Source organism: Acidobacteriota bacterium, assembly GCA_029861955.1.
In the GTDB taxonomy this organism is placed as follows: domain Bacteria; phylum Acidobacteriota; class Polarisedimenticolia; order Polarisedimenticolales; family Polarisedimenticolaceae; genus JAOTYK01.
Genome location: JAOTYK010000004.1, coordinates 1 through 115343 on the forward strand (window position 1 = coordinate 1; position 115343 = coordinate 115343).

General features: G+C 62.7%; 96 protein-coding genes, 8 tRNA genes and 1 pseudogene (1 of these 105 running past the window's edge). 35 read left to right on the forward strand and 70 right to left on the reverse strand.

Going from position 1 to position 115343, the window contains the following annotated elements; translation table 11 throughout:
- The coding region (locus OES25_02565) for a glycosyltransferase family 39 protein (protein MDH3626526.1) at positions 1-1664 on the forward strand (1664 nt) is incomplete at its 5' end.
- On the opposite strand, the gene pyk is transcribed toward OES25_02565, so the two are convergent.
- Positions 1617-3047 carry a pyruvate kinase gene (pyk, locus tag OES25_02570; protein MDH3626527.1) on the reverse strand — a complete coding sequence of 477 codons (1431 nt, stop codon included), beginning with the start codon at positions 3045-3047 and terminating at the stop codon, positions 1617-1619. The genes OES25_02565 and pyk overlap by 48 nt on opposite strands.
- A gap of 126 nt (positions 3048-3173) precedes the next feature.
- Between pyk and OES25_02575 the strand changes: the two genes are divergently transcribed.
- On the forward strand, positions 3174-4214 hold the full coding sequence (locus OES25_02575; protein MDH3626528.1) for a CPBP family intramembrane metalloprotease: 1041 nt from the start codon (positions 3174-3176) through the stop codon (positions 4212-4214).
- Here OES25_02575 and OES25_02580 read toward each other — a convergent pair.
- From OES25_02580 to OES25_02600, 5 genes are read right to left on the reverse strand one after another with little or no spacing between them, the layout of a single operon-like run.
- A complete protein-coding gene (locus OES25_02580) occupies positions 4175-5119 on the reverse strand; it encodes a hypothetical protein (protein MDH3626529.1) in 945 nt (314 codons plus the stop codon). The genes OES25_02575 and OES25_02580 overlap by 40 nt on opposite strands.
- Positions 5120-5132: 13 nt before the next feature.
- Positions 5133-7214: an ATP-binding protein gene (locus OES25_02585; protein MDH3626530.1), complete on the reverse strand. Its 2082-nt coding sequence runs from the start codon at positions 7212-7214 to the stop codon at positions 5133-5135.
- Positions 7215-7238: 24 nt separating this feature from the next.
- Positions 7239-7439 (reverse strand): hypothetical protein, encoded by a 201-nt coding sequence (locus tag OES25_02590; protein MDH3626531.1) that lies wholly within the window; start codon positions 7437-7439, stop codon positions 7239-7241.
- Positions 7436-7849, reverse strand: a complete 414-nt coding sequence (locus OES25_02595) for a response regulator (protein ID MDH3626532.1) — start codon at positions 7847-7849, stop codon at positions 7436-7438. Before OES25_02595 ends, OES25_02590 begins: the two co-directional genes overlap by 4 nt.
- Entirely contained in the window at positions 7846-9315 is a 1470-nt protein-coding gene (locus tag OES25_02600) for a serine/threonine-protein phosphatase (GenBank protein MDH3626533.1), read from the reverse strand. The genes OES25_02595 and OES25_02600 overlap by 4 nt, the downstream gene beginning before the upstream one ends.
- A 266-nt stretch (positions 9316-9581) precedes the next feature.
- On the opposite strand from OES25_02600, the gene OES25_02605 reads away from it, so the two are divergent.
- Together OES25_02605 and OES25_02610 are read left to right on the forward strand one after the other, a co-directional pair.
- Entirely contained in the window at positions 9582-10187 is a 606-nt protein-coding gene (locus OES25_02605) for a sigma-70 family RNA polymerase sigma factor (protein MDH3626534.1), read from the forward strand.
- 23 nt (positions 10188-10210) lie between these two features.
- Entirely contained in the window at positions 10211-10879 is a 669-nt protein-coding gene (locus OES25_02610) for a hypothetical protein (protein ID MDH3626535.1), read from the forward strand.
- A gap of 17 nt (positions 10880-10896) precedes the next feature.
- Here OES25_02610 and OES25_02615 read toward each other — a convergent pair whose 3' ends face one another.
- From OES25_02615 to OES25_02655, 9 genes are all read right to left on the reverse strand, one after another.
- Positions 10897-12873, reverse strand: coding sequence for a PEGA domain-containing protein (locus OES25_02615; protein ID MDH3626536.1), 1977 nt, complete (start codon positions 12871-12873; stop codon positions 10897-10899).
- The gene (locus OES25_02620; GenBank protein ID MDH3626537.1) at positions 12870-14351 is read right to left on the reverse strand and encodes a hypothetical protein; all 1482 of its coding nucleotides are present in this window, start codon (positions 14349-14351) and stop codon (positions 12870-12872) included. Before OES25_02620 ends, OES25_02615 begins: the two co-directional genes overlap by 4 nt.
- Complete coding sequence (locus OES25_02625; protein MDH3626538.1) at positions 14348-16291, reverse strand: serine/threonine protein kinase; 1944 nt, start codon at positions 16289-16291, stop codon at positions 14348-14350. The genes OES25_02620 and OES25_02625 overlap by 4 nt, the downstream gene beginning before the upstream one ends.
- Positions 16292-16355: 64 nt before the next feature.
- The gene (gene aroB / locus OES25_02630; protein MDH3626539.1) at positions 16356-17474 is read right to left on the reverse strand and encodes a 3-dehydroquinate synthase; all 1119 of its coding nucleotides are present in this window, start codon (positions 17472-17474) and stop codon (positions 16356-16358) included.
- A 16-nt stretch (positions 17475-17490) separates the two neighbouring features.
- Positions 17491-18099, reverse strand: coding sequence for a F0F1 ATP synthase subunit B (gene atpF, locus OES25_02635; protein ID MDH3626540.1), 609 nt, complete (start codon positions 18097-18099; stop codon positions 17491-17493).
- Between the two features lie 13 nt (positions 18100-18112).
- Positions 18113-18340 (reverse strand): ATP synthase F0 subunit C, encoded by a 228-nt coding sequence (gene atpE / locus OES25_02640; protein ID MDH3626541.1) that lies wholly within the window; start codon positions 18338-18340, stop codon positions 18113-18115.
- Between the two features lie 93 nt (positions 18341-18433).
- On the reverse strand, positions 18434-19294 hold the full coding sequence (gene atpB / locus OES25_02645; protein ID MDH3626542.1) for a F0F1 ATP synthase subunit A: 861 nt from the start codon (positions 19292-19294) through the stop codon (positions 18434-18436).
- 21 nt (positions 19295-19315) lie between these two features.
- Entirely contained in the window at positions 19316-19744 is a 429-nt protein-coding gene (locus tag OES25_02650) for a hypothetical protein (GenBank protein MDH3626543.1), read from the reverse strand.
- Positions 19741-20046: an AtpZ/AtpI family protein gene (locus OES25_02655; GenBank protein MDH3626544.1), complete on the reverse strand. Its 306-nt coding sequence runs from the start codon at positions 20044-20046 to the stop codon at positions 19741-19743. Before OES25_02655 ends, OES25_02650 begins: the two co-directional genes overlap by 4 nt.
- A 36-nt stretch (positions 20047-20082) precedes the next feature.
- Between OES25_02655 and OES25_02660 the strand changes: the two genes are divergently transcribed.
- From OES25_02660 to OES25_02695, 8 genes are read left to right on the forward strand one after another with little or no spacing between them, the layout of a single operon-like run.
- On the forward strand, positions 20083-20559 hold the full coding sequence (locus OES25_02660; GenBank protein MDH3626545.1) for a Na+/H+ antiporter subunit E: 477 nt from the start codon (positions 20083-20085) through the stop codon (positions 20557-20559).
- Positions 20556-20852 carry a monovalent cation/H+ antiporter complex subunit F gene (locus OES25_02665; GenBank protein ID MDH3626546.1) on the forward strand — a complete coding sequence of 99 codons (297 nt, stop codon included), beginning with the start codon at positions 20556-20558 and terminating at the stop codon, positions 20850-20852. The genes OES25_02660 and OES25_02665 overlap by 4 nt, the downstream gene beginning before the upstream one ends.
- The gene (gene mnhG / locus OES25_02670) at positions 20849-21184 is read left to right on the forward strand and encodes a monovalent cation/H(+) antiporter subunit G (protein ID MDH3626547.1); all 336 of its coding nucleotides are present in this window, start codon (positions 20849-20851) and stop codon (positions 21182-21184) included. Before OES25_02665 ends, mnhG begins: the two co-directional genes overlap by 4 nt.
- A gap of 11 nt (positions 21185-21195) precedes the next feature.
- Entirely contained in the window at positions 21196-21735 is a 540-nt protein-coding gene (locus tag OES25_02675; GenBank protein ID MDH3626548.1) for a DUF4040 domain-containing protein, read from the forward strand.
- Positions 21736-21739: 4 nt separating this feature from the next.
- Positions 21740-22165, forward strand: coding sequence for a Na(+)/H(+) antiporter subunit B (locus tag OES25_02680; protein MDH3626549.1), 426 nt, complete (start codon positions 21740-21742; stop codon positions 22163-22165).
- Positions 22162-22518: a cation:proton antiporter subunit C gene (locus tag OES25_02685; protein MDH3626550.1), complete on the forward strand. Its 357-nt coding sequence runs from the start codon at positions 22162-22164 to the stop codon at positions 22516-22518. The genes OES25_02680 and OES25_02685 overlap by 4 nt, the downstream gene beginning before the upstream one ends.
- Complete coding sequence (locus OES25_02690) at positions 22518-23990, forward strand: monovalent cation/H+ antiporter subunit D family protein (GenBank protein ID MDH3626551.1); 1473 nt, start codon at positions 22518-22520, stop codon at positions 23988-23990. Before OES25_02685 ends, OES25_02690 begins: the two co-directional genes overlap by 1 nt.
- Before the next feature lie 56 nt (positions 23991-24046).
- Complete coding sequence (locus OES25_02695) at positions 24047-25444, forward strand: proton-conducting transporter membrane subunit (GenBank protein ID MDH3626552.1); 1398 nt, start codon at positions 24047-24049, stop codon at positions 25442-25444.
- On the opposite strand, the gene OES25_02700 is transcribed toward OES25_02695, so the two are convergent.
- The 4 genes from OES25_02700 to OES25_02715 all read right to left on the reverse strand — a co-directional run bounded on the left by OES25_02700 (position 25365) and on the right by OES25_02715 (position 29388).
- Complete coding sequence (locus OES25_02700) at positions 25365-27005, reverse strand: NADH-quinone oxidoreductase subunit M (protein ID MDH3626553.1); 1641 nt, start codon at positions 27003-27005, stop codon at positions 25365-25367. The genes OES25_02695 and OES25_02700 overlap by 80 nt on opposite strands.
- Before the next feature lie 99 nt (positions 27006-27104).
- Positions 27105-28373, reverse strand: a complete 1269-nt coding sequence (locus OES25_02705; protein ID MDH3626554.1) for a hypothetical protein — start codon at positions 28371-28373, stop codon at positions 27105-27107.
- Positions 28370-28852, reverse strand: a complete 483-nt coding sequence (locus OES25_02710; protein ID MDH3626555.1) for a DUF192 domain-containing protein — start codon at positions 28850-28852, stop codon at positions 28370-28372. The genes OES25_02705 and OES25_02710 overlap by 4 nt, the downstream gene beginning before the upstream one ends.
- Positions 28849-29388 (reverse strand): type II secretion system protein GspG, encoded by a 540-nt coding sequence (locus OES25_02715; GenBank protein ID MDH3626556.1) that lies wholly within the window; start codon positions 29386-29388, stop codon positions 28849-28851. The genes OES25_02710 and OES25_02715 overlap by 4 nt, the downstream gene beginning before the upstream one ends.
- A 130-nt stretch (positions 29389-29518) precedes the next feature.
- Between OES25_02715 and secG the strand changes: the two genes are divergently transcribed.
- On the forward strand, positions 29519-29944 hold the full coding sequence (gene secG, locus OES25_02720; GenBank protein MDH3626557.1) for a preprotein translocase subunit SecG: 426 nt from the start codon (positions 29519-29521) through the stop codon (positions 29942-29944).
- 41 nt (positions 29945-29985) lie between these two features.
- Positions 29986-30072, forward strand: a tRNA-Leu gene (locus OES25_02725).
- Between the two features lie 3 nt (positions 30073-30075).
- Here OES25_02725 and OES25_02730 read toward each other — a convergent pair.
- Positions 30076-30558, reverse strand: coding sequence for a type II secretion system GspH family protein (locus OES25_02730; protein ID MDH3626558.1), 483 nt, complete (start codon positions 30556-30558; stop codon positions 30076-30078).
- A gap of 72 nt (positions 30559-30630) precedes the next feature.
- On the opposite strand from OES25_02730, the gene acs reads away from it, so the two are divergent.
- The gene (acs, locus tag OES25_02735) at positions 30631-32586 is read left to right on the forward strand and encodes an acetate--CoA ligase (protein ID MDH3626559.1); all 1956 of its coding nucleotides are present in this window, start codon (positions 30631-30633) and stop codon (positions 32584-32586) included.
- Here acs and OES25_02740 read toward each other — a convergent pair.
- The 5 genes from OES25_02740 to OES25_02760 form a co-directional block, all read right to left on the reverse strand.
- Complete coding sequence (locus tag OES25_02740) at positions 32583-34907, reverse strand: PBP1A family penicillin-binding protein (GenBank protein ID MDH3626560.1); 2325 nt, start codon at positions 34905-34907, stop codon at positions 32583-32585. The genes acs and OES25_02740 overlap by 4 nt on opposite strands.
- A gap of 42 nt (positions 34908-34949) precedes the next feature.
- A complete protein-coding gene (locus OES25_02745) occupies positions 34950-35243 on the reverse strand; it encodes an HU family DNA-binding protein (GenBank protein ID MDH3626561.1) in 294 nt (97 codons plus the stop codon).
- A gap of 54 nt (positions 35244-35297) precedes the next feature.
- The gene (locus tag OES25_02750) at positions 35298-35696 is read right to left on the reverse strand and encodes a hypothetical protein (protein MDH3626562.1); all 399 of its coding nucleotides are present in this window, start codon (positions 35694-35696) and stop codon (positions 35298-35300) included.
- A gap of 116 nt (positions 35697-35812) precedes the next feature.
- Positions 35813-36487 (reverse strand): 7-cyano-7-deazaguanine synthase QueC, encoded by a 675-nt coding sequence (gene queC / locus OES25_02755; GenBank protein MDH3626563.1) that lies wholly within the window; start codon positions 36485-36487, stop codon positions 35813-35815.
- A complete protein-coding gene (locus tag OES25_02760) occupies positions 36487-37125 on the reverse strand; it encodes a 7-carboxy-7-deazaguanine synthase QueE (GenBank protein MDH3626564.1) in 639 nt (212 codons plus the stop codon). Before OES25_02760 ends, queC begins: the two co-directional genes overlap by 1 nt.
- Positions 37126-37372: 247 nt before the next feature.
- Between OES25_02760 and OES25_02765 the strand changes: the two genes are divergently transcribed.
- Together OES25_02765 and OES25_02770 are read left to right on the forward strand one after the other, a co-directional pair.
- Positions 37373-38698 (forward strand): GGDEF domain-containing protein, encoded by a 1326-nt coding sequence (locus tag OES25_02765; GenBank protein MDH3626565.1) that lies wholly within the window; start codon positions 37373-37375, stop codon positions 38696-38698.
- Positions 38695-40002, forward strand: coding sequence for an EAL domain-containing protein (locus tag OES25_02770; GenBank protein MDH3626566.1), 1308 nt, complete (start codon positions 38695-38697; stop codon positions 40000-40002). The genes OES25_02765 and OES25_02770 overlap by 4 nt, the downstream gene beginning before the upstream one ends.
- Here OES25_02770 and OES25_02775 read toward each other — a convergent pair.
- The 3 genes from OES25_02775 to OES25_02785 form a co-directional block, all read right to left on the reverse strand.
- Complete coding sequence (locus tag OES25_02775) at positions 39989-42256, reverse strand: SMP-30/gluconolactonase/LRE family protein (GenBank protein ID MDH3626567.1); 2268 nt, start codon at positions 42254-42256, stop codon at positions 39989-39991. The two genes, OES25_02770 and OES25_02775, sit on opposite strands and share 14 nt — an antisense overlap.
- Complete coding sequence (locus tag OES25_02780; GenBank protein MDH3626568.1) at positions 42253-43920, reverse strand: hypothetical protein; 1668 nt, start codon at positions 43918-43920, stop codon at positions 42253-42255. The genes OES25_02775 and OES25_02780 overlap by 4 nt, the downstream gene beginning before the upstream one ends.
- A gap of 80 nt (positions 43921-44000) precedes the next feature.
- Positions 44001-44483, reverse strand: a complete 483-nt coding sequence (locus tag OES25_02785; protein MDH3626569.1) for a hypothetical protein — start codon at positions 44481-44483, stop codon at positions 44001-44003.
- 274 nt (positions 44484-44757) lie between these two features.
- Here OES25_02785 and OES25_02790 point away from each other — a divergent pair, with 274 nt between their 5' ends.
- Positions 44758-47031, forward strand: a complete 2274-nt coding sequence (locus OES25_02790; GenBank protein MDH3626570.1) for an HD domain-containing protein — start codon at positions 44758-44760, stop codon at positions 47029-47031.
- Position 47032: 1 nt separating this feature from the next.
- Here the strand turns inward: OES25_02790 and OES25_02795 are convergent, their stop codons facing one another.
- From OES25_02795 to OES25_02820, 6 genes are all read right to left on the reverse strand, one after another.
- Positions 47033-48700, reverse strand: a complete 1668-nt coding sequence (locus OES25_02795; protein ID MDH3626571.1) for a ChaN family lipoprotein — start codon at positions 48698-48700, stop codon at positions 47033-47035.
- Positions 48697-48900: a twin-arginine translocase TatA/TatE family subunit gene (locus OES25_02800; GenBank protein MDH3626572.1), complete on the reverse strand. Its 204-nt coding sequence runs from the start codon at positions 48898-48900 to the stop codon at positions 48697-48699. Before OES25_02800 ends, OES25_02795 begins: the two co-directional genes overlap by 4 nt.
- Before the next feature lie 101 nt (positions 48901-49001).
- Entirely contained in the window at positions 49002-50861 is a 1860-nt protein-coding gene (gene selB, locus OES25_02805) for a selenocysteine-specific translation elongation factor (GenBank protein ID MDH3626573.1), read from the reverse strand.
- A gap of 8 nt (positions 50862-50869) precedes the next feature.
- Positions 50870-53188 carry an ATP-binding protein gene (locus OES25_02810; protein ID MDH3626574.1) on the reverse strand — a complete coding sequence of 773 codons (2319 nt, stop codon included), beginning with the start codon at positions 53186-53188 and terminating at the stop codon, positions 50870-50872.
- Between the two features lie 77 nt (positions 53189-53265).
- Positions 53266-54159 (reverse strand): RNA polymerase sigma factor RpoD/SigA, encoded by an 894-nt coding sequence (locus OES25_02815; protein MDH3626575.1) that lies wholly within the window; start codon positions 54157-54159, stop codon positions 53266-53268.
- Positions 54160-54642: 483 nt separating this feature from the next.
- Entirely contained in the window at positions 54643-55374 is a 732-nt protein-coding gene (locus OES25_02820) for a rhomboid family intramembrane serine protease (GenBank protein MDH3626576.1), read from the reverse strand.
- A gap of 105 nt (positions 55375-55479) precedes the next feature.
- On the opposite strand from OES25_02820, the gene OES25_02825 reads away from it, so the two are divergent.
- Complete coding sequence (locus OES25_02825; protein MDH3626577.1) at positions 55480-57042, forward strand: sigma 54-interacting transcriptional regulator; 1563 nt, start codon at positions 55480-55482, stop codon at positions 57040-57042.
- Between the two features lie 1780 nt (positions 57043-58822).
- On the opposite strand, the gene OES25_02830 is transcribed toward OES25_02825, so the two are convergent.
- The 7 genes from OES25_02830 to OES25_02860 form a co-directional block, all read right to left on the reverse strand.
- On the reverse strand, positions 58823-59437 hold the full coding sequence (locus tag OES25_02830) for an HNH endonuclease (protein ID MDH3626578.1): 615 nt from the start codon (positions 59435-59437) through the stop codon (positions 58823-58825).
- 25 nt (positions 59438-59462) lie between these two features.
- Positions 59463-60551 carry a D-alanine--D-alanine ligase gene (locus OES25_02835; protein ID MDH3626579.1) on the reverse strand — a complete coding sequence of 363 codons (1089 nt, stop codon included), beginning with the start codon at positions 60549-60551 and terminating at the stop codon, positions 59463-59465.
- Between the two features lie 26 nt (positions 60552-60577).
- Complete coding sequence (locus tag OES25_02840) at positions 60578-61072, reverse strand: TlpA family protein disulfide reductase (protein ID MDH3626580.1); 495 nt, start codon at positions 61070-61072, stop codon at positions 60578-60580.
- Positions 61063-61806 (reverse strand): sulfite exporter TauE/SafE family protein, encoded by a 744-nt coding sequence (locus OES25_02845; GenBank protein MDH3626581.1) that lies wholly within the window; start codon positions 61804-61806, stop codon positions 61063-61065. The genes OES25_02840 and OES25_02845 overlap by 10 nt, the downstream gene beginning before the upstream one ends.
- Before the next feature lie 19 nt (positions 61807-61825).
- A complete protein-coding gene (trxA, locus tag OES25_02850) occupies positions 61826-62149 on the reverse strand; it encodes a thioredoxin (protein MDH3626582.1) in 324 nt (107 codons plus the stop codon).
- A gap of 96 nt (positions 62150-62245) precedes the next feature.
- The gene (locus tag OES25_02855; GenBank protein MDH3626583.1) at positions 62246-62884 is read right to left on the reverse strand and encodes a zf-HC2 domain-containing protein; all 639 of its coding nucleotides are present in this window, start codon (positions 62882-62884) and stop codon (positions 62246-62248) included.
- Positions 62885-62909: 25 nt separating this feature from the next.
- On the reverse strand, positions 62910-63506 hold the full coding sequence (locus OES25_02860) for a sigma-70 family RNA polymerase sigma factor (protein MDH3626584.1): 597 nt from the start codon (positions 63504-63506) through the stop codon (positions 62910-62912).
- A 111-nt stretch (positions 63507-63617) separates the two neighbouring features.
- Between OES25_02860 and larC the strand changes: the two genes are divergently transcribed.
- Together larC and metG are read left to right on the forward strand one after the other, a co-directional pair.
- The gene (larC, locus tag OES25_02865; GenBank protein MDH3626585.1) at positions 63618-64844 is read left to right on the forward strand and encodes a nickel pincer cofactor biosynthesis protein LarC; all 1227 of its coding nucleotides are present in this window, start codon (positions 63618-63620) and stop codon (positions 64842-64844) included.
- Positions 64841-65224, forward strand: coding sequence for a methionine--tRNA ligase subunit beta (metG, locus tag OES25_02870; protein MDH3626586.1), 384 nt, complete (start codon positions 64841-64843; stop codon positions 65222-65224). Before larC ends, metG begins: the two co-directional genes overlap by 4 nt.
- On the opposite strand, the gene OES25_02875 is transcribed toward metG, so the two are convergent.
- Positions 65221-66159, reverse strand: a complete 939-nt coding sequence (locus tag OES25_02875; protein ID MDH3626587.1) for a phosphotransacetylase — start codon at positions 66157-66159, stop codon at positions 65221-65223. The two genes, metG and OES25_02875, sit on opposite strands and share 4 nt — an antisense overlap.
- Positions 66156-67517, reverse strand: a complete 1362-nt coding sequence (locus OES25_02880; protein ID MDH3626588.1) for a hypothetical protein — start codon at positions 67515-67517, stop codon at positions 66156-66158. The genes OES25_02875 and OES25_02880 overlap by 4 nt, the downstream gene beginning before the upstream one ends.
- A gap of 72 nt (positions 67518-67589) precedes the next feature.
- On the opposite strand from OES25_02880, the gene OES25_02885 reads away from it, so the two are divergent.
- Complete coding sequence (locus tag OES25_02885) at positions 67590-69083, forward strand: glycosyltransferase (protein MDH3626589.1); 1494 nt, start codon at positions 67590-67592, stop codon at positions 69081-69083.
- On the opposite strand, the gene OES25_02890 is transcribed toward OES25_02885, so the two are convergent.
- The 13 genes from OES25_02890 to OES25_02950 form a co-directional block, all read right to left on the reverse strand.
- Positions 69068-70282, reverse strand: coding sequence for a molybdopterin molybdotransferase MoeA (locus OES25_02890; protein MDH3626590.1), 1215 nt, complete (start codon positions 70280-70282; stop codon positions 69068-69070). The two genes, OES25_02885 and OES25_02890, sit on opposite strands and share 16 nt — an antisense overlap.
- The gene (prmC, locus tag OES25_02895; protein MDH3626591.1) at positions 70279-71157 is read right to left on the reverse strand and encodes a peptide chain release factor N(5)-glutamine methyltransferase; all 879 of its coding nucleotides are present in this window, start codon (positions 71155-71157) and stop codon (positions 70279-70281) included. The genes OES25_02890 and prmC overlap by 4 nt, the downstream gene beginning before the upstream one ends.
- Before the next feature lie 12 nt (positions 71158-71169).
- Positions 71170-72267 carry a peptide chain release factor 1 gene (prfA, locus tag OES25_02900; GenBank protein MDH3626592.1) on the reverse strand — a complete coding sequence of 366 codons (1098 nt, stop codon included), beginning with the start codon at positions 72265-72267 and terminating at the stop codon, positions 71170-71172.
- 19 nt (positions 72268-72286) lie between these two features.
- The gene (gene rpmE, locus OES25_02905; protein ID MDH3626593.1) at positions 72287-72508 is read right to left on the reverse strand and encodes a 50S ribosomal protein L31; all 222 of its coding nucleotides are present in this window, start codon (positions 72506-72508) and stop codon (positions 72287-72289) included.
- Positions 72509-72613: 105 nt separating this feature from the next.
- On the reverse strand, positions 72614-73918 hold the full coding sequence (gene rho, locus OES25_02910; GenBank protein MDH3626594.1) for a transcription termination factor Rho: 1305 nt from the start codon (positions 73916-73918) through the stop codon (positions 72614-72616).
- Entirely contained in the window at positions 73860-74486 is a 627-nt protein-coding gene (yihA, locus tag OES25_02915) for a ribosome biogenesis GTP-binding protein YihA/YsxC (GenBank protein MDH3626595.1), read from the reverse strand. The genes rho and yihA overlap by 59 nt, the downstream gene beginning before the upstream one ends.
- Positions 74487-74503: 17 nt before the next feature.
- Positions 74504-76930 carry an endopeptidase La gene (gene lon / locus OES25_02920; protein MDH3626596.1) on the reverse strand — a complete coding sequence of 809 codons (2427 nt, stop codon included), beginning with the start codon at positions 76928-76930 and terminating at the stop codon, positions 74504-74506.
- Between the two features lie 58 nt (positions 76931-76988).
- The gene (gene clpX, locus OES25_02925) at positions 76989-78230 is read right to left on the reverse strand and encodes an ATP-dependent Clp protease ATP-binding subunit ClpX (GenBank protein MDH3626597.1); all 1242 of its coding nucleotides are present in this window, start codon (positions 78228-78230) and stop codon (positions 76989-76991) included.
- A gap of 69 nt (positions 78231-78299) precedes the next feature.
- The gene (gene clpP / locus OES25_02930) at positions 78300-78902 is read right to left on the reverse strand and encodes an ATP-dependent Clp endopeptidase proteolytic subunit ClpP (GenBank protein ID MDH3626598.1); all 603 of its coding nucleotides are present in this window, start codon (positions 78900-78902) and stop codon (positions 78300-78302) included.
- Between the two features lie 5 nt (positions 78903-78907).
- The gene (gene tig / locus OES25_02935) at positions 78908-80185 is read right to left on the reverse strand and encodes a trigger factor (GenBank protein MDH3626599.1); all 1278 of its coding nucleotides are present in this window, start codon (positions 80183-80185) and stop codon (positions 78908-78910) included.
- 17 nt (positions 80186-80202) lie between these two features.
- Positions 80203-80287 (reverse strand) — tRNA-Leu (locus OES25_02940).
- A 255-nt stretch (positions 80288-80542) separates the two neighbouring features.
- Positions 80543-81196, reverse strand: coding sequence for a hypothetical protein (locus tag OES25_02945; protein ID MDH3626600.1), 654 nt, complete (start codon positions 81194-81196; stop codon positions 80543-80545).
- Positions 81197-81849: 653 nt separating this feature from the next.
- Positions 81850-81925 (reverse strand) — tRNA-Lys (locus OES25_02950).
- A gap of 50 nt (positions 81926-81975) precedes the next feature.
- Here OES25_02950 and OES25_02955 point away from each other — a divergent pair.
- Positions 81976-82395 (forward strand): hypothetical protein, encoded by a 420-nt coding sequence (locus OES25_02955; protein ID MDH3626601.1) that lies wholly within the window; start codon positions 81976-81978, stop codon positions 82393-82395.
- A 17-nt stretch (positions 82396-82412) separates the two neighbouring features.
- On the opposite strand, the gene OES25_02960 is transcribed toward OES25_02955, so the two are convergent.
- From OES25_02960 to mscL, 3 genes are all read right to left on the reverse strand, one after another.
- Positions 82413-82489, reverse strand: a tRNA-Arg gene (locus tag OES25_02960).
- Positions 82490-82509: 20 nt separating this feature from the next.
- A tRNA-His gene (locus OES25_02965) sits at positions 82510-82585 on the reverse strand.
- A gap of 65 nt (positions 82586-82650) precedes the next feature.
- A complete protein-coding gene (gene mscL / locus OES25_02970) occupies positions 82651-83067 on the reverse strand; it encodes a large conductance mechanosensitive channel protein MscL (GenBank protein MDH3626602.1) in 417 nt (138 codons plus the stop codon).
- A gap of 106 nt (positions 83068-83173) precedes the next feature.
- Between mscL and OES25_02975 the strand changes: the two genes are divergently transcribed.
- Positions 83174-83773 (forward strand): YigZ family protein, encoded by a 600-nt coding sequence (locus tag OES25_02975; protein MDH3626603.1) that lies wholly within the window; start codon positions 83174-83176, stop codon positions 83771-83773.
- A gap of 67 nt (positions 83774-83840) precedes the next feature.
- Positions 83841-87449 carry a hypothetical protein gene (locus OES25_02980; protein MDH3626604.1) on the forward strand — a complete coding sequence of 1203 codons (3609 nt, stop codon included), beginning with the start codon at positions 83841-83843 and terminating at the stop codon, positions 87447-87449.
- Here the strand turns inward: OES25_02980 and OES25_02985 are convergent.
- Both OES25_02985 and OES25_02990 read right to left on the reverse strand, forming a co-directional pair.
- Entirely contained in the window at positions 87446-88384 is a 939-nt protein-coding gene (locus OES25_02985) for a sulfotransferase (GenBank protein MDH3626605.1), read from the reverse strand. The two genes, OES25_02980 and OES25_02985, sit on opposite strands and share 4 nt — an antisense overlap.
- Before the next feature lie 30 nt (positions 88385-88414).
- Positions 88415-88491 (reverse strand) — tRNA-Arg (locus tag OES25_02990).
- A 409-nt stretch (positions 88492-88900) separates the two neighbouring features.
- Between OES25_02990 and OES25_02995 the strand changes: the two genes are divergently transcribed.
- Entirely contained in the window at positions 88901-90715 is a 1815-nt protein-coding gene (locus OES25_02995; protein MDH3626606.1) for a PQQ-binding-like beta-propeller repeat protein, read from the forward strand.
- A gap of 301 nt (positions 90716-91016) precedes the next feature.
- Here OES25_02995 and OES25_03000 read toward each other — a convergent pair whose 3' ends face one another.
- Positions 91017-91748: a hypothetical protein gene (locus tag OES25_03000; protein MDH3626607.1), complete on the reverse strand. Its 732-nt coding sequence runs from the start codon at positions 91746-91748 to the stop codon at positions 91017-91019.
- Positions 91749-92723: 975 nt separating this feature from the next.
- On the opposite strand from OES25_03000, the gene OES25_03005 reads away from it, so the two are divergent.
- Together OES25_03005 and OES25_03010 are read left to right on the forward strand one after the other, a co-directional pair.
- The gene (locus OES25_03005) at positions 92724-98933 is read left to right on the forward strand and encodes a putative metal-binding motif-containing protein (protein ID MDH3626608.1); all 6210 of its coding nucleotides are present in this window, start codon (positions 92724-92726) and stop codon (positions 98931-98933) included.
- A 315-nt stretch (positions 98934-99248) separates the two neighbouring features.
- Positions 99249-99410, forward strand: a complete 162-nt coding sequence (locus tag OES25_03010; protein MDH3626609.1) for a hypothetical protein — start codon at positions 99249-99251, stop codon at positions 99408-99410.
- A 354-nt stretch (positions 99411-99764) separates the two neighbouring features.
- Here the strand turns inward: OES25_03010 and OES25_03015 are convergent, their stop codons facing one another.
- On the reverse strand, positions 99765-100229 hold the full coding sequence (locus tag OES25_03015) for an Lrp/AsnC family transcriptional regulator (protein ID MDH3626610.1): 465 nt from the start codon (positions 100227-100229) through the stop codon (positions 99765-99767).
- A gap of 89 nt (positions 100230-100318) precedes the next feature.
- Between OES25_03015 and OES25_03020 the strand changes: the two genes are divergently transcribed.
- Positions 100319-101584 (forward strand): S41 family peptidase, encoded by a 1266-nt coding sequence (locus OES25_03020; protein ID MDH3626611.1) that lies wholly within the window; start codon positions 100319-100321, stop codon positions 101582-101584.
- A gap of 70 nt (positions 101585-101654) precedes the next feature.
- Here the strand turns inward: OES25_03020 and OES25_03025 are convergent, their stop codons facing one another.
- On the reverse strand, positions 101655-103436 hold the full coding sequence (locus tag OES25_03025; GenBank protein ID MDH3626612.1) for a DUF1554 domain-containing protein: 1782 nt from the start codon (positions 103434-103436) through the stop codon (positions 101655-101657).
- 310 nt (positions 103437-103746) lie between these two features.
- Here OES25_03025 and OES25_03030 point away from each other — a divergent pair.
- The 3 genes and pseudogenes from OES25_03030 (at position 103747) to OES25_03040 (ending at position 104980) form a co-directional block, all read left to right on the forward strand.
- Positions 103747-103866: pseudogene (locus OES25_03030) on the forward strand (prepilin-type N-terminal cleavage/methylation domain-containing protein).
- Positions 103840-104190 carry a type II secretion system protein GspG gene (locus tag OES25_03035; GenBank protein MDH3626613.1) on the forward strand — a complete coding sequence of 117 codons (351 nt, stop codon included), beginning with the start codon at positions 103840-103842 and terminating at the stop codon, positions 104188-104190. Before OES25_03030 ends, OES25_03035 begins: the two are co-directional and overlap by 27 nt.
- Before the next feature lie 109 nt (positions 104191-104299).
- On the forward strand, positions 104300-104980 hold the full coding sequence (locus tag OES25_03040) for a class I SAM-dependent methyltransferase (GenBank protein ID MDH3626614.1): 681 nt from the start codon (positions 104300-104302) through the stop codon (positions 104978-104980).
- A gap of 70 nt (positions 104981-105050) precedes the next feature.
- Here OES25_03040 and OES25_03045 read toward each other — a convergent pair whose 3' ends face one another.
- Positions 105051-105602 carry a hypothetical protein gene (locus tag OES25_03045; GenBank protein MDH3626615.1) on the reverse strand — a complete coding sequence of 184 codons (552 nt, stop codon included), beginning with the start codon at positions 105600-105602 and terminating at the stop codon, positions 105051-105053.
- A gap of 198 nt (positions 105603-105800) precedes the next feature.
- Here OES25_03045 and OES25_03050 point away from each other — a divergent pair, with 198 nt between their 5' ends.
- Positions 105801-106259, forward strand: coding sequence for a helix-turn-helix transcriptional regulator (locus OES25_03050; GenBank protein ID MDH3626616.1), 459 nt, complete (start codon positions 105801-105803; stop codon positions 106257-106259).
- Between the two features lie 24 nt (positions 106260-106283).
- On the opposite strand, the gene OES25_03055 is transcribed toward OES25_03050, so the two are convergent.
- The 5 genes from OES25_03055 to OES25_03075 form a co-directional block, all read right to left on the reverse strand.
- Positions 106284-106360 (reverse strand) — tRNA-Arg (locus OES25_03055).
- A 220-nt stretch (positions 106361-106580) separates the two neighbouring features.
- Positions 106581-107381: a DUF1566 domain-containing protein gene (locus tag OES25_03060; GenBank protein ID MDH3626617.1), complete on the reverse strand. Its 801-nt coding sequence runs from the start codon at positions 107379-107381 to the stop codon at positions 106581-106583.
- 298 nt (positions 107382-107679) lie between these two features.
- Positions 107680-108054: an NFACT RNA binding domain-containing protein gene (locus OES25_03065; GenBank protein ID MDH3626618.1), complete on the reverse strand. Its 375-nt coding sequence runs from the start codon at positions 108052-108054 to the stop codon at positions 107680-107682.
- A gap of 85 nt (positions 108055-108139) precedes the next feature.
- Positions 108140-113437, reverse strand: coding sequence for a hypothetical protein (locus tag OES25_03070; GenBank protein ID MDH3626619.1), 5298 nt, complete (start codon positions 113435-113437; stop codon positions 108140-108142).
- 175 nt (positions 113438-113612) lie between these two features.
- A tRNA-Pro gene (locus OES25_03075) sits at positions 113613-113689 on the reverse strand.
- A gap of 75 nt (positions 113690-113764) precedes the next feature.
- On the opposite strand from OES25_03075, the gene OES25_03080 reads away from it, so the two are divergent.
- Both OES25_03080 and ychF read left to right on the forward strand, forming a co-directional pair.
- Complete coding sequence (locus OES25_03080) at positions 113765-114313, forward strand: hypothetical protein (GenBank protein ID MDH3626620.1); 549 nt, start codon at positions 113765-113767, stop codon at positions 114311-114313.
- Positions 114310-115343 carry the 5' portion of a redox-regulated ATPase YchF gene (gene ychF, locus OES25_03085; GenBank protein MDH3626621.1) on the forward strand. 43 nt of this gene lie beyond the right edge of the window, so only the first 1034 of its 1077 coding nucleotides appear in the window; its start codon is at positions 114310-114312; the stop codon falls past the right edge of the window. The genes OES25_03080 and ychF overlap by 4 nt, the downstream gene beginning before the upstream one ends.

Here is a 115343-nt window from a genome sequence, read left to right on the forward strand (position 1 = left end):
AGATCGTCCTGGTCGGTGGCCTGCTGTTGCTGATCTTCCGATTCCTGGCCCAGGTGTTTCCGACGACCCTTCCCCTCTCGCCCATCGCGCTGCGTTGGATCGCAAAGCCCAACGCCCCGCGGGCGCTCCTCGCGACATTGTTTGTATTGACGTTGCTGGGTGGCGCGTGGATCTCGGCGACGGGGCTGGGATCGGTGCCGCACGTCAACGACGAGGCGGCCTACCTGTTCCAGGCCAAGATCTTCGCGGAGGGCAAGCTCGCCGCCGACGTCCCCGCCGATGCTGAATTCTTTGCGCACGAACATGTATTGCAGTCCGAGGGACGCTGGTTCTCGAAATACCCACCGTTGTTCTCACTGCTGATGGTGCCGTGGGTCTGGATCGGCGTGCCGTGGATGACCAACCCGCTCCTCGCGGCGCTGACCGGCTTCCTGATCTTCAAGATCACCCAACTACTGACGGACTGGCGTTGGGGTGTGGTCGCCTGGCTGCTGGCGTTGACATCACCGTTCTTCATGATGATGGCCGGCTCGATGATGGCGCACATGACGGCGGCATTCCTGATTACCGCATCGATCTACTTCACGTTGCGTGGGCTTCGTGACGATGAGACTCGATGGGCGATTCTTGCGGGGCTCTGCCTCGGCGCCGCGATACTGGCACGCCCCTACACCGCGCTCCTGGCGGTCAGCGCGCCGCTGTTCCTCATCGCGACGCACGCCATCCATCGTGATCAGCTTCGAGCCGGTCTGCGATTCGCCCTCACCGTTGCGCTCTGTGTCGTGCCCTTCGTCGCCGCCTATCTCGGCTGGAATCAGTTGAACGCACCTCCAGAATCGTCGGGACTCAATCTGTACACCGCGTACCACGCCAACGACATCGTCGGCTTCGGGCCGGACAAGGGATCGGGCTGGTGGGTCTCCTGGGGCGACTGGGGCCACACACCGGCCAAGGGACTTCGGAGCGTGACCCGGTTCGTGGAGAATTCCTCCCATCACTTCCTGGGATGGCCCGGACGCTTCTCGTTGGGCCTGATCGTCGCCGCCTTTTTCTGGGGTCGCCGACGGGCGGTCTTCTGGGGGTTCATCGCCCTGACGGCCGCGCTCATGATCGGCCACTGGGCCTACTGGGCGGCGTTCCACACGGGTTACGGCGCCCGCTACTGGTTCTCGGCGGCACCGGTCCTGCTGGTCTTGTCGGCCATCGGCCTGCGCGAGGCCCTCGACCTGCGCTGCGTACCGTCGGACGTGCTGCCGCAACGGGTGGCCACCGGTCATCTGCTGGGCATCGCGCTGGTGGGCCTGTTTATCGCATCGAATTTCTCGAACTACTTCCCCACACAAATCCGCGAGCTAGCGGAGTACGGCGGCGTGACCAACCTGCTGAAACGAGAGATGCGGGAGCGGGAGATCGATCGTAGCCTGGTCTTCGTCTGGACCGAGGGAGTGATCTACAACGAGGGTTTCTTCCTCAACGATCCGTTCATGAAGGATGGGTCGATCTTCGCCATCGACCTGGGAGAACGAAACGCCGAACTCCTGCGACGCTACCCCGATCGACCGGCCTACCGTTGGACGCGCGGGCGTCAACTCATCCCACTGCGCGGAGTCCCAGGCTCACCGGCGGTTGCCGAGAGCCGTCCCGACACGATGGACCTTCATTAGGTTCGTGGTCCCCGTGACTCCGATCGGTGAGCCCGAGAGGACGACGACGATGTCGCCCGGCTGCACCCACTCCTGCTCCAGCAGCACATCGTCCAGCGCCGCCATCAATGCCTCGATGGATCGAAGGTTGGGCAACTTCCTTGGCTCGATGCCCCAATGGACCCGAAGCTGTCGACAGACCTTTCTGGATGGACTGAACGCCAGGATCGGCGTGCTGGGTCGGAAGCGAGCGGCCTGCATGGCACTGAAACCACTCTGCGTGAAGACGACGATGTGCGACGCGCGCACGTCATAGGCCGCACGACAGCCGGCCCGCGCTACCGTCAATGCCACCGACAGGTCCCCGCTGGGACGACCGGCCACATGCATGCGTCCCGTCCCCTCGGCCTGAAGAATGATGCTGTCCATCATCGTGACCGCGTCTGTGGGAAAGTCGCCGGCGGCGGTCTCGGCGGTCAGTAGCAGGCTGCTGCTGCCGTCGAGGACCGCGTTGGCCACATCGCTGGCCTCGGCCCGGGTCGGTCGTGGCGAATGCCGCATCGATTCCAACATCTGTGTGGCGGTCATCACCGGCTTGCCGGCGGCGTTGGCCCGTTCGATGATCTGCTTCTGCAGGATCGGCACCCGCTCGGGTGGCAACTCCACACCGAGATCGCCACGGGCCACCAGGATGCCGTCCGATGCTTCCAGGATGTCGCCCAGCTGATCGACGGCCTCCGGGCGTTCGATCTTGGCCAGCAACGGCAGATCGCTTCCGACGCGCTGGAGTTGCTTTCTGGCGGTCCTCAGGTCATCGGCGCTACGCACGAACGAGATCGCCAACCAGTCGGCACCGATTTCGACGGCGGTGCGAAGGTCGTGACGATCCTTGCGGGTGAGCGTGGGGACCGACAGCTGACAGCCCGGGAGATTGATCCCCTTATTGTCGCTGATCGTCCCACCGCGTGCGACTTCACAACGGACCACATCGCCCTTGACGGAGATGACACGGAGATCGATCTTGCCGTCGTCGATGAGGATGCGGTCCTTGGGACGCACGTCGCTGCTGAGCGCGGCATAGGAGACCGGAATCGATCCCGCCGGCGCTCGCTTGCGACCCGCCAAGACCTCGACCCGTTCGCCATCGACCAACTCGAGGCTTCCGCCGTTCAGCGTGCCGACCCGAAACCGCGGCCCCTGCAGATCCGCCACCAGCGCCAGGTCCGTCCCCAGCTTGCGACTGACGGTTCGCAACCGCGAGGCCCGCTTCCGATGATCGTCGGGGGTCCCGTGAGAGAAGTTGAGGCGGGCGATATCCATCCCACTCTCGATCATCTCCCCCAGGACCTTGCGACTGTCGCAGGCCGGGCCCAGGGTGGCGGCAATCTTGGCTCTACGGGCCATGAACACTCCGTATTCCCCGGATCTTGGCCTGACGGTGTTTTCCGGAAAGGAAAAGGGTGGCACCACGGGCGCGGGGAGCGTTGGATATAGTAACGGACCGGACCCGTTCATAGTGTCGGAGAGATCGTGAGAATCCCCACGGGGCTAGCCTGGCTGATGGTCGTCATGACCCTGGCCACCGCTAGCCTGCTGCGCCAGTATAACGCGGGCACCCCCGAGTCGCCTTACGTGCCGCCAATCGTCGGCAGCCTGCTCTTCGCCGCTATCTTTGTCCTGCTCCTGGTGACCGCCCGTGAACGGCAACGGGGTGCCGTGCCCGGCCCCGGGCTTCGACTCGGAACGATTACACCGCTGCTGTTGATGCTGCTGGTCGAGAAGTGGCTCTCGCTCTACGCCTACGGCTGGTTCTTTTCTCTATTCCCATCCAGAGGCGGCTCGATCCTCCTGGACGATGCCCGCTATCGTGCGTTCGCCGGCATCGCTCTCATCGGCGTCTGCCTGCTCGTGGCAGCCTTCTCCGTTCCGACCGCGCGCAAGGTGATGCGTCGTGCTCGCCCGGCCCGTTTCCTGCGGGCGGCGGGTGGCACCGGTGCGGTCATCCTGGCCACCTACTTCAGCCTCTACGTGCTGGCCTCCTTGAGAGGAGCGCGATTCGAGCTTAGCTGGCCTGAACCCAGCGAGTGGTTGATCTGGGCGCTGGTCGGCCAGGCCCTTCTGGCATTCGGTGAAGAGGCGTACTACCGCGGACTGTTGATGGGCGAGCTGGAGCGGTTGGCGCCTCGACTACGACTGTCGACCCCACCCGCGCGACGTTGGTTTGCACTGCTGGCCACGTCGCTTCTGTTCGGTGTCGAACATATCCTCCTGCAACCGCCATGGACCTCGACGATCCGACAGCTGCTGTTCACGGTCTGCCTGGGGGTGCTGTTCGGCCTGATCGTGATGATCTCGGCGAACCTGCATTTCTCTGCGGGGATTCACGCGTGGATCAACTGGCTCTTGCTGGGCGCCGCGCCACACTTCGTTGGCAGCGACGGACAACCGGCCCTGCCACCCGGTGCTTACATCGCGGTCATGCTGGTGTTCGCTTTCTTCGTCGCCTACGTGTTGCGCCGCCGGAGGGCCCACTACACCTCGTCGGTGGCACCGGTGTCGGCCGTTCGCTGACGGGTCTGTTCGCGAAGCACGCGGACACGGAAGGCCAACTCACGGATATCATCCGCGATGCGTCTCGCGGACTCCTCGACGATCCGGACACCCTTGACGGCGGGCTCCGGGAGGTCCTTGCGGACCGCGAGGATCTGCGCCCGACCCAGAAGAGGCGTCAGCGGGTTGTTGATCCGGTGACAGATCATGCCCAGTTCATCGAGTTCGGATCCAACCTGTCGCATCCAGGTCGTGTCGCCAATCGGTAACCGTCGCATCCAGACGACTTCTCCAACGCCCGGAAGGTTTCTCCGGTTAATCTCGACGTGAAGCTCGGCGGGCTGGGCGATGGCGACGCCACCGTCATTCACGCCCGCGGTGTCATCGATATCGACCGTCAGAACCGCGACGCCCGTCTGACCGGGAAGAACCTCGCCGACGAATTTCTCGACCGGCTGCCCCAGGAGATCGTCGGGAGAGATCGCGACCCATTCGGCGAAGCGTGAGTTGCAATTCTTGACGGTTCGATCTTCGGCGATTACGAGGATCGCCACGTCCAACACGTGCAGGACACCCTCGAGATCGGAGCGGAGCTCTTGCTCCCGGCGCCACGATCGCTGAAGTTCCATGTTCAGACGCTGCTGTTCCTCGGCCCAACCCCTCAGCTTGGAGACGGCCGCCGACTTCTCCATGAGTGCCGACATCTGCCGCGAGAGCATCGCAATCGCACGGAGCCGCCTGCGATCCTCCTCCGACGGCGGACCGGTGCGCTCGTCGAGCACGTCGGCGGAGAGCTCTTCGAGACGCTGCTCGAACTCTACCAGGACACGATCCAACATCGCGTCGGAGTCATGACTGCAACGGATCAACTCGAGACTGATCTCGTCGTTGCGACACATCCAATCGTCTGTCTTCCGATCGCTCAAGCTCGTCCTTCCGCTAGCCCAGTTCCCCGGCCATCACCTCGGACTGGATTCTTTCCAGCGGCAATACCGCCGAGAACTCGCTGCCCCCTCCCGATCTAGGCTGGAACGTCAACTCGCCGCCGTATCGCTTCAGGATCTGACGGGTCTCGTACAGACCTATTCCCATGCCATCGGGTTTCTCCGTGAGAATCTCGCCACCCTGCTCGAAGGGCTGGAAGAGACGTTCCAGTTGCGAGAGTTCGATACCGGGACCGTGATCACAGACGTGGATGCTCAACTGATCCGGACCCATGTCGGTTCGTACCTCGACGCCACCGTTATCCGGTGAGAACTTCAGCGCGTTGTCGATCAGGTTGCCGATGGCCCGTGCACAGGCGGCCGTGTCGAGGCTAAGCGGAAACTCCGGATGCTCGGTCTGGATCTGGAGTCTGTCGCCCTCCATCCCGGAGGCCGCACGCTCGAGCAACTGTTGAACCGTACATGTTTCACAATCTGCGCGTTCGGAATCGCGATCGATGGTCGCGATCTGAAAGAGTCGATCGATATGTGTCTGGAGCGTCTCGCCGGACTCGACGATCGAACGGAACATCTCGGCTCGTTGCGCCGCGTTGGTTCGGTAGTCTCGCAGAAAGGTCGCCGAGGTCAACATCGCCGTCAACGGAGTCTTCATCTCGTGAGAGAGGTTGTCCAGGAATCGATCCTTCAGACTATCGAGGCTCTTCAGCTCCTGACACGCCTGCCGCAATTCGGCGGTGCGATCCTGAACCTCGACCTCCAGGTTGTCGCGCTGCGCCTCGATCTGTTCGTACAGCTCCGAGCGTTCGATGGCGACGGCCAGGTGGGCACCGATCGTTGCGAGAAATCTTGTGTCGGTGGGATCGAAGGCACCGTCGGGACGTTTCGCCGAGGCCACCAGGAGATGATTCTCGTCATCCCCCACCGGAACCGCCAACAGTGCACGGATGTCCGCGAGCGGTTTCTCTTCCGCCAGCTCGGCGGACTCCTCGGTGAGATCGTCCAGCACCGCGGGGCGACCGGTCTTGACCAGTCGCGCCATCAGCTCCTTCCCGCGTGACGAGCGATGGAAGGGCTCCGACTCCACGCCGACCACATCGACGACTCGGGTGCCGGTCTCGTCATCGGGGACCACCAGGGCCACGTGATGGCAGACCATGACTTCGCGGACAGTCTTGAGTGTCTTGGAGATCAGCGTCTCCCGTGAGAATTCAACTGCGGAGGACCTCTGAAGCTCACCGAGCAGCCGCAGGGCCTCGGCCTCGCGCTCGAGGCGGGTCGCCCGTCCGGACTCTTGCGTCAGCTGCTCGCCCAGTTCGACGCTTGCCTGGACGGAACTCTGAAGCAAGTCGTCCTGCGGCACGACGACGGGGCTCTCGGAGGGTGCCGGCGTCTGATCGCCGGCCTGTTCGACCCGTGCGGTGTGCGGTGCAAACGCGCGACGGATGTGTTCCTCCATGTCGCCCGTCTCCATCGCCTTGCGCGTCTTGGGTTCGGCCTTTTCGACCAATCGGGCCAGCATCTGTGTGCAGGCATCGACGAAGGTCTCGAGGACCCCCTGCCCCGTGATGGCGACGGCGGGGTACCCGCTCTCGGCGGCAAGCCCGAGACGATGGGAAAGGTTCGCGACGCTGATCGCGCCCTCGACATCCTGTTTATTGAACTGGTGCAGCACCGGGACGACCTTCGGGTCGAGTCCCTTGGCCCGCATGTTCAGCCGTAGGTTCTGTAGGCTCCAGCGATTCTGTTCCTCGCGATCGGGGCTGGAGTCTGCGACGAAGATGACAGCGTCGGCACCGGATAGCACCACCTGGCGTGTCGCGTCGTAACGGACCTGGCCTGGTACGGTGTAGACCTTCAGGGCGACGCGATAACCCAGCACGTTGCCGAGATCAAAGGGCAATAGATCGAAGAACAGCGTGCGGTCGTCTGCCGTCTTGACCGAGACCAGCTTCTCCTTCTGTTTCGGATCCAGGATGCGGTGGAGCGACTCCAGGTTGGTGGTCTTACCGCCGTACGCAGGCCCGTAGTACACCACCTTGGCGTACAACGTCTTGTCGGTAAGACTCCACTGGGCCATGATTCGCAGCTCCCCTCGGCGCGATCAGTTCTTGGAGAGGAGCGGGGCGACGCGCGCCACCAACTCGGCTGCGGTGATCCAGCGCACCGTCATCGGCGAGCGTGGATCCTCGTGTCCGTCTCGCGAACAGTCGGCACAGACGGCCGCGATCCGGTGATCGATCTCGGTCTTGGTGAGCACCCGCGGCTCAATCTCGGCTACGGAACCATTCCTTCGATGACTCATACCGTTCTCCCCTGTTTCCCTTGTTCGGCTAACGCCGCCTCGTCCAGAAGTTCCCTGACCCGTCCGATCAATTCCGATGGCGAGTAGGGTTTTGTCATGAAGTCCGCGGCCCCCAGCTCGATGCCTCGTCGTTGATCGTTCTCGCGACCGCGAGCCGAGAGCAGGATCACCGGGATATCTCGAAGCTCCGCGTCCGATTTCAACACTTCGCAAACCTCAAAGCCGTCTCTCTTCGGCATCATCACGTCCAGGATGATCAGGTCCGGGCGGTGCTTCTTCACTTGCTCGAGGCATTCGTCGCCATCGCAGGCAATGCGCGCCTCGAACCCCTCCTGCTCGAGGATGTACTCGAGAGGTTTGCGGATGAAGGCATCGTCGTCGACGACGAGAATCGTCTGCAGCTTGCTCATGACGCGGCCCCCCCGTCGTGACCGACGTATCGCATGGCGACCACGGTCTGGTCGTCGTGTACGGCGACACCCTTCGCAAACTCGCGAGTCGTCGCAATCAGTTGTTCGCAGAGATCCTTGAGTGGCGCGGCACGATGCTCCACAAGGAAGGACTTCAGCCGTTCGCTTCCGTACATCTCGCCGGTCGGATCCCGGGTCTCGGTGATGCCGTCGGTGTAGAGCAGCAGCACGTCGCCGGGCTCCAGCGTTCTCTCGACGGATCCGTAGCCGATGCCGGGGACGATGCCCAGGGCCACGCCCCGGATCGCCAGCGGCTCGATCGATCCGTCGCCCCGGGAGATCAGCCCCGGAAGATGGCCGGCGTTCCCGAAGCTCAGTTTCCCGCTCTCTGGATCCAGTCGGGCGAGGGAGGCCGTGACGAACATGTCGTTCCGCGAGAAGCCCTCGGTGAGGTCGTCGTTGATCCTCCCCAGGGCGTCGGACAGCTTGGCGGTCCGTGTCGTCTCGATCTGCATGACACCCTTGGCCTCGGCCATGCAGAGACCGGCCGGGATGCCGTGTCCCGACACATCGGCGACGATCATGCCCAGCCGACCACCGATGTCGGTCCAGAATCCGTAGTAGTCCCCACCGATCAGATCGGCGGCGTGACAGGTGCCGTACAACTCGACACCCTCGATCTGCGGTGCTCGTAGCGGCAGGAGGCTGCGATGGATCTGCCGTGCGATCTCGTCTTCACGACGCCTCGCCTCTTCCCGTCGTGCGGTTTCGGCCAGATGGTCGTTGCGGATGAACGCCGCCGCAAGGGTCGCGAGGGCCTGGAGGAGCTTGACGTCGCCGCTGCGAAATGGCTCGTCGCCCGTTCGACCGCGAAACAGCATGACGCCGGAGTGGCTCGGTTCGCTAAACGGCAGCGGCACACAAACGTGCAGCGGCTCCCCCGGTACGGAGAGCATCGGTCGCTCTTGATCGACACATTCGGTGACGACCGCCGGCGGGATGTCGGCACCCTCTTGCTCGATCGGGACCTTCGCCACGCGGCGGTACAGGTCGTCCTCACGGATCCACAATTCCGCATGTTCGGCGGCGAGACGATCCCGGGCCTCGTCCAATACCAGGACGGAGATCGCTCGTTCCCCGAACACATCCCCCAGCCGGTCGCAGATCCGGTAGACCAGGGTCGCCTCCTCGTAACGCTCCAGGATCTCGCCGGACAGGCTGGCGGACTCACGTTTGAGTCGCATCAACTCCGGGAGCCAGCGAGCGACCTGGCGACGGGCGCTGACGGATCCGCCACGGAGAAAGAAGCCGTCGGTGAGCTCCAGATCGCCCTCTTCCGACGTCTCGACGACGGTCATCGTCGGATGACCGGCCCGCTCTAGACCCAGGGTCAGATCTCTGGCCCAACGCCGCCGTGCGGCGCAGGGGGGGACCCCGGGGCCACGCTCCAGAGTGGTCGACGACACGTTCTACTCCTCTTTCCTCCCAAATGGATAGCAATACACAAGCCAGATTTTGTATATGTGTCCAAATCGGCGACATTGGGGGCCGTTGGAGCCGTGGGAACGGGCGACGAGCCCTCCGGGCCTCAATAAAGCGTCAAGGAGTGGCGCCTCGCGCTCCGATCGATGACAATTTTTGGACTCCGATGACGGATCCGGGAAATTTGCGTCCATCGGAGTCGACGGACGTTTCATTGAATGTGGAGGCCCCTAGACCTGTGGAGGAACGGATGACGGCGACGGTGCTCGACGCGACGGCGCCGCAGACCGACGAAGAGTTGTTGCTGGCGGTGCGTCAGGGACAGACCGATCTATTCTCGTCGCTGGTGCTCCGCTGGGAGCAGCCGTTGTTCCGCTTCGTCTCCCGGATGATGCCCCGTCCGGAGGATGCCCGTGACATCTGCCAGGAGACGTTCCTGCGGATCCTCGATAAGGCCGATCGCTATCGCGAGGGCTCTCGCTTCTCGACCTGGATGTACCAGATCGCGCTCAATCTCTGTCGCGACCAGGCCCGTCGAAGTAAGCGTTGGGGCAAGCTCCTGGCACCGGGCGCTTCGTTCGACGAGACACGCTTCGAGAGCCCGGTGACCGAGAGCGCAAACGGACCCGCCGAGGAGGCGATCCGCAGCGAGCAACGTCTGGCGCTGGTGCGTGCCATGCAGACACTCCCGGCTGAGCAACGCGAGGTGTTGGTACTCAAGGAATACGAAGGACTGAAGTTTCGAGAGATTGCGGCGATCGTCGGCTGCCCGGAGAGCACCGTCAAGTCGCGGATGTATTACGGATTGAACGGTGTGCGACAGGCCCTGCAACAACAGGGCATGGATTCACTCTAGCGTTCGATGCGGAGGATGGTGCGATGACAACGTGTAACGACATTCCCAACGAAGACTGGATCGGCTATCTCTACGACGCGATCGATCCCCAGCGTCGTCAAACCCTGGCCCTTCACCTGGATGACTGTGCCGACTGCCGCAACGTAGTCGATGACCTCCAGGGAACTCGACAGTTCATGAAGGAGCACGCGCAGGAGGTTCCGCTGGCGCCGCGTCTCGTCGTACTACGCCCGCGAAGCCAGGCGTCGTTCTGGACCTTCGCGGCCGGTCTCGCGGCGGCCACCGCGGTGTTCGCCATCGGCCTGACCGTCGGGATGCGTAGCGGCACGCCGGTGCAGCAGCCCGTGGACCACGCGCTCGTCGACCGGCCGACGCTGACGAAACCGCAGACCCTGCCGGTCGGTGACTATCTGACTCGCGAGGAGTTCGAGCAGGCCCTCGTGCAGTTCAACCGCGCGACCAAGGAACCGACCCGTACGATCCAGCAACCGGCCTACCTGACCCACTCCGATCTCACGAACGCCCTCCAGCGACTGGAGGTGGCGTTCGAACAACGGAGCAGCGACGACTTCAACTTCATCATGGATGAGATCACCGCCATCGAGAGTCGCGGCGTTCAGGAACGCGCCTTCAATCGCAAGTTGATGGGCGTGGTGATGGTCGATCAGGACCCACGTTACAAGGATCAGTAGCGACAGGGTCCCGGCAACTAGCGGGAAGCAATCCCCAGATCCGCCAGATGATCCCGGGCAGCCGGTGCCACCGGCGGTCCGTCGTCGTCGCGGAACGTCGCATCGGAATCGGCAGCGCCCCTGAGCGCCGTCGCCGCCTGTTCATCGTGACCCAGCGCGGCGTGCACCCGACCGATGTAATAGAGCGCAGTTCCCTTGCCGATACCCGTGCGACCTTCTTCCCAGCGAACACGGGACCAGGTCGCCAGCGCCTGCTCCCGCTGTTCGTAATGCTCGAGCATCACGGCCAGATTGGAGAGCGCGGACATGCCGTTCTCGTCCCGTCCGGCGCCGTCGACGAACGCCCATGCGGCACGGGCGAAGTCCGCCGGGTGACTCCCGATGTTCATGACGATCTGCGGCGACCAACGCACGGACATCCGGGCCTCGCGGGCCGCGCCGTCCAGACGTTGCTGCCAGCCGACGGCCAGCGCGCTCTTGGGATCGGCGTCCATGAGGGCTCGGCCCGCCGTCGCGGCGTTCGCCATCGGCATACCTGCGATCGAAGTCAGCCGATCGCCCACGGCAAGTCCCGCTTCGTTCGCCGCGGACTGCGGGGTCACCGCGACAACGATGGGGGCGCCTGTGGAGACATCGTCGGCGAGCCGCAGACCCCAGCGCGGCACACGCCACATGGGACGCTCCCAGCCGTCGACGCTATTGAATTCCTGGACCTGTTTCAGGATCGGGCTATAGGCGATCCAGCGATCTCGTTCGCCGGCCTGTGACGACGGGATTATCGCCAACACCAGCGCGGTATCGACCGGCAACGGCAACGAGCTCCAGCTTTCCGCCTCCTTCAGATCGCCCGTCGGTAACGACACGCTTGCTCGGCGGTTGAAGCGCTCGGCCATTCTCGCCAACTCGGGTGCCAGGCGGGCCTCACCAGCGGTCACGAGATTGGGACGCGGGCTGACATCCAGATTCGAAGGAGGCCCCTCCGGCAGGACCGACCGCGCACCCCACAACAGATTCTGACCCAGCCGGATCTCGATCTTTCGTTCCCCGGGACAGGTCGAGACGGGCCCCAGAGGGAAGCGACCGACCTCCTCGTCATCGATGAACAACTGCGAGCCGTCGATGGCGCCGACAAACATCACCGTCGCGTTGACCGGCTCCAGCCGCTCGACACGCAGACGTCGCGGGCCCGGCTCCATCAGGTCCACCGACAGCACCTCGGACAGGACGATCGCCCGGTGACAGTTCTTGCGTAGCTCGATCTGATGCTCGCCCAGCGCCACGTCAGCAAGTAGCAGCTCTCCGATCCCGGATCCATCGAGAGAACGACTCGTGCGACCGACGACCTTGCCATCCAGCAGGACCTCTACATCGTAGCTCTCGGTTCGGATCACCAATGTCCTCGAATTGGGAACTAGCGTGACCTCGAGGGTAAGCACCTCACCCGCCGTCACCGTCACCACTTCCCCGTGAGGGTCGAAGCCGGACTGCTCAACGCCCACGCGGTGCTCCCCGGCAAGCAGCGGGATCCTCCCGTCGGAATCGAGGGTCACACTCCGTCCGTTGATTCGGTAGGTCACCGTCGATGGCGTCGAGGCGATGGTCAGGTAGCCGATCGTGCGCTCGCGAACCTTCTCGAATCGCTCGCGGGCCTTCCTGGGGGTCAGACTACTGTCGGGCACGAAGCCCGGTCGTAACCTCAGGATATTCTCGTAATCGGTTTCCGCAGCATTCAGATCGCCGAACGCGACGTGAGTCTCCGATCGCAGGACCCACAACTCGGCGCGCTCGGCCTCCTCGAGCTGTGGATTCCCCAGTGCCGAGCCGATGGCCACCAGCGCCTTTTCGAATTCCAGTTCAACCAGATAGTCGCGGATCTGCTGCAACGGCGACGACGGCTCCACCACCGGACTCTCGGTCTCGGTCTGCCCTATCGCGACCGACAGTCCCAGGATCAACAGGGCGACCGTACCGCACACTCTTCGTAGATCGATCACGGTAGTCGCCCCCAGACGCCGTTGGCATCATCGAACAGGTGAACCGACCCGTCGGCGGAGATCATCACCTGCCCCGGTCGTTGCAACTCCGTCATCTCGAGATCCAGCGTGTTCCATGGCTGCCCGCCGGCGGTATAGAAGCCGAGGCTTCGGTTGCGTCCGTCCAGGATGACGATCCGTCCCGCCCCATCGATGGCGAGACCCTGAGGTCGCGTCTGAGCAACCATACCGAGCGCCTGTCGCTGCCCATCCGGTCGTATCCGATGTAGTTGGCGACTCTTCGGGTCGAGCAGCAGCAGCGAACGGCCGTCCCACGCCAGGAACGGATTGCGCATCGAATCCAGCGACGCGAACGGCTCGGGAACCGACGCACCCGGTGCGAGGTAACCGATCGTCGTCGAACGACGCCCGATCAGATAGAGACCGCCGAGACCATCGGCCGCAAGTCGGCTGACCGGTCCCCAGTCTCCGCTGAAGCCGACGGGGACCACCAGCCCCTCGTCATCGAGCCGGATCAGCTGGTTGCCCGCGGCCACGAAGATCCGTCCGCCGTCGGTGGTCGAGACGGCGTGCGGGTCGTCGACGGTCCACTGATCCTGAACACGCCCATCGCGATCCATGGTCAACACCCGGTGCTGGCGACGATCGAGGACGATGATCTCGTCGCCGGACTTCCCCTGTCGCAACGCGATGCCGTCCTCGGAACGATAGCGTCCGTCGATAACGACCCGCTCGAATTGTTCGAGGTCGGGCGTGCGACCGAGCAGGGCCCGCATCGCCATGTCCCGGAGGGGTTGGACGACCTCCGGCTCGAGGCTCTCGTCGTCGAGGAGTTCCTGAAGTGTTGCGGCAGCCTCGCCGTAGCCGCCCTCACGCAGGCGGTAGCGGGCCCACGCAAGTCGCGCACGACCACGCAACATGTGATCGCCCTCGTCGGCAAGCAGCCGTTGTGTCGCGTCGGCGGCTCGGCCGTAGTCGCCTTCCAGTGCCGCAAGACGTGCGATGGTGAGTCGCGCGGCACCGCGCCAGGGTCCGGCGCGGCCATCGGTGGCGACATCCAGAAGATCCAACTTCGCCGCGGCGGTATCGAATCCCGGGACCGGCTCGAGGGCCAGCAGCCCCAGAAGATAACGAGCCTCGGCCACCCGGTCCCCCGCAGGGAATTTGCGAACGAGTTCCGTCAGAAGCCCGCGAGCCTCGTTGACACTGGCCGGGGTCAGACGACCGGTCTCGTCCACCGAACGCGGCACACCGATCAGGAGGACCCGTTCCAGAGCCGCGTCATCGGCCAGTGGCCCCTTGGGATCGACCTCGATCACACGCTCGAGGGCCGCCACAGCCTGGGATGATCCCTCGGCAACAAGACGACGGGCGATTCGGAACTGCTTCCGTGCGGCCTCCTCGTCTGCCAGCGCGACAGGGAGACCCGTAGCAAACAGCATGGAAAGCAAACCGATCGTTGTAACCCTACGAATCACCCACGCCTCCCGAACGAAACACGCACCGGTGGATTATCCCCGGACCGCAACGTGACCTCCTGGTCTCTCGTCTCGCCCGTCGGGTTCAGTTTGACGCGAATTCCGTAGGTGCCCACGGCGATCCGACGGTTGGCGGGCGTATCGTCCACATACTTCCACTCGCCGCCGGCACGGCGGAGGAAGATCTTGCAGTTCGCGGGGAAGGCCTGCACAACAAGATACGTAAGCTCCGGCGGCGCAAGGGGCAACTCACTGCGGGTGTCGGCACGGATCTCCACGTCCTGACTGATATCCACCCAGTAAGTATCGTTCTTGAGGCGAACCTTGTGAGGACCGGCGTTCAGCGTCAGTTCCCGCGTGTCCCGCGGGATCCGATTGCCGTCGACGTAGATCACCAGCGGGTACGGGGACTCCGGAAAAGTCAGGACCCCCTGAGGAATCTCCGTCAGCTGCAACGCCTGCAGGGCGCTGCGGGCGTCCGGTGGGTTGGCCTGCTCCGCGATCACGACGGTCCCGGGGAGGTAGCCCTCGGCGCGAACGGCGACCGAGTTCTCACGACAGAGATTGAGAACGATCGACTCGCCGACGGCGAGGTTGGTCTCGCCGTTAACCCGTGCGGTCGCCCCGTCGACACCGGGCTCGAACGTCCACTCGTACTCCGTCGGCTCCAGTAACAGGACGATCTCCGTCGCGGCATCGTTGACGTGGACGGGACGGTTGACCGTGCGACATCCCGACTCCGCCGTCAGCGTCCCGAACGGGCCGGAGGGGCGGAAATGGATGATGCCGTCTGCAGGAACCGGGACGCCGTCGTACAACACCTCGACCGTGACCGGCTGGGTGATGACCGTCGCCTGGATCATCGGCGCCTCGCGCGGGTCCGGAGGTTCTCTCAGCCCGAGTTGCTCGCCGAACACGATATAGGCGACGGCGGCGCCACCCAACAGCACGATCAGCGCGATGAAGAACGGCATCGCCGAGGATCGACGCGGACGACTGCGATGGGTCGCCTTGGCAACACCGAACGACGGCCCCGAACCGGCCCCCATCTTGACCGTCGCGACAGCATCACTCGCAAGGGTCGCGTCGGCGTCGACCACCGGCGCCAGCGTTGCGCGCGCCAGCGGGATCGCGCGGATCGCGGCGGCAAACCCGTTGCCGTCGGCGAAGCGATCGGCAGGATTCTTGGCCAGCGCGGTCTCAAAGAACGTGCGTAACTCCGTTGGCGCATCGGGCACGATCTCGCAGACCTCGCGAGGGGGCTCGTTGACGATTCGATAGATGATCGATGAGATCTTCCGACCCTGAAACGGCTTCTGACCGCTGAGCAGCTCGAACGCCACCACCGCCAACGAGAAGAGATCGCTACGGCCGTCCAGCTTCTGCCCCCGGATCTGTTCCGGCGACATGTAGCTTGGAGTTCCCATTAACGTGTTGTCGCCGTCAAACGCGCGGTCGGTCGGAAGAGCCAGACCGAAGTCCATGACCTTCAGATCTCCCGGCGCGGAACGCATCAGGTTGGCCGGCTTGATGTCACGATGCACCACGCCCGCACGATGGGCGTAGTCCAGTGTCTCGGCCGCCAGCGCGATCAGATCGACGATCTCCGTGGGGTCCAGCGCGGTCTCGCCTGTAAGAAATCGGTCGAGCGTGTCGCCCTGCACCCGCTCCATCGCCAGATAGATCAGACCATCTGCCTCGCCCACATCGAAGATCGTGACGATATGGGGGTGGAGCAGCTTGCCGGCCGCGCGAGCCTCCTGCAGGAAACGATCCCGTGCGTCCCGTCGCTCCTCCTCCGGCAGCTCGGAGAAGCCGCGGACGGTCTTGATGGCGATCTCGCGGTCGATCTGGGGATCGTGGGCCAGGTAGACGTCGCCCATGGCGCCGCTGCCGAGCTCTTCGAGGATCCGGTATCGACCGAGGTGTTGGGGGCGCATGCGGGGGGTCCTGTGGGGACGGGGACGAGGGTCCTAACGAAGTTAACCCGGCCTCGAAATCAAGTCAATTTCGAGTCGAGGGCTGGTAGGCCGTGAGGGCCTGACGAAGTTGCCCCTCACCGACAACCCTCAAGAGTTGCGGAAGTTCCGGCATCTCCCCCAGGGACTGCGGCACGACGATCACAAGATCCCCCGAACGACTCTTCTTATCCCGAGCGGCCAGCGCCAACACCTCATCCAACGAGAAATCGATCGGAAAGCTGTCAGCGAACCCGAGGGCATCGAGGAGCCCGTCGATCCGGTTGGCATCGCCTCCAGCCAACCCACCGTCGACGGCCGCACATCGCGCCTCCACCCGCATCCCCAGCGCGACGGCGTCGCCATGAGTCAGGATGTGATCGCTGACGATCTCCAGCGCATGGGCCACGGTGTGGCCGAAGTTGAGAGCGGCGCGACGACCGGACTCTCGTTCGTCCTCGGCGACGATCGCCCCCTTGATGCATAGACAACGGTCGACGACCGTCGCGAGGAGATCGGGATCTCGAGTGAGGAGTTTCGGCGCCTCCGCCTCCAGAAGTTCAAACAACGAGCGGTCCGCGATGGCCGCACTCTTGACCACCTCCGCCAAACCCTGCCGGTACTCCTCGTCCGGCAGCGTCGCCAGCGTCTCCAGATCGACATAGAGCGCGATCGGCTGATGGAACGCGCCGACCATGTTCTTGGCCCGGGGCAGGTTGACCGCGGTCTTCCCACCGAGGGCCGCATCCACCATCGCAAGGAGGCTTGTCGGGAGATGGATCGTCGGAATCCCCCGCTGCCAGGTGGCGGCCAGGAAGCCGCCGACGTCGCAGACCATCCCCCCACCGACGTTGATCAGGAGCGACCCACGATCGGCACCGAGCTCGAGGAGTTGATCCTCAAGGCGGTCCTTGCCGGCCCGGGTCTTGTGTTCCTCACCGGCCGGCATGGTCAAGAGCGTCGCCGGGAGCCCTGCGTCGTTCAGTAGCTGAACGAGCCGCGCACCATGGAGGGGTGCCACGTTGCTATCGGAGAGTACGAAGAGCGAGGACGGCGACGGGACCCGATCGCTCAGATCCCGTGCCAGTTGTGCAAACAGATCGGCGCCGACGTGGACCTCGGTCCAGCGTCGAACATCCGAAAACGTGAACCGATGACTCGGCACGTACCTCCGCTCGTGGTCAGGAAGGCATCCCGCCGGTTCCCGAGCCACGCTCGAGATCCGCCAGATGATCCTCGACCAGCTTGCGTTGGCCCGCATCGTCGAGATTGCGGGTCAACAGCTTCTCGGCAGCCTGGATCGCCAGGTTCGCCGTCGACGCCCGCAGCTCGGCCTTGGCCGTGGCGATGCCTGCGTCGATCTGCTGTTGCGTCTTCTTCATCATCGCTTCACGCTCTTGCCGAGCCTCGTCGAGGATCTCGGTCTTGAGCGTCTCGGCTTCCTTCTGTCCCGCCGCCACCGATTCGGCCCGCTCACGACGGGCCTGCTCCAGCAACTCGCGTTGCTGACGCAGCAGATCCTCGGCTTCCTTGCGACCGCTCTCCGCCTTGGACAGGTCGGAGGCGATACCCTCTTCCCGATCCTGCAGCGCCTTGAACAGCGGTGGCCAGGCATACTTGCCCAGGATGAACGCGAACAGGGCAAATGTGATCAGCGTCCAGAACAGCGTCCCGATCGCGGGATTCAGCAGCGCGTTCCCGCCACCGCCTCCCTCGCTTCCGGATGCCGCAACCACACCAGTCGTGGCCAGAAGGAGCATGCCGAGCACCGTCTTGATGGGTGCACGCATCGGCAATCTCCCGCTACTTGAACGACAGCAGAAGGCAGATGATCAGCGCGAAGAAGGTCGCACCCTCAATCAGCGCCGCTGCGATCAACATGGCGGTCTGGATCGTACCGGCCGAGTTGGGCTGTCGGGCGATCCCCTCCATGGCATGGCCACCGAGTCGACCGATTCCCATACCACCACCGATCACCGCCAGACCGGCTCCGATGCCCGCGCCCAGAAATGCCAGAGCAGCGTTTTCCATGACTCCGAACCTCCTTGATTCTCTTTCTATCTCGTCGTGCGTCGAACATCGATCGGCGTCACGACGTGTCTAGTTAAAACTTTCGATACCCAATTAATGAGACGGATGAACCGACATGCCGATGAACTGCGCCGTCAACATCGTGAAGATGAATGCCTGCAGGAACGCCACCAGCACCTCGAGCATGTAAACGAACAGAGCAAGCCCGACCGCCGCCGGAGAAGAGGCCCATCCGACCAGCGGAGAGAACGACTGGGCCAGCATGAAGATCAGCGAGATAAAGGCCAGGATCACCATGTGGCCGGCCAGCATGTTGGCAAACAGACGGATGGCCAGCACACCGGCCTTGATCAGCGCACCGAAGATCTCCAGCGGGAAGATCAGCGGGATCAACCACCATGGCACGCCGCCGGGAATGAAGTTCTTGAAGTGCCCCACCAGACCGAACTCTCGAAGGCCGCTGATGTGGATGACGAGGAACGAAATAATCGCAAGCCCGAGCGTGACGGCGATGTTGCCCGTCGCCGTGGCCATGAGCGGCACCAGACCGATCAGGTTGAGTGTCAGGATGAAGAAGAAAGTCGTCAGCAGATAACCCGTGAACGCCTCGGAGTGCGTAGGGATCGCCTTGCGTACGACGTCGTCACGGAGGTAGATCAGCATCACTTCGAGCGCGTTGCGGATGCCCTTGGGGACCGGGTTGCGGGTCTGGCGTGCCGCCAGCCGGAACAGGACGAGGATCACGATGCCGGCCAGCCACATCATCACGACGTGCTTGGTCGGGGCGAAGTTCACACCGAACAGCTCCCAACTCTCCGGCAGATGGATGTAGGTATCGCCCCACAGGTGGAAGGACGAGCTGTCCTCCACGTGGTGCATGATCGATGCCCCCGCGTCGAACCCCTGTTCGACATGCTCAGCACCTTGCTCGGAAACTGCAACCGTTTTCGCCATCGCTCTCAGTCCCTGGATTCTCTACTTGGTGGGGGTGGGGTAGGCCGCTGAACTCGCCGAAGCGGTCTTGGCCAACTGAATTCCGTGTCGGTAGAACCAGACAATCTCGAAGATCTGCATCGCTGCGAACATCACCGCGAGACCAATCAGGTAAGGCTGCAACCCACTGCCGCCCCAGATCCTCATGGCCACCGCCCCGACGAGCGCAGTCGCCAGGCGGGTCAGGATACAACTTCCCACGGCGACAATAAAGGCCGATCCGGGACGGCCGAGGCAACGGGCAGTGAAGGTGCCCCCGACTACGCCGATCACCGCCATCGGTAGCGCGCCGACGGCAACCCAGAATGGCGAAACGTGGGCCATGTGGGCATAGACGGCCAGGAGGGCCGTCACGATGGCGGCGGTCAGCCCACTGCCGACCCAGTAGCTCTTGGCTGGGGTTGGGTTCATTTCCGCGTCACTGTCCTCAGGAACATCACGAATCCCAGGACAAGGCCCATCAGAGCACCTAACACGATGCCCAGCGGTTCGGAATCCAGCCAGCGGTCGATCCGATGGCCGACGTACATAAATAGCACAGCGGGCAGGATCATTTCGATGCCCGCGCCGACAAATCGGAGCGAAGATCTCAGTAAGTCCGGAGGCTCGTGACCCGGCTCCATCTCGACGCCTCCCCTGCCCACGGCGGACCCGACCGGCGGGCCCGAGACGAATAGCAGTTTACCTGCTTTTCTTTTGCTTTTATGATCCATGACGATGCGCCTCGCCCTCGGCCCCGGAGTCATGACGTGAAGCACGGGATCGCTCTGACGGCGGCGCTGGCGGCTGCGTGGTTCCTGTGGTCCGGCCACACTGAGCCGCTGATCCTGGGACTGGGAGGCCTGTCGGTGGCCCTGGTCGTCTGGCTGGTCGATCGCATGGGTCGTCTCGACGGCGAGGTTGCCCCCCTGGAATTCCTCCCCCGGGCGCTGACCTACCTGCCCTGGTTGCTCCTGCAGATCGTCCGCAGCAACCTCCAGGTCGCCGCCATCATCCTCCACCCGTCCCGCCCCATCGCGCCGCGGATCATCCGGCAGCGGACCGGTCAGCGAACGGAGATCGGACGGGTGATCTACGCCAACTCGATCACCCTGACACCGGGAACCGTCTCCATCGAGCTGAACGACGAGGAGGTCGTCGTGCACGCGTTGGATCGACGCTTCGCCGACGGCGTCCTCGACGGGACGATGGACGCGCGAGTGACGGCGTTGGAGCCGACGGAATGATGGCCGTCGTCGTCATGTCCGCCATCCTGGTGACGATGTCGCTGGCGTTGATCCGTGCGATGTTGGGACCGACCGTCTTCGACCGCATCCTGGCGTTGAATATGTTCGGCACCAAGACGGTGCTGTTGATCGCAGTCATCAGCTTCGTAATGGGACGACCGGACTTCATCGACCTGGCCCTGGTCTACGCGTTGATGAACTTCATCGGCGTCCTGGCGGTGTTGCGGTTCTCGAAACATGGTCATTTCGGCAACCCGGACGACGACGACACGACGTCGAGCAAGTCGTCATGAATTCGCTACCCATCCTGGAGAGCATCGGCTGGGGCCTGATGGCCGTCGGCGGGCTGTTCGCGATGATCGGCGGGCTGGGGCTGCTGCGTCTGCCGGATCTCTACACACGGATGCATGGCGCGGGCATCACAGACACCCTCGGGGCGACGTTGATCCTCGCCGGTCTTTCGCTTCACTCCGGTTTCAGCCTGATCACCGTGAAGCTTTTTGCCATCTGGTTCTTTCTTCTGGTAACCAGCCCGACATCGACCCACGCGTTGGCGCGCGCAGCCATGAGTCACGGTATCCGCCCGGAAATTAGCGATACGGAGGAACGGTCATCCAACAGTTGATCCTCATCGGGATGCTGACGCTCCTGGCGATGACGGCGATTACGATCGTTCGTCTGCGTGGCCTGTTCGCAGCAGCGATGCTGATGGGGATCTATAGCTTCATCGGTGCCGGTTGGATGTTGATGCTGGATGCGCCCGATGTGGCGTTCACCGAGGCGGCGGTAGGCGCGGGGATCTCGACGGTTCTCGCATTGGGCGCGCTGTCCCTGACCGGCCAGCGCGAGGTCAAGCCGAAGCGGCTCTCGCCCTGGCCCCTCCTCGTGGTGGTGATCACCGGGGGTGTACTGATCTACGGCACGCTGGACATGCCGCATTTCGGCGACCCGGAAGCCCCGGTCCACGCACGACTCGCGCCGGAGTACCTCAGCGACACGGTGCCGAGTACACGCTACGAGCATGTCGAGCCCCATATCCCCAACATCGTGACGACGGTGCTGGCCAGCTATCGCGGCTATGACACCCTCGGCGAGACCGCCGTCATCTTCACCGCCGCCATCGCGGTGCTCGCGTTGCTGCGTGAGCTGCGACGTCGTCGTGAAGACGAGGAGTGACGGGATGACCGGCGACTCCATCCCCCGCGTCGTGACCCGGCTGCTGATGCCGTACATCCTGCTGTACGCGCTCTACGTCCAGTTCCACGGAGACTTCGGACCGGGCGGTGGCTTCCAGGCCGGTGTCATCTTCGGGGCGGGGATCATCCTCTACAGTCTTGTCTTTGGTTTGGCGGCGGCCCGTCGGGTCGCCCGCCCGGGGACACTCGAGCGACTCCTGGCGCTGGGGCTGCTTCTGTACGCCGGTGTCGGCGTCGTCACGATGCTGCTGGGTGGCAACTTTCTCAGCTACAGCGCGCTCAGCCCGCAACACCCGAGCCACGGTCAGCACTGGGGCATCCTGCTGATCGAGTTGGGGATAGGTATCAGCGTCGCTTCGGCGATGGTGTTGATCTTCTTCGGCTTCGCGGGGCGGAGGAAGCGATCGTGAGTACGATCCTCGGCCTCTACAACTACTGGATCGTCATCTTCCTGATGATGACCGGGTTCTACATCGTGGTCTCGCGGGAGAACCTGATCAAGAAGGTGATCGGACTCAACATCTTCCAGACGTCGGTCTTCCTGCTCTACATCTCGATCGGCAAGCTCAGCGGCGGAACGACGCCGATCCTGGCCGACGGCTTCGATCGGTACACCCATCCCCTACCGTCGGTGTTGATCCTGACGGCGATCGTCGTCGGTGTCGCGACGACGTCGGTGGCCCTGGCGTTGATCGTTCGAATTCGCGAGGCCTACGGGACCATCGAAGAGAACGAGATCGAGGCCCAGGAGTCGGAGCTCTGATGGAGACCCAACTCCCGGCCCTGCTGATCGTCGTACCGCTGTTGGCGGCGCCGCTTTGCGTGATCATCCGCCACCGTCGGCTGGTCCAACCGTTCGCACTGCTGGTTGCATGGGCGACGTTCGTCCTCTCGATTGCCATGGCGTTGCGTGTCCACAGCGACGGCACCTGGGTCTATGCCCTGGGTGACTGGGCGGCACCGTGGGGCATCGAATACCGAATCGACACGCTCAGCTGTATCCTGGCGATCATCGTCTCCGGCATCGGCGCCTGGGTCCTGACCTATGCTCCCCGGAGTGTGGCCCACGAGATCGAGGAAGGGCGCCACTACCTCTTCTACACCGCGTACCTGCTCTGCATCACTGGACTCCTGGGCATCACGATCACGGGCGACCTGTTCAACGTGTTCGTGTTCCTCGAGGTCTCCTCTCTTTCGGGCTACGTGCTGATCGCGCTGGGTCGCGATCGGCGCTCGTTGATGGCAGCCCTGCAGTACCTGGTCCTGGGGACAATCGGCGCGACCTTCATCCTGATCGGCATCGGCTTGATGTACATGATGACCGGCACGCTGAACATGGCCGACATGGCGGTTCAACTGGCGGAGGTCGGCAACAACCGCACGATCCTCGTCGCGTTCGCGTTCTTCACCGTGGGTGTTTTCATCAAGATGGCGGTCTTCCCGCTCCACGCCTGGTTGCCGAACGCATACACCTATGCCCCGTCGGTGGTGACGGCGTTCCTGGCGGCGACGGCCACGAAGGCCGCGGTCTACGTACTCCTCAGATTCGTCTTCTCCGTCTACGGAATCGAGTTCGCCACATTCCACCGACTCCCGACGATCCTCCTCGTGTTGGCACTCGTCGGCATCTTCATGGCGTCAACGGTGGCGATCTTCCAACAGAACGTCAAACGAATCCTGGCGTACTCGAGTGTGGCCCAGATCGGCTACATGGTGCTGGGCATCAGTTTCTTTTCCGTCACGGGTCTGACCGCCGGCATCGTGCATCTGTTCAATCACGCGTTGATCAAGGGCGGCCTGTTCCTTGCGATGGGCTGCGTCATCCTCCGCGTCGGCTCGGTTCGACTGAAGGACATGGCGGGTATTGGCCGGCAGATGCCGTGGACGATGCTCGCGTGGGTGTTGGGTGGGCTGAGCCTGATCGGGGTCCCGGCGACCGTCGGCTTCGTCAGCAAGTGGTACCTGATCTCCGCCGCGATGGAGAGCGGTCGCTGGTGGCTGGCGGCCCTCGTACTCCTCAGCTCGCTCCTGTCGGTGGTCTACGTCTGGCGTGTGGTCGAGGTCGCGTACTTCCAGCCCTCGCCCGAAGGACGAGAGCCGCTGACCGAGGCCCCGCTGTCGATGTTGGTGCCGACCTGGCTTCTGGTAGGTGCCTCATGGTTCTTCGGCTGGTTCGATCTGGCCGGTAGCCTGGCCAGAACCGCGGCGCTCACGTTGATCGGAGGCGGGTCGTGACCGATGGCACGCTGATCCTGGCGGTCTTGCTGATCCCGCTTGTCGGCGCGGGGTTGATGGCGTTCGTCGGGCGACGACCCAACGTTCGCGACGGCCTGATGCTGGTGGTCGCGTCGATCGAGTTCTTGACCGTCATCGAGTTGGCCCGTCGGTTTGCGACGACGGGACTCGACCCCGTTACCTGGGCGCGTGTCGCGCCGGGCCTCACCATCGGCTTCTCTGCGGAACCCCTGGGTCTGTTGTTCGCGCTCATCGCGTCGGGACTGTGGATCGTGACCGGCGCCTACGGCATCGGCTACATGCGTGGTCATCAAGAGAAGGACCAGACCCGCTTCTTCGCCTGTTTCGCGCTTGCCATCAGCTTCGCCGTCGGCATCGCGCTCTCCGCCAACCTCTTCACCCTGTTTATCTTCTACGAGGCGTTGACACTGTCGACCTATCCCCTAGTTACGCATCATCGCGATGCGAAGGCTCGCGCCGGTGGCCGCGTCTACCTTGGCGTCTTGATGTCGACGTCCATCGGACTGTTCCTGCTGGGGATCGTCTGGACCTACTCGATCACCGGCACCCTGGAGTTCAGCCCCGGCGGCATTCTTGCGGGAAACTGCGACGGGCGGACCGCGGGAATCCTTCTGGCGCTTTTTGCGTTTGGCACCGGCAAGGCTGCGTTGATGCCGTTCCACCGCTGGCTACCCGCGGCGATGGTGGCCCCGACGCCGGTCAGCGCGTTGCTCCATGCGGTGGCGGTGGTCAAGGCCGGCGTCTTTACGGTGTTGAAGATCGCCGTCTACATCTTCGGAATCGACTTCCTCCGCGAGACCGGTTCTTCGCAGTGGCTGACCTACGTCGCCGGCTTCACGATCATCGCGGCCTCGATCGTCGCGCTCTCGAAGAACAACCTGAAGGCCCGTCTTGCCTACTCGACGATCTCACAACTGGCGTACATCGTGTTGGCCGCCGCCCTCGCGACTCCCGCCGCGATTCTCGGTGGCGGCATGCACATCGCGATGCATGCGTTCGGCAAGATCACGCTGTTCTTCTGCGCAGGCGCGATCTACGTAACCGCTCACAAGACCGAGATCAGCGACATGCGTGGACTCGGCAGGCAGATGCCGATCACGATGACGGCGTTTCTCATCGGTGCACTCAGTATCATCGGACTGCCGCCGCTAGGTGGGTCGTGGAGTAAGTGGTTCCTGATGCTCGGGGCGGCCGACGCGGACCAGTGGCTGTTCGTCGGCGTGTTCATGGTCAGCTCGCTGCTGAACATCGCCTACCTGATGCCGATCGCGATCCGCGGTTTCTTCCCCGGGGACGGGTCCAGCCGACCCGCCGTCAAGGAGGGCCCGTGGTTCTGCGTCGTCCCGCTATCGCTTACGGCGTTGGGGTCGCTTGTGCTGTTTTTCTATGCGGACGAGCTGTATCGCTGGCTGCTACCGCTGGTGAGTTCGTAGCGGTGGGGTGCAACGCCACCACCGACTCGGGATAGACCTCGACCTTGTTGACCTGACGCACCAGCCGCTGCACCGAAGGCTCGATGACGTTCCAGACCGGTTTCGGGTAGAGACCGATCCAGAAGGACAACAGCACCAGCGGCACGAGGGTCAGCCACTCACGCGGGCTCAAATCTTTCAACACCTTGTTGGCGTCGTTGTCGAGCTTGCCGAACACGCTCCGCTGATAGAGCCACAGCATGTAGACCGCGCCAAGAACGATCCCGGTAGCGCCAAGCACGGCCCAGTACTTGTCGGCCAGCTGGAAGACGCCCAGCAGGATGCCCAGCTCGCCCACGAATCCGTTGCCGGGCACGGCGGGCATGCCGATGGACGACAGCATCATCACGAGGAAGAAGATCGAGAAGACCGGCATCACCTTCCACAGGCCGCCGTACTCCGAGATCTCGCGTGTGTGACGACGCTCGTAGACGATTCCGACCAACAGGAACAGCGCCCCGGTCGAGAGACCGTGGTTGATCATCTGTAGTACGCCACCGGACATGCCCTGGTAGTTCAGGGCGAAGATGCCGAGCATCGTCAGGCCGAGATGGCTGACCGAGGAGTAGGCGACAAGCTTCTTCCAGTCCTTCTGCACCAGGGCGACCATCGCGCCGTAGATGATCCCGACCACACAAAGGGAGAGCATGTACGGCATGTACTTGACGGTGGCGTCGGGCATGATCGGCAGGCTGAACCGCAGGAACCCGTAGCTGCCCATCTTCAGCAGCACACCGGCCAGGATCACCGACCCGGCCGTTGGCGCCTCGACGTGAGCGTCGGGGAGCCAGGTGTGGAACGGGAACATCGGGACCTTGATGGCGAAGCCTAACGCGAACGCCAGCCAGACCCAGCTCTGCAACGCCATCCAGTCGCCCCAACTACCCATCGCCTGCAGGATTCGAACGTCAAACGTAAGAAGACCCGTCGTCTCGTTGTGGAAGTAGACGAGGGCGATGATGCCCAGGAGCATCAACACCGATCCGAGCAACGTATAGATGAAGAACTTGATGGCGGCGTAGACCCGTCGTGCGCCACCCCAGACACCGATGATGAAATACATCGGCACCAGCATCACTTCCCAGAAGATGTAGAACAGGAACACATCGAGGCTGACGAACACACCGAGCATGCCGGTCTGCAACAACAACAGGAACGCGTAATACGGGCGAACCCGATCCTGGACGGCCGTCCACGACGAGAGGATCGCGCAGAAGCCAAGGACCGTGGTCAACAAGACCATCAACATCGAGATGCCGTCGACGCCAACGATGTACTGAACGCCAAGACCCTTGATCCAACTGGACTGCTGGACGAATCGGAAGCCGAACTCGTCCACCGGCGCCGAGGCCCAACCGAACCACAGCGGCAAACTGATCAGCAGGTCCAGTCCCGCGATCGCCGTCGCGAACCACGCGATCTCTTTCTTCTGATGATCGCGGAACAGGATCATCAATAACGCCGCACCCACCAACGGTAGGTACGTGATGACATTCAGGAGTTGGTCGCCGAACGGATTCATGGACGGGATACCCTCGGGTGGTCTGCGTGACGCAGGCGCATTCTAGACCAGGGCCAAGGGTGTGGGTCAATGGGTGGCCCACGGGAGGGATCTCGCCGGTCAGGGAGTCCTGACATCCACGAGGACCCGGCCCTCCACCCGGCGGAGTCGATAGGAGGCGTCGTCGGCCGTCAGCTGGACCACGCCATCGACCGCCGTCCCCTCGCCGGTCGAAAACCGCTGATCCAGCGTCTCCTGCAAGCCTGCGATAAACGCTTCCGCCGAGGCGGAATCGGCCCAACGGGACTCCCAGTGCGTGTGGGAGCCCTTCCCTGTTTCGGAGACGAATCGACTGAGGCGATCGCCACGCCAGTAGACGATCAGCCGTTCGACGGACCTCTCGGTCATCCCACCCTGGGCCAGCACGGCGCCGATCGCCACGGGACCGAGCGTGTCGCTATCTACCGGACGAAAACCCTCCGCCGGTGCCGCGGGCGCGGGCGGGATATCGATCGCCGGTGCCGGCTCTTCCTTTTCGGCCGACTCCGGTGTGATCCACGAGAGCGTCGATCGTCGGCTACGAAGCACATCGACCGCACCCCACCCGCCTTGCTGGAGTTGGCCCGTCGCCACCGTCAGCCCTTGCAGGTAGACGAACTCGGCCAGGCGTCGATCGATCGCCGGGGCGTCGTCGATCTCCGGTGGCAGAAGGTCCGCGATCCGCAGGACGTCGGGGGTGATCCCCTCCTTCAGCATCTCGCCGGCGATTCCAAGATTCCGAAACCGCATGTAGACCGCCACGAGATTGGCCTCGGCCTCGCGCATCGCCGCCACGGAGAGCAGTTCATCGGTGGTGCGGGCCAGACGGGGGGTGTCCCCGCGCTGGTTCTGCAGCGCGTGGACCAGCACATGAGCGATCAGCGGTTCGTCGGGACGGACGCCGGTCATCTGGAGTACCGTCGTCGCCTCTTCGTCGACATTGGGCGCGAAGTCCCTGGGAGTCAGGACACTAGGATCGACGTAGAGTTGTCGCGACTCTTCGTCGAAGGCGACGCGAGGGACATCCCGTGCCAGCAGACGCCACAGACGCTGCGGCGTTCGCTCGTCGCCCAACCCGATCGCCCGCCAGGCCCGACCGCGAGCGGCCAGAGTCCGATCGTCGATGACCTCCGCCACCGCCACGTCGGCCAGCACGTCCCGCAGGGTCGCCGGCGCGCGGACAGGAACGGGGACCGAGTCGAAGGCCTGCCCGCGAATCGCCTCGACGCTATCGACGATGCCCGGCTGATCTCCGTCACCCATGACGGCATGGATCAACCGCAGATCCGCCGTGCCCCCGGCCCCGACGGCCAGCAGCACGATGACGGCACCCAGAAGGCGGACGGTCACGGGAGTTCCGGTTCCGAAAGGACGACGATCGACTGCCCCACCGCCAGCCCCAGCACCTCGGCTCGCCCACCGGCGATCTCCAGGACGTAGGCCGACTGTCGCATCGGCTGATGGACCGGACAGTCCTTCATCTCGGGATCGACATCCGACGGCGGGCAGGGTTGCAGGCGCGGCGCGATCTCAACGATGCGGAGGTTCTTGTCGAGCCAGATGATGTCCAGCGGGACAAGACAGTTGCGCATCCAGATGCCGTGGGTCGCGATCGAGCCGAAGAGAAACAGCATCCCCTCGTCGTCGGCCACGTGCGCACGATCCATGTAGCCGAGCATCCGCTGTTCGGCGCTCACCGCCATCTCGAGTTTCAGTTCGACACCGCCGGGAAGCACCGCGCGGGCCCAGTCGTATTCGGTGGGTGCCGACGCCGAGACACACGCGGCGGTCAGCAGGAGGATCCCTGCGATTCGACCGACGGCGCTCAAAACGTCTCGCTGGGTTTACGGACGAAGCGACCGTTCTCGACACTGAGATCGGCGGCATCGCCGTCACCGCCGACGCGGCCGTCGGCGCCATGACAGATCAGAATGTAACCCCGCTGCGTCTTGCGATACTGCAGCGGTCGCCCCCACGGGTCGATCGGAGACTCGGAGAGCCACTTCGGTCGCAACGCGTCGAGGTTCCGCGGCCAGGAACGGTTTCGCGACCGGAACTGATCCAGGGCGCGGGCCGTCGTCACCATCAATTCCCGGGCGGTCTCCCACGGGTAGCTTTCGACCGCCTCGCCGAGACCACGAAACAGGACCAGCTGCGATCGTGCCCTGCGGGCGACCTGGGTGTCGGGGTAGGTCCGATCCAGGGTCTCGAATAGCTCGATCGCCTCCTCCAGGGCCTCGGCCTCGACCTTCGCCATTGCCGCGTCGTAGTCCTTCTGGGCCCTGGCCTCGTCATCGGCACAGCCGGGCAGCCACAGGATGGCGACCAGGAGCAAAACCTGAAAGATGTTCGTGAAGGGCTTCATCGATCTACAAGAGTTTATAGGCTTTGAGTGGATTCTGAGCAAACGGGACCGCCCTCCCGCTGGTTGGCAGCCCCCCGAGGGGCCATGGTATATTCCCCGGGTTTCGCGGGTAGGTTTCGAAGGAACTCTCATGGTTTTTCAGATCATCTTGACCGTGTTTCACGTCGTCGTGGGACTGATTCTCATCGGCGTCGTGTTGCTGCAGACCGGAAAGCGGGCGGATCTCGCCGGCGCATTCGGCGGTGGTGGCAGCCAGACGGCCTTCGGAACCCGCGGCGCCGCGACGGTTCTCAGCAAGCTGACGACCCTGGCGGCGGTCTCGTTCATGGTCACCTCGATCGGTCTCTCGATCCTCTCGAACAACTCGGCCCAGCCGTCGTCGGTCCTGGACCAGGTCGGCGACGCCGCTCAGCAGAGCGCACCGCTGACGCCTGCGGGTGGAGGCGACGCGACCGGTGGACTGCCGGCCCTGCCCGACCCGATCGCCGACCCGACTGCCGATCCGGCCGACGGCGACGAGCCGACGGGCGACGATTCGACCAGCAACGACCCATAGGCCTGACCTCAGGGCCTCGGGATCACGGACCATCACGGTTTGCCGAAGTGGCGGAATTGGTAGACGCACCGTCTTGAGGGGGCGGCGGGGGCAACCCCATGGGAGTTCGAGTCTCCCCTTCGGCACCATGCTTACCAGTCCATGTACCAGGTCTCGTCGAGAGCCTGCGACTCCGACAGACTGTAGACGTCGAAGACGTTCTCCCGTCCCCAACTATCCGAATCGAAATCGTCCTGATAGGACCGCAGCCCCCACTCCGCTTCGCCGGTGAACGGGTCGACCGGAATCCGCGATAGAAACTTGATGGTCTCGGAGAACGGCGAGTTGGAATTTCCGACCGCCACACCCTCGACGAGGCTCTCGAGATCCGCCGGGTAACCCAGCTGATCCACATCGTCCATCACGATCATGCCGGCCTCGGAGTAGGCCTTGAAGGAATCGATGGCCTGACGCATCTGCTCGAGGTGGGTGCGAAGCTTTTTCTCTCGCCGTCGCTTGTCGTCCCATTGCACCATCGGAATGGCGGCCGACGCCAGGATGGAGAGGACCGCCAACGCCACCAGCATCTCGATGAAGCTGATACCGCGTTGGCCTGATCGGTGGAATCGCATCATGAAAAAAGGTACGGGACCGTCGGCCGGTTTGTCTAGGTATACTCGAAAGCCCCCCAAACCCGAGGAAGCACGATGAGCGATCCGCACGGCCTCGATGCACTTCTGGACGAGAACCGGCGGTTTCCCCCGTCCGATTCGTTTCGCGAGGCTGCAGTTGTCCGGGACGAGCAGGTCTACGAACGCGCGGCGGCGGACCCGCTGGCGTTCTGGGAGTCCTTTGCCGAGGAGTTGGACTGGAGCCGGCCCTGGGATTCCGTCCGCGAGGGCGAGGGCCCCGACACCCGCTGGTTCGTCGGCGGCAAGCTCAACGTCGCCGACAACTGCCTCGATCGCCACCTGCGTCAGGGTCGACGTAACCAGGCCGCCCTGATCTGGGAGGGCGAACCCGGCGACCGTCGAACGTTGACCTACGGTGATCTCCACCGCGAGGTCGTGCGATTCGGCCACGCGCTGCGAGAGTTGGGGATCGACCGCGGCGACCGCGTCGCGATCTATCTGCCGATGATTCCGGAGGCCGCCATCGCGATGTTGGCCTGCGCGCGAATCGGCGCCATCCACAGTGTCGTGTTTGGTGGCTTCTCTGCGGACTCCCTTCGTCAACGGATCAACGATGCCGGGGCGCGTCTCGTCATCACGTCGGACGGAGCCCATCGGCGCGGAAAGATATTGCCGCTCAAGGAGATCACCGACGACGCGTTGAAGGAGACTCCCACCATCGAATCGGTGGTCGTCGTCAAACGTCTCGGCCATGACATCCCGATGAAGGACGGTCGTGACCACTGGTACCACGATATCCTCCCGCAGCGGGCCGTGACCTGCGAGCCGGTCGAGATGGACAGCAACGACCCGCTTTTCACGCTCTACACCTCCGGCACCACCGGCAAGCCGAAAGGCATCGTGCATTCCACCGGTGGCTATCTGGTCGGGACGTATGCGACCAGCCGCTGGGTGTTCGATCTGCGACCGGATGATGTCTACTGGTGCACCGCAGACGTCGGCTGGATCACCGGTCACTCGTACATCGTGTACGGCCCTCTTGCGGCAGGCGCGACAGTCTTGATGTACGAAGGGGCACCGAACTATCCCCATCGTGGACGCGTCTGGGAGATCTGCGAACGTCACTCCGTCACCGTGTTCTACACCGCACCGACGGCGATCCGTGCCTTCATGAAGTGGGGCGTCGATCACCTCACACCGCACGACCTCTCCGCGTTGCGGCTGCTGGGTAGCGTCGGCGAACCGATCAATCCCGAAGCCTGGACCTGGTACCACCAGCATGTCGGTGGCGGTCGTTGCCCGATCGTCGATACCTGGTGGCAGACCGAGACCGGCCAGATCCTGCTGACGCCATTGCCGGGCGTGACGACCACCAAACCGGGTTCGGCCACGCGACCGTTTCCGGGGATCGATGCGACGATCCTCGACGACGAGGGGAAAGAGATCGAGGTCGGCGGCGGCTTCCTGGCGATCCGTGGTGGATGGCCGGCACGGACGCTCGGGATCTGGGGTGACGACCAACGGTTCATCGAGACTTACTGGTCCCTCTGGGATCGCAACACCTACTTCCCGGGCGACGGGGCCAAGCGAGATGCGGACGGCTACTTCTGGATTCTGGGTCGTGTCGACGACGTGATGAACGTCTCGGGGCATCGGCTGGGGACGATGGAGATCGAATCGGCGCTGGTCGATCACGATGCGGTGGCCGAGGCCGCGGTCATCGGTGTGCCCCACGAGATCAAGGGCACGGCGGTGGTCGCGTTCGTCAGTCTGCGGGACGGGCAGGTCGCTGACGAGGCGCTGAACGACGAGATCCGTCAACATGTCGCCGCGAAGATCGGAGCGCTCGCCCGTCCGGAGGAACTGCTGTTCGCCGCCGATCTACCGAAGACGCGCTCCGGGAAGATCATGCGACGGTTGCTGCGGGACATTGCCGAGGGCAAGGCGCTTGGCGACACGACGACGCTCGCCGACCCCGCCGTCGTGCAGTCGCTGAGGGATCGTTACGAGGCCGACGGCTCCGTCGACTAGTTGTTGCCGCCAAGCAGGCCACGCATCCAGCGTCGCATGCGACCCTGGTGCTCGCGACAGCGCTCCGGAACCTCGCCCCGCGGGAAGGTCTGCTCGACTCGCTCGGGACAGCGACGCACCGCCCGCTGACCCGTCGTGGGGTCAATGAACACCGTCACCGTCTCCGGCGCGTCGGCGGCGACGCCACCGCCGTCATCGAAGGTCTTCATCAACTCGACCCAGATCGGTAGAGCCCCGCTGGCTCCGGTCAGCCCGGTCCGACGGTTGTCGTCGTAACCGACCCACACCAACGCCAGGCGACGACGGTCGTAGCCGACGAACCACGCGTCACGGGTCTCGTCGGTGGTCCCGGTCTTGCCGGCGGCGACGCCCCGATAGCCCAGGGCGCTCGCGGTCTTGGCGGTCCCATCGCGGAGCACACCACGCAACATGTCGGTTAGCTGTCGCGCCGTCTGCTCCGTGATCGCTCGCTGCGCGCGGGGGCTGCGTCCTTCGAGGAGTTCCCCCTTCTGGTTCTGCACCGCCTGGATCAGCCACGGGTCGATTCGGCGTCCTCCATTGGCGAGGGTCCCGTAGGCGGTCGCAAGTTCCAGCGGGCTGACCTCGGCGGTCCCCAGCGCCAGCGACGGTAGTGGCTTCATCGGCGACTGCAGTCCGCAACGACGGGCCGTGCGCACGACCTCCTCCATGCCGATCCGGCGCGCCGCACGAACCGTGGGCACGTTGAGCGAGTCCACGAGCGCCCGACGCACCGTTACTTTCCCGCGGAACTTGTGATCGTAATTGGAGGGTGCCCACGACTTGCCACCCGACGTCCAGCGGATCGGACGATCTTCCAACTTCGTGCCGGGCTTGAGACCACCGGGGAGGCCGTTGCGTTGCAACTCGAGACCTGCGGCAAACACAAACGGCTTGAAGCAAGAGCCCGGCTGTCGTCGCGCCTGGACCGCACGGTTGAATTGGCTCGAGCCGAAGTCCCGCCCGCCGACCATCGCCACCACCGCCCCACGGGCAGGCTCGGTCACGACAACCGCACCCTGGAGTCCCGGCGCGCGCTCCTCAAGGCGCCCGAGCCCACCGGCCAGCGCCTGTTCCGTCGCCTGCTGGATTCGTGTATCGAGCGTGGTGTAGATCGACAGCCCCTCTTCCTCGAGCGTCTTGCGACTGTACCGTTCGGCCAGACGCTGACGGATGTACTCGACGGCGTAGGGTGCGCGGGTGTTGCCGTCGCCGCGACCGGCCGCCTGGAGCGTCTCCGCCTTCGCGACACCGTGTTGCTCCGGTGTGATCCACTCAAGTTGCAGCAACGCATCGAGAACCTGATCCCGTCGTTCAAGTGCCGACTCCGGCTCTCGCAACGGATCGTATCGCCCCGGCGAACGGATCAGCCCGGCCAACGTCGCCGCCTCGGCCACGGAGAGACGATCGACGTCGCGCCCGAAATAGTGACGGGATGCGGCCTGGAACCCACACACACTGATGGCGCCGCGCTGACCGAGGTAGACCTCGTTGAGGTAGACCTCGAGGATGCGGTCCTTGCTGTAGTGCGCGTCGAGGACCAGCGCCATCGCGGCCTCGCGGGCCTTGCGCCACCAACTTCGTCGCGGCGTCAAGAACAGGTTCTTGACCGTCTGCTGGGTGATCGTGCTCCCCCCCTGCACGATCCCTCCGCGGCGCACATTCGTGACCGCCGCGCGACCGATCCCACGCAAGTCCAGCCCGTGATGCCGCCGGAACCTGGAGTCCTCCGCGGCCAGCACGGCGTCGATCAGGCGCGGTGGGAACTCGTCGAGGGTGCGGATCTCGCGCTCTTCCTGATGCGCCCCGTAGAAGGCGGCTAACGGTACCGGTTCGAGCAACCAGCGCGGGAGCGTGGCCCCGTCGTCACGCCGCAGACTTGCGATCCGATCGCCGCGGAAAACGGCCACAACCGTCATCTCGTCGGAGCCACCCACCGGCGTCGTAAACGCCCGGGTGCGCACCGTCAGCGTCGACGCCTGAAATCGATACTGTCCCGCCCGCAGCTTCTTTTCCGTGGACTCGGTATAGCCGTGACGCTCAAGCCGTCCCAGCAGTTGGTCGGGCGGGTAATGCTCGCCGACCACGACGGTCCCCAGGTCGGAGAAGACGCGGGATGGAAGACGCCAGAGTCGTCCGTCGAACCGTCGCGACAGCGAGACGTCCAGGTAGACGAACAGGAGCAGCGACGCGACGAACGCCACCAGGAGAACACGCACCGCGAGCGGAAACCAACGACGGGCCGTGGATCGCTTCCGGCGTCTCTTCGTGGGACGCTTTCGCTGACTGCGTGATCGGCTCACTTGCCTCGCCTGGGGTCCTACCCCCTTGACGGGGCATGACGGCTATCCGCGCAACGTTTCCTTGAGAGGCTTTCCGGCCTTGAACGCAGGTGCACGGGTTGCCGGAATGCTGAGCGCTTCGCCGGTGTGGGGGTTGCGTCCCACGCGTGCCTTGCGTGCACGGGCCTCGAACGTCCCGAACCCACTGATGGCGACCTTGCCACCACTCAGGAGTTCTTTCGCGATCAACCCGGTTGCGGGGTCCGGGTCGAAAATGAAGTCGACGATCTGACGGGACTCACGATGAGACAGCCCCGACCTCTCTGCCAGTCGATCGACAAGTTCGGCCTTGTTCATGGAGAACTCCTTCCTTCGACAGGTTCCATGCCCAATCGCCTCGCGACCTCCGGCTCAGTCGACCAGGCGCATACCTTCCATCGCAGATCGGTTGACGAAGATGCGGATGTTGTTGTCTCTCTCATCCGCCGGGTAGAAGAAAAACCCGAGTCCGCCGTCATCGACGCCGTCACCCAGGACTCCCCAGATCTCTTCGCCATCTTTGAATTGAACAACTGCTTTGCGTTGGCTCGCGTGGGCCTCGGCAAACCGCTGCCGCGCGACAAAGTCGCGATTGCCGATGTAATCCTTGACGTAAAACAGAGCTTTCATGTCGTCGATCTTTATGCGGAGCGGGACCCCGCCTCCCTCACCCGGTAAGAGATGAAAGGACTCGACCGTTGTCTGAAAATCGTGGGTCACACCCTTATGGATCGTCCCGTCTTTCAGATGGACGACGATCTTGTTTTCCACCAACGCCTCCTGCGTACTTCGCGTGTTAACTCTCCCCGGAAACCCACATTCCGAGGGCGAGACAGCACCATCCTAAACCTAAAAACAGCGGGATGGCAACGATTCACTTGTTGGCGTCAGGCGGAAGGGTCCGTTTCCCCGGCATCGGCGAAGCCACGAGCCCGGAGAACACACGCCTCGCATCGCCGGCAAGGGCTGCCCTGCGGGGACGGGTCGTAGCAGGAAAGCGTCCGGGAAAGATCCACGCCGAGCTGTAGCGCCAGGCGAACGATCTCCCCTTTGCCGTGATCGAGCAGGGGCGTGAGGACGCGAACCGGACAACCCTCGACACCGGCCCGAGTCGCCAGACCGGCCAGCCTCTCGAAGGCGGCGATGAACGCCGGGCGACAATCGGGGTAGCCCGAATAGTCGATCCGATTGACGCCCACCACGATGGCCTCGGCCTCCAGGGTCTCGGCCCAACCCAGCGCGAGAGAGAGCAGGATCGTGTTCCGTGCCGGAACGTAGGTGATGGGAATTTCATCCCCGCCATCGACTCCCCTGCCGTCGGGGACATCCAGGGTGAGATCGGTGAGGGCCGAGCCACCGATGAAACCGAGGTCGACGTCGGCGATGCGATGGGAGGCGGCACCGATCCCGTCGGCCAACTCCGCGGCCCGCTCCAGTTCGACGGCATGTCGTTGACCGTAGCGAACACTCAGCGCGTGGGCCTCCCAACCCTCCCGGATCGCCCACGCGAGACAGGTGGCGGAATCGAGACCGCCGGAGAGCAGAACCACCGCTCGGGCCATTACACGCCCCGCTCGACGCCGGGCCAGAGCAACTTGTGCAACTGCAGCTGGACCCTGACCGGCAACCGATCTTCCAGAACCCAGTCCGCCAACCGAGTCGCCGACAACGACTCGTGGACTCCCGAGAACAGGATCGGGCATCGCTTGCCGAGGTCTCGCTCACGAACGACCTGTCGTGCCCACTCGTAGTCGGCGCGATCGTTGATCACGAACTTCAGTTCATCCCCCGCCCGGAGTGCGGCCAGGTTCTCCCAGTGGTTCCGATCCGACTCCCCGCTCCCGGGACACTTCACGTCGATGATCCGACCGACGGCCGTCGGCACCTCGTCGACCGAAAGACTCCCCCCGGTCTCCAGCAACACCTCGTGCCCGCGCTGCAACAACGCTTCCATCAGCGGGATGGCGGCCGCCTGCAAAAGGGGTTCGCCACCTGTCAACTCCACCAGGTCGCACTCGTGACCGGCCACGGCCTCGCAGACCTCGTCCACACTCATGGTCCGACCTTCGTGAAAAGCGTACGCGGTGTCGCACCAGCTACATCGGAGGTTGCAGCCGGTCAGTCGGACGAAGACGCAGGGGCGACCGGCATGGGTCGACTCGCCCTGAATCGAGTGAAAAATCTCGTTGACCCGCAACATGCGGCGCATTGTACACAGGGCCCTCGAGGCCTCCGTCGGGCCGAGATTGCAACGCCAATTCGGTGATCGAGGTGACGTTGAGGGGCAGCGAACGACGACCGTCCGCCAATCGACGTCGGGTCATCGGGGTAATTAGAAGATCGTCAATATTGTAAGTCGTTCGTTTGCATGGGGATAGCTCGAAGCCCTCCGGTCGTGAAATGGGAACGTTCCTTGCAATGAAGACTCACACGAAAAAAGGGTTCGTGTGTTCAATTCGGTCCTGCAACAGCCGGAACTGCTCTCCGGGGTCGTCGCGGTAACTGCGTTGCTGGTGGGTGCCGTTGTGTCTCGCCTGGGACGCCGACAACTCAAGACCGACCTCTTTGCCACCCGACGCAAGTTGGAGCGTGCCGAGAAACAGGCTAAAGATCAGAGTCGACTCCTCGGCAAGATCAAGAGCGAGCAGGAAACCATCGCGGCGCTGGCACGATCCCTACCGAGCGTCGTTCGCGAGCTGAACCGCGCGGACCTGAACTCCAGAGATGTGCCGGGGCTGATCATCCAGTTGATCACGGCGATCTTCGACCCGAACAAGGTCCTGTTCTATGCCACGGCACACGACACCAGTGGAGAGCGACGAGACCCGGTCCTGCATCTCGCCGAACAGCGGGGCCTGACCGACGTCCCACCGGCCCTTCGCTCCATTCCGTTCGGAGAGGGCAAGATTGGCTGGGTCGCTGCCAACAAGCTGGAGATGCTCAGCGAGAGTTGGGCCAATCCGATGGCCACCGACGGCGTGACGATCAAGGACAACCATCCGATGGTCCGACCCGAGATCGTCGGCCCGCTGCTCCATCACAATCATCGTAGCAACGAAGAGGTTCTGGGTGTGATCGCCATCAGCGGCGTGAACAACTATCCGCGGGACATGAAGCTGATGTTTCAGCTGGTGACCAACCTGGGATCCCTGGCCCTCGTCAACAGTCACTACCGGATGCGGTTGACGGCGCAGGCCAACCACGACGGTCTGACCGGGCTGCTCAACAAGCGACACTTCATGAAGTCTCTCAGCGAGATGATCTACGAGTCGGATCGCGATGCGCGCCCGGTATCGCTGTTCATCTTCGACATCGATCATTTCAAGAACTACAACGACACCAACGGTCATCCGGCCGGCGACGCGCTGTTGCGCTCGTTGTCGAAACTGGTCCAGAACTGCGTGCGTCCCAGCGACTGGGTCTGTCGATACGGCGGCGAGGAGTTCATCGTCGCCATGCCCGACACCCAAGGAGCGGAGGCCATGGTTGCGGCGGAGCGGATCCGCGCCGCCATCGAGGCGTACAAGTTCGAGCTCCAGGAGAATCAGCCCAACGGAGTTCTGACGATCAGCGGTGGAGTCGCCGAATTCCCCCGTGACGGATGCGACTCTCACGAGTTGACTCAGAACGCCGACAAGGCCCTGTACGAGTCCAAGCGTGGCGGGCGAAACCGCGTGACACGGTTTCGTGGCGTGCGCATCGGTGACGCAGCGGATGTCGTGGACCAGCCTGCGATGGCCGCTGACGATCGATCCGAGGGGGAGCACCGGTGAAGAGTCCGATGGGCATGACTCTGCCCGGCGACACCGCTGCCGCCCGACTCCCCGAGCTGCCGAGCCTGGTCGTGCTGCTCGGTCAGATACAGGAGCAACTCTCGGAGCGCCGCCAGCTGGGGCTGCTCTCGATCACGGTCCTCAGTGAGGGCAACGAGTTGTCCCGCAATCGATGGTCCACCTACGAAGCGATCCTCAAGGAGATCTCGGTCTTCCTGACCCGTTTCCAATCGAGCCGGCTGAGACAGAGCGATGTCATCCTGGATCCGCTTGTCGCCGGCAACACGTTTGTCGTGCTCCTGGGGCCACCCCGGGAAGAGCGTGCGTTGGACAAGGGTGACCTGACACGGGTACGCCATCGTCTCTCCCGTGGGATCAAGGCCCACCTGGGCAAGACTCTCCCGGCCGACGACGTGGAGAAGTTCGGCGTCTATCTGGGCGGTGCGTTGATGAGCCACGACGAGGGCGTCGATACCCGCCGGATCATCTATGGCGGCCTCGAGCAGGCGTTTGCCGATGGTCTCGGCCAGCGTGAGCGCGAAGAGCGAACTCACGCGATTCGCCTGCACCGACTACTGCGCTCCGAGCAGGTCAAGACCGTCTACCAACCGGTGGTCGATCTCGTCGCCCAACGGATCCTCGGCTACGAGGCGTTGACCCGCATTCCAAACGGCGCGTTTCAGACGCCCGATCGTCTCTTCAAGGTCGCCCGTGACAATGGCGCACTGTGGGCCGTCGAACGCCTCTGCCGCAAGAAGGCGATCGAAGGTCTACCGACCCTCGAGTCGGGTCAGAGGCTGTTCCTCAACATCGAGCCGGATTCGTTCAGCGATCCCCAGTTGCAGATGAGTGGCCTGCCCGAATTGCTACGGAGCGCGGGCCTGACACCGGACCGGGTGGTCTTCGAACTCACGGAGCATTCCGTCGTCCAGGACTTCGGAGCGCTGCGAGAATTCCTCGACGAGGTTCGCAGCATCGGTTACCAACTGGCCATGGACGACGTGGGGTCGGGCTACGCCGGTCTTCAGGCGATCGCCGAGATCCGCCCGGACTTCCTGAAGGTCGATATGTCGCTGGTGCGCGACCTACACCTGGATCCGATCAAACGAGAGTTGATCCGAACGATTCGCCGGTTTACCGACAATACGTCGATCACCCTGATTGCCGAGGGGGTCGAGCAACAGGCAGAGCTGGAGAAGTTGGCCGAGGCCGGTGTCCGTTGCGCCCAGGGGTACCTGTTCGCCCGACCCGACTCCCCGCCGGAGATTCCGGACTGGGAGAACCTGGTCGTCAGCGAGAGCTAGCGCCGTCCTTGCTTAACCGTTTCATATTTCCGCCCAGGTTACCGGCGGCATCGGTCACCCGAAGCTGAAGGGACCGGCCCTCCTCGTTTCGGAGCGCCTCCACCCAGACCTCGCAGGGCTCGCTTCCTGAGTCGGCCACCCCGTCGAGCGGCGTGACGGACCGCCACTGCCCCCCATCCACGGCCATCTCAACCGCGGCGACCGCGCCTTCGGGGTCCGCAGCGGAGAACTGAACACGCCACCCGTTGCCGTCGGATCGGATCTTCAGATCTGCGACGCGAGGTCGCGTGTTGTCCAGTTCGAATAGGTCGCTCACCTTCTGATGACGACGCCCCTCGCCGTCGGGATGATCGAGCTGATCGTCCACGGTGACACGAACACGATAAGCACCGTCGGGCATTCCCCGGGCATCCCAGCTGTAGTAGGTCGTCTCCAGGTCGCGGGCGATCGGGAACCAGGTCTCGCCGCCCTCCCGACGCACCGCGAGGGTTGCCCGAAGTCGATCGCCGTCCTGATCCCTGGCCAGCCATCGAAAGGTCCTGGCGCCGGGCTCGTACCCCTTGCGCACGGCTCCGTTCGAACGAGGTGCGGGACGACTCAGGCTGGCCATCGCCCGTCTCGCAACGGGGTCGTTGGCGATCACCGGCCCCAACCGACTGCTGCTCTGCGTCGGACCTGCAACCCAGATCACTCCCGGCCGCTCGATGTCGAGGGCCATGACTTGCGGTCGACGATTGTGGACACGGTAATGCAGGGAATAACCGCTGACCCGCGGCCCCTTGCCACCCCGTGCGGCAAGATGCAGACGGATCTGCGCACGACGGGCCGTGAGGCCGTCCTCTCCCGCCTTCTGCAACGGGACCCAATCGGACCACGTCTCGTCCGCCGACTCCGTATTGCCGACACGGATCTCCGTACGCAGCGTCCCGGACGTTCCGGGCTCGTCCCGGACCGTCACCTGCCCCCAGCGGGCGATGGTCCCTGCGTCGACGACCGGCGACAGATACCGCCCCGTCGCCCGCACCTCTGCGTGGATCCGTTCTATCCGTGCGTCGTGGGTCGCGCCGACCCAGATGCTGCCGGCGGGGTCCAGGGTCAGGGCGCTGGCCTGATTGGCGGAGACCCGCAACAGCCGGGACGCGTGTCCGGTCGTCGGATCGATGATGTGAAGACGACCCTGCGCACCGGTCGCCACCACCAGGAGTCCGTCCTCACGACGGGCCATGGCGAACGGCATCTCGTCGACGGTCTCCCAGAGTGTGTGGACGGCACCGTCGGGCTCGATGCGATAAACCGTTCCGCCGGGTGTCGCCGACAGCTTCTGCGGACCGCCGTCCCGACCGGGCGCGGACTTGTCGTCTTTTTTTTCCTTCGGTTCGCTTCCCGCGTCGTCCGACTCATCGGGCTTGGCACGGACGGTCACCGTCTGTTGGACCTGAGGCGTCTTGGCGCCCGCGCCACGAGCGGCACGATCGGCGCGACCAGGCAGCTTGGCACCACCGACGGCCAGGGCGTAGATCACGCCGTCTTCATCCCGCGCCAGGGCGACGATCTCCGGCGAGTCGGCATCGTAGAGGACGTACGGTCGCCCGTCGCCGGATATCCGGATGATGTGGCCCTGCCCGCCGGTCCCCACCAGAACGCCGCCGTCGTCCAGCGGAAGGAGACAGCGGACGGGATCCTGTGCGGTCTCGTGGACGATCGACGAGACGCCGTCCCGAACACGCAGGACCCGGCCAGGCACACCGGTGCCGACCCACAGGTCGCCGTTGTCGGCGACGGACAGCGCCCAGACGAACGCGGCGTCGGTCTCCACGAGCCTCTCGCCGACGTTGGCCGCCGAATACTTCCACACCTCGCCGGAGGGCGTCGCGCCCAGCAGGGCGTGACCGGCAGGATCGGTCGCGACGGCGGTGAACAGCTGTTCGTCCTCGGGTTGGTGCCAGATCGCCGTCTCTCCGTCGGCGGCGATGTGCAGCAGGCGTGCCGGTCCCGAGAGTGCGGCAAAGACTCCCCCGCGACCGTCGTGGGTCACCCGCCAGACGATCCCCTCTTCCGGCCCCCACAGGGTTTCGACCTCCGGAGCAAGTGCGAGGCGGCCGTCGGCATCGATCAACGTGCCGTCCAGGGTTCCCTGTGCCAGCGCCTGGGGTGTGGAGTACTGCGCCGTCTCTGCACCCCCCGCGGAGCCGGCGGTCAGGAGAACGAGCCCCAGGACCCACGGGACAACACAACGGGTGGATGGATCTCTCATGGTCGGGTCTCCGGTTCCAGTTTGGGGTCGATCTGTAGTCCCAGCACGAGCCCGCCGGTGACGGGACCGTCCAGCGGGAACTCGACACGATCGAATTCGACGATTCGATCGACGACGTTTCGTCGCAGGGTGGTGCCGTCTCCGATCAGTCGACGGGCGGTCGGTGGAAGTTCTCCGAGGCTGAGCCCGCGATGGGCAACGCCGTCGGCGAACCGATAGAGGACAGCCGTCAATTGATGAGCCGGGCGTCGTTGCGAGACGATCTGCAGGAGTGGATCGAGATCGACGGCGCTCAGTGCACGACGAAGATCTCGCCGACCCAGGGCACGAGCCACATCGGTCGGGGAACCGACGGCCAACGCCAGTCGTTCGAAATCCACGTCGCGAGGCAAGGCGACCTCGAGAGTCTCAACCCGACGATCGCCACGATAGGACTCCATCACGCATCGCACCCGGAGCAATTCGCCGGGACGCAGGGCGCCGCGGTCGTATTGAAGTTCGACCAGGCGATACTCCCGTCGCTCCGGAGACGCCCGCAGGGTGACATCGACCCCCTCGATCTCCAGCGGTTCGTACGGGTTGTCCCACAGGGCACCGATGGAGGCCTGGAGATCGGCGGCGAGACCGAACGCCACCGCACCACCGCTGCCGGAGTTCATCGACTCCAGGACCAGCGGTTCGTGCCCCTGCAGCCGAACACGTGCGTGGGCATAGATCGTCATCTCGGATTCGACGCCGAGCCGATTCGACAGGACGTTGGCCGAGGCCACCGCCAGCAGAAGCGGTGTCAACGCGTCGTGACGCACGACCTCGATCCGTAGCGGCTCCTCCAGTCGGCCCTCCTGGGCCAACGAGATCGTCATCGGAATCATCGCTGCCTGACGACCGATCTCGCCGACGACGGCGGTGAGCCGATCCTCGACGATGGCGCCGAGCACGCGTCCGGTTCTGGCCAACTTGGACGAGCCGGCGAGATCTCCGAGGGTGTGGACGACCTCCGCGTGAACCATCGGCATCTCGACCCGCCCGCGACCCATGAACGGGTGACCGAAGGCCCAGACCGTCTGGCCGTCGACCATCGTCACCGTGCCGGTGGCGGTAATACTCAGATCACCACGGGTCAGCGCCACGCCCACCGGCGAGCCACCGACCAGATTCGCGGCATCGCCGATGGTGGGATCCTCTCCCGCTCCCGGTACCAGGGTCATGCCCATTTCTGAGAGACGCTCGGCGGTCCACCCACGCAGCGCGCCATGCAGCCCGGAGACATGGACCGGGGTTCCGATCGGTTGGACCATCCCGTCGGACAGGCTCAATGTCGGGGTCTCCGCGCTCGCCCCGTAACGTCGGGCGTCCAACATGGCGTGGATCGGTGTGACACCGGCGATGGCGGAAGTCGGGAGGCTTCCCATCCGATAGGACAGGGCACCGACCAGACGTCCATCGATGAAGACGGGGCTCCCGCTCATCCCCGCGGCGACACCGACCTCCTCGGCGATGGGACCTTCCAGCCGGACGAGATACAGATCGATCCCCGCACCGAGTTGGTCATCGAGCACGCCGAGGACCGTCAACGGGATCTCGATGATCTCCCGACCCACGATCGCCGTCCGCGCGACACCCTGTTGCCCGGGACGCACCTCGCCCTCGATCAGGGGCGGCATCGCGTTGGCTAGCGGGAGCGCAGCGAGGCAGAGCAGGAGACCGACGAGCGTCGCCTGAACTCCCCTGGTCGCTTGGCGGGTCAGGAGTCCGAGCCGTTACGCAGCGATTCCTTGATCGCCTCGACGATGAAGTTCTGCATCGAGGGCTGCTGGCCACGCACCGCCGCGTAGACGAGACAGGGAAGCTTCAGGGAGATCTGCACGCCGTTGTCGTCAAGCGTGTCGAGCCACTTGCTGAACACGGCCCACGAATCAAACTGCTGCGCCTGGACCGCCCCGTTCCGGTAGAGCTCGATCAACTTGACCTCGTCCTTCAATCGAAACAGGACATCGTCTTCACGAAAATCGGAGAAGTCGCTGTAGGCGAAGAACTTGACTTCACCGGCGGTCTGGTCCTTGCCCTTGATGGATACCTCGGGCGTCTTGTTACAGCGGACCATGATGTAGTCGTCTTTGTTCTTGAAATGAAACGCGAGGATTGGATCCGTGCGAGGGTTATCGTCCGACGGCGTCTTCAGTGCTCGATAGACCCGTCGCGCGATCTCCTCATTCGTCTTTGCCATTCGGTCCACTCCACGTTGCCAAAATCGCGTTTTTGAATAGCAGGATTATACGTACCCCCATGGCGTGGCTCAACCGGCTTCCCCTTGCCTCCCTTGGCAATCCGGCCCTAGGTTTGACTCTGCGAGTCCGATCCGTCATCCGGGGAGTGAAACGCTGAAAAACAAAGGGAAATCGCCGCTTCCCCGGGAGATTATCCTGGGTGCGGTTCAGGGGTTCGGCGTCTCGATGGCGGTCTGGGGGCTGGCGGCGTTCTCTTCTCAGGATGCCACAACCATGTGGCCCCTGATTTTGATCGCCACTCTGGCCGGTGGGCTTCCCCTTCGCTCCCACCGCGTGGGCCCCATCGCGATCTCGTTACCCATCGTCTTGCTGGCGCAACATCTGTCCGGTTTCCCTCTGGCCGTGGCCTGCGGGTTGTTGGCGCGGCTGGCCGATGCCCATCGTCGTCAACGCCATGCCCCACTGTCCCCGGGTCGATGGGGGTACGAGTTGTCCCAATCGGCCATCGCCGTAACGCTGGGCGCGGTGACCTACAGTTGGATCGCCGATGTCGGACCGGCCGGCATGCTGACATCCATCGTTGCGATGCTCGGGTTCTCGCTGATGGTCGTCGGCGTCGACACGGCGCTCTCGCACCTGCGACGCTTCTGTGTTCAGCAATCGGCACCGTTCTCGCGCACGCGATTGTGGGCCCGTGGTGTCGAGGTTGCCCTCGCGTTGGCCACCGTTCCGTTTCTTGCCAACCTCTACTCGCTCTCGGGAGGTGCCCGCTGGATCTGGGTCACGCTCTTCGCGCTACTCGGCTTTGCGGGTGGCGTGGCCTATGGGCGTCGACGCGCAACGCGGGCCGCCCTCGATGAAACGACCCACGACGTCCATGACTCCATCGCCCGGGCCCTGGCGCACTCGCTGGTCGTCGAGGATCGGGAGTTGCGACACCACCTCGATCGTGTCCGCGAACTTTGCAAGGCACTGGCCCGGCGGTTCTCGTTCACACCGCCGGAGTGTCGATCCCTGTCGATGGCCGCGATCCTCCACGACGTGGGGAAGATCGCCGTCCCGCGTCGGATCCTCGACAAGCCGGCCCGCCTGGACGCGGACGAGTGGCGTCAGGTGCGGATGCATCCCGGTGTCGGCGCCGAGATCATCTCGAGCATCGACTTTCCCCAGGCTGTGCAGGATGCGGTCCGACATCATCATGAACGCTGGGACGGCACCGGTTACCCCGACGGACTGGCGGGAGACGAGATCCCCCTCGGTGCCCGGATCCTCTCCGCCGTCGACTGCTACGACGCCCTCGTCTCCGACCGTCCCTATCGAGCCGCCTACACCGAGTCTCGAGCCCTGGACTACCTGAACGAACAGAGCGGCCACATGTTCGACCCCACGGTGGTTGAAGCCCTGGTCGACCATCTACGCTCCAATGCCGCCGCGGTCGGCAGCGTGGAGATCGAGGAAACCGACGACGAGACATTCTCGATGAAGGAACGGGAGGCCTATCTCTGCACGCTCTACGACATGGAGCGCATCGCCGACTACGAGCTGGGAGAACCCGAACGCTGGACACTTCTGTCCGCGAACCTGAGGAAGTGGCTACCCCATCGAACGCTGGTGGTCTTCGGAACCGACGATGAGAATCGGTTGACGCCACTGTTCGCCGACGGCCAGGCCGCTGACGAACTCGTCGGCCTGAGGATCTCGTCCGCCGACTCGCGCATGGCCGGTCACAGTCTTGCGTCGCGTCGAGTGGTGAACTGTGTCCCGCCGGAGACCCTCGCACCGAGGGCCGATCGTCAGACGACCCACGACCTCGACGGTATCGCCGGCAGCGACGGACTACGGAGCCTACAGACCGGCATCGCGGTCCCTCTTATCCGGGATGGACGGGCGGTGGGGGTTCTCGCGCTGTACGACGACAAGGATCGCACCTTCGGCCTGACCGACGAGCGACGGCTTGCGTTACTCTGCGGGCCATTCGCCCGCGTCACACGGCAGCGAGACGACCACGGGGTCCCCGGACAACTCCCGGCCTCGCTCACCGATCCGCTGACGGGGCTCCCCAACGCACGCTACCTACGTGTGGAGGCCACCCGTCGTATCGGCGTGGAGACCGGCGACAAACCGTGTGGACTGATCGCGCTGGAGTTCGACGGGCTGGAGCAGGTCCAGGCCCACGACGGTCCGGAGACCTGCCAGCGAGCCACGATCGAACTCGCTCGTCGTCTCGCGCTACGCACGACAGGTCTCGAGACGCCCATTCGCATCGGCTGGAAGACGTTCATCGTGTTGACGCCGGAACATCGTTCCGGCCACCTCGTCAAGCGTTGGCGGGAGCTGACCCAACAACTCGAGGAGCGACCGGTGTTGCGAGCCGAAGGCGAACCCGTCGTCGTTCGTGTTATCGCGTCCCACGCCAGTTGGCCCGAGGACGGAGACGACTTCGAGACGTTGATGACGCTTCTCGGGTATCGGCTCGCGTCGAGTCGGCATGGGGATCGAACCGTGGTTCCGTTCGAGGCGAAGCGGGCGAGTGAACGTCTCGCCTGACTCAGCCCTGACGCCTCAACAACCGAACGACCGTACGGGCCGCAGAACGCGGTGGGAGCGGACGGGCAAACAACCGACGCAACTCCGCACGCCCCAACGAACCGTCCTGGACCGCGGCGAACAACGCGCGTCCGAGCCGCTGACCGATCGCCCGCGCCAGCACTCGACGCAACGGGCGGGACTGCCGTAGCTGGACGACCAGGTCCCGTGGCGGAATCGTGGCGGTCGACCGTTCGAAACGTCGATGGAGATCGATCCAGTAGTCCAGCATCTCGCCGGCCGGGGCTTCCTGCAATCCCACCCACGCCCCGGCGGCCGGACGCACCGCACGAACCATGTCCAGCCCCGCCACACCGCTGGCCGGATCCACGAGACGGGCCCCCAGTTGGGCCAGCCCCTCGGAATAGGCATGGGCGTACATCCGCTGGGCGGCGTCGTCGGCGAAGTCGTCGGGCGAGATGAACAACCGACCGGTGAGTGCGGTACGGAGGAACTTGGCACCGACACCCGCGGCGGCCCCCGGTAGGTAGGCCCGCAGGAAAATCGTGTTGGAACGGGCATCGTAGAGCGCTCCACGACGATCGAGGATCAGCCTAGCCTCGTCGATCTCGGCGGGACGCCGACCCCGCTCTTCCATGATCGGTTGCAACAGTTGCTCGGCTTCGGGGCCACTGTAGACCTCGGGGAACGCATCGACGAGATCCTCGCTCCAGCCCGCGCGATGATGGAGTCGCTTGCGGTCGGGCCGGATCTCGAGCCAACCACAGAGCACCTCGATCAGATGATGGACCGCCGGTGTCAGGTCGATCTCGTCGTCGTGGTGCGTGTCGCCACGCCAACGATCGAGCACCTGTCGGTAGGCTTCGTATTTCTCCAGGGGCCCGGTGTTGAACAGGCACCACGCCTCGTCGTCGATTCGTACCGGTCTGTCGGTAGGCAATCCCGCACCGACCAGTTGCCAGTACAGCGTCTCGGCGTTCTGCAGGACGACGCGGGAGGGCGTGTCGATGCCATGACGCTTGAGCCTGCGACGCACCAGACTGGGAAGATGGGTCTTTGCCAGATGGGACTCGCCGAACTGGATCAACCAGCGTCGTGCGGGATCCTGTGCCACGAGACCGGCGATCCGCCGCGCCGCATGTTCGTCGCGAACGGCGACGCCACCGTAGCCGCCGCGCGGCGGGGCGTCGAGGGCATGCACGGGGACGTTCAGATCGCGGGCGGCGTCAAGAACCGCGCGGAATCCGGCCCAAGGATAACCCCACTCCTCGCGGTAATGGATGCGACGCAGGAATGTCGCGTCGTCCAACTCCCCCGACTGCCGTCGGTCCAGCAAGCGTTGTTGCCGCGCGTAGACGAACTCGACGCCCAGGGCGAGCGGTCGATCGGACAGAGAGAGTCGGCGGAGAAGATCGGCGGCCTCGGCCTGGGCCGCCGGAGTCGCGTGGAAGTCCCCGATGTAGATCAGTCCGGCCGTCGTTAGATCCCGATCCATCTCGGAGCGAGACACCTGCTCGCGGAATCGTGCGACGCGTCTTTGGAGCTTTCGAAAATAGGGATGATCGAGGGAGCCGTCCTCCTCCATCACCTGACGTCGCAATCGATCAGCAGCCCGCTTCTGTCGTGCGATGAGCGGACTGACGGACCGGGGGGCGGTCCGACGACTCACGAGCCGTTGGCGCCTTTATCGGATTGACCGCCGTTGTCGTCGTCGCCCCCACGGAGGGACGAACGGAAACCACGGATCCCCTCACCGAGACCTCGGGCGAGATCGGGAATCTTGCGGGCACCGAATAACAAGATGAGGATGCCGAAGATGATCAGCAGTTCCGGCCCACCGAGGGTTCCGAATAGCGCGAGGCGTGCCATGCTGTCTCCTTCGAGGATGCCGCAGAACCGCGTCCAGGACCCTCAGGGCGAACTTACTACACTGCCCAGGCGGATGCCAGAACGGGACGTATCGCGGTCGCTCAGAGCAAAATCTCCCTGGAATCGCCCCGACGACGTGTCACACCGGTGGCGTCGAGGTGCTCCAGGAGCGGGATCGCATTCTTCCGGCTGATCCCGGCCAGTTCCTTGAACTCCCCCACGGCGAAGGAGCGCTGCCCCTCAGAAAACGTCTTCAGCTTGGCCTTCAACCCCTCGATCGCCCCCGGGTGGAACAGCTTGCCGTCGTGGAGACGAACGAGCCGCCCCTGGTCCACCAACAGATCGACGAGAGCGGTCACCCCTGGACGCTCGGCACTCGCGACCTTCGCCAGAGGGTCGCCGGGCTCGAGACCTTCCGCCCTGAGAGTCTCGGTCAATCCGTCTGCGATGCGCTGCTGCGCCGGACTCAGCCGGATCTCATGCCCGACGCGCCGCACACGATCTCCGGTCAGTTCGACGACGCCGGCGTCGGCCAATTCGTCCAGCTTTTTTCGCAGGAGATCCTGCGGGAGTTCCAGCGCGGCCTCGGCGCGGACGGTCTCCCGATTGAAGCCGACCTTCAGCGGTTCTTGTTCGTGGAGCGTGCCGACGGCATCCGCGAGACATTGCCCGGCGGCGGACCAGGCCTCCTGTTCGATCGCCCGTGTGCCGACGACCTGCGCCGACTCCAGGGAGTCCAGTTGGCTCGCCAGTTCCTCATCGGTGACTCCCAGAGCGGCGGAAAGCTCCGCGACCTCGAGTCCGCTCGACCCGGCCTGTCGTAGCCGATCCACCAGGACTGCCGCGAGATCCTCGGGATCGTTGAGCGTGACCTCGTCCGTCAGCGCCCGCGGCGGTGGCTGGGCATCGACGACCACGCCGCCTCCGATGGTGTCGATCGGCGACGGGCGACGGAGCACGAAACGATCGCCCGGCGCCAGGGCCAACGGCTCGTCGAACGTCAACTCGGCGGCGTAGGTCCCGCCTGCCTCGACCCGGCGCAATCGGATTCGCGCCGGACCGTCGGTGGTGCCCTGATGAAAACGGACCTGTCCGTTTCGTGCCAGGGCCTCCGGCATTTCCGGGCCCACCGAGACACGCGCCCACGCACGACGTGTGCGCAACATCTGCCCAGGTCGTGTCAGGGTTGAGCCGCGGGGCACCTCGTCGGGGTGGACGCCCTGCAGGTTGACGGCAACCCGTCGACCGGCGTGGGCCATCTCCACCGGTTGGCGATGAACCTGCAGGCCGCGAATCCTTGCGCGGGTGCCGGAGGGCAGGATCTCCAGCTCGTCGCCGGTCTGTAGCTGTCCGCCGACGAGCGTGCCGGTGACAACGGTCCCGAAGCCACGAAGCGTGAACGCGCGATCGACCGGCAGTCGCACGACAGACGACCGACCGGACTCGGTCACGGCGTCGCAACAATCGGCGAGGACCGCGCGTAACGCCTCGATCCCCACGCCGGTCTTTGCGGAGACCGGCACGATCGGTGCCCCTTCGAGAAACGAACCCGTCAACCACTCCTCAACCTCGAGTGTGGCGACGTCCCGCAGGTCGTCGTCGACGAGGTCCACCTTGGTGAGGACGACCACTCCACGGCGAACGCCCAGCAGTTCACAGATCTGCAGATGCTCTCGGCTCTGGGGCTGAATCCCCTGATCGGCCGCGATGACCAGCATCACGGCCTCGATCCCCGTCGCGCCCGCCACCATGTGACGCACGAACCGTTCGTGCCCCGGCACATCGACGAATGACAACGTGCGCGTGTCATCGAGCGGAAGATCGGCAAAGCCCAACTCGATCGTGATGCCCCTTCGCTTCTCCTCGTCCAGACGATCGGGGTCGGTCCCGGTCAGTGCATGGACCAGGGCGCTCTTGCCATGATCGATGTGACCGGCAGTTCCGATGACGAGGTGCCGCATCCTGCCGCTCAGTCGCGGACCAACCGTTCCGCGACGGCGCGACGGAGGTCGTCCAGTTCGAAGGGCTTCTGAATCCAGCCGACCTCCAGGGACTCGCGCAGCCCCCCGGCCTCCGCACTGATCGTGTCACCGGTGGTCAGAAGCACGGGCAGGTTCGCCGTACCCTCGGCGCGGCGGATCTCCTCGATCAGTTGCGCCCCATCGACACCGGGCATTCGCAGGTCCGTGATCAACAGGTCGAAACGTATTTCACGCAAGAGTTGCATCGCGGTTGTCGCGTCATGGGCATGACGGATCGTGTGACCGTCCTCCGCCAACGCATCGCGGATCATGGCCGCGACATCCTTCTCGTCATCCACCACGAGGATCGTCGCGGCGCGCAACGATGGCGGTGCTACGACAATCGAATCGCCGACCGTCCCGTCCACCCCACCCGTTGCGGCGCGACCGGCCGGAGGGAAGACCATCCGGAACAGCGCCCCACCCTGGGACCCGTCGGAGACCGCTATCCGGCCGCCGTGAGTCCGCACGATGTCGTAGCTCAGGGACAGGCCGAGACCGGTCCCCTCGCCCTCGCCCTTCGTGGTGTAGAACGGCTCGAAGATCTTGTGACGAATCGCCTCGGGAATCCCCGGACCGCTGTCCTCGACCTCGAGCCACAACGTGTCATCCACCGTCGTGCCGGTTCGGATCTCGATCCGCTTCTGGCCGTCCTGCCCCTGCAGCGCATGCTTGGCGTTGGTCAGAAGATTGACCAGCAGTTGCTGCAGCTCATGACGATCCGCCGTCAGCGCCGCCAATGACGGGTCCAGGGTGTGCTGGACGTCCACGCCGGACACGCGCAGCTGATAACCCAGCAGACCCAGGACCGATTCGACGACCTCGTTGAGGGAGGTGGGTGCGTGTTCGTTTCCACGACGACGCGCAAACGAAAGCAAGTTCTGAACGATCCGTTGGCATCGTTGGGCTTCGCGCTCGAGGGTATCCAGGCGGCGGCGGCCGGTCTCATCGGCACCGGCGCGCGCCAGGAGCTGTGCGTACCCCAGCACACTACTGAGCGGGTTGTTCAACTCGTGCGCGACGCCGGAGATCATCTGACCGAGGCTGGTCATCTTCTCCGAATGGGCCAGACGCTGTTGGCTTCGTCGTCGTTCGCTGACATCGGCAAGAACGATGGCCAGGAACTTCCCGCCGGGCGCAGGCACCGACGAAACGGTGACGGCGATGGCTCGATCCGGTTGACCGTAGACCTCGTCTTCGACCACGAGCTGCTCGTCCGCCTCCACACGACCGACGGCATTCTCGATACCGAGCGTCGCGATCAGGGGGCCCGCCGGGCCGCTGGGCTCCAACTCGAATCCCCGCAGCAACTCCTCACCCGCGGGATTCACCAGTACGATTCGCTGCCCGGCATCGAGGAGCACGACCGCCTGTGGCAACGACGCCAGGAGGCTCCGTGTTCGATCGGACTCGACCTCCATCACGGTCAGGATGCGATCGAGATGGAGCGCCATCTGGTTGCCGGCGCTGTACGCAAGACGCATCTCGCGATCGACGGCGGCGGCGGTCGGCACCAGGATCAAGCAGGCCACGACGCGATCTCCGCGGAGCAACGGCAGGATGACCAGACTCTCCTCGTCGACACCGGCCAGGGGTCCCGTCGCCTGTTCGACCTGCAGGGTCACCTGGCGGTCCTGTCTCCAGCCGAGGATTCCACGTGCGCGACGCAGCCAGTCCTTGCGGTGGGTCGGGTCGTCCGGCGCGCCACCGTGGAACTCGATCACCGCGTCACCGCCGACATCGTGGGCGACCACGATCGAGGCGGCCAGCTCGCTTCGTTCCAGGATCTCCACACCCGCCGCGAACAACTCGGCCGGCGTGCGGGCCTCGGCACATCGCTGCCCGAGTACCTGGATCAGGTTGAGTTCCTGCGTGTGAGCGGTAAGCCGCAGCAGTTCACGGTCACGCTCGACACGCTGCTGTCGCCACGCCGCCAGGGCCCAGGCCGCCTGATCGAAGGACAACTGCTCGTGGGGGTCGAACGCGGTGGAGAGGGTCAGCGTCCAGCTCGGCTGGCCGGCGACGATTCGTTCGAAACGACGGGTCGCACGACAGTCGTCGGAGATCCGCCACTCGGCGACGGCGGCATGGAGGCGGGAGGACTCGCCGAGACGGAGACCGAGGATCGGTGGGCCCAGCCAACCGGCGATCACCGTCAACGCGTCGGTCGCCGTCTCGCAGGCAAACAGCCGCGGCCAATCCATCGTCGTCTGCCGACGCGGGTCGGCGTCTACCGACTCGGATTCCCAATCGTGACGGAGATCCACGCAGCCGCTCCCGAAGATCGAGGATGATCCACAGGGACGAGTCTATGGGAGAGCGACCAGCGCTTGCAAGACGCGGATCAATGAGTGACGTGCGGACTCCGCCCGATGGAGCGAACGGGAAGCGGTCGTCGACTGGGCGAACGGACGAGGCGCGTGCGGGCGAACAGCTTACGGAGCCGCGTTTTCGCCTGACACTCGATCTGCCGCACACGCTCCCGGCTGATGCTCATCATCTCGCCGATCTCCTTGAGGGTGAGCTGTGGGCCGCCGGACATACCGAATCGATGGTAGAGAACGATCTTCTCCTGCTGCGTGAGGTGATGCATCGCCTCTTCGACCAGGTTGTTGGCCTCGCGACGGATCAGACTCTCTTCGGGGCTGTGGGAGGTGTCGTCTACGAGGTAATCGGAAATCGGCGTCTCACGGTCCTTGCCGACCTTGTCGTCCAGGCTCATCTCGCGAAGGCTGAACTGCAGGACCTGGTCGATCTTCGCGACGCTGCGCTCCAGACTCGTGGAGATCTCTTCCCGGGTCGCCTTCCGACCCAGGCTGCGGCGAAGGATGTTCTCGGTGTCGCGGATCTCGCGGACCTTCTTCATCTGGTAGGTCGGGACCCGGACCAGACTGGAATGCTCGCTGAGGGATTTCAGGATCGACTTACGGATCCACCAGATGGCGTAGGTGATGAACTTGGTGCCCTTGGCGTCGTCGTAACGCTGGGCGGCCTCGATCAGACCGAGGTTGCCCTCGTTGAGCAGATCTTCGAACGGGAGGCCGAGGTTGCGATACTCGCTGGCGACCTTGACGACGAAACTCAGATTGGACTCGATCAACTCATTCAAGGAGTCCTTGCAGCCCTGCTTCACATTGCGTGCAAGATCCTGTTCTTGTTCCTTGGTGAGAAGTGGGTAATCGCGGATCTCGGAGAAGTAACGCGACAGAAGAGTCCGATCCTTCGTCGTAGAATTCAATGTGTGTAGCCCCTAGTAGGTCCCGGTGCCGCGCAATGACTGGGGGGAGTCGTCGTTCGGTAACCGGAACTAGCCCAAAACCGCTTGACCCACCCGCTGGGTCACGGTACGTACCCGTCGCCGTTGTTTAGTTTGTTTCTTGGCCTCCGCCCCGAGGTAGCGACATCTCGGCGGGGCAGATGGGATCGAGGCAGGCAGACGCACGGGCAACAAGGATCCAAACGGATTCATTGTGTCGTGTCGTCGAGTCACGCGCCCCCCCTAGAGCATGTCGTTGTTGTGTGCTCGGTACCCGTCGAGACATCACACATCGCACATACCGGGTCGATTGCAATAGTGTATGCACCGCATTGCACAGTGTCAACAGTCATGAATTAACGAAAACCCCTGTCAGCTCTGGGTTTTAGGCGTTTTATGGGTTTGCTTCCGTCGCGCTTGCGGACCGACGCCTGAGGTCGTCGACGTGAACAACGTTCAGCGGGTTCAGTGGGTCCAGCGGTCGGTGTCCTGCTTGTCCATGACCTTGAACCGACGTCGCTGATACTTCCAACGCAGCTCTCGGTAGAACTCCCCCACCCGCCAGATACGCTTCAGGTAGGCGAAGCCGACAATGGCGCCGCCCAGATGGGCTGCATGGGAGACCCGGTCCCCCGGCTGGCTGATGGTCGACATCAAGGTGATGACGAACATGATCAGCACCATCGTTCGGGCCTTCACCGGGAACAGCATCATCATCAGGACGGTCCGCTCGCCGAAGATCACCCCGTAGGCCGTCATGACACCAAAAATCGCTCCGGACGCACCGATTGTAGGAATCATCACGGAGCTGGCGGGAATCAGATAGGCCAGCACGACGATGAAGAAGGCCCCACCCAGGCCGGAGACGATGTAAAAACGGAGGAAGGCCGGCCCACCCCAGCGCCGCTCCAGATCGCCACCAAACATCCATAACATCAACATGTTAAACAGGATGTGGGTGAATCCGCCGTGGAGCAGCATGTAGGTCAGGGGCTGCCAGACAAATCCGTGGACGAACTTATAGGGAACGATTCCGAAGTTGAGCGCCAGGTAGACCCCGAACTGCTTGAAGAGGAAATCCACCACGTACATGGCCACGGTGGTGACGATGATCGCCTTGACCATCGGCGTGACACCGGGAAGCCCGATCTGAATGCCGCCGCCCGGCCGAGAAGGGCCCTGTCGGTAATAGCTCATCGATCCATCCGGGTTGCGTCGTAGGAACTCAGGGGGAAAACGTCCGTCAATCGATTCATGGGACGGGGGTTAAGGTCGGTGAGAGGTTCTGGCAAGGTGGTTCCGATGGATTTCGAGGATATCCCGACGCCACGGACGGCGTCAATCGGTTCCGGGCTTGGCGTCTGGCGCCAGCTAGCCCGGGCCTGTGTGGCCTGTGGTGAGGGGTCGATCGTCGGCGACGAGCTTCTCGCACAAACCGTTCGCGGCTGTGGGGCCCGGCGAGGCTGGCTGGGGCGCCGTCTGGGGGAGAGGTTCCATCCCCTACTCTCTACGGGCGACGGGGCTCCCGCTCGTAGCCTGCTGGACCGCTTCCTCCGCCAGGCCGACCCCATCCAGCTGTACCACGGTCCGCGGTCCCCTCCCGGGGGAGTCGTGATCGCGCGTGTCGACGGCCATGACGACCTGCTCCTGGCGCTGGAGTTTCAGCGACCGTCTCCGCTCTCCACGGCCGACCTGAAGGAGGCGGGCCGGGCCTTCGCGGCGCTCCTGGGCTGGAGCGTCGCGTCCACGCCGGGGGAGCCCCTACCCGGGGCGACCAGGGTTCCCCCGTCGATCGAACCGTGGCTCAGGAAGCTCGCCGCCTGCGACCTGCCGGTCCTCGTCGAGGGCGAGACCGGCGTCGGCAAGGAGGCGGTCAGCCGTGCGATCCACGACTGGAGCGGTCGGCGTCGGGGTCCGTTTGTCGCGGTCAACTGCGCAGCGATCGCCGAGAGCCTGCTGGACGGTGAGATCTTCGGCGTCTGTCGCGGTGCGTACACAGGCGCCGACCGCAACCGTGACGGTCTGCTGGTCGCCGCCGACGGCGGAACGTTGTTCCTCGACGAGATCGGCGAGATGTCCCGCGGCCTGCAGGCAAAACTCCTGCGGGTGCTCCAGGAGTCGACCTTCCGTCCGGTGGGTAGCTCGGTCGAGAGACGGGTGGACGTGAGGGTTGTCGCCGCCACCCACCGGGATCTCACCGACGATCGCTTCCGCGCCGACCTGTTCTTTCGGTTGTCGACGCTGAGCGCCAGCGTGCCACCGCTACGCAAGCGGCTCGACGAGTTGCCGACGATCATCGCCACGCTGGAGTCTCGGATCCGTCGAGAGACCGGCGCAGGTCCCCTGCGGTTCGCCGACGATGGTTGGGGAAGTCTCGTCTGCCATTCGTGGCCCGGCAACATCCGCGAACTGCACGGCGTCCTGGTGCGAGCCACCCTTCGCGCCGACGGTCTCCCGCTGACCGAAGCGCTGCTCTTCCCCGATCGCCCACGGCGGGATTCGAAGAAGACCCGGGCCGAACGACGGTTGATCGAGTCTTCCATTCAGAAGTGCCGCGGGAACCTCGCGGCCACCGCACGAGAGATCGGCTGGTCGCGGCAGAAACTATATCGACGGATGAGGATCGTCGGGATCGGTCGCCATCCCCGCCCCCCCGAATCGCTGCAGGGCCTCCTCCATTCTCCTGAGGCGGAGACTGTGCGGTTCCATCCGCCGCCACAACTCCAGACGACCCCGACAGGCGTCGACGTCACCGGCGGCCAGGGCGGCGACCGCCGCACGCTCGAGATAAAGGGTGCCCCCGAGTTGCACGTCGAAGGCGGCGTCGAAGAACGCCAGCGCGACCCGCGGACGATCCCGTCGTAGGAAGATCTCCCCGCCGAGGCGGGCCAGGTCGGGGTCGCTGTGAATCAACCGATCGATCACCGGCTCATCCGACGAGTCCGCCGCACGATAGAGGGCATCGAACCACTGCACACGGAGGTTCCGACTACCTGCCGCCAACGCGGCGGCGATGTGGTGCGCGCCGTCCTCGTAGTTGCCGACAGACGTCAACAACAACCCCATTCGCTCTGACGTGAACCGCTCTTCCCCACCCTCGACCGGCCACACCCGGGGTCGCTTCGGTGGGCGAAATCCCGGATTCCAGGTCTCCGGTCGCTGCCAATCGATCCGATAACGTTCGAGTGTCGAGGTGGGAACCGACCCCATACGCACGAAGACAACGTGACGAGGATCGACGTAGACGGCAACCCAGTCGGGAGACTTCTCGAGGGCCTGAAACAGCCCCGGACGATCGACCGGGTCCCGCACAAGCACCGTGCCGATCCCGTGACGGGACGCGAATGGGTCCAGGCCCGCGCCGGTCTCGATCATGGGCAAGATCGAGGACAAGACGGACTCGCCGTAGACCTCCAGTCGTCCGTCGACAAGCACCTCGCCGGACCCTCCGATATGGGCCAGGTAACCGCCGTCCCCCAGACCGTGAACGATCGGGCGCGGCAGCTTGGCCTGCTCGATGAACGACCAGGCCTCGATGGGGAAACGGCGATCGCTGATACCGACACCAAACTGCTTATCGCTGTGATTCCGTCGCGCCCACTCACCGCTGACGATCAGCGGAGCACCGATCAAGAGCGCCAGCCAACAGACCGTCGTCACGACGCGATCGACGCGTCGACGACGCCCTTCTGACGCCGTCGCTTCCCATGCCGCCACGTTGGCCACCGTGACGAAACCGGCGACCCAACCGAAGAGCGCGACATTGCGAACGGCCTGCAAGCCGAGATAGAGGAAGACGACCCACAGCCCGATGCGAAACAGCGACCGTCGCCACGGTACGAGGGCGAATGATGCGGCGGAGACCCCCACACAGAGCAGGAACCCGATCGTCCGCGGGTCAGCACGAAACCAGAGTTCGGAGAGGGGTCCGTGGAACTCGCCGATGACACGGTCGAGGTAATGGCCCGACCGAATCTGTGACCAGAGCTGGAAAGGGAACGCCGCGCCCCTGAATCCGTAGGGTGTGGCCAGCAGGGCCAGCCAGGAAAGAACGGCGATGACGAGACCCCGACGATCCCAACGTCCTTCGCGCCGGGTGGTCACGACGTGGAGTGTCTGCACGATCGGGCCCAGGATGGCCAGTGTGTGAAGGTTGCACCAGAGGATCTGGATCGGCACGAGCCAGCCGGACCGCCGATCGCCTGCGGCCTCCCCGCTGCGAAGGAGCCACACGGTCAGCCCGAGAAGAACAAACGTCGCCAGCTCCGGACGGATCGTCAATCGATCGTGGACCGCCAGCAGCAGGACGAGCGCACCCAACCCGCGGGCCGCGGCCGATGTCGTCGCCCCGGCCGCACGCAACCAGAGCCATGCCGCAGCCAGGACCGCCAGTAGCTTCGCCACGATCAGCCCGTGGACACCGGCGACCCGGTAGATCAGTTCGAGCACGACGCAGTAAAGCCAGCGAAGCTCGATCCACGGTCTGCCCGGAAACGCGTAACTGAATGGATCGTGCGTCGGAAGACCGTGATCCAGGATCCAGCGACCGGCGGCCAGTTGCCACCACACGTCGTACGCGATAAGGCGATGGGTCGCGACCAGGGCCAGCAACCCGAGACCGGCCAACCATGCGTGGCGCCGGAGACTAGCGCTGAACGCGGACAACGTCATCGGCGAGTTCGACGTTCCAGTAGGCTTCGTCGAGGAACGTCCGCCACTCCTCGGGGCAGGGCCCCAACCACATGGTTCGGAGCAGAGGGATACCGGCCGGCTTTCGCGGACGTCGGATCATCTTCATCCTGGCCTCGACGGGGGTGCGTGCACCCTTGCGGGTGTTGCACTCGATACAGGCACAGACGACGTTCTCCCAGCAGGACTTTCCACCGCGCGACGTCGGGATCACATGATCGAGATTCAGCTGCCGCTGTACAAACACCTTCCCACAATACTGACAACGATTCCGATCGCGGTAGAAGATGTTCCGTCGAGTGAAGCGCACCTCGCGACTTGGTAGTCGATCGTAGTGCACGAGCTGGATTACCTGGGGAATGAGGATCCGACGGCGGGGCGTTCGGATGACGGGATCGTTGATCCGTGGAACCAGATCGCACCAGTCGTCGAAATCGTAGCTGACGAACTCCTGAGACACCGCGCGGGCCCGACCGGAATAGAACAGGCGAAACGCGCGACGCAGCCCTGTGACCTGCACCGCTTGGTACAACGAGTTGAGCACGAGAACTGCACCGGCGTGTTGGGCCACGGCTTCGTCCTTGCATGAGGCCCTCTCAGCGGGCCAATCGTACGAGCTCTTCGATCAGCGCGGGATAAGCCAACCCCGACGCCTCCCACAGTTTGGGAAACATACTGATCGGGGTGAATCCCGGCAAGGTGTTCACCTCGTTGACCCAGAGATGCCCGAAATCGGGTTCAACCAGAAAGTCGACACGAGCATACCCCGTCAGCCCAAGGACTCGATAGGCCCGAATGGCGGCGTCACGCAGACGGCTCGCGACCTCGACCGGAAGGTCGGCCGGGATATCCAGCCGGGAGTCCCCGCTCTCGTACTTGGCCTCGTAGTCATAGAAGGCGGCCGATGCATGGATCTCGCCGATGGCATCGGCGCAACGCGGCGTCTCGTTGCCGAGGACCGCACACTCGATCTCTCGTGCGGTCAGCCCCAGCTCGACCAGGATCTTGTCGTCAAATGACGCCGCGTAACGAAGGGCGTCGTCCAACTCGGAAGCGTGCTCGACCTTGCGGATGCCGATGGAGGAACCGCCACAGGCCGGCTTGACGAACCACGGCGCAGGTAGACGGCTCGTGACTCGCCTTATAGCTTCGGCGTCGATCTCGTCGGCACGCAGCTCGACCCAGGGACCCACGTCCAACCCGGCGGACTCGAACAACCGTCGGGCGATCGCCTTGTCCATGCCGACGGCGGAACCCAGAAGCCCGGACCCGACACAGCGGATGCCACACCAATCCAGCATCCCCTGGAGACGACCGTCCTCCCCTCCCCAGCCGTGGATCAACGGAAAGACGACGTCCAACTCGATGACGCTCTGCGCGCCGCGGTCGTCGATGAGTCGGACGGGATCCCCCTCACTTCCGGGGGCGAAGACCAGCCGCGAGTCGTCGGCGGCGGAGGTCGCCTGTCGATCGTCACTCTCGAGGATCTCCATCGATCGCTGTGGAGAGAGCCAGCACCCCTCCGCAGTCACCGCCAGCGGGAACCATTCAAGAGACGTCTGCCGGAGAGCCGCGGCGACACCTCGAGCCGAGACGAGGGAGACCTCATGTTCGTTGGAGGGCCCACCGAACAGCAACCCGACGCGTCCGACCCGGCCGGGAGTTCCCCGCCTGGCTATCGACATGCAGCATCCCTCACGACGATCAGAGCTTAGCGATCCGACAGTAGTGAGCGTAACACCGAAACCGTCTCGTCCGACAGCCGAGTCGAACGGTGGATTTCCTTGCCGTCCGCATCGAAGACGATATGGGTCGGCAGGTCGTCGGCAGAAAGCCGGGTTGAGGCGACGCCCTCTTCATCGAACACGAGTCGACCGGGGACGTTCTCGCGATCGGCAAACTGTTTGAGGCGCTCCATGTCGTGACGATCCTGCACGGCGATCACCACCAGTCGGTAGCCGCGCTCCTGCCACCGGGCATGGAGGTCCGAGAGCGCGTCGAGCTCGTCGACGCAGTGGGGACACCAGGTTGCGAAGAACACCACGTGGAGCGCCGCCGACCCGTGACGAATCTCCTGTGTCTTGCCCGTGACGGGATCCGGGAGCGAGATCGACACGCCGTCTTCGGCGAACACGACGCCTACGCTCAACAGCGCCAACGCGAGAACGGTGAGTCCCGTACCTCGAACGAAGCGACCTACATCCATAGTCGCACCGCCTTGTAGAAGAAGAAGGCCGCCGCGGCCAACATCCCCACGGCAAACAGCATCTTGACTCGGTCCATCCAGACACCGGCTTTCGGTAGCCCGGCGAGAAGACCGGAAAAGATGCCCAGCAACATCAGGAGCGTGCTGAGTCCGACGGCGAAGACCAGGAGCAGTGTCCCGCCCCAGAGAACGTTGCGGGTCTGCCCGACGTAGAGCAGCAGAACGAAGAGCACCGGTGCCGTACAGGGCGCCGCGACAAAACCCGCAGCCGCCCCCATCATCAGTGCACCGCCGAAGCCGCCACGCTGCACACCGCTACTCTGTGTGCGCGCCGCCAGGCCCGGCACGGGGATGTTGATCTTGCCGATCATCGCCAGGGCAAAGACGGCGATCAGGATTGCCACCGACGCGTAGATCCACGGCGATTGCGTCCACTTGCCGAACGTCTTGCCGAGTAGTGCCGCCGCCATTCCCAGCGCGGCGTAGATCAACGCCATGCCGGCGACGTAGAACATCGACAACGAAAACGCTCGTCGGCGATCGCCGCCGGAGGCGCCACCGATGAACGTCACGGTCACCGGAATCATCGGGTAGACGCAGGGCGTGAAACTTGTCAGGACCCCGGCCGCGTAGACGACGAGGAGCGACCCCGCCGAGCCGGTCTTCAGTTGCGCGTTCAGCGTTTCGCCGAGCGCGTAACCCCACGACTCGATCAGCTCAAGGAAACCAGCCACTACGCTACACCTGCCCGGATCAGAGGACCCGATCGACCTTGTCGGAGAGCGATTGCTTGGAGTGCAGCCCGACCATCTGGTCCTTGACCTGGCCACCCTGGAACAAGATCAAGGTGGGGACGGACATCACGCCAAACTTGGCGGCGGTGTTGGGAGCCTTATCGACATCGACCTTGCCGATCTTCACTCGGCCTTCGTAGTCGCCGGCCAGCTCGTCGACGATGGGTTCGAGCTTCTTGCAGGGCCCACACCAGGTTGCGGAAAAGTCGACCAGAACCGGTTGATCGGCCTGCATGACCTCGTTGTCAAAATTGCTGTCGTTTAGTTCGACGACCTGACTCATCGTATCTCCTACTGCGTTGTCGTTCATCGTTTGCGTCGGTTTGCCGGAGGGCTCTCCGACGAGATTCAGCGTAGCACGTTCCCTGGAATTACCGCGCTAGAGCTCGTTGACGGAGGGATTGAGGACCTCGGCCTCGACCAGCTGCAACGTACGGATGGGACCAAACAGATTGCCCCGGACACGCATCCGCCTTCCGCGCATCTCCGTGTCGGTCAGGAGACCACGAAACCGTTCGTCATCCAGGCTGATGTTCCATTCCGTTCCGTCATCGGTCACGAGAGTGTTGAGGTGTGCGTGATTCTTGCACCGACGCTGCTGCTCGTACGTCCTGCCGGCCTTCTCGCAGATCGGATCAACCACGGTGACCGTGCCCGACACCGCACGCACGCTGCGGAACGAGAGCCACTCACCGTCGCGCAGACTGGGGATCACCAGAACCGCCAGCAATAACGACGCTGCAACGGCGGCCACGAACGGACGCTGGAACCACGACGACGAGAGTCGTCCGGGAGTCGCGTTCTCGATCACGCCACGAACCCGCGACTCGAGCCCGACCGGTGTTGCGGTGGGCTGCAATCGTTTCTTGAGGGTGGCCAACATCGTGGCCTCGAACTCAAGCGTGAGACCGCAGGGCGGACACGCGTCGGCGTGCTCGAGGAGCGCCTCCTCGCGCTCAGACGAGAGCTCGTTCTGCTGGAAGTGGTACAGCCACTCTTTGAAATTCTTGCAGTTCATCGTCTACGGCACCTTTTCCGCCCTATCACTCCGAAACATCCATGGTGGAGCGGATTATTCCCTTCCGATGGGCGTATTCAAATAGCTTGGCCTGGAGCAGCTTTCGGCCCCGATGCAGCCGGCTCATGACCGTCCCCAGCGGGATAGACAACGCGTGGGAGATCTCCTTGTAGGACATCTCCTGAACCAGAGCCAGCAGGACGACGGTTCGGTATTCCTCGGGGATGGCTGCGATCGCCTCCTCCACCTCGCCGTCCAGAACCCCATCCATCACGATCGCTTCCGGCGAGGCCGGCTGACGGTCATGGAGGAACTGTTTGTCCACCACCTTCTCGTACGCGGTCTCCAGCTTGTCCAACTCGACCTCGTCGGGTCGAACCTTCGCCGCGCGATAGCGATTGATGAACGTGTTGCGCAGGATCCGAAACAGCCAGGCCTTGACGTGCGTTCCACGCTGGTAGGAGTCGAAGAAGCGATAGGCGCGAAGATAGGTCTCCTGCACCAGGTCCTCGGCGTCCTTCGGGTTGCGTGTCAGATTGAGGGCCAGATTGAAGAGCGGGTTGAGAAGTGGCAGCGCCACCTCCTCGAACTCAGCCTTTCGGCCGTGCGTCACCTGTTCCATTCGTTGGCGACCCCTTCTCCCGTCCCCTGGTGGAGGTACGCTACAACGTGCAGCGGAGGACGGTCAAACGCTCTGCTACGATGCGTCCGGGATGGGACGGGAACAGCGACTATGAGTGCTAAATCCGATCTTCTGTTCGTGGACGGCTCCCAGGGAGCCGCAGGCGACATGTTGCTGGGAGCCCTGGTCGACCTCGGCGTCTCGACGGCCGGCCTCCGTCGTGCGTTCAAGGAGTTACCCGTCGACGGCTGGACGCTGCGATCGTCTTCGATCGTACGGACCGCCCTTGCGGGACGACGCGTCTCGATCGGCGTCAAGGGTCGCCAACCGGGGCGTGGTTGGCGAGACCTGCGACGCATCCTCAAGAAGGCCGGCGGACTCTCCGATGCTGTCCGCGATCGATCTCTGGATGTCTTTCGTCGACTCCTGGAGGCGGAGGCCGATGTACACGGGAGCAGCTTCGAGAAGGTCCACCTCCATGAAGCCGGCGGTGTTGACGCCATCCTGGATGTGGTCGGCGTCTGCTGGGCCCTGGAACAACTTGGCGAGCCGACCGTCGTCTGCTCTCCGCTGACAACGGGGTTCGGGTCGGTCGACTGCGCTCACGGTCGCTACCCCGTGCCGGCACCAGCGACCCTGGCGTTGGTGCGTGGCGTCCCGGTTCAGGCCGGAACCCTGGAGATGGAACGACTGACGCCGACCGGCGCCGCCCTACTGACGACCTTGACCGCTCGCTGGGAGTCGATGCCTGCCATGCTCCCGGCACGCATCGGCTACGGTGCCGGCTCCGCGTCCCCGCCGGGCATCCCCAACATGCTACGGGTGGTCCTCGGACAGTCCCTGGGCCAACCGGACGACGGCGACTCCTCCACACCCGACGTCCTCGTCCTCGAGTGCTCGGTGGATGACGCAACACCCCAGGCACTGGCCTATGCGGCGGAGTGTCTCTTCGAGGTCGGGGCACTGGATGTCACGTTCACGCCCCTGACGATGAAGAAGGGGCGACCGGGACACGGCATCACCGTCCTGGCGAAGGTGTCGGACTACGGCGAGATGTTACGGGTGCTCTACCGAGAGACGACGACGATCGGCGTCCGTCATCGTGTCGAGCAGAGAGCCGTGGCCGATCGAGAGATGACCACGGTTCCCACACCGTACGGAAAGATCGAAGTCAAGATCGCGACCCTCGAAGGGGCGATCATCAATGTCTGGCCGGAATACGAGTCGGCGGCACGTGCTGCGCGTCGACATCGGGTCCCGCTGGCGACGGTCCAGCAGGCCGCCGTTACCGGGTATCGTGCCCCGGGGCGTAATAAGAAGAACAGGAGAAAACGATGAGCGACGAACCCATGGTTCCCGAGAACACACCGAAAGCCGAAGAGCCCAAGCCGGATCCGAAGATCTCCATCAACAAGTTCTTCGAAACCGAACTGCGGGTTGCTCGAATCCTTGAAGCGGAACGGGTGGAGAATGCCGACCGGTTGTTGAAACTCCAGATCGACCTGGGAACCGAGCGTCGTCAGCTGGTCGCCGGCATCGCCGAGTCCTACACACCCGAGTCGTTGATCGGCAGGTCGATCATCGTGGTCGCCAATCTGAAGCCGGCACGGATCCGCGGTGTCGATAGTGACGGAATGCTGTTGGCCGCGACGGTCGATGGACGTGCGGTCCTTGCGTCGTTCGACGGGGAGATCCCACCGGGGACCCAGGTCGGTTAGGCCTGAACCGCAGCAATCGCTGCGGCCATCACGATGTCGTCCACCGTCGCGCCGCGGGAAAGATCGTTGAAGGGTGCCCGCAGTCCCTGGACCAGCGGCCCCACCGCCTGCGCCCCACCTAGACGCTCTGCCAGCTTGTAGCCGATGTTGCCGGAGTTCAGGTCCGGGAAGATCAACACGTTGGCCTGTCCCTCCAGGGGACTCGCATTCGCCTTGGTCGCCGCGACCTCCGGCACGATGGCGGCGTCCAGTTGCAACTCGCCATCGAAGAGGAAATCGGGGGACTGCTCCGCGATCAGGTTTCGTGCCTCGCGCACGCGAGTCACCGACGGATCCGTCGCGCTGCCGTGGGTCGAGAACGACAGTAACGCGACCTTCGGCTGTTCATCGGTCAGTTGGCGGTAACTGCGGGCCGTCGCCGTGGCGATCTCCGCAAGCTGCGCCGCATCGGGCGACGGGACCAACCCGCAATCGGCGAATGCCAGCAGCCGCTGACCGCCGGCCGTCGGTGCCGGAAGCTCGATCATGAAAAACGACGAGACCGTCCGGACGCCCTCCCCCGCGCCGAGGATCTGCAACGCCGCGCGAAGAATGTCCGAGGTCGCATGACAGGCACCTGCCACCGCACCTTCGGCCTCGCCCATCCGCACCATCGCAGCCGCAACGTAGAGCGGGTCCGTCAGCCAGCGCTCGTGGACCTCGGGCCTGGAGTCCTTACCACTGCGGGCCTCGTCCATCTCCCGGGTCAAACGGTCGCGGGAGACCGTACCGAGGTCCGTCGCCGATAACACGATCGGCTGGACGATCTTCCTTTCTCGGAGAATCTCCGCGGCGGCCTGAATCCGTGGATCCTCGCCTTCCGGCAAGACGATGCGTCGGCCCGTCAGGGCCGTGAGGTCGGTGGCCCGCTGCAGGATGGCGTCGAGACGATTCATGGCGGCGGCATGATATCAGCCCGTGGGGGCCGAACTCTCCGCCGGTAATACGTCAACATCACGGCGAGCACCACCGGCGGCAGGTACTCCACCAGCAAGACCCAGTTCTCCGGTGACCCCGTAGCGTTGCGGTAGACCAGAGGAATCAACATGGCCCACAACAGCACCGGCCAATCGGCTCTGGCCGCCGCCAGCGGCAGCAACCAGATCAGGTACCAGGGGTGAATCGTCGGTTGCAGCAACATCACACCAAGAACGATTGTGTACAGCTCGTCCACCAATGAACCGCTACGCCGGCGAACACAGAGCAGGATCCACGCGACTCCCGCAATGACCAACGTCAACCGTGCAAGGTCCTGCGGATAGACACGTTGGTAAAGGGACGTCACGTCGGCACGATCGCCGATTCGGATCTGCAGGTCAGCGATGCCCGTCTTCAGCGTCTCGGTCAGGTCGACGGCTCCATACGCCGCGAGGAGCATCTCGAACACCGGGCCGTTCCCCTGCCACCGTTCGGCGTAAACGCGGGTGCCGTCGGGAATCGTCGGACCGGTCGCCGCGTAGGGCACGGCAATCACGACAGCCAGCAATAGACCGATACCCAGATGACGCGGCCTGACCCTTCGGATCAGCGACAGCAACCAGACCAGCGGCAACAACTTGACCCCAACACCCGCGACCAGTGCCGCCGTTCCCCGAGCCCGCTTCCCATCGAAGATCGAGACGATGAACAACATCGCGAACCATCCACCGAGCACATCGAGGTGTCCGCTCCCCGCCCCCTCCAGGATCGCCAGCGGGTTCCACGCATAGAGCAGCAGTCGCTCCGGCGGCGCGCGGAGCCGTCGGATCAGACCGCAAAGGAGGAGAACGGCCAGGAAATCGACCCCACCGAACATCAGCCGGAACCCCAGCGGGCCCAGACCCACCTTCGCGAGCGCCGCGAACACCATCTGCGCCAACGGCGGATAGACCGTCTTGATCTCCCGGTGGTTGATCCGCTCCCAGTCCTCGTCCCTCAGGTCTGCAAGTTCCGGCGCGTCGGGCGCGTAGCGGTAGGGATGGTGTCCCGCCGCCTGGACGCGCCCGTCCCAGACGTAACGGTAGACATCATCCGAGAGGGACGGCTCGCCCCACGGCGCCACGAGACGGAACAGGAGGGCAAACGCCAGCACCCATCGCATCGGCAGGGGCCGACCGCGCTGGAGGAACCAGGCCGTCAGCGTCAGCCCCCAGAGCAGCAGGAACGTCGGGTAGAACAGGAGCCAATGCTCCCGCAGATCCCCGGCGAGAGCGAGAATCAGATAGATCGGGCCACAGATCGACCCGATGACGAGAATATTGAACCGTCGCTTCACGTTCTCACGGTGGAGGGAGCCCCGTCGGCGAGGTTACCATGGGGCCCAGACCGAAACGAGGGGACCGAATCGATGTTCGAGAACTGGACCCACCTGCAGATCGCGGTGACGGGTCTCTATTTCGTGATCCTGTTGATGCTGTCGACCTATGGGGCCCACCGTTGGTACCTGGTCTGGCTCTACCGAAGGCATCGACGACCGTCGCTGCCGCCGGCCGCGGACGACGTGACGCTTCCGTCGCTCACGGTTCAGCTCCCCCTGTTCAATGAGATGTACGTCGCCGAGCGATTGATCGATGCGGTCTGTCGCCTGGACTATCCCCGGCATCTGCTGCAGATCCAGGTGCTCGACGACTCGACCGACGAGACGACGAGACTCGTCGAGGAGGTTGTCGAGCGGAAGCGTCGTCTCGGGTTCGACATCCAACTCCTCCATCGCGACGACCGATCGGGGTTCAAGGCCGGCGCACTGGCCGCAGGCCTGGCCTCGGCCCGTGGAGAGATGATCGCGATCTTCGACGCGGACTTTGCACCGGAGCCCGGTTTCGCGAGAGCGCTGGTCCCCTACTTCGAGGATGCCGAGATCGGCATGGTGCAGGCCCGCTGGGGCCACATCAACGCGCACCATTCGGCGCTGACACGAATCCAGTCGATGTTCCTGGACGGTCATTTCGTCATCGAGCATACGGCCCGCAACCGCTCCGGGCGGTTCTTCAACTTCAACGGCACCGCGGGCGTCTGGCGACGAGCCTGTATCGACGACGCCGGTGGCTGGCAGCACGATACGTTGACCGAGGATCTGGACCTCTCCTACCGTGCCCAGTTGCGTGGATGGAAATTCGTATACGTTCCCGAGCATGTGGCTCCGGCGGAACTCCCGGTGGAGATGACGGCGTTCAAGACTCAGCAGCATCGCTGGGCCAAGGGCTCGATCCAGACCGCCAAGAAACTGCTGCCGGAGATCCTGCGAAGTCGGCTTCCGTTTCGCATCAAGCTGGAGGCGACGGTTCATCTGACGGCCAACATCGGTTACCTGCTGATGGTGCTGCTGGCGGTTTTGATCGTGCCGGCCGTCTGGTATCGGAGTGAGATCTCCCACTGGTGGGTCGCGGCCGTCGACCTTCCGCTGTTCACCCTATCAACGTTGTCGGTGGCCGCGTTCTACGGGACGGCCCAGTCGATGGCGCTGGGTGGACGTTGGCGCGGAACGCTACGTTGGCTGCCGGCGCTGATGGCCCTTGGTATCGGCCTGTCGATCAACAACTGTCGCGCGGTGATCGAAGCGCTGGTGGGTCACAAGACGCCGTTCCGTCGGACGCCGAAGTACAACCTTCAGTCTCGACAGGCGTTGAGTTCACGCCGCTACCGTGGATCGGTCAACCTCGACACCGTCATCGAATCGCTGTTCTCGATCTACTTCGGTGGCGCAGTCCTGAAAGCGATGCAGGATGGTCTGTGGGGTGCGGTCCCGTTCCTCTTGCTCTTCGCGCTTGGCTATGGGTACACGTCGATACTGACGTTGGTCCAGGCAAGCCGGACCAGCCGGCTGACTCAGCCCCAGTCGTAGAACGGCACCGGGCGACCGACGGATAGGTCGGCGCCCTCCTCCGGCGTGCGGATACAACCGTTGGCCCGGCTGAGAGCCAGCACGTCGCCACTCCCCGTCGAGGCGACGGGCTCGACCACCCGCCCGGCTGCCGTCTCCCGACGACGCGCCAGATGGAATGTCGTGCGACCCGCCTTGGCCTTGAACGCTGTCGCCAACGGAGTGTCCCGGCACTGGGCTTCGAATGTGGCTTCCCCCGCCAGCCGCCGAAGGACCGGCTCGCCGAACAGTCGGAAGCCAACGTAGGCCGACAGCGGGTTGCCCGGCAGGGCCAGGACGATCTGCGCACGGCCCTCGTGTTGACGACGCCCGGCGAGTATCGGCTTGCCGGGTTTCATCCGGATGCCGTGAAACAACGTCTCGACGCCGCAATCGGCAAGTGCCTCCGCGACAAGATCGTACTCCCCCACCGAGACCCCGCCTGACAGCAGCAGGAGATCCCGCTGCAGACCCTCGTGGATCGCCTGACGTAAGCTGCCGGCATCATCGGCGACCACACCAAGCGGCTCTGCGGTGAAGCCACACGCCGCGACCTGAGCCTGCAGCATGAGGGCGTTGGAATTTCGCACCTGATAGGACTGCGGCGACGACGTCACCGGGACGATCTCGTCGCCGGTCGAGAGGATGGCAGTGCTCGGGCGGCGGATCACACGAACCGGGTCACGGCCGACGGTCGCCAAGGCGGCGATCTCCGCCGGACGAATCGGAATGCCGGCGTCAAGGACGAGCTCGCCTTCGGTTCGATCGGAGGCCCGATGACGAACATGCTGACCGACGCGTGCCTCACGGTTGATGACAACGGTTCCCGCGTCACGATCCTCGACCGTATCTTCCACCATCACGACGGCGTCGGCACCCCGGGGCATGCTTGCACCGGTGAAGATGCGACAGGCATGACCGGGCTGGACCTCGACCCCTACCGGATCTGCGCCTGCGGCCACCTCACCCTGAACGTTCAGGGTGACCGACGCGCCGGAGGTATCGGCGGCGCGAACCGCGAAGCCGTCCATCGCCGAACGATCCGACGGTGGATAATCGCGATCGCAGTGAACGCTCTCGGCCAGGTAGGACCCGAGGGACTCGATCAGGGGGCGGTCTTCGATGGCGAGCGGGCGGACGGCCTCGTCGAGTAGACGCCAGGCCTCCTCGAGACGGATCACCGCGCCGAGCCGTTTCGGGTTGCGTCGAGGACCCGTGGAATGCCGCGAAGATCCGGACGAATCTGAATGTCGCCGAACCCGGCTTCTGCGAAGTAACGCGCAACGGCAGCATCCTGCCCGAAGCCGAACTCCAGCAGCACCCTTCCCGAGGGCTTGAGGCTGCGATGGGCGATCATGGACAGGACGCGAAAGGCCTCGAGACCTGTGGGCCCCGAGACGAGGGCCTCGTACGGCTCGTGGTCCCGCACCTCGGGCTCGAGATCCTTGTGATCGTCTGCCCGGACATACGGCGGATTGCTGATCACCGCGTCGAAGCGGCCGTACCATCCCGCCGGCGGTTTAGAGAAATCTCCGAGATGCCACTTGATCCGGTCGGCGACGCCGTTCTTCTTTGCGTTACGACGCGCGATGTCCAGCGCGACCTCGGAGCGATCGATGGCGTCGATGCGCCACGACGGTCGTGCATGGGCCAGCGCGATCGCGATACAGCCACTGCCCGTACCCAGATCGGCGACACGACACTCTCCCCTGGGGAGTTGACGCAACGCGTGTTCGACCAACGCCTCCGTCTCGGGTCGCGGAATCAGCACATCCGGTGTGACCTCGATCGTGACATCGTGAAACGGCTGAGACTTCAGGATATGTTGGAGCGGTTCGCGGTTCAGCCGACGCTGTACCATCGCCTCGAACTTCTCGATTCTTGATTTCGTGAGCGTGTCGTCGCGTCGTGTGTAGAGTCCGCCTCGGTCGCAACCGGCGATCTCCGCCATCAAGTACTCGGCGTGCAGGCGGGCTTCCCGAAGCGACGCATCCGCCATTCTCTGGACCGCCCCCTCCAGGACCGCCCCGAGGCGTGCTGCTGATTCCCCCCTCATGCCCCCTCCGCCTTAGCTCTGGACCTCTTGTCGCAGGAGTTCCGCCTGATCGTGGGCCACGAGGGCCTCGAAGATGGGGCCGATCTCACCGTCCATCACTGCGGGGAGATTATGGACCGTCAGAGAGATGCGGTGGTCGGTAATCCGACTCTGGGGGAAATTGTAGGTGCGGATCTTCTCGGATCGATCCCCACCACCGACCATGCCGCGACGCTCCTCGGCGATGGCATCGTGCTGCTCCTGCTGCATCTTGTCGTAAAGCCGGGAACGCAGGACCTTGAGGGCGCTGGCCTTGTTCTTGTGCCATGACTTCTCGTCCTGACACTGCACGACGAGACCGGTCGGCAGGTGGGTGATTCGCACCGCGGACTGAGTCGTGTTGACACTCTGGCCACCGGGACCCGACGAACAGAACGTGTCGATCCGTAGCTCTTTTTCCGCCAGATCGACCTCGACGTCTTCCGCTTCCGGGAGGACCGCCACGGTCACCGCTGACGTGTGAATCCGACCCTGGGCCTCGGTCTCCGGGACGCGCTGCACCCGATGGACTCCCGACTCGTACTTCAGCTGACTGTAGACGCCGGTGCCCTCGACCATCGCGATCACTTCCTTGACACCACCGACGCTGCTGGCGGAGATGTCGGTCGTCCGCACCTTCCAGTTACGCCCCTCGGCGTAACGCGTGTACATCCGAAACAACTCCGCTGCGAAGAGGCTGGCCTCATCGCCACCGGCACCGGCGCGGATCTCCAGCACGACGTTTTTGTCGTCGTTGGGATCCTTGGGTAGGAGTAGAAGCCGGATCTCGTGTTCGATCGACTTCAGTTGAGACTCGAGAGTCTTGACCTCGTCAGCGGCCATGGCGCGCATCTCAGCGTCGCCGGCGGTCTCGAGGAGCTCACCGGCCCCCTCCAGGTCCGACTGCACCTGTCGGCACTCGCGATACTTGCCGACGATCGGTTCGAGGTCGGCGTAGGAGCGAGTCAGGCGTCGATAACGATCCATGTCCGACGTGACCTCGGGGTCCGCCAGGTTCGCAGACAACTCCTCGGATCGCTGTACCAGCGACTGGAGTTTGCTATCGAGTTTCGGATCGAGAGTACCGGCCATGGTCAGATGACCGCAGCGGTCAAGACTTATCCGGACTGGTCTTCTTCTTGGCGAAGCGCTTCTGGAAGCGTTCGACACGACCAGCCGCATCGATCAGTTTCTGCTTGCCGGTGAAGTACGGGTGACAGTTCGAGCAGATCTCGACCTTCAATTGCGCATCGGTGGATCGCGTCTTGAACGCGTTGCCACAGGCGCAGTGCACTTCGACCTCATGGTACTCGGGGTGGATTTCTGGCTTCATGATCTGTTCCTCTTGTGACGCCAGACGCCTGGCTCACCCTACCTGCCCCGGCATCGTACGGGGCGGCGAACGCAGGATTATAGGGAATCGTCCCCGACCCTGCAATTAACCCGCCATGCTCTCCAGAAATTCCTCATTGGTGGCCGTCTGACGCATCTTGTCCCTGAGGAGCTCCATGGCCTCGACGGAGGTCATCTCCTGAAGAACCTTGCGAAGCACCCAGGCCCGGTCGAGTTCCGTCTTGCTGAGGAGCAGCTCTTCCTTACGGGTCCCGGAGCGCAGAAGATCGATCGCCGGGAAGATCCGACGGTCGGCCAGTCGGCGGTCGAGGTTGATCTCCATGTTGCCGGTGCCCTTGAACTCCTCGAAGATCACATCGTCCATCCGCGACCCCGTATCGACCAGAGCGGTTGCCATGATCGTCAGGGAGCCGCCCTCCTCGACGTTGCGTGCCGTACCGAAGAACCGCTTCGGCTTCTGCAACGCGTTGGCATCCAGTCCACCGGACATCACGCGACCGGAGGCTGGGATAACGGCGTTGTACGCCCGTGCGAGTCGGGTCACCGAGTCCAGCAGCATGACAACATCGCGACCGGCCTCCACCTGACGCTTGGCCTTGGCCATGACCATCTCGGCGACCTGCACGTGACGGGTGGCCGGCTCGTCGAAGGTTGACGCGATGACCTCGCCCTTGATCGAGCGCTGCATGTCCGTCACCTCTTCGGGGCGCTCATCGATCAGCAGCACCAGCAGGACGGCGTCGGGATGATTGGTCGCGACTGCGTCGGCGATCGTCTGCATCAGCATCGTCTTACCGGCCCGTGGCGGCGAGACGATCAGACCACGCTGCCCCTTCCCGAGCGGCGTCATCAGATCCAGGACACGACCCGAGATATCTTCCACGCCCTCGATCTCGCAGCGGATCCGCTCTTCGGGGTACAACGGTGTCAGTTTGTCGAAGGCCTTGCGCTTGCGGATCTGCTCGGTCGGGAGATCGTTGACGCTCTCCACACGACCCAGCGCCAGGTAGCGCTCGTTGCTCTTCGGAAGTCGAATCTGTCCACGTACCGTGTCGCCGGTCTGCAGAGAGAATCGTCGGACCTGTGACGGCGAGACGTAGATGTCGTCGGGTCCCGGCAGGTAGCTGGCGTCGGGGGCCCTGAGGAAGCCGTAACCGTCGCTGAGCCGTTCGAGAACGCCGACCGCCGAGATCGTCTCGCGGTTGCGCGCATGAGCCTGAATGACCCGACAGAGCACATCGCGGTACGGCATGTTGCCGGCGCCGTTGACACGCAACGTCGCCGCGACCTTCACCAGCTCCGCAGGTGCGAGTTGCTTTATTTCCTGGATATCAATGTTCACGCTGCCCCGCTCCCCGCTTCGAAAAACTCTTCTCGAGTGCTCGCTCAAATTCTCGCCAGATCTCGCGAGTGCCGGTACCGGTCTCAGCCGAAGCCAGCAGACCGGGTGCGACTCCGTACTTGCCCGGCCAGTCCTTCACGACGCGCTCCGCGACCTTTCGTTTGTTTCCCGACATCTTGTCGGCCTTGGTCGCCGTCACGATGTACGGAATCTCCTTCGATTCCAGCCAATCACGCATCACCGCATCCAGCTCCGTGGGTGGACGCCGCGCATCAACCACGATCACCCCTAACGCGATGCTCTCTTTCGAGCGGACGAGGAACCCCTCGACCATCGGTGCCCAGGTCCGTCGTACGGCCTCGGGAACCTTCGCGTAGCCATAACCCGGCAGGTCGACGATCTGCCACGCCTCGTTGACGCGGTAGAAGTTGACCGTCTGTGTTCGTCCCGGACGCGACGAGGTCTTCGCCAGACCCTTGACGCCCAGAAGCCGATTGATCAGTGACGACTTACCGACGTTTGAACGACCCAGGAAAACGATCCGGGGCACGTCCATCTTGGGTTCGTCTTCGGCCTTAACGGCTGCCCGTTCGAACCGGCTCGACTGGATCTTCATTCAACTCTGAACACGTTTCAGTGCGTTGTCGGACCATCGGCGGGTGACCCTTCGTCAAAGCCCGCCTCTCGGTCGCCTTCTGCAATCTTGACGGGGGGTACCGGTCCGATCAATGCGAGCTTAAGAACCTCTTCCATTCGTTCAACGAGATGGAATGTGATCTTATCCCGGACATCGTCGGGGATCTCCGCCAGATCCTTCTCGTTCTCTTTCGGCAGGATCAGGGTATGGATGCCGTGGCGATACGCGGCCAACACCTTCTCCTTGAGGCCGCCGATCGGCAACACCTGCCCACGCAGCGTGATCTCTCCGGTCATCGCCAGATCCCCACGGACCGGCAGGTCGCTCACCAGCGACGCAATCGCCGTGGCGAGGCCCACACCCGCAGACGGTCCATCCTTCGGGATCGCGCCCTCGGGAAGGTGGATGTGGATGTCGTACTTACGAATGAACAGTGGATCCACACCAAGCCCCTCGGACTGGCTTCGGACGAAGGTCAACGCCGCCTGCGCCGACTCCTGCATGACATCGCCAAGCTGGCCGGTCAACGTGAGTCGTCCACGCCCCCGCATCAGCGTAGCCTCGATATCGAGGATCTCCCCGCCGGTCTCGGTCCATGCCAGACCTGCCACCACGCCGATGTGATCCTCTCGCTTGATATCCCCCGGCGCCCTGTAGCGGGCAATACCGAGTAGCTCGGCCGCCATCTCCTGTGTCACCGTGACGCCAGGCTCGAGATTCCCACCGACGACCTTGCGGGCCAGCTTGCGACAGACCGACGCGATCTCGCGTTCGAGATTGCGGACGCCGGCCTCCTTCGTGTAGCGCTCGATGATCTCTCGGATCGCTTTCGTTTCGAAGGTGACCTCGTGCTTGTGAATGCCGTGTTGCTTGATCTGTTTCGGAACGAGGTACTTCTCCGCGATCGCGATCTTCTCGAGCAGCGTGTAGCCGGGAAGACGGATGACTTCCATCCGATCCCGCAGCGCCGGCGGAATCGTGTGCATGACATTGGCGGTGGCCACGAACATCACGTCGGAGAGGTCGTACTCGCAGTCCAGGTAGTGATCCAGGAACGAGTGATTCTGCTCCGGGTCCAGAACCTCGAGCAGGGCCGCCGACGGATCGCCGCGGAAATCCGCCGCCATCTTGTCGACCTCATCCAGCAGGAAGACGGGGTTTCGCTTTCCCGCACGACGCATCATCTGAATGATCTGGCCGGGGAACGCTCCGATGTAGGTCCGGCGATGGCCGCGAATCTCGGCCTCGTCACGAACACCGCCGAGCGACAGGCGAACGAACTTGCGGTTAGTCGAACGGGCGATGGACTTGGCCAACGACGTCTTCCCGACACCGGGAGGGCCGACCAGACAGAGGATCGAGCCCTTCATCTTCTTGACCAGCTGCCGCACGGCCAGGAACTCGAGGATCCGCTCCTTGACCTTGTCCAGTCCGTAGTGATCCTCGTCCAGGATCGTCTGGGCCTTGTTAATATCCTTCAGTTCTCGTGACCGCTGTCCCCACGGGACCGCCAGCAACCACTCGAGATAGTTGCGCGAGACCGTCGCCTCGGCAGACACCGGCGGCATCACCTCGAAGCGCTTCAGCTCCTGCCCGGCCTTCTCCTTGGCCTCCTTGGACATCTTCGAGGTCTCGATCTTCTCTCGCAGATCCTCGACCTCGTTGGCGCGATCGTCCTTGCGACCCAACTCCGACTGGATCGCCTTGATCTTCTCGTTGAGGTAGTACTCCTTCTGAGCCTTCTCCATCTGCTTCTTCACGCGATGATGGATCTTCTTGTCGACACGCATCCGCTCGATCTCGTGATCCAGGTTGCGGGCGACCTCTTCCAGTCGATCGGCGGCCGACGGCGTCTCGAGGAGTGTCTGCTTGTCCTCGACGCTGACCGGGAGATGAGCCGCGATGGTATCCGCGAGTTTGCCCGGCTCCGTAATCCGCACCGTCGACAACATCGTCTCGTAGGGCAGCCCCGGGGCGTTCTTGATATAGCGCTCGAAGAGACCGCTGACTCGGGACATCAGCTCGCGGACCTCGTCGGTCACCTCGGCGTCTTCCTCGATGCCCTCGATCTCGACATCGAAGGAACCCTCGTCGTCCTCGGTGACCTTGAGGACCCGTGCGCGCTCGACGCCCTCGACCAACAGCTTGACGTTACCGTTGGGAAGCTTCAGGTGTTGCACGACGGACGCAACCGTCCCGACGATGTTGACATCATCGGGACGCGGGTCGTCCACCGTGGCGTTGCGCTGCGTCGACAGGAAGATCCTCTTGCCGGCGGCAAGCGATCGCTCTACCGCAAGTAAGGACGATTTCCGTCCGACGACGAACGGCACCATCGTGTGCGGGAAAACAACGATGTCCCGCAGGGGGACCATGGGCAGATGGATCGCGCCATCCTCGGCGGATGCCTTCGATTCAGACATTTAGAACTCCAGATACGGTCGTTCTGGGACGTTTTGGGACAGATACAGACGAGTCAACCTAGCCGGCCTTCTCCATGACGACCAACGGGTTGCTCTTATTGACTACGACGTCCTTGCTGACGACGACCTCCTTGACGTTCGTCTGCGACGGCAGATCGAACATCAGGTCGAGCATCAACTCTTCAAGGATCATTCGCAGACCGCGTGCACCGATCTTACGTTCGACGGCCTGCTGCGCGATCGCCTCCAGCGCGTCATCGGTGAAACGGAGATTGACATCTTCAAACTCGAAGATCTTGTGATACTGCTTCACCAGCGCATTGCGCGGCTCGGTGAGGATTCTAACCAATTGCGAGACGGTAAGCTCCGAAAGCGTTGCCGCCACCGGAAGCCGACCGACAAATTCCGGAATCAACCCATATCGAATCAGGTCCTGGGGTTCGACTTCGGCCAGCAGCTCCTGCACGTTTTTCTTGCTGCGGGTCTTGACGTCGGCCTTGAAGCCCATCGTCTTGCGGCCAAGGCGTCGTTCGATGATCTTTTCCAGACCGACGAACGCACCACCGACGACGAACAAAATGTTGGTGGTGTCGACCGGCACGAACTCCTGGTGCGGATGCTTGCGTCCACCCTGCGGGGGGACGTTGGCGACGGTCCCCTCGAGGATCTTCAGCAGTGCCTGCTGGACTCCCTCGCCGGAGACGTCACGGGTGATCGACGGGTTCTCACCCTTGCGGGCGATCTTGTCGATCTCGTCGATGTAGATGATTCCGCGCTGACACTTCTCGACGTCGTTGCCCGCGGCCTGCAACAACTTCAGAACGATGTTCTCAACATCCTCGCCGACATAGCCGGCCTCGGTCAGCGTTGTGGCGTCGACGATGGCGAACGGGACGGACAATAGCCGCGCAAGTGTCTGCGCCATCAGCGTCTTGCCGGAACCCGTCGGTCCGACGAGCAGGATGTTGGATTTCTGCAGCTCGACTTCGTTACGACGCTTGGAAGCGATCTCGTTGCGCTTGTAGTGGTTGTAGACCGCGACCGCCAGACGCTTCTTGGCGCTCTCCTGACCGATCACATACTCGTCGAGGAAGGCATTGATCTCTACGGGTTTCGGCAGACGCATCTTGCCGTCGTGCTCTTCGTTCTCCCGTTCCTCGGCGATGATGTCCAGGCAGATGTCGACGCACTCGTCGCAGATGTAGACCGTCGGTCCGGCAATCAGTTTGCGAACGTCGCGCTGACTTTTATTGCAGAACGAGCACTTTAGCCCTTCGCCTTCGCCCTTCTTGCGTGACATCTTTTTCCTCTCGCCGTTGCCGGCCACTATCGTTGCCGAACACCATTATCGTACAAATTGATAGAAGGTCTAGGAGCCGACCTCCATCGCGCTTCGGTCGACGATCACCTCGTCGACGAGACCATATTCCTTGGCCTGAACTGCATCCATGATGTAGTCACGATCCGTATCTTCCTGTATCCGCTTGAGACTCTGTCCGGTACTGTCGGCCAGGATCTTGTTGAGGGAGGTTCGGATCCTCAGGATCTCCTTGGCCTGGATATCGATATCCGACGCCTGACCCTGGGCACCGCCAAGGGGCTGGTGGATCACCACCCTCGCATTGGGTAACGCGAATCGCTTGCCTTTCGTTCCCGACGACAACAGAACCGCCGCCATGCTGGCCGCCTGACCCACACAAAACGTCGAGATATCGGGCTTGATGACCCGCATGGTGTCAAGGATCGCCAGACCGGCGGTCACCGAGCCGCCCGGGGAATTGATGTAAATCGAGACATCCTTCTCCGGATCCTCGGCCTCGAGGAACAGCAATTGCGCCACCACGACGTTGGCCAGGGCGTCATCGATCCCGTGACCGATAAAGATGATGTTGTCCTTGAGCAGCCTCGAATAGATATCGAAGGCGCGCTCGCCCCGACTGGTCTGTTCGACGACCATGGGAACCAGTGGCATCGCAGTTACTCCTCGTTTTTAATATTAGCAACGGAGGCGATCAAGTCAAGCGACTTCTCTCTAAGTAGTTGATTCTTAAGGGCTTGCATTGCGCCATGTTGACTCAATTGGTCCTTTGCCGCCTCCGGCTCGACGCCCATCTGGGCGGCGTCCCGGACGATCCGCTGGTCCATCTCGTCGTTGCTGACTTCCAGCGTCTCCTGCCGGGCGATCTCGTCCAGCAGGAGTTTGCCGTGGACGGTCATCCGGGCCGGCTCCTCCATCCGCTTCCGCATCTCGGCCCAGTCGACCTCCGCCGACTGCGGATCCATCCCCTGCTGCATCATCTGACGGACCGTCTCCTCCAGCCGCTGACGAACCTCGGCCTCGACCATCACTTCGGGTAAGACGATCGGATTGGCCAGGAGTAACTTGTCCATCAGCGACTGACGCATCTCCCGATCGGCCTGCTGGGTCTTGCGGGATTCCAGGTCCTCGCGGATTCTGGCGCGAAGTGCGTCGAGGGTCTCGAAGTCGCCGAGATCCTTGGCGAACTCGTCGTCCAACTCCGGCAACTCCCGTCGCTTGACCTCGTGAACCACCACCTTGTATTTGACCGACTTCCCGGCGACGATCTCGGAGCCGTAGTCGTCGGGATACTGGACGGTGAACTCCTTGGTCTCTTTGGCCTTCACCCCTTCGAGTGCGTCGTTGAAGGCCGGAAGGCTATCGGCGGAACCCAGTTCGATCATCATGCGCTCTTTCTCGAACGCTTCTCCGTCCTCCGGTTCTCCACGGAGGTCGCCGACCACCACATCCCCGGTCGACGCGGCACGCCCCTCCTCGGCGATCAGGTTGGCTCTGGCCTGACGGATCTCTTCCAATGACTTCTCGATCTCCTCGTCGTCGACGGTGGTCGATGGACGGGTTCCCTCGAGCTCTTTGTACTCGTTCAACTCGATGGGCGGCATGATCTCGAATGTGGTCTTGAAGCTGAGCGGCTTGCCGTCTTCGAACTCCAGATCCTCGAGGGTCGGTTCGCCCAACGGCTGGAGCCCCTTCTCCTTGGTCGCCTCGTGATAGTACCGAGAGACGACCCGGTCCCGCACGTCCTCGCGGATCTCTTTGCGGAATCGGTTCCGCACCAGATCCAGCGGCACCTTGCCCGCGCGGAAGCCCGGGATCCTGGCCTTCTTGGCGTACTCCCGAACGGTATTCTTGAGTTCGTCGTCGATGATGTCCGCAGGGACCTCGATCTTCAGACTCTTCTTGACGACACTGTGATCCGTCAGTTCGACTTTCATCGTGCGCGGCCCTTTCCTGGTGCGAGAGGGGGGAGTCGAACCCCCACGAGTTGCCCCACTGGATCCTAAATCCAGCGCGTCTACCAGTTCCGCCACTCTCGCGTTATGGAGCAGCGATTCTAGACCATGACGAGTGGGTATGTGGTGAGCCGCGGAGGAATCGAACCTCCAACCCGCAGATTAGCAAGACGATGCCGCCGCGTCGATCGCAATTGGCTCAGGACCCGACATGAACGGTGCCCCGATACCTTAGAGAGTTTCTCGGGCGTGTTCCACTGCCCGTCGACCCCGCGCCGGGCTTAGAAGTTTACCGAGCTCACCTCCCCGAGGATCGAATTACCCTGCGAGAACCGATCCTTACTCGAAATACGCCAATCCGAATTCCAATTCGAACGCGGTCGGAGGAGTTGTTAAGGGATCAAAATTCTCCACGCGTTGAGATGTAATACTGTGCTTCTCGATTGGATCATCGAAATCCAAATCGTCAAAGAACACATTCAATAATACCGTCAACGGGTTGAACTCGCCTGAGTGGTAACAACCTAGCTCGGCGAGCTCTCGTAGCTCGGCCTGAAATTTGACTGATACGTCCTCAAGCAACATCACTGCCGCTACGCGTACAGAGGGAGGATAATCCTGGATTGAGTTAAAAGAACTCTCAAGTTCCTGATATGTCCAGGAAACTGCGTCACCACCGAATGATATTCGCTGTTCCACTTCAAAGTCACTCTCGATGGTAAGAGTCTCGCCTTGGGAAAGAGATTCTATCGTCATTAGATATGAGCCAGCTTCGTCCGACTGCGTCGCGCGGATGACCAGACGGGTACCATCAATTTCCAATAACTGTCGGTATGTAAACGGCAGCGCGGGATCCGTTCGGATGAAAGTGAACTTCGCGATTGCTTCGCCAGTTGAGTGTTGAATTCCTGTGTGATCTTTAGTCCACACCTGTGCGCTTGTGACAGGCACAAATACTAAGATTGCCGCAATCACGATAAATAGGTTTTTCATTTTCGCATCCTCAATTCGGAACGTCTTTTCCGCAATCTAACTTGCACTGGTCGTAATTTCTTTGGATTGTCGTGGCCGCCCAACTCCTAGCCCACCAAGGAGTCTTCCTACGGGTCGTCTTCTTTTGACCGGCACAGCACCCGTCGCATTCAGAATTAGTTGCACAGTATGTTTGGCAACATGTGACTTCGCTTTGTTTGCTCTTGCTGCACTCGGGGCACGTATCTGGTGGCTCTCCTGGAGATGCGATCAAGACGAATGGCGCAAATAGAATCAGAAGTGCAACCAACCGAACTGAATATGCTCGGAAATAGCTCATAAGGATTGACTCCTCACTAGTAATGTAATTTGGCGACAGGTGTTACTGTAAGAATAGTATCTTTTGGCGGTCAGCGTCAATCGCCTTGCCATGAGGATGTGGTCGATTGGCGCAGCCGTTCAGCTTCGCCCTCACGGATTTGAGACTGCAAAGCTTGCAAAAAGAATCCCACCTGCCGAAACGAGCCGGAGAGCGAGGTCCCTGGTATGGCTGTCAACCACCGTTGCAGACGTGGAAATTCTCCTGATGGGGAGTCAAGGAATCCGAGCGGCGACGACCTACCACTTGTTACTCGGGTCCGCCTGCGCGATGGATGATTTAAGCGTGATCGATGTGGTGAGCCGCGGAGGAATCGAACCTCCAACCCGCAGATTAAGAGTCTGCTGCTCTGCCAATTGAGCTAGCGGCCCGTACAGCGTCTTCGCAGGCGGAAATGTAGCACATGCGGTAGGGTTAACCCATGAATCGATCGACCGTCATGGCGCTGGGTTTGGCCCTCGTGTTCGTCTGCCACCCAGCCGCCGCACAGATCGCCGGACTGTCCTGCGAAAGCGACACTCGGGACCTGGTCGAGCTGGTCCTGGAGACGCTGAATGTCCGCGCGGTCCACTGTGAAGAGAGGGCCGAGGACCCCCTCCTGATCTGCGCCGGCTACAGTCGCGGCTTCAGTGCATTCAAGTCCGACATGGAAGATCTCTTGCGTCGGACGACGATTCCCGACGAGCTGAAGCCGCTGAGTCCATGGCGGCTGGACGGGCAGGCCTACCTACGGCGATGGCATCTCGAGGAGTGCCAGATCGATCTGAAGTTGGACGAGAAAGCAGGGCTACTGACCGTTGCCGTGAGTCACTACATCGAGCCGGACGAAGAGCCCGATTGACCCGATCATCCGATCAGTGGTACGCCCGGAGAGACTCGAACTCCCGACCCTCTGGTTCGAAGCCAGATGCTCTATCCAACTGAGCTACAGGCGCATACACCGACGATCACAAAATGGGGTGAGTGATGGGGCTCGAACCCACGACAGCCAGATCCACAATCTGGAGCTCTACCAACTGAGCTACACCCACCATCTATGGTGGTCCCGAATTCACGGAACCGGCCGAGTATATCGCCCGGTTCCAGCCCCTGCCAGCTAGCCTCTCTTCAGCGAGTCGCGGATCTCGGTCAGCAGGAGTTCTTCGTTGGACGGCTTCGGCGGCTCTGCCGGCTTGGCCTCTTCTTCCTTCTTCATCTTGTTGATGGATCGGACCATCATGAAGACGGCGAAGGCGACAATGATGAAGCTGATGATGTTGTTGATGAAGACGCCGTAGTTGATCGTGGCGGCACCGGCCTCCTTGGCGGCGTCCAGGGACTCGTAAGCCCCGTCACCGAGAACATAGAACAGGTTGGCAAAGTCGACCCCGCCCATCAGCTTGCCGACCGGCGGCATGATGACGTCCGAGACCAGACTCTTGACGATGGTCCCGAAGGCTCCACCGATGATGATGCCCACCGCCATGTCGACGACGTTGCCCTTCACCGCAAACTCTCTGAATTCCTTGAACATGAGTTCCCCTCCGGGTCCTGGACCCACAGATTGACTTGTCACGTTTCTTGTATCCCGGCCGAGACGACCCTGTCTAGCGTTTTCGGCCATGTACTAGGATGCCTCGATGGCCGAGACCCGCTGCATTCCCATAGGCCCGTTTCGCCTGGAGATTGAGAAGATTCGGGGTTCCCGCTTCATCGCCTCGGTCTCTTCGTTCTGCTGCGACGACGATCGAGAGCCACAGATCGCCCCCCTGCGGGCGGAATTCCCCACGGCCAACCATCACTGCTGGGCCTGGCGGGATGGCGACGCGTTCCGTTACGGCGACGATGGCGAACCGTCAGGCTCCGCCGGTCGTCCGATCCTGCAACAGATCGATGGACATGGTTTCGATCGAACCTGTGTGGTGGTCACCCGGATCTTCGGTGGCACCAAGCTGGGTGTCGGTGGCCTGATGCGGGCCTACGGTCAGGCGGCCCGGGAGGCGTTGGATCTCTGCCCGTCGGAGCCGCTGATCGAGCGGGAGACGATCGTCATCGAGTTTCCCTATGACCGGGAGGGCGCGGTCCAGTCGGTGGTGCAAGCCCACGGCCTGAGCCCGTCCCGATCCGAGTACGGCGAGTCGATCCGACTCTCCTTCGAGGTGCCGAGGGCCCAGGTCGAACCGTTCCTGGCGGATCTGATGGAGCGTTGCGCGGGAAAACTGAACGTACGGAGGGGCTAAATTTCCCCCGTTACGTTGTCCAGCGAATGGGTCAGTACCTATTTGAAGGCCCGACTGGAGACCCACCATGCGAAAGAAGATCCTCCGACCGATCCTCGTCACGCTGCTCGCCGCCCTCGTACCCATCGGCGTCGGTCTTGCGGTGGACTGCGACACCAACGGCATCGAGGACGCGTGCGATCTGGACTGCGGTGTGGCCATGGGCCCCTGCGACGTGATGGGCTGCGGGCAGGCGTCGGATTGCGACGCGAACCTCGTTCCCGACAGCTGCCAGCTGACGGAGATCGCAGGCGGTTGTTCCTTCCCCAGCGTGCTTCGTGACAACGGGACGACCACCCTCGACTCGGATTTCCTCGGCCCCCCCGATGACACCTTCTTCGGGATCGGCGGACAGGTTGTCACGTGGGAGTTGACCTGCGGCGTGGTCGTCGACGGCCCCGGACCCGACATCACACTTTACGAGGTGTCGGAGTCGTCGGTGGAGTTCACCAAGGTGGATCTGCTCGCAAGTTTCGACGGGATTGTTTTTGTCAGCCTGAAAGCCACGGAGACCGTGCCGGTCGAAATCCCCGGCGATGAGATTCACGGCGACCGAAGATTCTCTCGATCCTACGACCTGGCCGGATCGGGACTTGTGGGCGCGCGATTCGTGCAGGTCGACGGCACCGGGACAAGTGCCTCGAGCGCCACCGCCGGGTTCGATCTGGATGCGGTCGGCTTCGTCAACATCGCCTCGGGCGATTGCGACAACAGCGGAACCCTCGATGCCTGCGAGGCCTTGCAAGACTGCAACGGGAACGGCGTTCCTGAGAGCTGCGAAGTCACGCTGGGCAGCGTCGACGACTGCGATACCAACGGCACCGCCGACACCTGCGACACCCTCGGTGGTACCGACGATTGCGATGGCGACACCGTCCCCGACGTGTGCGAACAGGACTGCAACACCAATACGACCCCCGACGACTGCGACATCGCCGCCGCGACCAGCGACGACTGCAACGGAAACCTCGTCCCCGACGAGTGCGACCTGCTGTCGACCAGCGCCACCATTGCGGGATCGTTGTTTGGCGTCAGTGGAAGCTTCGACCCGACGTTTACCGCCCCCGCGGCCTTCCCCAGCTCCAGCGCCATCTCGGTGTCCGTCGACGCCCTGTCCGACCTGGGTTCCAGCAACGAATTCCTCGAGCTGTCGATCAACAGTGTCCCGCTCCTGACTCTGTTCGATACGACGGGTCAGCAGTGTCTGCTGACCAATGATATGGGCGTGATCGATGGCGATCTGTTCAACGACGCGCTCGCGGGCGGCGATGCGGTGGTTGGACTGCCGGCCCCAAGTACGGTCGCCCAGAATGACTGTGAAAGTCCCAATGCGACCGTGATGCTCAGCTATACACCCATCGTCGATTGCAATACGAACGGTGCGCTGGACGCATGCGAGATCGCCAACGCGACAAGCACCGACCTCAACCTGAACGGCATCGCGGACGACTGCGAGCTGGACTGCAATGGGAACCTGGCTCCCGACGACTACGACCTGGCTCAGGGAATAAGCCTGGACTGCAACGCCAACCTGATCCCCGACGAATGCGATGTCGTGACCGTCAGCCTGGACTGCAACGGGAACATCGTCCCCGACGAGTGCGAGATCGACTGCAACAGCAACAGTGTTCCCGACGACTGCGACATTGTCGCCATGACCAGTCTCGACTGTGACGGCAACGTCATCCCCGATGAGTGCGATCTTGTGGTCGGCATGGGTGGCTGCCCATTCCCACGTCTTCTTCTGGATAACGGAACGACCACCGTCGATTCGGACTTCCTGGGCGCCCCCGACGACACCTACTTCGGCATCGGTGGCCAGATCGTCACGTTTGAATTCGATTGTGGCTTTGTCACCGACGGTCCCGGCGGGGACTTCAATATCTACGAGGTGAGCACAAGCAGCGTCGAGTTCAACGATATCGAAGATGTCCTCGTCAGCGCCGATGGTGTCACGTTCATTAGCGTCCATTCGACCGAAGGACCGATGGTCAACATCCCCGGCGACGAGGTACATGCCAACAACAACTTCGGGCGCTCCTACGACATCTTCGCCACGGGCCTCAACGCCGTTCGGTTTATCCGGATTGACGGTGTCGGGACCGGCTCATCCGGCACCAGTTCCGGTTTCGACCTGGACGCCATCGGCGCCATCCATCGCGCCGACATCGACTGCGATGGAGGAGGCGTTCCCGATCAGTGCGAGGCGTTCACCGACTGCAACGCCAACGGTCTCAAGGACAGCTGTGAGATAAGTCTGGGTCTAACGGATGATTGCACCATGAACGGGACGTTGGACTCCTGCGAAGTCGCCGGTGGCGCCGCCGACGTGGATGCAGACTGGATCCCGGATAGCTGCGAACCGGACTGCAACAACAACAATGTGCCCGACCACTACGACATCGAGCAGCTCACCAGTGTCGACTGCAACGACAACATCGTGCCCGACGAGTGCGACCTGTCGTCCGGCAGCATCCCGGACTGCAACAATGACAACATCCCGGATGACTGTCCGGTCTGCGGGACCGTCGAGGTCGTGTTCATCGTAGACTCCTCGGCTTCCATGAATGACGAGGGAAACGCGCTCTGTGCCGAGTTGTCAAACGTGGTCGCGGAACTCCAGGCCAATCTGGTAACTGTCGACGTAGAGATCTTGGGGATCCTGGAAACGGCGTACGGATGTCTCACGGATTTCGTCGGGAACCTTTACGGCACCGCCGTGCCGGGGACGCCTCCTGTGGGTCAGGAGATCCTGGGCGACCCCTGTGGCGTCAACGAAAACGAGGACTGGGGTCTTGCCACCTCCATCGTGGCCGGTCTCAAGCCGTGGCAGGCGGACTCGGTGCGCCTGATCGTTCCGATCAGCGACGAGGGTCCCCGCTGTGGTAACCCGGTGACCGATCCCGGCAGCGATCGCGATGCCATCAATCACGCCATCGGTCAGGCCCGCGCGAACGATGTCATCGTCTCACCGGTGGCCGGTACCGGTTCGTCCGCCAGTCTGCTCTCGATCATGGATGTGATCGCCGACGCCACCGACGGTCAGACCTTCTCGACGGTGGATCCCGATCTCGATCTGGCCGGGGGGATTATCGACACCATCGAGGCCGCCTGTCTCTCGCGATCCGATTGCAACGGAAACACGATCCCCGACGACTGCGACCTGGTCGACATGACCAGCCAGGACTGCAACATGACCGGTCGTCCCGACGAGTGCGAGGACGACTGTAACGCCAACGGACTGGCCGACAGCTGCGACCTGATCAACATGACCAGTTTCGATGTCAACGCCAACACCGTCCCCGACGAATGCGAGGGGCTGGTCTTGACCGGTGACGGCACCGACTGGAACTGGACCGGTATCCCCGGCGCCATCGGCTTCGATCTGATTCAGGGAACGTTGTCGACGCTGCAGGGGTCGGCCGGCGACTTCGCCGTCGCCACCGACCAGTGTGTGGTCAACGACACGGCCGGCATGACCTGGCCCGACGGGCCGGTGCCCGGCTCCGGTGAGGCCTACTGGTATCTGGTCCGCGGAGTGATCGGCGTCATCGACCTGACGTACGACACCTTCGATGCCGGCCTGATCCAGAGTCGTGATGCCGAGATCGTGGCCTCCGGGGTCTCCTGCCCCTAGAGGATCCCGTACCGCTTCAGGAGCGGCCAGGTGAGACCGGTGACGGTCCACTTGTGCCACTTCTTGATGCGGGGTCGCCAGGCGTCGTCGGGTCGTAGCTCCACGTTGCCCGTCATGAAGCGGTTGGGGTTTCCTGCCACGGTGTGATCCGGCGTCATGCAGATCTCCCGCTCCGACGTGAACGCGGAGAGGGATCGGTCTTCATCGAGGAACTTCAGCAGCGCTTCCGTGTGGGTCCGCGGCTGTTCCATGAACTGCTCGTAGCGCATCCGCAGGTAGGGCGCACTCCCCTTCCGCCACAGCATGTCCCCGGCCAGGTTCCAGGTGACCCACAGTGCCGAGGTCCTCGCCGGGCTGAGTCTCCTCATCGTCTCCTTGTCGGAGCCGCCGTCGGGCTGCAACTTGTTGGCCTTCTGCCACGAGTAGGCGACGGCCCGTGGATCGCGAATCAGATGCACGATATGCAGATCGATGGACGGGATCAGGCTGAGGGTGTGGAGATAGGTCGGTAGCTTGGAGGAATCGACGAGGACTTTGGAGCCGGTCTCCGCCGCCACTGCGTGGTACAGCTTCTCGGTGTTCTCCAGGTAGTAGCCCAGCCGTTCCCGTTTCTTTCTGTCGTTGTTGGGTAGGTAGAGCGACGGGATGTGACGGGTACGCACATGGGCGTCGTGCTCGCGGATCATCTTGGCCGCATCGACCGTGTCGAAACCACCGAAGGCTCGGTTGAAGACTTTGGTCCAGAACGGGCAGTCGCGGAATTTTGCGTCACAACCGCAGAGTCGGTTCTCGATGATGTGACGATCCCAGACCTGACGGATCTCGCCGATGGAGAAGAAGCCGTCGATCTGACCCAGGATCCGGTTGAGCACCGTGGTGCCGCTGCGACCGGAACCCAGGATGTAGACGACCTTGATCTTGTTCGTCGTTGGCATGGAACGCGGGCTCTCCTGCGCCGCAGAATTTGGTACGCCTGCCAGGACTCGAACCTGGGACCCTCGGCTTAGAAGGCCGATGCTCTATCCAGCTGAGCTACAGGCGCCTAGTTGCAGCCGTGAGGGTATCCGTCAGGTGCTTTGGCTTCAAGTGACATCGCATACGGTGCTCGCAGCCTCGACTGCCGGGATCTCCCAACTCGATCAATCTGCGGCGGCCCGTAACAGCAAGGAGATACCCGTCTCCGACGGGGGCCTGTTTGAGCAATTGCGAGCGATGACTGCAGAGCTTGCGTCCGGAATTGCCCACATCCGAGTGGCATTCCAGAAGCTAATAGTCAAATGGGACTAAAGTTGTCCTCTTCTCCGCACCTCATTCCCGGTCATTTTGGTTATAAGAAGAGCAACTGCCCCAGGGGGTTCGCGTGGCACGACTGAAGCGAATCACGCCCGTCAACTTGTCGATCCATTCCATCCGTCGACCGACACTAGAGAGGCCGTTAGAGGAGTAGACCTATGTCCACGGGCAACGTGTTCCTGTTTCCGGTTCTACTCGGAATGGTTTTCATGAATCCGCTGCCCGCCCAGGCCGATGAGGCAGACGTTGGGACCCACGAACTGGCGGGGCCCGTGCAGGTCCTATGGGAAGCTCGGGATAATAGTAGTGTGACGACGGGAGTGATTCGCTGGATCAGCGGATCACTTGCGGTGAGCCCGGACGGGTCGACGGTGTTCGCCACCGGACAAGTGGGCCTCGGGGACGCGGCCGACTACGCCACCCTCGCTTACCACGCTGGGACGGGCGAGCAGATCTGGAGCGTCCGGTATGACGGACCCGCCTCGCGTGTGGACGCCGCCGAATCGATCGCCGTGAGTCCCGACGGCTCGACGGTGTTCGTCACCGGATACTCGCGGGGCCTCGGAACCGGTCCGGACTACGCCACTCTCGCATACGACGCTGCGACGGGTGAGCAGGTTTGGAGCGCGCGGTATGACGGACCGCATTCACGCACCGATGCCGCCGAATCACTCGCGGTGAGCCCGGACGGCTCGACGGTGTTCGTAACCGGTAGGTCGGGTGGCTTTCTCATCAACCCCTGGGACTACGCCACCGTAGCCTATGATGCCGCGACGGGTGAGCAGGTCTGGAGCGTGCGCCATAACGGACCAGGCACCTCACTAGGAGGATTCACGCCCGCTGCCTCTCTCGACGTGAGCCCGGACGGGTCGACGGTGTTCGTTAGCGGGAGCTCCTTTCGCTTCCCCCAACGCAACGACTACATCACCCTCGCCTTCGACGCTGCCACGGGCGAGCAGACATGGAGTGCGAGGTATGACGGGCCACCTTCATACACCGACCTCGGCTCATCACTCGCGGTGAGTTCGGACGGATCCACGGTGTTCGTCAGCGGATTTTCGGTTAACACCGAAGAAGAAGGCTGGGACTACACCACCCTCGCCTACGACGGTGAGACCGGCGAGCAATCCTGGATCGCACACTATGGCGGATCCTCATCGAGCATTGACCGCGCCCGCTCAATCGCGGTCAGCCCGGACGGCTCGGCGGTATTCGTCACTGGAGAGTCGGCAGAGGACCTCAATGAGCGGTACGACTACGTCACCCTTCGCTATGACGCCGCCACGGGTGAGCAGGTCTGGAGAGCGCGGTATGACGGACCGGGTTTGGACGCGGACTTCGCTACATCGCTCGCACTGAGCCCGGATGGGTCGACGGTGATCGTTCACGGCTCCTCAACGGGGACCGAAGGCGGCCTGGACTACGCCACCCTCGCCTACGATGCCGAGACGGGTGAGCAGGTCTGGAGCGCGCGGTATGACGGACCGGCTTCAGACCGGGACCTCGCTCGCTCAATCGCAGTGAGCCCGGACGGTTCGACGGTGTTCGTTAGCGGATACTCGAAGGGTGTCGAAACCTCAGACTTCGCCACCGTGGCCTATTCGCTTGTCCGGTACGTCGCTATCGACATCCGCCCCCGCAGCATCAACCCTGGGAGTCGAGGTGTCATACCTGTTGCACTGCTCGGCAGCGACGAGTTCAACGTGTCCGACATGGATGTTGCCACGTTGCGCTTTGGACCTGACGAGGGCGCCTGTAGACACGACCTGACCGACCCGTTCACTTTCAGCGAGCACCTGAAGGACATGAACCTCGACGGCAACATGGACCTCATGTTGCACTTCAACACGCAGGACACTGGAATCCTGTGTGGCGAGACGGAAGCTACGCTCTGGGGAGTTCTGCTGGGCGGAAGTCCGTTCGAAGGCACTGACAGCCTCCAAACCGTTGGCTGCAAATCGAGCAGTCGATGAGCGCCCTCGTAATTTCGCGTTCTTCTGTCAAATCACGATGGGGTAATGCCTTGCTCTGAAGGCCGATGCTCTATCCAGCTGAGCTACAGGCGCGTGTTCATCGCCGTGAGGGTATCCGTCAGGTGCTCGGGCTTCAAGTCGGTAGATCGGGGCGTGGCCAGAATCTGGGCGTCGCCAAGAACCGATCGCCACACCAATAACAATTCATCGTAACTCTGGAAAGTGTCCAGGAAACCCGGAGCGATTCAAGTCTGGCGTAACGAAGTGGTCAGTATCAGGAAAGCAATAGTCCGGACACGTCTCACTTAAGCTCGACAAGCACCAGTTCAAACGGCTCATCGCCGATGTTCTTGGGTAGATGCTGATCCGCAGCCGCGAACCCATGTTGACCGGCATGGCTTTGCATTTCTTCGGAAGATCCGTCGGCTGCCCCCATCTCCGAGTGGATGTCGGTCAGGAACACCGCCACATTGTCCGGGTGGTAATGCATGACCGACTCTTCTCCCGGCCCGTAAGCGATTCGAATTACTCGCACCGATTCGTTCTCGAACTCCAGCGTGTAGTGATCCGAGTCCACGACCGTCGGGTCTGGACCCATCTCAGCAGTCGCAGTTGCACTGCCTGATTTCAGTTCGACCAACATCAGTTCCATCGGACTGTCTCCGATGTTCCGAGGGAGATGTTGTCCCGCCGGGGAGAACATATGTTGGCCGGTCTGCTGGGCCAATTCTTCGGACGATCCGTCGGGTAGTCCCATCTCGACGAGACTGTCGGTCAGGAACACCGCCACGCTATCCGGGTGATAGTGCATGACCGACTCTTCGCCCGGACCGTAGCTGATTCGAACCAGTCGCACTCGATCGTTTTCGAACTCGATTTTGTAGTGACCCGCGTCCACAACCGTCGGGTCCGGGTTCGTTTCCTCTGCAGGCGTTGTGTCCGCGTATCCGTTATCGGATTCAGGCGCCGAACAAGACACCAACGCAAACACAGCGAACGTGATCACTAGTAACAAGGTCCACGTACGATTCATGAGCACCCCTCTGGTTCGAATACCGTTTCATCGGTAGAAGCCTACTCGCGATGCAAAGGAGAATTCAACCCCCGGGAAAATGGGTCATTTGTTTACCGCAATTCCCCATTTTTCCTCCGGCCGCCGCGGGCCGTTTTCAGCCTTCTGACGAAGTCGTGGCGTTAACGTAAGGACGTATTGTTGAACCCTTGACTTCGCAAAGAGCCTGAATTGGACGCTCGATCGACCCCGCCGAGTTCCTACTGAAAACCCACTCTCCCCCACCCCATTGACCGTCTTCCTCGCGTTACTCGCACTTCCCTGAATCCCAAAAACACAAAAGCCCCACCGTAACTTCGCGGTATTTCGCCAAATCGCGATGGGGCTATCTAACGCTTTGAAGGCCGATGCTCTATCCAACTGAGCTACAGGCGCGTGTTCACCGCCGTGAGGCTCTCCGTCAGGTGCTCTGGCTTCAAGTGGGGATATCGTGTGGTCTGCATCGAGGCGTGGCCTAGGGCCTCGCCGGATCTTCTCCAGCGCCACGCCGCTCTGGACTAATCCAGGCGACCGTCGTGTGACGCAGCGTGTGGAACCTGGCGTCGTCGATGCCGGCGCGACATATGTGGAACCAGGTTTGCGTGCTGATCCGGTTCCTTTCCCGCTCATCACTCGTCCGATGCGCTATTGAAACGCGGGGAAGTGTCCAGGAAACCCGGGGCGATTCAGTTAACGTAAGGGCATATTATCGGATTCTGAACACGCGTCCTACTCCGTGAGTTTCGAAAAAGGGCTCTTGTTCCGCCTACCCGCTCGGGCGGTTCTCGCTCATAGCGGAGTCTTTTTGCCTGGATAAGTCCACCCTTTCCGGCGGAATCGCCCAACTTACAGGTTTTACTATTGCCCTGAATCGCCTGCTTCGTACCGGTGAAGGAGATCAAATTGTCGTTGCTCGGTAGGCAACGACCAAACTTGTAATCGAACGGTGGGCGTACGATGAAGCGAACAAGAATCGGATTCGGATGGGTTTCCCTCTCACTACTGGCGACGGCAGTTCTGGCGTTACCTGGAACCTCATTCCAGATTGAAGACGGGGATCTATTCGCGGAAGGTGGGCTGGACTGGGAAAGTCTTGCCGGATCTCCGGACCTGAAGATCGGCGTGGATCTCCCCACCGGTCAAACGGACGATTCGCTGGCGGGAAAGGAAGATTACCTGGCTCCCGGCATCACGTTCGGGTCGATCCCCAACAACAAGAGCAATCTGCTTCGATTTTATGTTGCCCATGAACCCGTTGAAGTGAACGGCGAGTTCGAGGACTTCATTCACATGGCCTGGATCCGATCCAATACGCTGGGATCGGCCAACATGGACTTCGAATTCAACCAGGGCGATCAGGTCAGCGAAAACGGCGTCACGCCGGTCCGTCTCGCGGGCGACATGTTGATCACTTTTGCGTTCTCCGGTGGTGGTAACCAGGTCGAGCTGGGTCTCTCCCTCTGGACTGATGTCGGTCCGTGCGAGGCCGCAAATTTGGCCCCCTGCTGGGGGCCGGTCATGGAGCTCGCGGGGATCGCAAGCGGTTCCGTCAATAGCGCCGAGGTAACGGATCCCATCGAGGGCGCCCAGTTGGCGGAGAGCACGTTCGGCGAGGCGACCATCAACCTCACCCAGGCCGGCGTTTTCGATCGCGAGGAGTGCATCTCATTCGGCACGGCCTACGTCAAGAGCCGCTCTTCGACTTCGTTTACTTCTTCGATGAAGGACTTCATCCGGCCGATGGACGTCAGTGTAACCAACTGCGCCACGGTGTCCGTCCGTAAGGATGCGGTACCCAATCACGAACAGGACTTCAGTTTCACCGCTTCCGCCGAACTCGGAGTGACCGGATTTGACCTCGACGACGACGGCGACGACAGCAACGAGTTGGCCAGCAGCATCCTGCTTGAGGGCCGCTTCGACGAGACAATTGTGGTCGGCGAGCTCGCCGAGCCTGGCTGGGATCTGACCGATGTGAGCTGTAGTGGGCCCGCAGTTGCCGCGACTGACGGCGATGGCGTTCTAACCGGCGAGGTATTGATCGACGCAGAGGCGGGGGACAACGTCGACTGCACCTTTACCAATACCCAGCGTGGCCGAATCCTCGTTCAGCAGATCACGGACCCTGATGGCGATCCGCAGCTCTTCAATTTCCAACTCGCCGGTGGGCCGGACGATCTGTCGCAGTCATTCGGCCTGACCGACAATGCGCCCGCCAACGACAGCGGCACGATCCGCCCGGGTGGATACGTCGTGACCCAGCAGTCCGCCGGTCCTGAATGGGATTTGACCAGCGCAAGTTGCGATGACGGGAGCTCCGTCGATAACGTGATCCTCGATCCCGGAGAAACCGTTCTCTGCACATTCGTCAATACTCGGCGCGGCAGGATCCTGATCGACCAGGTGACCGTGCCTTCCGCCGATCCCCAATCGTTCAGTTTCAGTCTCGCCGGCGGTCCGACCAGCCTGAACCAGTCGTTTGCGTTGAACGACGCTGCGGCGCTTCATGACAGCGGACTCGTGCGTTCGGGCAGCTATGTCGCGACTCAGACCGATCCCGGTGCGGAGTGGGATCTGACCAGCGCTAGTTGCGACGACGGCAGCGCCGTAGACGACGTCAATGTCGCCCCCGGCGAGACGGTCACCTGCACGTTCGTCAATACCAAACGTGGTCGCGTGCTGATCGATCAGGTAACGATCCCGGCCGACGACCCTCAACCCTTCGGCTTCGACTTGACCGGCGGTCCCGATTCTACGAATCAGTCGTTTTCGTTGACTGATTCGGCAACCCCTCATGACAGCGGCTTTGTCCGAAATGGATCCTACAACGCAGCTCAGACTGACCCCGGCGGCGGATGGGATCTGACCAGTGCAGCGTGTGACGACGGCAGTTCTGTCGATGCCATCGATCTCGCACCCGGTGAGACGGTTATCTGTACCTTCGTCAACACCAAGCGAGGTCGCATTGTCATCGACCAGGTAACCGATCCCAGTGGTGATCCGCAGGCCTTTGCCTTCGATCTGAGCGGAGGCCCGGACGCTATCGACCAACACCCCAATTTGACCGATAGTGCGACGCCCCACGACAGTGGATTGCAGCAGCCCGGGGTGTACGCCATCTCTCAGGCCGACCCTGGCGCGGCATGGGATCTACAGAGCGCCACCTGCGCTGACGGAAGCTCCGTCAGCGCGATCGCCCTCGATCCCGGTGAAGTCGTGACCTGCACCTTCGTCAATATTAAACGCGGTCGGATCCTGGTCGATCAGGTGACGGTGCCGGCCGCAGACCCGCAGGTCTTTGCGTTTGGCCTGTCCGGCGGGCCGGACTCGCTCGAACAGAGTTTCGGGCTGACTGATAGCTCGGATCCCCATGACAGTGGATTCGTGCGTAGCGGTGGCTACGTCGCGCAGCAGACCGACCCCGGCAGCGAGTGGGACCTGACCAACGCTACCTGCGATGGTGGGCAGGCGCCAGACTCGATCGTATTGAGTCCCGGCGCGACGGTCACTTGCACTTTTGTCAACACGAAGCGCGGCAAGATAATCGTCGACCAGGTCACGTTGCCGACGGGCGACCCGCAGATCTTCCAGTTCAATCTGACAGGTGGCGCGGATGCAATCGGACAGGAGTTTGGGCTGAGCGACGGGGCGACGCCCCACGACAGCGGCGTGGTCCGCTCCGGAACGTTTGCGATCAGCCAGCAAGATCCAGGCGACGATTGGGATCTGACGAGCGCGAGTTGTGACGACGGTAGTGCCGTCAGTGGCGTCGAGCTTCAGCCCGGCGAAACGGTGACTTGTACATTCGTCAACACAAAGCGTGGACGGATCCTGGTCGACGTGGTGACCGATCCTGGTGGCGATCCGCAAACGTTTGGTTTCCAATTGAGTGGCGGGCCCGATGCTGTATCTCAGTTGGCCAGCATGACCGATTCGGATGACGCCCACGACAGCGGCCTGATCCGCTCCGGAAGCTACGCGCTCAATCCGGACTCTCCGGCGGCGCTCTGGACGCTCACCGATGCCAGTTGTGACGACGGGAGTGCGATCGCAGACATCGGGCTTGCCGCCGGTGAGGAGATCAAATGCGCGCTGATCTACATAAAGGCCGCGACCGTGACGATCGTCAAGGATGCGGTGCCGAACGACTCGCAGGACTTCGAGTTCACGGTCATCGGAAGCGATTATCTCGGAGCGCCGGTTTTCGTCAGCGCGAAGGTCGACGACGATGACGATTCAAGTCGTGCCAACAATCACGCCTGGAACCTCGTCCATGGAAACTACACAGTCACCGAGTTCGATGCGGGACCGGCCTGGGACCTGGATTCAGTGGAATGCATGACAGCATCGGGTGCAGCGACCGGTCAGGCCAGCACCTCAAGTCGATCGATCGATCTCGACCTGGTTGCCGGCGCCGAGGTGAGTTGCCGGTTCGTCAATATCAAACGAGGGCAGATTCTCGTTGAGAAGTTCGTCGTCAACGAATCGACCGGCGTCGGCTTCGACCCACGGGACCATCCGTTCGCGTTCGACCCAAGCTATGACTCGGAGTTCTGGCTCAAGCATCAAGAGGTCAACGAAAGCGCGTACCTGCGAGCCGGAGAGAACTACTCGGTGTCCGAGCGGACGCCGCCGGGCTGGGTTGTCAGCAGTACTTGCACCTATCCCGACGGTTCGACCGGTTCCGCTGGTCAGATCGCGCTCGCTCCCGGTGAAGTTGTTACGTGTCTGTTTACCAACGAGATGCGAATCCACCCCGGTTCGTCCGGATTCTGGCGTAACTGGAGCAATCATTACGACAGCTCGGAGTTCCGTAGCATTCTGGAGTTGGCCCTCGCCGACTCGCCGATCTACGCTGGACTCTTCAATTCGAATGGCGACCTCGCAGCGGACGCGATCCCGCGTGTCGAGGCGATCTACAACAACCAGTCGGCATCAGACACGCAGCCAATGCTTCGCGAGATGACGAGCATGATGTTGAATCTCGCCGTCAGTAAAGCGCCGGAACTTGAGGGGCTGCAACGCAACGATGATATCTGTCGAAGCTGCCTTATTGAGGTGGACGACGTGGTAGGCGCTTTGTCATTGCTCCAGCGTGAGTCTCCCTGTCTCGACCCGGAACAAACCGTTGTGAACGATCTGATCGCAACAGCCGAGTCCACCTGGACCGGACTGCTCTCCTCTGATTGGTCGTTCGACGGGTTGAGCGTCCAGGAGCGCGGGGTGATGGAGATTTTGCTGGGGAACATGAATCACGGCATAGGCCTCGTGGTCGACCCCAGCACATACCCCGACGACCTTGGATGCCTGCAGGTGCTGGATGGAGTGAAAGTTCTCGCTACGTGGTTTGCCGACGCCGATGGCGACGGCTTCGGGATCTCGAGCGAGACGAGCGATACCTGCGATCCGACTCCTCCCGCGGGTTACAGCGCGGTTGACGGAGATTGCGACGATGCCAACGTCGCTGTGTATCCGGGTGCGACCGAACTGTGCGACGGTTTGGATAACGACTGCGACACGATCGTCGACTCCGAGCTCGATACCGATGGTGACAACGTCGATGACCTGTGTGACGCGTTCCCGCAGGACGCAACGCGTTCAGGCGGATTGCGCTACGGCAGCACGGGCGCGTTTAACGACTCATGGTCCGAGGTCGCGTTGCCGGCCGTCTATCAGGACCCCGTTGTTATTGTCGGGCCTCCCACTTCCAACGACGTTGAGCCCGGTGTTGCCCAGATCGTGGTTAACCGCGAGGACGGAGACAGTTTCGACCTCCGTTTCCGCGAGTGGGATTATCTGGATGGGTATCGAGAGGTCGACGAGAGTGCTTCGTATGCGGTGATGGAGCGTGGTCGGTACACGATGGACGACGGCAGCATCTGGGAGTGGGGGACCGTTGAATTGACAGCCGGGTATCCTCGATTCAGGACCCATCTGTTCGACGCGTCGTTTCCCGGTACGCCGGTGTTGTTCTTGACGGGGCAGGCCGAGGATGGCACGCCCATCGCGATACGATCGAGAAATCTGTCCGGTGACGGGTTCGAAGTCGGGATGTTCCCCGAGGAGTCGTCGATCGCGACGCTAACCGAATCCGAGGTCGGCTACCTGGCGATCTACAGTGCTTCCGAGTCGGGAAGGGTGATGGCCAACAGTGGACCTACTCCGTATCTGATCCAACGACCCGTCGTAGACCACAAATTGAGCCCCGTCATGAGTTGGAGCCTCCGGCTGCAGGAAGAGCGATCTAAGGACTCGGAAGTCGCTCACACCACGGAGACCCTCGCGGTGCTCGCTCTCGGCGATCAACTCTTGGCACAGGAAATGTCGGTCGCAGGTTGGGATACGACCTCGCTTCGGTCACTGGCACCCGACGAATCCGCCGCCATGGAGTGGGGCGTCGTCGACGGCGTTCCAGATGGTCGTTGGGCAACCGTACCGTTGTCTCGCAACTACGTAGATCCGGTTGTTATCGTGAAACCGATGTCAAACCTCAGCGGGCAGATGGGAGTGATCCGCTTGCAGAACGTCACCGAGGATGCTTTCCAGGTCCGATTCCAACGCTGGAAGTACCTACCGTGCTGCAACGACGCCGAGCAAATGTTCTACATGGTCGCGGAGTCGGGTGTTCACGAAATCGCCGGACTGACCGTCGAGGCTGGAACCCTGGAGACTGACGGAGCGTTAGGGGCAGGATCGTGGTCCGAGGTGTCACTGACATCGATGGTGGGACCGCCGGCGGTGTTCGCCTCGGTCCAGACGATGTTCGGTTGGGATGCCGTGGTAACTCGTGTCGCGAACAGTTCATCGGCAGGCTTCAGCCTGGTGTTGCAAGAAGAAGAGAATGGCGACTTTGGTCACGCGATGGAAGTAGCGGGTTGGATTGCGATCGAGCAGGGTCAGGGCCGCACTTCTTCCGGACGATTCGTTGAAATATTCTCCGAGCAACTGGGAAGCGATCCCGAAATGGTCGAGTTCTCCCGGCGCATGGATCGTAGCTTCCCCGTTGTTCTTGCCGATATCACCAGCACCTACGACGATGAGCCCTGCCTGGTTCGGTACAACATGATCGACTCCGAGCGAATCGAGTTGTTTATTCAGGAAGAGCAGTCGATGGACATGGAGATGCAGCACGCCTCCGAGGAGGTTTCGGTATTCGTCGCAGAATGAAGTCGCCGCGGGGGTTAAGCGCCCCCGTGGCCTCACTCTTAGACGTAGGGGTCACTTGCGAGTGGCCTACCGAGTGTTTCGAGCATCAGCCAGCCGGAATGTGACGGCCAACCAGCAAGCCCTGCTGGCTGAACCCGGAGGACGAAATGAACCCGGATGTCATTCATCTGGGGCAATGCTTCTTCTACGAGGGTGAATAGGGCATATTTTTCGAGCCGTGTTCGAGTTAGACACCTCACCGCTTTTCGGGTCAGGAACATGCAAATGAAATTGATAGGATCTCGAGTTCTTCGCGCACTCGCGACGGGGGCTGGCATGGCTCTCGTCAGCCTCCTCGTGGATGTCATCTTCAACCCGAATCCTCTCAACTCTGAGACGATTCAGACGAAACTTGGAACCTTTGCGATTGGCTCGGTCCTGGCCTATCTGGTGTTTGCGTATTTCGAGACCAAGGCCGCCAAGAAGTCGGGTTCCTGACCAGCTACAGATTCCTTGCGTCGTCCAAGAGGATCGTTACGAGGCAAAGATGAGTAGGGACCTGAACAGGGACCCTACGGCAGCCCATTGACCGCGCTACTCGTTTTACTCGTGCTAACGACTGAGCCCACAAACAAAAGCCCCACCGCAACTTCGCGGTATTCCGCCAATTCACGGTGGGGCTATCTAACGCTTCGAAGGCCGATGCTCTATCCAGCTGAGCTACAGGCGCGTGTTCATCACCGTGAGGGTATCCGTCAGTGGAAGCTGGCGTCCGGGATGCCGGCGCGACTCCTAAGAAGCCGGGCGCGGACGATCGCGTACCACCCCACTTCTTGTCAACTCGGCTCGGAGTCACTCTCCGGCGGCAGAGGGCAGAGGTAGCGCGGGTGTCTCCTTGTAGGTCGTCAGGACGATCAGGGAGTGAGTACGTACGACGCCGGCGATCGTCTTGATCTTGCCTCGGAGAAAATCCTCGAACGCCCTGGGACTCGTGGCCCGCACCTTGAGGAGGTACGAGAAATCTCCGGTGATGCAGTGGCATTCCTGTACTTCGGGGAAATCCTCGATAGTCCTCAGCAGTCCCTCCTCCCTGGCCGGATCCGTGATGAGAATTTGAACGAAGCCGCAAACCCCGAGACCGATTGTCTCGGGGTCCACGAGCGCCGCATACCCCCGCAGCACACCTGCCGACTGCAGCTTCTTCAAGCGTTCGTTCACCGCCGAGATGGACAGTCCTACCGCCTGGCCCAGCGTGGAATACGACGTCTTGCCGTCCGTCTGGAGCACATCCAGTAGTCGATAGTCGATCGAGTCCATGACACCCCTACTCCATATTGAAAACTTACCTGATATTGCGTACAATACAGTAATTATAGCGGCATAATAACAGAAACATAGGAAATTCTATGGAATTCAATCGAAATGCGCTCCTCCTGATCGTCCTGCTCTTCTGGGGCTGCTCGGTCTCTCGAACCGCCTCGGACAGTCGGAGCGAAGATATCCAGTTGCTGACTTCCACCCTCCCACAACGCCATGCCAATCTGTTCCATCAGCTCCCCGCGGAGGAGTTCTCGGCAGAAATGAATCAACTTCTTTCGCGGGTGGATTCACTGACCGATGCCGAGATGGCGCTGGAGCTGGCCAGGATTCTCGCCCGTATCGGTGACGGCCACACGCAGCTCAATCTCGGACAGGCGGGAACGGGATTCCGACTACTGCCCGTGGTACTCGGCCGCTTCGAAGATGGCCTCTTTATCTTGATGGCGGCTCCTGAGCACGCGGATCTGCTGGGTGCAAAGGTGTTGAAGTTTGGAGACCTGCCCGCTGAGGACGCCCTCGAGCAAGTCGCGCGCTACATCTCCGGTGACAACGAGATGAGTGCGCTTCACTTCGGACCGTCGAGGCTGACGATGGTCGAGATGCTGGCCGCGCTCGGAGCAGCACCCTCCGACGGTCCGGTCTCACTCGACTTGATGACTCCCGACGGTACTCGGAAAGTTCATCAGGTCGCGCCGATGGCGCTTTCTTCGTACCAGGAGATCGCGTGGAAGAGTATCGAACGCAAGTCCACCCCGTCTACCGCGGCCGCGCAGGAGAACTACTCTTACCGGTTTCTGGACTCCGATCGGGTGCTCTACATCCAGTATGTTCAATGCAAGAACCAGGAGGGGCTCCCTCTGAAGAAGTTCGCCGCTCAGCTCTGGAAGCAACTGCAAGCGAAGAAGCCGCAGGCCGTTGTCGTGGACATCAGGAGTAACGGAGGGGGAGATCAAACACTGAACCGACATCTTATTAGCCCGTTGAAACGCTACCAGGAGACGCAAGAGGTTCAGGTGTTCGGCCTCATAGGTCGTGGAACGTTTTCGGCTGCGATCGAGTTCGCCATCCAGATGGAGCGCAGCTTGAACGCGACATTCGTCGGTGAGCCGACTCGCGGCAAGCCCAATCATTACGGAGAGAGCGAAGATCTGGAATTGCCCTACTCCGGCCTCTCGATAGGCTACTCCGCCAAGTTCTACCAGCTCAGTGACGTGCAGGACGAGCGGCCCTGGATCCCACCGGATATTCCCGTTGGCACGAGCTTCGAGGACTACATCGCCGGTCGCGACCCGGCTTTGGACACAGTCCTGAAGATGGCCCGGCCCACGACACTCGAGGACGACCGGTCCTGAGAATCCGCGAACCCTAGGTGTTGGCTGGATCGGTCTAGGGGGCCAGGTCATCCAATCGCGTGTGTCACCGTCACTGTTCGAAGCAGTAAAAATGGAGCGGGATCGCGCACGAGTAAGTGCTCAGATCGGTCCAGTCGGCGTTCATCGACCAGGGATTCCCCATGCCTCCATCGGTCGACGAATCCTTGTCCGTCCAGCCGTTACAATGATCCGGGCCCGGCGTGCCGTCGATCAGGGTGCCGGACCATACCCGCTCCAGCGCGGAATCGGGGACGACACTGCCGCTTTCGTCGAGATTGATCGGAGCCAGCAGGTTGCCCGAGGTCAAGGCCGCCCAGTTGTTGGCGATGACCGTCCCGTCCACGCGCACATAGGGATCCGTCGACTGCGAGAACGACGTGCCGGGGCCGGAGACACCGTCCGAGAGCCAGGCTTTATAGGTTCCGGCAAGATTGGCTGCGCGAGCCATCAGCTGGCACTTCTTGTCGGCACCGGAAACGCCGCCACAGTTTCCGTCCCTCGCGAGGCTGGAGACGAAGGCGAGCCGGCGACACGAGGCGAAACGGCTGCGTTCGGCGATCGACCCGTAACCCAACGTGCCCTCGCGTACAGTCGTTGCAGCGGTAACCAAGTAGAAGTAACCCTCTCCCGACGGCGGGAGATCGAACTCCAGGTAGGTCGTGCTGGTGGTTGCCCCCGCGGTGGTACCCCAGCAATCGAATCCGATGTCGTTGAGCGCGCCACGATAGACGCGGTACTCACCGTTTACGTCGGCACTCACGTCGGGGTCGACGTCCCAGATGAGCACGGTCGTGGGAATCGCCCCAAGCTGCAGGTTCTGCACCGCTCCGGGGACAAGTGCGGGATTGTGCAGCTCGTAGGCCCCCATGTCCGCCCGCGCCAAGCCATCACCATCGGCGTCAAGCAGTCGTTGATCGTGCGCCGATCCGGGATCGTCGTAATCGGTCGTGGGGTTGCCGCGGAAGTTCTCGGGTGTGGCGAGAACGTCGATTGCCGGGGAGCCTAGCGGCAAACGGTAGTCGTCACCGGCGGGATCGAGAAACAGGGGGTCCTGGCAGATGTTGTCGTTGACCGTGCAGCACGCCACATCGGTATCACTGGAGACGACGCTGGCGCAGTCGACGCCCACAAGATCGTCCGTGACGTTCCCGAAGACGATGCTGTTGACGACGAGCAGATCCGCCACCCACGGGGTGGTCTGCCGCACGCCGACGTCGCACCCCGTGACCGTAGAGAAAGCCAGGGTGGACGTGCCGACGGTCTCGAGCCGGACGCAATCCGCGGGACCCGTGATCACGCTATTGAACACGTCTGCGTTCCCGTAGAGATGTAGCGCCGCCTCCGTTCCACCGGTGATCCGACTGCCCTCGACCAGGGCGTCAGTCCCCTCTCCAACCTCCAGTCCGGTTTGCGAGAGCTGATCCAGCACCATGTTCGAGAGTTTGGCAACCGCGTCGGTGTTGATTCCGATCCCGGCGTTGCGAACGGTGAAACCGCTCATGCCGACCGGCCTCGAGTCACCGGGGCGTTCCGCAATCCTAACGGCGATGGCAGCACCGAGACCATCGATGATCGTGTTCGCCGGGCTCCCATCCGTGGCAACCAAATCGATCGGGTGCTCGATGACGAGCGGGGATGTATAGATCCCGGGTTGAACCAGGAGCACGCATCCGTCCGTGACGCCAGCGCTGGCCAGAGCATCGGCGATCGTCGCGAAATCCGATCCGGGCTGACTGCCGACGGAGACGAGACAACTGTTCGCTGCACTTCCCGCCAGGCCGGCAAGAACCACGCAGACGGTACCGAAAACCCTTCGACTCCACGAACCCATGATCGCACCTCCTGTAAGGGTCGATTCGGCCGGGGCGATGCCAGCCGCCTACCCGAACACTAAGGCGAGAAAAAGCGTTCTATTCGGCAGACAAAAGAAAGAATTTTTGGGGACGCGCCTCGACGCGCTTCGCCGACGGTCCCAGCACCCGGTTTCAGTTCACGCACCGAACTGACAATCAACGTCAGATTTGTGTCAATTTTCGCTGGCCCCCGCCAATAGTTCCAAGGAATTCGGGGATTTACGAGACTCAGGCTCTGCTGCATCGCTGGCCTGCAAATTGCTCTTCAAACAATGACGGAGGTCATTCATGAGAGGAAGCAAGACCAGCGGGTTCACCCTGATCGAGTTGTTGATCGTCGTTGCGATCATCGGAATCATCGCTACGATCGCGATCCCGAATCTGCTCAATGCGCTCGATCGCGCCAAGCAGAAACGAACGATGGCCGACCTACGAACCGTCAGCAGTGCGATCGAACACTATTCGGTGGACAACACCAACTATCCGATGGTGAACACCATCGCCGGGCTGCAGTCGGCCTTAGTCCCGCTCTACACCGAGTCCATCCCATCCGAAGATGGCTGGTCCAACACGTACGTGGTCGACTCGGTGCCCTTCGAATACACGATTGCGTCGGGCGGAAAAGACGGCGGGGCGATCAACGTAGTCGGTGGCGAGACGGCGTATTTCGATGACGCGATCATCTTCGCCAACGGCCAGTTCTATCAGTGGCCCGCAGGCAAGCAGCAGTAGAGCCTGGTCGGCGTTGAACCCCACGTCCCCGCTCAAAGGGCGTTACAATAGGAGCGAGCGGTCAGCCTCCGGTGCCCCGCAACAATGAAACACCTCTGAGCGAGTCGCCATGACGGTTGGAACCGAGCCCCCTGCTAACCGATCCGAAGCGATCCGACCCATTGCTCGTGCTGCGGCTCGCGCGCGGGCGAAGCGTTTCGAGTTTTTTCGCTCCCTGCTGGACAGACTGGATCGACCGATCAGAATCCTCGACGTGGGCGGGACCGAGGCGTATTGGCGCGCGAATCTGGGCGATACGGAAAACGGCATCACCGTCGACGTCGTCAACCTGGGCCCACAGAAACCCGCGGAACTGCCCTACCTCAAAACCCTCGAAGGCGACGCAACGGATCTGCGCGATACAGCCGACGGGACCTACGACGTCGCATACTCGAATTCGGTCATCGAGCATGTCGAGACCTGGGACAATCAGCGAAAGATGGCGGCGGAAATGAAACGGGTCGCCCGAAGCTATTACGTCCAGACCCCCTGGCGGCATTTCCCTCTAGAGCCACATTTCCTTTTTCCGTTCATCCAGTATCTTCCCAAAGGCGCCAAGTACGTGATCGCCAAGAACTGGCCTCTCGCCCGCCGGATGTACGGGAACGCAGAACTCGCTAGACTCCACGCGCAAACGATCCGCCTGCTTACCAGGGGAGAGATGCGAGAACTCTTTCCCGAGGCGTTGTTCTACACCGAGAAGGCGCTGGGCTTGACGAAGTCCATCACCGCTTACCACGGCTTCAAGTAGCGGGACGCTAGCGTCGCAAACACAAAAAGAGGGCCGACGGCACGGATCGCACGGCCCTCATGAGAACAGATCAGTTCTCGGCAACCGGCACCTTCATCGAGCAGCAAGCAACGGCCCGTTCGATATGACAGCGTTCCGTCTTGATGCCGCCGAAGCAAGCGCCAAGATTGATGGTCGTCCCATAGTCCATGTGGTCGTTGGACATCCAGCCGCTGCAGTTCAGGTCCGGCTCATTGAGGAAGAGCGAGCCGGCCTTCGCCATGTTCTGGGTCCAGGCCGAGTCCCCTCCGAGGAACAGCGCCGACGGGATATTGACGCTCATGCGGATCTCATCGACCGTGCAGACCCGGCTCGCGGCGAATGTTTCCTGACACGCGCTCGACATGGTCAGCACACCCACGTTGCCGGCGAACGACTTGGTGGAGAACCCGACCAGCTGCATCCGGTCCGATTGCGTGGTCGGGACGGGTTGGGGAACGACCGGCAGGGGTATGGGCTGGGGAATCACCTCGTCTCCTGGGACCGGGCCGATGTTATCCGCGTCGGCCGGCGCGCCGGAGACCGGGCTGCCCCAGACCAACATCGCGGCAACAAAAATGAGACCAAGAGCACGTTTTTTCATACCGACCTCCTTTTCGCGTGTAGAACTGCGTGCGCAAGCCATTCTTGAATTTTGGTCCCGAAGGGTCAATTCATCGGCTTGAAATGGGTATACACTCTTGTTATTGAGGCTGCGGTTCCCTGCCTCCGATGGACAGCGTTAGGACCGTGGCATCGACGCGGTTTCATCATGGTTGTTCAGCCGAAAATCGGTCAACGATTGGCGGCAGCAAGACTTCGACGAAGTCGATCTCAGGCCGCTGTTGCCCGTGATGCGGGCATCGCGCCCTCGTACCTATCCCGTATCGAGACCGGCAAGGTCCAGCCGACGTATCGAACGTTGTCGCGGATTGCCCGCGCGATGGAGGTGCAGCTGGACGAGCTGGTTCCGTTCGATCCGGCCGAGCATCGACACGGGGTGCAGTGCCCGATCAGTCAGGAAGGGACTTGCATGTTGGATCTGATCCGGCCGGAGACGTACGCGGCCCATGGAAGCCACGGCGAGGACTACACGCCGAGGCAGATCAAGCTGATTCGGGAGTTTTCGCTCTTTATTCGGCGGATACCTACCGACCGGCAATACGCGTTGACGGTGTTGATGGCGGACCTGATGCGGGCGTGGAGTGATGGGAACGACGACGCGGGGTCCGGACCGCTGAGCCGAACCCCCAATAAATAAATCTGTCCCCTTTCTAGGGGAGGCTGGTACGCGCGGCAGGATTCGAACCTGCGACCCCCAGCTTCGGAGGCTGGTGCTCTATCCAGCTGAGCTACGCGCGCGTGAGACGTATTGGCAGTAACTTACGACTGATTTTCAGTGTACCGCAAATTGTCCAGTCTAAGTTTCACTTAGTCTCGTCGCCCATGTGTGGCGCAGAACGTGATAGCCGTAAGGGATACCAGCCGACTCAAAGATTGGAATCATCCAACCGCGGAAGCTCTTGCCGGTATTCCATCGTGGCTGGCACAGTAGAGTTCCGTTAGGGTGCCGCGATTCCGCCTAGGGTGTGCTTCGCACCGGCCACACCAAGAGGGTGTTGGAGGACTTGGCCCCTGTTGTGAGGATACCGTCGTTAAGGCGCACAATAAACGCGTTGTACGGGAACTGGACCAGGCTGGTCGAGGACCAATAGTAGAACGGGGTCAGGCCCGAGAACACGGGCACGACAAATGGATGGTCAGCTGCCAGGGCGGGGTTCCACTGACCGAAATCGATCATGCTCATGGCCTCCCTGGCATTGGGCAAACGCCAGTCGCCGGGGATTGATCCATCGGAGAGTCCACAGGCTCCATCCGCCAATGCGGCGGCCCCTGCCAGGGCGGCGAGCCAGTTGCTTTCTGCAAAGCAGGTCGCGTCCTGCAGCCAGACCAGGCCGGTCAACCCGTCCGTGACTGTTCCGTCGAGGTTCTCCATGAAGCGTGGTGTAATCGCGACGCCTGCCTGGTTCTCGCCATCCTGCCCTGTGCCGCTGCAGGGCACCAACTCGCCATTCACGTCCCAACACGCCGTCTGACCTGTTTTCTGGACCGGCGCCTGGTCCTTCCCGCAATCGTCGGCACAGGCGCCTTCAAGATCGCCGTGTGCAAGATGGGACCAAACTCCCGTGGCACGCACGTGAATCGTGGTCGTAGAGGTTGGGCTACCCGGCGGGATGTGGCACAGCGTCACCAACTCGGATGGCACCACGCCGGCATGATCCGGACCGGAACCCGCACCCAGCGGTGAAGCCGGTTGGGCGGTTGCTGGGCCAGCAATCACCGCGGAGCACAAGAGAAGCAAAACCAAACGGATGTTTCTCATCTACCCTCCCCCCCTTTAGGCCCAACTGATGGGTTCAAGCGCGCGCTCAAAGTATACGGCGACAGGTGCAGCCCGACAATCGAACGCTTTTGCCTTCATGATAAACGACAGTTGTTTTGTATGGTCGGAGGAAACACGGCTTGTTTTACTTAGATGCTCCCGGCTGTTTTTGATCGACGGGAAGCGCGTCTCTATCTCGCCGATAGCGAATTACGCGACGCGGTCGAAAAGCTTCGGAGGCTGGTGCTCTATCCAGCTGAGCTACGCGCGCTTTAGACCGGATCGTCAGCCTATCATCTCAATCGTCGTCGGGGTCCTTCACGTAGACCTTCATGGCCTCCCAGCGGGTCAACTGCACCTTGCCCGGCGCGAACCCACGGGGCTTGCGGACATCCCCGGCCCGGCAGACATGCACCTCGGTCTTGCCGCCGGCGCCGCGGGCCTTGGAGTGCCAGGCGGCCAGCTGGGCGGCCTTGCGCACCACCTCTCGTGGCGGCTCACCGGCCCCCTCGGGGATCCGGATGATGACGTGGGAGCCCGAGTAGTCGGCGACATGAAACCAGAGATCGTCGGGGTCGGCGACTTCGAGGGTCAGCCGGTCATTGTCGCCGGCGCCCTTGCCGACCAGGATCTCCCAGCCGTCGACGACCACCGTTCGGTACTTCACATTCATCCCCGGAGGATAGCAGCACGCGCTATACAAAAAAGGGGGCATGGCCTGCGCCATGCCCCCACTTGCTACTTGCTCTTGCGTGCCGTCAGGGAACGGCCACACACAGCGACGTGCTGTTGCGGGCCCCTTCGGGGGTGTTGTCCCCGAGCGGTCCGTTGTGCACCGCCGTGCTGGTACCGACCAGGATGAACACGAGATCGTTGCCCGTGATCCCCGCACCTACGTCGTATCCCGTGATCTCGCGAGTCGCGCCGAGATCCGAGGTCACCACCGCACAGTCTTTACGACCGTTGGGGCCCTCGACATCGAACGGCGCGGCCGCCAGCGACGATGCCGAGTTGGAGACGAAGACGTTGTAGTCGAACACGCTACCCGCATCCTCGAACTCCAGATCCACGATGTTGTTCACGGGTCCGGGGATGCGACTGACGAGCAGCGGAGACGAGCCGGGCTCGGAGACCGACGTCGCGCAGGAGGTCGGCAGACCGCTGTTGTCCGTCGTGTCACAAACCAGGTTCGACGCAAAGATCGTCGAGTGGATCACGTACTCGCCGGTGGACGGCGTCGTCATGTTGGCGACGCCGTCACAGTCGTTGCGGAACGACTGCACCGCCGCGGTCACCTGATCGACCTCGAGGTTGAAGTCCTCACCACTACAACAGACCGGGTCGCCACGGACGACAATCCAGTAGTTCTGACCGGCAGTGAAGCCCACCGGTGCGGGCAAGGGGAACTCGACCTGTCCGGCACCGTCGCCACTCGACAGGATACCGTCGGCCAGGATCGTGCCGAAGTCCGGCGCACCGGCCAGATCGGGATGCATGTACCAGTGGTTGGGCCACGGGCCACCGAAGTTGATCGAGTTGTCGATGCAGATCGCGGTCACTTCGTAATCGCCGACGATGCCGAAGTCCGACGCGTTCCACAGCTGACCCATGGCGCAGTCGGTGTTGCCGGCCATGCCGCCGTTGAACCACTCCGCCGTGTCGGCGGTGCCGTTGTCGTATTGGGCGTTGCCGCATACGGCGCGTGTCGCGTTTACCTGGGCGTCACCCGGAGTCCCGCGGGTCACCGAAACGACGCCTTCGGTTGAGGAGGCCTGAACGATGAAGCCCTCGGCACGATTGGTGTCCGACTCTTCGTCACCGGCCGGCGGCGAGATCGACATCGGGTCCTGACCCACGGTCGCTACCGGTCGGCTCGTCGTCGAGGCTTCGAGGACCCGACTGGAACTCCGCTGGATCGGTACCGAACCGAAGCGGGCGTCGGGATCTCGCGAGTCCTCGTCGCTGAAGGCCAGCTGGGCCGACGGCGGCGGAGGCGCGATGGGTCCACCCCCTAGGTCGATATCGAGGGTGAAGCTGGTGGTCAATCGACCATCGGCACCACAGATCTCGTCGGAGAGCACCGTGACACCGAAGGTCAGCGTGTCGGGATCGCCCATCGCGTCGCACTCATAAGCGGGGTCGACCTGGAAGCGGAACGGGCTACCCGGGTTGGATACCATCGCCCCGCCGAGGATCGTCCCGAAGTCGGCCGAGTCACGAATCAGACAGGAGACGGCCAGCGAATCGGTCTCGATGAAGACTGTCGCGTTGGTCAGCGTCGTCGCCGAGTCGTTGAACAGCTCCAACTCGAACGCGAAGTCCTCGTTGGTGTCCGGGTTGTTGTCGGCATCGCCGTTGTCCATCGTGACCGTTCGCGATGCGATGCTGATGTTGGCCGATGGGTAGTCGGTCAGCGCCGACGTGACGTCGCTGCACGGCGAACCGGTGCCGTCATCCAGATCATCGTAGGTCGCAAGCAGCTGGTCCGCAGGCAACGCGAACACGACACCGTCACCCACCGACGATCCGGAGACCGTCGAAACGGCGACCGACCCGAGGAACAGTTCGGACGCACCCTGTCTCGACAGGACGACGGCCTCGGAGTCCCCTCCACTGGTGGAGGTGACCGTCACCATTAACGAGCTGCCGATGGCATCGCCGTCGATGACACGGATCTCGACCGGTTCGTTCTGGCAGCTTGTCTGCAGCGTTCCGACCGAGAACGAAACCTGACCGCACTGACCGGAGACACCACAGTCTCCGGTGTTGGGACCGGCATGGAACTCTTCCCAGCCCAGTTCGGTGTTGTCGATGCCGAAGCCGTCGGTGGCCACGCCGTCGGCGATGCCGAACAGCTGCTCCTCGACGGCCAGCAGAGCGAAGTTGAGGGAATGATCGCCGGGCATCTCGATGTCGCCCGCCTGGCTCACACCGGCTGCGGCACTGCCGATGCAGATGGTCAGACGGTTTTCGGTCACGTCGGTGACCGGCTCACAGAACGCGGTGGCGGGGCTGACCGCGTTGGAGGCATCCCAGTCCCAGGCTCCCGGCGTCGGGTCGCAGCAGTCCAGGGCAGCCATCGAGAAGAAGGCCGCGGAGATGGGCCAGCCGGTGCCGTCGTTGTTTTGATCCAACGGAGTCGCTCCGTCGATGACCTGAGCGCCCTGATAATCGTCATCCAGGAAGAGACCCCAGATCACATCGTCCTCTCCGGTCACCGAGGTCGACGTATCGAAGGAGAAGTAGGTCATGCCGTAACGCCACGGTTGTCCCGTGCCGCCGTCGGTCCCGGAGTTGATCAACGAGATCGGTGTCGTCGGCACCAGGGTGCCTGCGGAGTTGCCGGGGATCGACGTACCGCCACAGTTGGTCTGTTTGTACATGCCGGCAGACGCGTCGAAACAGGTTCCGACGGTGCGATCCTCGAAGCCACAACCGGGTTGGGACGATCGCTGCCAGCCAATGTCCGCGAAACCGTCGGCGGTCCACGCCAGGCTGGTCATGTCAGCCGCGGTGTGATTGAAGCAGACACCGTGCTGTTCAATGACATCGTCGGCGTTGACGATCGAGTTGACATCCGCCAGGACCAGCGGGTTCTGATAACCGTCGGCGGTCACCGTCACCTCGAGCGTGATCTCGGTCAGAGACGGACAGGTCTCGACCCGAACGCTCCAGTTACCGCTGGCCGTCTCGCCGGCGGGGATACTACCGATGTTCAACGGATTCTGACTGAGCACGCTCAGACACCCGGAGGGCGGTGAAACCGCGGTGTCGTCGAACTCGAGGATCACGTTGTCGACGGTGCGCAATTCGTTGTTGACGACCGTGTAGCTGAAGACCAGCAGTTCGTCGGTATCGGCGTAGGGCAGCCATTTCTCACCGGTGTTGACCAGCGGGTCCGCCGTCGTCCAGCTATCGCAACCACCGGAAAGGAACGCACCGCCCGTGGACGCGTCGAGCGTACAGACGATCGGCGCCGTGTCGTTGTGAATGGTCTCGTAGGTGACGGTGATCGTGTCCCCTTCGGCCACACCCAGAACGCCGTTGTCGTTGGTCGTGTCGCCGATAGCCAGCGCGATCGATCCGGTCGTTCGCAGCGAGTCGACGGCGCTCAGTGAGACGACCTCCGAATCGGTGGAGCTGGTGACCGTCGCCGTGGCCGACTGAGTGTCGTCGATCACGTTGACGACCGCCAGGTCATCGCAACCATAGTTGGTGCGATCGAAGGCGACGGAGGTCGGCGGCGGACCGACGAAGAATTGACCCCAGACCGTGGCCCAGGCGTCCTGCGTGGCACTGCCGAATTTGTTGTAGACCCAGAAACTGTTGTTCACGGGGTCGACGGCGATGCCGCTGTAGTCACCCCAGCGGTTGCCGTTGGTGTCTTCGTAGGTGTTCAGACCCACCTGCACGGCTTCCGAAGGCTGAACGACCCCGGGACCGTCGGTGGACTCATGGACGGTGTAATAGGCACCCGGATTGAGGGTCGTGCTGGAGGCCGAGAAGCCGATACCCACGTCGCCGTTGGCGTTCACCGCCAGTGCTGGGTAGAACGTGTTGGTTCCCACCCCAAGATCCTCGCCACCGACGTTGGCGCCGTTGGACGAAACCGGGTTCCCCGAGACCGTCGTATCGATTTCGGCCCAACGAGCGGTCGGTTGACCGGCATCGGGGCTCGGGTTCGACGGATTGACCAGCAAGGCCAGGTGAAGTCGATCGTCCCGCCAGTCGGCATCGAAGACGGAACGATTGATCGTATCCAGCAATCCGGCGCCGCCGGGTTGCTCCGCTCCGGGCATCAAGGCACCGGTGTTGTCGACGGCACCGATGTTGACATAATCCTGAAGCAGGATGTACTGACCCGGGTTCATCGGATCGTCCAGCAGCTCGTAAAGGTTGACGAACGCGCTGCCGGCGCTGTTGAGTCCGGTATAGGCGGTGAAGTAGTTCCGGTTGTCCGCGTCAGGATGGACACCGAACTGATGGGCCGGCTGGATGGTGAAGTTTCGAGATTCCGGCACGACGGAGGGGACGATGACATCGGCCGTCAGTTCCGCGCCGTTGCTGGTGCCGTCGTAGAGCCCACCGGTCAGCCCCTTATCGATCACGTAGATCAGGCTATTCCTGAAGTTTGTCGTGCCGAACTGGTTGGCGGTCACGAAGATTGCCGCCTCGTCCATACCCAGACCCGGGTAGTCCGCGGCGGTCGCCTCGCCGGCCAGCATGATGGACGCATCGACCCACGACAGGTACCAGGTCCCGTTGGGGTCAGAGTCGTCGGAGACGCCGATGAGGATCCGCGCGTCGGCGGTCGCATTGGGCACCTCGAGGAGGATGATCACGAACCGATCCTCGTACTGGTCATACAGGACCTTGGGGTCGGTGATGATGTTGTTGGTGTTTGCGATCACGGGATTGAAGAAGGTGATCAGGGAGCCGGTCGAAGTGACCGCGCCGGTGCTCTTCTCGTGGAATCGAAAGTTGGTGTTGACCACGTTAACGACGTGGACCGGCCCGGCGGCGCCGTGGGGATCCGCCGGGGCAAAACCGGAATTGAAGATCGTGGTCGACAAGAACGTGATCAACGGCGCGCGACCGGTACCCTCGTTCTCGCTGAACTGTCCGGGGAGCGCCAGTGCCTCTGCTCCGTCATCGAACGAGACGTGGGGCTTCGGCTTACGAGGAAACTTCTTGGTCTTGGGGACGAAGATGGAGGTTAACTCCTTATCCAGCCGCTTGGCGTTCTCCGTCTGGATGTGGGTGACGACCGGCATGTTGCGTCGACTGGGGACGACCTTGAAGTCGAGTCCCTGAAGTTGCTCGGTCGGGATGTGACTGCGGGCGACCACGTCGGGTAGCACGACGTCACGCGCCTGTTCTTCGCTCTCCGTGTCTGCCGCTTCGACCACGGCCTGCGGTGTCGGTTCGACGGCTGTCGGTTCGACGACCGCTGTCGCCTTGGTTTCCGGAGTCGGTGTTTGCGGCAGCAGGACCACGATCAGCCCAAAGAGCAATGCCGTGGATCCCAGCAGCCAGAGTACGCGTCCCGTCTTCATGGATTTCCCCTTCGTCGGACCGATGGCGGGTCCAGACTCCCTGGAGGCACATTAAATCGAAGGCCAACCCACCCGACGGGCAGCCTCTTGATAAGTTGTCCTCATTCATTTACGCGAGAAAGTGGCCCAGATCAACCGCCACAACCGGGTTCCGGGGGATTCCCCCGCTAGATAGTGGTCGGGGCGGCAGGATTCGAACCTGCGACCCTCTGCTCCCAAAGCAGATGCGCTACCTGGCTGCGCTACGCCCCGACGTGGCACGCATGGTAGGAGGGGCGGGACGTACGGTCAAATCTTGCTATTCTGGAGTGGACGGGAGCGGAAACCATGAATAGACCCAGGCATTTTCGATTACGGACGATCCTGGCGCTGTCGCTGGCCCAATTCTGCGTCGCCGGCGTTGCCTTAGGCCAGCAGACCGATCCGTCCCCCCTGGACGTGTCACCGGTCAAGATCGCCGGCCACTACGAGATCGACTGGAAGATCACCGAGCGAGGGATCCGCCAACTCATCATTCGAGATGCCCGCGCCCAGGGTCAGCGGGACAACGCGACACCCGAGACCATCGAGCGGATCGTCCGCGGCCCGCAGGTCGACGCCATTGTCCTCCGATTCCTGACGGCGACTCAGGAAGAGTATGAAGGGGTCAGCCTCGACCTGTTCGAGGACGGTCTGTTCGTCAATAGCGCCGAGGGGCTGGGTCAGTGGGCGATCCACGAGTCCGGCTCCATGATGGTCAACATCGAGGATCAGAAGGAGGATCAGAAGACCGCCTGGAGGTTTGACGGCCGATCGATCCGATTCCAGGTGGACGCCGACGTCATCGCCTACGATCTGTTCTTCCGCAAGACCGGGGCCCCGAGGGATCTGCCGTGAAAATCGGTCTAGCCGGCTTCCCGTTAACCGGGAAGTCCACGTTGTTTCAGTTGTTGACCGGCCTGGAACCGGCGGCCCACGGCGGCCGCGGCGAGGCGCAACAGGGCGTGACGCGGGTCCCGGACCCCCGCCTGAACCGGCTGAGCGAGATGTACTCGCCTAAGAAGACCACGCCGGCCACGGTGACCTACCTGGATCTGGCCGGGGTCGAGAAGGGACAGGCCGCCAAGACCCTACCCCTGGACGCGCTGCGGACCGTCGACGCCCTGGCCCATGTGGTCCGCGGCTTCGAGGACGAATCGATCCCCCACTCCGAGGGCCCCATCGATCCGGCGCGGGACGTGGCCGCCATGGAGACCGAGCTGATCCTCGCCGACCTGATCGTCGCGGAGCGACGGGTCGAGAAGCTGGATCTGCTGGTCAAGAAGACCGCCAAGGAAGAAGAGAAGAAGGAGTTGGCGATCTTCCGCAAGGTGCTGGCCCACCTCGAAGAAGAGAAGCCGTTGCGTAACGGCGACTGGAACGAGACCGAGCTGAGACTGCTGCGGGGCTACACGTTCCTCTCCCTGAAGCCGCTGCTGGTGGTCATCAACGCCGGCGAGGACGATGCGCAGAAACTCCACGAGGGAGCCGCCTCGTTCAACCTCGAGGCCGTCGACGCTCAGGATCGGACCGCCGTGGTCGCCATGTCGGCCAAACTCGAGGCGGAGATCGCACAACTCGACGGGGACGATGCGGCCGTCTTCATGGAAGAGATGGGCATCCGCGAACCGGCGCTGGATCGGATGATCCGAGCGTCCTATGCGTTGCTGGATCGAGTCTCCTTCTTCACCGTCGGCGAAGACGAGTGTCGAGCCTGGACCATCGGACGGGACACCGACGCGCGGAAGGCCGCCGGTGTGATCCACAGCGATATCGAGCGAGGTTTCATCCGCGCCGAGTTGGTGGCCTACAAGGATCTCGACGCCAACGGGAGCTGGAGCGCCTGCCGCGACGACGGCACGCTTCGACTCGAGGGCAAGGAATACCC

Excerpts from the sequence above, each read along its gene's own strand:
- pyk (MDH3626527.1), bottom strand. The coding sequence starts at position 3,047 with ATGGCCCGTAGAGCCAAGATTGCCGCCACCCTGGGCCCGGCCTGCGAC.
- OES25_02585 (MDH3626530.1), bottom strand. The coding sequence starts at position 7,214 with ATGGCCCAGTGGAGTCTTACCGACAAGACGTTGTACGCCAAGGTGGTG.
- OES25_02590 (MDH3626531.1), bottom strand. The coding sequence starts at position 7,439 with ATGAGTCATCGAAGGAATGGTTCCGTAGCCGAGATTGAGCCGCGGGTG.
- OES25_02595 (MDH3626532.1), bottom strand. The coding sequence starts at position 7,849 with ATGAGCAAGCTGCAGACGATTCTCGTCGTCGACGACGATGCCTTCATC.
- OES25_02605 (MDH3626534.1), top strand. The coding sequence starts at position 9,582 with ATGACGGCGACGGTGCTCGACGCGACGGCGCCGCAGACCGACGAAGAG.
- OES25_02610 (MDH3626535.1), top strand. The coding sequence starts at position 10,211 with ATGACAACGTGTAACGACATTCCCAACGAAGACTGGATCGGCTATCTC.
- OES25_02625 (MDH3626538.1), bottom strand. The coding sequence starts at position 16,291 with ATGCGCCCCCAACACCTCGGTCGATACCGGATCCTCGAAGAGCTCGGC.
- atpF (MDH3626540.1), bottom strand. The coding sequence starts at position 18,099 with ATGCGTGCACCCATCAAGACGGTGCTCGGCATGCTCCTTCTGGCCACG.
- atpE (MDH3626541.1), bottom strand. The coding sequence starts at position 18,340 with ATGGAAAACGCTGCTCTGGCATTTCTGGGCGCGGGCATCGGAGCCGGT.
- atpB (MDH3626542.1), bottom strand. The coding sequence starts at position 19,294 with ATGGCGAAAACGGTTGCAGTTTCCGAGCAAGGTGCTGAGCATGTCGAA.
- OES25_02650 (MDH3626543.1), bottom strand. The coding sequence starts at position 19,744 with ATGAACCCAACCCCAGCCAAGAGCTACTGGGTCGGCAGTGGGCTGACC.
- OES25_02655 (MDH3626544.1), bottom strand. The coding sequence starts at position 20,046 with ATGGATCATAAAAGCAAAAGAAAAGCAGGTAAACTGCTATTCGTCTCG.
- OES25_02665 (MDH3626546.1), top strand. The coding sequence starts at position 20,556 with ATGATGGCCGTCGTCGTCATGTCCGCCATCCTGGTGACGATGTCGCTG.
- mnhG (MDH3626547.1), top strand. The coding sequence starts at position 20,849 with ATGAATTCGCTACCCATCCTGGAGAGCATCGGCTGGGGCCTGATGGCC.
- OES25_02675 (MDH3626548.1), top strand. The coding sequence starts at position 21,196 with ATGCTGACGCTCCTGGCGATGACGGCGATTACGATCGTTCGTCTGCGT.
- OES25_02680 (MDH3626549.1), top strand. The coding sequence starts at position 21,740 with ATGACCGGCGACTCCATCCCCCGCGTCGTGACCCGGCTGCTGATGCCG.
- OES25_02690 (MDH3626551.1), top strand. The coding sequence starts at position 22,518 with ATGGAGACCCAACTCCCGGCCCTGCTGATCGTCGTACCGCTGTTGGCG.
- OES25_02695 (MDH3626552.1), top strand. The coding sequence starts at position 24,047 with ATGGCGTTCGTCGGGCGACGACCCAACGTTCGCGACGGCCTGATGCTG.
- OES25_02700 (MDH3626553.1), bottom strand. The coding sequence starts at position 27,005 with ATGAATCCGTTCGGCGACCAACTCCTGAATGTCATCACGTACCTACCG.
- OES25_02715 (MDH3626556.1), bottom strand. The coding sequence starts at position 29,388 with ATGAAGCCCTTCACGAACATCTTTCAGGTTTTGCTCCTGGTCGCCATC.
- secG (MDH3626557.1), top strand. The coding sequence starts at position 29,519 with ATGGTTTTTCAGATCATCTTGACCGTGTTTCACGTCGTCGTGGGACTG.
- OES25_02730 (MDH3626558.1), bottom strand. The coding sequence starts at position 30,558 with ATGATGCGATTCCACCGATCAGGCCAACGCGGTATCAGCTTCATCGAG.
- acs (MDH3626559.1), top strand. The coding sequence starts at position 30,631 with ATGAGCGATCCGCACGGCCTCGATGCACTTCTGGACGAGAACCGGCGG.
- OES25_02745 (MDH3626561.1), bottom strand. The coding sequence starts at position 35,243 with ATGAACAAGGCCGAACTTGTCGATCGACTGGCAGAGAGGTCGGGGCTG.
- queC (MDH3626563.1), bottom strand. The coding sequence starts at position 36,487 with ATGGCCCGAGCGGTGGTTCTGCTCTCCGGCGGTCTCGATTCCGCCACC.
- OES25_02760 (MDH3626564.1), bottom strand. The coding sequence starts at position 37,125 with ATGTTGCGGGTCAACGAGATTTTTCACTCGATTCAGGGCGAGTCGACC.
- OES25_02775 (MDH3626567.1), bottom strand. The coding sequence starts at position 42,256 with ATGAGAGATCCATCCACCCGTTGTGTTGTCCCGTGGGTCCTGGGGCTC.
- OES25_02780 (MDH3626568.1), bottom strand. The coding sequence starts at position 43,920 with ATGCCGCCCCTGATCGAGGGCGAGGTGCGTCCCGGGCAACAGGGTGTC.
- OES25_02785 (MDH3626569.1), bottom strand. The coding sequence starts at position 44,483 with ATGGCAAAGACGAATGAGGAGATCGCGCGACGGGTCTATCGAGCACTG.
- OES25_02790 (MDH3626570.1), top strand. The coding sequence starts at position 44,758 with ATGTGGCCCCTGATTTTGATCGCCACTCTGGCCGGTGGGCTTCCCCTT.
- OES25_02800 (MDH3626572.1), bottom strand. The coding sequence starts at position 48,900 with ATGGCACGCCTCGCGCTATTCGGAACCCTCGGTGGGCCGGAACTGCTG.
- selB (MDH3626573.1), bottom strand. The coding sequence starts at position 50,861 with ATGCGGCACCTCGTCATCGGAACTGCCGGTCACATCGATCATGGCAAG.
- OES25_02820 (MDH3626576.1), bottom strand. The coding sequence starts at position 55,374 with ATGAGCTATTACCGACAGGGCCCTTCTCGGCCGGGCGGCGGCATTCAG.
- OES25_02825 (MDH3626577.1), top strand. The coding sequence starts at position 55,480 with ATGGATTTCGAGGATATCCCGACGCCACGGACGGCGTCAATCGGTTCC.
- OES25_02835 (MDH3626579.1), bottom strand. The coding sequence starts at position 60,551 with ATGTCGATAGCCAGGCGGGGAACTCCCGGCCGGGTCGGACGCGTCGGG.
- OES25_02840 (MDH3626580.1), bottom strand. The coding sequence starts at position 61,072 with ATGGATGTAGGTCGCTTCGTTCGAGGTACGGGACTCACCGTTCTCGCG.
- trxA (MDH3626582.1), bottom strand. The coding sequence starts at position 62,149 with ATGAGTCAGGTCGTCGAACTAAACGACAGCAATTTTGACAACGAGGTC.
- OES25_02855 (MDH3626583.1), bottom strand. The coding sequence starts at position 62,884 with ATGAACTGCAAGAATTTCAAAGAGTGGCTGTACCACTTCCAGCAGAAC.
- OES25_02860 (MDH3626584.1), bottom strand. The coding sequence starts at position 63,506 with ATGGAACAGGTGACGCACGGCCGAAAGGCTGAGTTCGAGGAGGTGGCG.
- larC (MDH3626585.1), top strand. The coding sequence starts at position 63,618 with ATGAGTGCTAAATCCGATCTTCTGTTCGTGGACGGCTCCCAGGGAGCC.
- metG (MDH3626586.1), top strand. The coding sequence starts at position 64,841 with ATGAGCGACGAACCCATGGTTCCCGAGAACACACCGAAAGCCGAAGAG.
- OES25_02875 (MDH3626587.1), bottom strand. The coding sequence starts at position 66,159 with ATGAATCGTCTCGACGCCATCCTGCAGCGGGCCACCGACCTCACGGCC.
- OES25_02885 (MDH3626589.1), top strand. The coding sequence starts at position 67,590 with ATGTTCGAGAACTGGACCCACCTGCAGATCGCGGTGACGGGTCTCTAT.
- prmC (MDH3626591.1), bottom strand. The coding sequence starts at position 71,157 with ATGAGGGGGGAATCAGCAGCACGCCTCGGGGCGGTCCTGGAGGGGGCG.
- prfA (MDH3626592.1), bottom strand. The coding sequence starts at position 72,267 with ATGGCCGGTACTCTCGATCCGAAACTCGATAGCAAACTCCAGTCGCTG.
- rpmE (MDH3626593.1), bottom strand. The coding sequence starts at position 72,508 with ATGAAGCCAGAAATCCACCCCGAGTACCATGAGGTCGAAGTGCACTGC.
- yihA (MDH3626595.1), bottom strand. The coding sequence starts at position 74,486 with ATGAAGATCCAGTCGAGCCGGTTCGAACGGGCAGCCGTTAAGGCCGAA.
- lon (MDH3626596.1), bottom strand. The coding sequence starts at position 76,930 with ATGTCTGAATCGAAGGCATCCGCCGAGGATGGCGCGATCCATCTGCCC.
- clpX (MDH3626597.1), bottom strand. The coding sequence starts at position 78,230 with ATGTCACGCAAGAAGGGCGAAGGCGAAGGGCTAAAGTGCTCGTTCTGC.
- clpP (MDH3626598.1), bottom strand. The coding sequence starts at position 78,902 with ATGCCACTGGTTCCCATGGTCGTCGAACAGACCAGTCGGGGCGAGCGC.
- tig (MDH3626599.1), bottom strand. The coding sequence starts at position 80,185 with ATGAAAGTCGAACTGACGGATCACAGTGTCGTCAAGAAGAGTCTGAAG.
- OES25_02945 (MDH3626600.1), bottom strand. The coding sequence starts at position 81,196 with ATGAAAAACCTATTTATCGTGATTGCGGCAATCTTAGTATTTGTGCCT.
- OES25_02955 (MDH3626601.1), top strand. The coding sequence starts at position 81,976 with ATGAATCGATCGACCGTCATGGCGCTGGGTTTGGCCCTCGTGTTCGTC.
- mscL (MDH3626602.1), bottom strand. The coding sequence starts at position 83,067 with ATGTTCAAGGAATTCAGAGAGTTTGCGGTGAAGGGCAACGTCGTCGAC.
- OES25_02975 (MDH3626603.1), top strand. The coding sequence starts at position 83,174 with ATGGCCGAGACCCGCTGCATTCCCATAGGCCCGTTTCGCCTGGAGATT.
- OES25_02980 (MDH3626604.1), top strand. The coding sequence starts at position 83,841 with ATGCGAAAGAAGATCCTCCGACCGATCCTCGTCACGCTGCTCGCCGCC.
- OES25_02985 (MDH3626605.1), bottom strand. The coding sequence starts at position 88,384 with ATGCCAACGACGAACAAGATCAAGGTCGTCTACATCCTGGGTTCCGGT.
- OES25_02995 (MDH3626606.1), top strand. The coding sequence starts at position 88,901 with ATGTCCACGGGCAACGTGTTCCTGTTTCCGGTTCTACTCGGAATGGTT.
- OES25_03000 (MDH3626607.1), bottom strand. The coding sequence starts at position 91,748 with ATGAATCGTACGTGGACCTTGTTACTAGTGATCACGTTCGCTGTGTTT.
- OES25_03005 (MDH3626608.1), top strand. The coding sequence starts at position 92,724 with ATGAAGCGAACAAGAATCGGATTCGGATGGGTTTCCCTCTCACTACTG.
- OES25_03010 (MDH3626609.1), top strand. The coding sequence starts at position 99,249 with ATGGCTCTCGTCAGCCTCCTCGTGGATGTCATCTTCAACCCGAATCCT.
- OES25_03015 (MDH3626610.1), bottom strand. The coding sequence starts at position 100,229 with ATGGACTCGATCGACTATCGACTACTGGATGTGCTCCAGACGGACGGC.
- OES25_03020 (MDH3626611.1), top strand. The coding sequence starts at position 100,319 with ATGGAATTCAATCGAAATGCGCTCCTCCTGATCGTCCTGCTCTTCTGG.
- OES25_03025 (MDH3626612.1), bottom strand. The coding sequence starts at position 103,436 with ATGGGTTCGTGGAGTCGAAGGGTTTTCGGTACCGTCTGCGTGGTTCTT.
- OES25_03040 (MDH3626614.1), top strand. The coding sequence starts at position 104,300 with ATGACGGTTGGAACCGAGCCCCCTGCTAACCGATCCGAAGCGATCCGA.
- OES25_03045 (MDH3626615.1), bottom strand. The coding sequence starts at position 105,602 with ATGAAAAAACGTGCTCTTGGTCTCATTTTTGTTGCCGCGATGTTGGTC.
- OES25_03060 (MDH3626617.1), bottom strand. The coding sequence starts at position 107,381 with ATGAGAAACATCCGTTTGGTTTTGCTTCTCTTGTGCTCCGCGGTGATT.
- OES25_03065 (MDH3626618.1), bottom strand. The coding sequence starts at position 108,054 with ATGAATGTGAAGTACCGAACGGTGGTCGTCGACGGCTGGGAGATCCTG.
- OES25_03070 (MDH3626619.1), bottom strand. The coding sequence starts at position 113,437 with ATGAAGACGGGACGCGTACTCTGGCTGCTGGGATCCACGGCATTGCTC.
- OES25_03080 (MDH3626620.1), top strand. The coding sequence starts at position 113,765 with ATGAATAGACCCAGGCATTTTCGATTACGGACGATCCTGGCGCTGTCG.